Source organism: Parviterribacter multiflagellatus, from assembly GCF_056863265.1.
Map to the genome: position 1 here is coordinate 55935 of NZ_JBXPIZ010000001.1, position 112703 is coordinate 168637.

Sequence of the window (112703 nt, forward strand, 5' to 3'; positions counted from 1 at the left end):
CTCCACCGCCCACGGCGACCGCCGCCCCGACCAGCTCTCCGGCGGCCAGGCGCAGCGCGTCGCGATCGGCCGCGCGCTCGCGCTGGAGCCCGAGCTGGTCGTCCTCGACGAGGCGGTGTCGGCGCTCGACGTGTCGATCCGCGCGCAGATCCTCAACCTCCTGCGCCGCCTGCAGGACGAGCTGGGGCTCACCTACCTCTTCATCTCCCACGACCTGGCCGTGGTCCGCTACATGGCGCAGTCCGTGGCCGTCATGCAGCACGGCCGGATCGTGGAATCCGGGCCGCGCGAGCGGCTCTTCGACGCACCGCAGCACGAGTACACCCGTGCGCTCATGGACGCCGTCCCGGTCGCCGACCCGGTGGTCGAACGGCCTCGCGTCCTGGGCGTGTAGATCCCATACCCACAGGAGTACCGCCATGCCTGCAGGTCTGTCAGCCCTGTCGATCGCCCCTGTCCGAAGGGCGGTCGCGCTCCTCGCCGTCGCGGTGGCCGCGCTCGCGGTGAGCGCGTCGCCGGCGTTCGCGCTCGACGTCAACGTCCGCAACGCGCCCTACAACGCCACCGGCAACGGCACCACCAACGACCGCGCCGCGATCCAGAGCGCGATCGACGCCGTCAACGCCGCCGGCGGCGGCACGGTCAACCTGCCGGGGACCTACACCTACCTCACCGGCAACCTGATCCTGAAGTCGGGCGTGACGCTCAACCTCAACAGCGGCGCGACGCTGAAGCAGAGCCAGACGCTGGCCGACTACGCCAACACGCCGACCCGCGGGCGCGTGATCCCCGGCAGCACCGTCCCGTTCATCACGTACCTCGACCAGAACTACCCGCTGATCTACGCGGGCGACGCGAGCGACGTCGCGGTGACCGGCGCAGGGACCATCGAGCTCACCCGCAACGGCGCGGACGAGAACACGATCAACGTCCACGGGATCGGCTTCCACGAGGTCACCGACTACGTGATCGCGAACGTCACGATCACCGGCGCGTCGGCCTACAACATCACGGTCCGCAACACCGACCGCGGCGAGATCCACCACGTCACGACGACGGCGCCGGCGACCCTGAACTCCGACGGCATCTCGATCATGAACTCGTCCGACATCAGCGTCCACGACAACGACCTGACGACCAAGGACGACGGGATCTACGTCTGGGCGAGCTACGACGACCCGCGTCGCAGCGCCTGGTGGAACTCCGACACGCCGCGCCGGTCACGCAACATCCACGTCTACGAGAACGTCGTGAACAACATCGCGACGAACGGCTCGCACGGCTTCCTGTTCATCAACTGGACCGCGGCGGCGACCGACCAGTCGCAGGTCGAGATCTCGCACGTCAACGTCCACGACAACTCGTTCACCGCGACGTACCCCGTCGCCGCGCTGAACAACGACATCTACCACCCGACGCTGAACCAGAAGACGCCGAGCAAGAACCTCACCTTCCTCAACAACACGCTGGCGATCACGCCCGGGTCCAACGGGGCGCTGAGCAACGGCCTGAACGGGATGGCGACCGCCGAGCTGAAGACCGACAACGACGCGGTCTACAACTTCGGCCGGGCCACGAACGAGCTCTACAACTCGAACTTCGACGGGCTGAACGCGTTCAGCTACGAGGTCGGCGAGTCGTTCTGGTCGGTCGAGGGCCAGGCAGGCGCGCAGAGCGCCGCGGTCGGGCAGCCGGGCGGCCGCTACGGCGAGATCCGCTACCAGTCGGCGTACGGCGGCATCTACCAGGGCGTCTGGCTGACGCCGGGGACGTACACGTTCAGCGCGGCGACCCAGTCGAGCGGCGACTCGGCGCGCCTGTTCGCGATCCGCGCGACGGGCACGACCGTGATGGCGAGCACGAGCTTCACCAACACGAGCTGGCAGACGCACACGATCAGCTTCACGGTCACGACCGCGGACACCTACCGGCTGGGGATCGACTCCTGGGCCGGCGGGAGCGCGACCGACTTCGGGCGGATCGACAACGCGGTCCTGACGAAGACGAGCTAGCGCCAGGCGGCGCGGAGGACCCGGCGCGCGTTGCCGCCCAGCACCGCGTCGACCTCCGCGCCGGACAGGCCGTTGCGCTCAAGGAGCTCCCGCACGCGCGGGAGCTCCGCCGCGCCCTGGACGTCGTCTGGCGGGTCCGTGAAGCCGTCGAAGTCCGTGCCGAGCGCGACGTGCTGCCACGCGCCGCCGCTCCACGCGTTCGCCTGCTGCAGCGTGCGCCAGATCGCGTCGAGGCCGTTCTTCGGGTGGTCGGCGGAGAGCCAGTAGGGCATGAAGATCACCCCGACGACGCCGCCCGAGTCGGCGATCTCCCGCACGTCGGCCTCGTCGAGGTCGTACGCCTCGCCGGGGTTGAGCGACCGCATCCCGACGTGCGTGGCGACGATCGGCGCGCGGCCCGCGACCAGCGCGTACACGTCGCGCCGAGCAACGGGTGTGCAGTGCGCGACGTCGACGATCATGCCCAGCTCGACCATGCGAGAGACGACCGCGCGGCCGACGGCGGTCAGGCCGCGGTCGAGGTCGACGTGCGTCTTCGGGAGCAGCCCGCTGAAGAGGCTCTTCGGGATCGCTTCCGCGTGTCCCGCGACGTCGTTGGGGAAGAGGTGCGCGATGGTCAGCGACGCGACCCCGCGGTCGGCCAGCATCTCCAGCCGCTGCAGGCGCCCGTCGAGGTCGTCGCGCTCCAGGCCCGCGCCGAGCACGTGCCCGCCCTCGACGGTGTGGAGGATCGCGCACCGCCCCGCCGCGACCGCCCGGTCCAGCTCCGCGTTGGACTTGACGATCACGAAGCGCTCGCCGGCGCGGGCGACCTGCCGCTCCATCTCGGCCATCATCGCCAGCAGGCACTGCCACGCGTTCTCCTGGAGGAGCATGCGGCCGCCGTGCGTGGTCAGCGCCAGCGCGCGGATCGGCAGGATGCGCAGGAACTCCTTCTCAGGGACGTGCAGCGACGACCACAGCACGCGCACCCCGCCGCGCTCGAGCATCTTGAAGTCGCTCAGCGACGCGAGCGGGTTGAACGTCCCGCCCTTCGTCCCGTAGTGGCGGCGCAGGTCGCGGTCCCACAGGAACGCGTTCATCGCCGGGTGCGCGTGGATGTCGGTGAGCCCGGGGGAGGGCGCGGTGGCGCCGCTCACAGGCCGAGGCGCTCCGCGAGGTACCGGTTGACGAAGAGCGGCGAGACGAGCGGGCGGAACGCGGCGATCTCGTGGTTGCGGGCCACGAACGCCGGGTCGATGAAGTTGACCTTGCCCCAGTGCGCCTTGAAGTCGATCCCCGACGCGATGAGGTGGTCCCACAGCCCGCGCAGGTGCGCGACGAGCTGCTCCTTCTCGCCCGGCTTGCTGCAGACCTCGGTGAGGTACATGAAGTTGAGCTTCACGACGTAGTCGAGCCCCGGCCAGTTCCACGCCGACATCAGCGCGCCGTCGGTGCGCGTGAGCTCGATCTCGGTCGGGATGTTCGGCCAGCCGTGCGCGTCGAAGTGCTGCTGGCACTCGCCGAGCACGGTGTGCAGGTCCGACGGGCGGAAGCTCCACTCGGCCATCGCGACGTGCAGCGGCGCGCGGCGGTCGACGGGGAGCATGTTGCGCAGCGGCCCGGTGAAGCGGCGCGGCTTGTAGAGCAGCGCCATCCCCTTGTAGAGCCCGTCGATCAGGTCGCTCAGGAGCGGCCCGGTGTCGCCCAGCAGGTCGAGCGCGCCGAACACGAAGTCGAGCACCTGCTCGGCGTCGTCCTCGTCGTAGTCGCCGTCCGGGGCCGACTTGGCGGCCGGGATCTCCTTCGCGGCCCACAGCAGCGCCTGCTCGCTGCGCGGCAGCCAGTTGATGCGCCAGAAGTCGTACGTGGCGGAGGTCGCGTCGAGGTCGTTGAGGACCTCGTCGAGCTCCACCTTCTTCATCACGACCGCGAAGTGGCGCTCGTCGACGAGCCGGAACCGCACGCGGACGAGCACGCCGAGCAGCCCGAGCGAGCAGACGACCGCCGCGAAGTCGGGGTCGTCCCGGCCGATCCGCCGCTCCGCCGCGGCGCCCGTCGCCGGGTCGACCGTGACGAGATCGACCCAGTCGAGCAGGTCGTAGAGCGCGTGCCTGGAGCTGGCCGGCGCGGTCCCGGTGGAGATGAGCCCGGCGAGCGTCTGGTGGTCGGTCCCGCCCGTCGCGGTGACCGAGCGCCCGCGCGCGCCGAGCGCGGCGAGGAAGTCGTGGAGCGTGACGTTGGCGGTCGCGACGACGGCCCGGTCACCGGGCTCGAAGTCGATCGCCTTGGGGAGCTGCGAGGTGTCGAGCAGCGTGTCGGAGACGACGATCTCCGAGCACGAGTGCAGGCTCCCCGGGACGCGGACGGTGCGACCCTCCTGGTGGAGCTGCTGGAGCATCCGCTTCAGCTCGCCGATGCTCGTCGGGCGCAGGACGGTGCGCGGCCGGAACGTGACGAGCTGCCCCCAGTCCTGCAGCGTCGTCCCTGCGCCTGCGCTCATCGAGCCGAACCTACGCCCCCGTCCGGGCCCGGGGCAACGCGGCGGCGCGTTCGCGGGAGGAATACGTACGTCCACGTCTCCGTGCACGGGTGAGGAACCTGAACCGGGACGCCGAAGTACCGACGGTCATGCGCCGTCGACTCGCCTCGCTCCTCCTCGCCTTCGCCGCCCTCGCGGTCGTCCCCGCCGCCGCGTCCGCTGCGACCTACTCCGTCAACGCCGCCGCCGACACGCCCGTCGGCCAGGCCTGCCCGGGCCTCACCGGCTGCTCGCTGCGGCAGGCCATCACGTCCGCGAACGCCTCGGCGGGCGCGGACACGATCCTGGTGCCCGCAGGGACCTACGCGCTGGCCTACGGCGTGCTGCCGGTCACGGAGGCGCTGACGGTCAGCGGGACCGGCGCCGGGCGTCCGGTCATCGACGGCCAGAACGCGTCGGGCCTCTTCGAGTCCGACTTCACGGTGGCCCTGACCCTCCGCGACCTCGAGCTCACGCGCGGCTTCTCGAGCATCGGCCGCGGCGCGGCGGTCTCCCACGGCGGCGCTCCGCTGGTGCTCGACGACGTCCACGTGCACCACAACGTGTCAGAGACGACCTCGGGCGCCACCGCGTCCGGCGGGGCGATCTACACGAACGGGAACGTGACGCTGACCGACTCGGTGATCGAGCACAACCGCGCGACCGCCACGCTCGGCAACGCGGTCGGCGGCGCGCTGGGGTCGTACGGGCTCGCGCCGCAGGTCTCGATCACGCGCACGACGTTCCGCGAGAACGTGGCCGAGGGCCTGGACGGCGTGTCCGCGGGCGCGGCACGGACAGGCGGGCCGGCCACCATCGTCGACTCGACGTTCGAGCGGAACACCGCCCGGATCACCGGGTCGAGCGGCCACGCCCAGGGCGGGGCGATCGTGGCCTACAACGGCACGCTCCTGCTGCGCGGGTCGACCGTGCGGCAGAACGTCGCGAACGGCGGGACCGGCACGGCCGCCGGCGGCGGCCTGGTCCGCGCGCTCGGCAACGGCCTGGCGACGGGCGCCGCCACGATCGAGGAGTCGCGGATCAGCGACAACATGGCGCTCGGCTCGACCGCCACGGGCGGCGGCGTCGCGACGGACGCGATCGCGATGACGCTGCGGCGCTCCACCGTCGACAACAACGAGGCGACGGCGGGGGCGGTCAACGGGGTGGCACGCGGCGGCGGTGCGGGCGCGTACGGGGGCGGCACGCTGACGCTCGACACCGTGACGGTGACCGGGAACGAGGCAGCCGCGGGCCCCATGGGCCTCGCCCGCGGTGGCGGGCTGTGGATCGCGGACGCCGACGGCTCGTCGGCGGCCGCCGTGACCATCAGCGAGAACGCTACGACCACGACCGGCGGCACGGCCCGCGGCGGCGGCGTCGCGGGGGACGTCGCGGCGCGCGCGTTCACCGTCCAGGGCTCGGTGCTGTCGGGCAACACGCAGACCGACGCGACCGCGGACTGCGACACGCTCACGCTCACCTCGACCGGCGGCAACGTGGTCAACCAGGTCGGTGGCGCGTCGGCGTGCGCGTTCACGCCGCACGCGACGGACGCGGTGACCGGCGACCCGCAGCTCCGCCCGTTCGGCAACTACGGCAACAGCGTGCCGGTGATGCCGCCGGAGACGGCCGGCAGCGTCGTCCTCGACCGGTACACCGGCTGCGGGGGCTACGACGTGCGCGGCTTCAGCCGCCCGCAGGGCGCGTCGTGCGACGCGGGCGCGTTCGAGGCGGTGCCGGGCACGCTCTGGACCGGGAAGCTGACGCAGGGCTTCGGGACCGTGACGGTCGGGCAGGCGAGCACGACGAGCACGTGGACGATCCACAACGAGGGCGACCTCGACGCCACGCCGAACCTGAGCCTCACGGGCGACGGCGACCAGTTCACGACGTCGGGCTGCACCGCGGTCGTCGCGCCGGAGGCGACCTGCACGCTCACCGTCGGGTTCGCGCCGACGTCGCCCGGCGCCAAGAGCGCGACGATCGCCGGTCTCAGCGTCACGGTCGCGCTGAGCGGTACGGCGCTTCCCGAGGTCCCGGCCTGCACCTCCACGACCGCACAGGCGGCGTACGAGAGCGCGGTCGACGTCGCGCTCGCGTGCACCTGGTCGCCGACGGCGCGGACGATCGTCGACGCGCCGGACCACGGGACGCTCGGCACCGTCGGCGCGACCGTCCGCTACACGCCGGGACCGGGCTTCGTCGGCACCGACACCTTCACGTTCACCGGCACGAACGCGGCCGGCACGTCGCCGCCTGCGACCGTCACGGTGACGGTGCTGCCGCCGCCGACGCCGGTGTGCGTGGACGGCGCGGCGACCACCGCGTTCGGCGCCGCCGTGGCCGTGCCGCTCGCGTGCACCGGCGTCCTGACCGGCTGGGAGCTCGTGACGGCGCCCGCGCACGGGACGCTCGGCACGCTCGGCGCGTCGGTGACGTACACGCCCAACGCGGGGTGGAGCGGGGAGGACGCGTTCACGTTCCGCGCCGTGGGGCCGGGCGGCCTGTCGAACGTCGCCCGCGCGACCGTGACGGTGGCCGCGCCGCTGCCGCTGCCCGAGCCGCCGGCCCCGCCCGCGCCGCGCACCGAGCCCACGCCGCCTCCGGCCCCGGTGCCGCCCGCCTGCACGGGCCGCGCGCTCAGCCTGCTCGAGCTCACCGTCCGTGGCAGCCGCATCGCCGTGCGCGGGATGGCCCAGCGGACGGGCGCGGGCCAGCGCGTCACCCTCCTGTCCGGCGAGCGCGTGCTCGGCACCGCCGTGACCGGCGCCGACGGCCTGTTCGCCGCGACCGTCCGGCGTCCCGCGGGGAGCGGCACGGTGCGGATCGTGGCCGCGGCGGACGGCCAGCGGAGCCTGCCGTTCGCGGTGGAGCGGCGCACGACGATCACCAGCCGGCGGGTGAGCGGCGGCCGCGTGACGGTCCGCGCGGTCGTGCGCGGCGCGCGGGAGGGCGCGGTGGTCGCGATCGAGCGGCAGGTGGGCTGCGGCGCGCCGGTCCCGTTCGGGGCGGCGCGCGTGGGGCAGGGCGGGCGGCTCACGCTCAGCCTCCCGCTCCCGCCGGCCGGGGAGCCGCTCGCGCTCTACCGCGCGATCACGACGATCCCCGGCACGCAGGCGTTCAGCCTGCCGCTCGCGGTGACGGCGAAGGGCTGAGCGAGCCGCGTCAGGCGGTGGCGCTGCGCTCGCGCAGCGTCGCCAGCACGCGCTCGGCGGCCGCCGCGCTGGACTGCGGGTTCTGGCCGCTGACGAGGTTGCCATCGACCACGACCGTGCTCGACCAGGCCGGGCCGGCCTCGATCTCCGCACCGAGCTCGCGCAGGCGCGCCTCGACGAACCACGGCGTGTTGTCGCCGGTGCCGCCGGTGCGCTCTTCCTCGTCGGTGAAGACGGTGAGCTTGCGCCCCGCGAACTGGAAGCTGCCGTCGGGGCGGGTCGCGCTCAGCAGCCCGGCCGGCCCGTGGCACAGCGCTGCGACGACCTGCCCGCGCTCGTCGGCGCCGACGAGCAGCCGCCCGAGGTCCGCGTCGGACGCGAGGTCGGTCATCGGCCCGTGCCCGCCGGGGAGGAACACCGCGTCGTACATGTTCGCGTCCACGTCGGCCAGCGCGAGCGGCTGCGACAGGTCGACGGCGTCGAGCTCGGCCTTGATCCGCGCGGCCTCCTCCTCGCCGCCGACGTTCGCGGCATCCAGCGATCCCGCGTCCACCGGCGGCACCTTCCCGCCTGGCGTCGCGACGTCCACCCCGTACCCCGCCTCGCGGAACAGCGCGTACGGCACCGCGACCTCCTCGGCCCAGAACCCGGTCGGATGCGCGCTCCCGTCCGCGAGCGTGAGCGTGTCGGCGGCGGTCAGCACCATCAGGATCTTCTTCGTCTCAGCCATGTCCGACGACGGTAGCGCGTGTGCATGCACGTGCATGCAATTGCGGCGCGCCCGGACCTGTCGCGCGTCGTGAGGGGCCTGCGCGGCGGCCGACCGCCCACAATAGTCGGCGTGCAGACGCCGCATGACGTGTACCTCTCCGCCGACGTGGAGACCGACGGCCCGATCCCCGGGCGGTTCTCGCTGCTGTCGTTCGGGCTGTGCGTCGCCGGGCGCGGGGACGGGCGCGCCTTCGAGCGGGCGGAGCCCAGGGCCGCGACGTTCTACCGCGAGCTACGGCCGCTGCCCGAGGCGCGGTGCGACCCCGAGGCGCTGGCCGTCAGCGGACTGGACCGGGAGGCGCTCGGGCGCGAGGGGGCGGAGCCGCGCGACGCCATGCGGGAGGCCGCCGCGTGGGTGCGGGAGCAGGCGGGCGACGGGACGCCCGTGCTCGTCGCGTACCCGCTGGGGTTCGACTGGTCGTTCCTGCACTGGTACTTCGTCGCGTTCAACGGCGGCGACGACCCGTTCGGGCACTCCCGCGCGCTCGACGTGAAGACGCTCGCGGCGGCGCGCCACCGCAGGCCGATCGCGCTCGCCAGCCTGTCGAAGGTGGCGCCGGACACTCGACTCGGGCACCACGCGCTCGACGACGCGATCGCCCAGGCGGACGTGTTCGCCACCCTGATGGGCCACGCATGAACGTCCCCGACGTCTTCACGACCCGCCGCGCCGCCACCGACGACGCGCTGGCCCGGCTCGCCACCCACCTCCCGCGCGTCGATGCCGGCAAGCACCCCGGTCTCACGATCTACGCCACCGGCTCGCTCGGCCGCGGCGAGGTCGGCACGCACTCCGACCTCGACGTCTTCCTCGTCGACACGAGCCCGCCCGAGGACCCCCGGCACGTGGGGAACCTCGCGCGCATCAAGCTCCTCTCGCAGCTCATGGACGTCACCGAGGCGGCCGGCTTCCCGCAGTTCTCCGGCGACGGCAAGTTCCTCGCGGTCCACCCGCTCGGCCGCCTCCGCGACCTGCTCGGCACGCGCGACGACGACGCGTCCAACGTCTTCACCGCGCGCATGCTCCTGCTCCTCGAATCCGTCCCGCTCGTCGGGCGCGAGGCGTACGCGAACACCGTCGATCGCGTGCTCGCCGCCTACTGGCGCGACCAGCGCTCGCCCGACGGCTTCGTCCCGTTCTTCCTCATCAACGACCTCGTCCGGTACTGGAAGACGCTGTGCCTCAACTACGAGGCGTACCGGCCCGAGGACCGCACGGCGCGCCGCATCCCGCTGATCAAGCTGCGCTTCAACCGCCTGTGGACGTGCTTCGCCGGCCTCGCGTACCTCGTCGCGGGCTACCAGGCGGTCCGCCCCGACAAGGGCTTCATCCCGCGCGAGCACGCGACCGCGATGGTCGGCCTGACGCCGGTCGACCGCCTGCTGTGGACGGCCGAGCGGCACCCCGCCGCGGCGCCGTTCGTCGAGCGCGCGCTGGGCGAGATGGGCTGGTGGCTGGAGCAGTCGGACGTCGGCAAGGACGAGCTGCGGGCCAAGCTCGCCGAGGACGACCTCTACTACGAGGCGCGCCGGCGCGGCGACGTGTTCGGCGACGCGATGGGCGACCTGCTCGACGCGGTCGTCGCGGGCACCCCGCTGCGGCGCAAGCTCCTGCTGTAGGCACGCCGACCGATGAGTTCGCGCGCCTGCGCCGTCTGAAGGACCATGACGACGATGGATCAGACCGAGTTCGAGCGCGCGGCCGAGCGGCACCGGCACGAGCTGCGCGTGCACTGCTACCGCATGCTCGGCAACTTCCAGGAGGCGGAGGACCTCACCCAGGAGACGCTCCTGCGCGCGTGGCGGGCACGCGACTCGTACGAGGGCCGCGCGTCGCTGCGCGCCTGGCTCTACAAGATTGCGACGAACGCCTGCCTGGACCACCTCGACAAGGCCAAGCGGCGGCTGCAGACGGTCGAGATCATGGGGCCGGAAGGGCCGACCGGCGAGGGCGCCGCGGAGGTCCCGTGGCTCACGCCGTTCCCCGACGACCTGCTCGACGCGGCCGCCGCGGCGAGCGAGGACGAGCCGGACGCCGTCGTCGTCGCGAAGGAGACGGTCGAGCTCGCGTTCCTCGTGGCCGTCCAGCACCTGCCGCCGCGCCAGCGCGCCGCGCTCCTCCTCCGCGACGTCCTCGAGTGGTCGGCGAAGGAGACCGCGGCGCTGCTCGAGGTCTCGGTCCCCGCGGCGAACAGCGCGCTCCAGCGGGCGCGCGAGACGATGCAGGCGCAGCTCCCGCAGCCCCGCGCGGCGTGGGCGACGGCCGACCCGAGCGCCGAGGAGCGCGCGCTGGTGGCGCGGTTCATCGAGCTGCACGAGGCGTGCGACGCGGACGCGTTCGCATCGGTCATCACCGAGGACATCAAGGTCACCATGCCGCCGCACCCGTGGCACTACGAGGGCATCGAGGCGATGCGGCCGCTGTGGGAGCAGGCGTTCGGACCCAACCGGCCCGGCGACTGGAAGCTCGTCCCGACCCGCGTCAACCGGATGCCCGCCGCCGCGACCTGGATGCGCGCGAATGGCGACACCGTGTGGCGGGCGCTGAAGATCGATGTGATGCGCACGGTCGACGGCCGGATCGCGGAGATCACGACGTTCGACTCGGCGCTGTTCCCGCGGCTCGGCCTGCCGCTGGAGCGGTGACCACGAGCAGGGCGGCGGTGCCGACGGTCAGCGGGATGAGCCCCGCGACGAGCAGCGCGTGCTGCGCCCCGAGCAGGCCGATGCTGACGCCCGCGGTGCCGAGCGCGACGAGCTCGGCACCGTTGCGGGCCGCGTTGTAGGCGGCGTACGCGCGGCCCTGCGCGGCCGCCGGGACGCGCTCGTGGATGAGCGTGCGGAGCAGGACGTTCTTGACCCCGTGCGCGACCCCGCCGAGGGCGAACCCCGCGAACGCGCCGAGCAGCACGCCGCCCGCGGCCGCGCCCGCGATCCCCAGACCCTGGAGCGCGACGCCCGCCAGCGCGCCCGCGGCGAGGAGGTGGGGCGGGACGCGTGGCGCGACGTGCGTCGCGCCGAGCACCATCCCGAGCGTCCAGCACGCGGTCAGCACCCCGTACGCGACGGCGCCGGCGTCGAGCACGTCGCGGACGTAGAGGACCTCCGCGACGATCGTGACGGAGAAGAAGAGGAGCGCGACGACGGCGCCGGCGAGGGTGGTCCGCAGGACGGGGTCCCGGGTGAGCGCCGCGACGCCCTCGCGGGCGCGGCCGGTGTCGTGCTCGCCCCGGTGCGGCCGGCGGCGGGCGTGCATCGCGCGGGCGGCCGCGGCGACGGCGAGGAACGAGGCGGCGTCGAGGAGCAGCGCGGCGTGCAGCTGGCCGGCCGCGGCGAGGACGCCGCCGAGCAGCGGCCCGAGCGTCATCCCGAGGTACCGCGCGCTCTCGATCAGCCCGTTCGCCTGGGCGAGCCGCGCGGTGCCGCCCGTGTCACCGGTCGCCGCCGGCACGAGCGCGAACTCCGCCGGCTGGCTCAGCGCCGTCCCCGCCCCGAGCAGCGCGGTGAGGAGCAGCAGCGGCGCGAGCGCGTCGGTCGCGACCACCATCAGCGCGGCGGCGGCCGCCTGCGCCAGCGACACGACGATGAGCAGCCGCGCGTTCTCGACGCGGTCGGCCAGCCGCCCCGCGACCCCGCCGAGCAGCACGACCGGCGCGAACAGCGCGAGGAAGAACGCGGACACCGCGAACGCCGACCCGGTCAGCGCCTCGACGTGCAGCGCCATCGGCACCCACAGCAGGAAGTCGCCGGCGGCGGACAGGCCGACGGCCAGCGTCAGCAGGCGCAGGTCGCGGACGCGGAGGAGGAGGGCCATCGCGGGAGACCCTCCGCCCGGTCGCTTACGGCCTGCTTACGGCGGATGCGATGATCAGGCGGTGCCCGCCGGCGACGACGACCCTGAGCTGCTCCTCAGCGTCCGCGACGCGAACCGGCTGCGGGTGCTGGAGGTGCTCTTCCGCCGTCCCGGCAGCACGCGGATGGACGTCGTGGACGCGACCCGGCTGTCGCGGCCGACGGTCTCCACGCTGCTCGACGAGCTGGAGGCCGCGGGCGTCGCGGCGCCCGCGGAGGACGACGGCGCCGACCGCCCGCGCGGCGCCGGGCGCCCGCCGGTGCGCATGGCGCTCGTCCCCGACGCCGCGTTCGCCGTCGGCCTCGACGTCGGCCACGCCCACGTGCGCGCCGCCGTCTGCGACGTGAGCGGCCGGATGCTCGCCGACGACTGGTCGCCCGCCGAGGTCGACCACGCGCCCGAGGCGAGCCTCGACCTCGCCACGCGCCTGGTCACGAGCACCCTCGCCCGCGCAGGGGTCGACCGCGAGCGCGTCGTCGGCGTCGGCATGGCGCTCGCCGCCCCGGTCGACCGCGCGACGAGCACCGTCTTCGCCGAGGGCATCCTCCCGAGCTGGACCGGCGTCCGGCCCGCGGCGGAGATGGAGGAGCGGCTCGGGCTCCCCGTCGCCCTGGAGAACGACGCCAACCTCGGCGCCCTGGGCGAGCGCGCGTTCGGCGCCGGCCGCGGCATCGACGACATGGTCTACGTCCGGCTGTCGGCCGGCATCGGCCTCGGGCTCATCCTCGGCGGCCGGCCGTACCGCGGCGCCAGCGGCATCGCGGGGGAGCTCGGCCACGTCGAGAGCGACCCGACCGGGCTCATCTGCCGCTGCGGCAAGCGCGGGTGCCTGGAAACCGTCGCGACGCCCGCGGCCGTCGCCCGCCTGCTCGAGCTCAGCCGCGGCGAGGCGGTCGGCATGCGCGACGTCGTCGAGCTCGTCGAGGCCGGCGACCGCGGCGCCCGCCGGGCGGTCACCGACGCGGGCGCCGCGGTCGGGCGGGCGATCGCGATGGTGGTCAACGTGCTCAACCCGCGGCTGGTCGTCGTGGGCGGCGAGCTGGCGGCGGCGGGCGAGCACGTCCTCGCGCCGATCCGCGCCGCCGTCGAGCGCGACGCCGTCGGCCCGTCGGCCGCGGCGGCGACCGTCATGGCGGGCACGCTGGGGGAGCGGGCGGAGGTGCTCGGCGCCGCCGGCATGGTGCTCGAACGCGCCCCCGCGGCGCTCGCCCGCCGCCTCGCCGATACGGCGAACCTCTCACAGAACACCCCCTCTCCGGCCTCCCGAGGTCGTTAATTCTGCAAAGCGCTTGACGGAACTGCGCTGGCGGGCCTAAGGTCCGCCGCGGGTTGGGGCCGTGGGTCGTCCGTGGGAGGGCGCCCCGTCACGCGGTCCCATGTCTCCAGCAGGGGAGAATCGATGAGGATGCGCAGGGCGATCCACGCGGCGGTGGCCGCGGGACTCGCCGTCGTCGGGGTCGCAGCGGCTGGAGCGCCAGCTCACGCCGCGGACGTCCCGACCTACCTCGACACGAAGCGCTCGTTCGAGGAGCGCGCGGCCGACCTGGTCTCGCGCATGACGCTCGCCGAGAAGGCGTCGCAGACGATCAGCAGCCGGGCGCCGGGCATCCCGCGCCTCGGCGTCCGGCCGTACGGCTGGTGGAACGAGGCGCTCCACGGCGTCGCGCGGCTGCAGTACAACGAGACCGGCAACGCGACGGTCCTGACCAACACGACCTCGTACCCGATCAGCCAGTCGCTCGGCGCGACGTGGGATCGCGACCTGGTCTACCGCGTCGCCCGCGAGATCGGCGACGAGGCGCGCGAGGTCGTCCCGAACAACACGCAGTCGCTCGACTTCTGGTCGCCGACGATGAACCTCAGCCGCGACCCGCGCTGGGGCCGCAACGACGAGGCCTACAGCGAGGACCCGCTGCTCACCTCCGAGCTCGTGGGCCAGTTCGTCAACGGCATGGAGGGCAACGACCAGAGCGGTCTGCTGCTGCCCGAGGCCGACGGCTACAAGAAGACCGTCACGACGATCAAGCACTACGCGGCCAACAACAGCGAGGTCAACCGCCTCACCGGCTCGTCGGACATGGACGACCGGACGCTGCGCGAGTACTACACCAAGGCCTTCCGCGACGTGGTCCGCAAGACGCAGCCGGGCTCGGTCATGAGCGCGTACAACCGCGTCAACGGCACGCCCGCGACGGTCGACCCGTACCTGCTCGACACGCTGCTGCGGCAGACGTTCGGGTTCAAGGGCTACGTCGTCTCGGACTGCGACGCGATCTTCGAGGTCGTCAGGGGCCATCGCTGGCAGCCGCCGACGTGGACGCGGCCGGTGAACAACACCGAGCGCCACGCGTTCGCGATGGCCGCCGGCACCGACCTGAACTGCAACGCCGGCTACCACGACCAGTTCAGCAACGCGAACACGCTGCCCGATGCGGTGCACCAGGGCATCGAGACGCTGACGGACACGTTCAACGTGAACGATCTGGACCAGGCGCTGGTGCGGCTCTTCACCGCGCGGATGCAGCTCGGCGAGTTCGATGACGAGAACGCCGTGCCGTGGGTCCGCGAGGCCCGCGCGCGGCTGCCGAAGGACACGTGGACGAACACGGAGTCCAACGGCGCGGTGACCCAGACGAAGGCACGGCTCGACCTCGTCCGCGAGGCGGGCGCCAAGTCGATCGTGCTGCTGGAGAACGACACCACGACGCGGCGCGACGGGACGAGCGGCAAGCTCCTCCCGCTGGCGGTGCCGAAGAGCGGCGCGTTCAAGGTCGCGGTCATCGGCCAGATGGGCAACCCGTCGCCAGCCGAGATGTACCTCGGCGGCTACTCGAGCACGCAGGGCCCGTCGGGCCAGGCCAACCTCGTCAGCGGCTTCGCCGGCATCAAGGCCGCGGTTCAGCAGGTCAACCCGGGTGCGACGGTCGAGTACCTGCGCGGGTTCACCGGCAGCGGCACACGCGCGGAGGACCTGCTCGAGGTCGACCCCGCGGCGGTCTCGGCGGCGGCCAGCTACGACGCGGTGATCGTCTACGCGGGCACCGACGCGTACACCGCCGACGAGGCGGCCGACCGGCGCAACATCCAGCTGCCGGGCGCGCAGTCGCAGCTCATCGCCCAGGTGGCGGAGCGCAACCCGAACACGATCGCCTACCTCGAGACGATCGGGCCGGTCGACGTGACGCCGTTCGCCGGCAAGACGGCGGCGATCCTGTGGAGCTCGTACAACGGGCAGCGCAAGGGCGAGGCGCTCGCCGACGTCCTGCTCGGGGCGCACAACCCGAGCGGCCGGCTGCCGTCCATCTGGCACCGCGACGAGTCGCAGCTGCCGGACATCACGAGCTACGCGATCCGCGCGAGCGGCTCCAACCCGGGGCGGACCTTCCAGTACTTCCAGGGTCCGGTCCGGTACGCGTTCGGCCACGGGCTGAGCTACACGACGTTCACGTACTCGGACCTCGTTGTGAGCGACAGCGTGGACGCCAACGGCGCCGTGGACGTGCGCGTCCGCGTGCGCAACAGCGGCGAGCGGGCGGGCGACGAGACCGTCCAGCTCTACGCCACGACGCCGGACGCGCCGGCATCGGCGCAGCGGCCGATCAAGCGGCTCGTCGCGTTCGAGAAGGTGCGGCTGGCGCCCGGTGAGGGCCGCACGGTGCGGTTCTCCGTGCCGGTCCGCGAGCTGGCGTTCTTCGACCAGGGGCAGGGCCGCTGGGTGATCGACCAGGCGCGGTACGGCCTGCAGATCGCCCGCTCCAGCGCCACGGGCGACGTCGTGCTGAGCGACGACGTGCGGGTGACCGGGACGTACGCGCCCAAGCCCGCCGTGCTGTCGGTCAAGCCGGCGATGGAGGGCGACCGCGCGCGTGACGTGCAGTACCGCGTCGCGTTCCCCGAGGGCGTGCGGATCGACCCGCAGCCGACGGTCGCGATGAGCGACGACACGCTCTACGGCTACGTCCGCAAGGGCGCGTCGAAGCCGATCCCGAGCGGGATGACGTTCTCGTACGAGAGCAACCGCCCGGACGTCGTGTCCGCCGGCGCGGACGGCCTGCGGACCGTCGGCAACGGCGTCGCGACGGTCACCGCGAAGGTGACGTACGCCGGCGTGACGCGGACGACGTCGTTCGTCGTGCGGGTCGAGTCCAAGCTGTCCGGGATCACCGTCGGCGGCAAGCCGCTGACGGCGTACGACCCGGGCCGCGGCTTCCAGCCGGACGTCTACGCGTACGACGTGATCGTGCCCGAGGGCGAGGCCGGCGTGCCGCAGGTCGCGGCGCAGGCGGCCGACCCCGACACGGTGGTCGACGTCCAGCAGGCCGGCGCCGTGCCGGGCACCGCCCGGGTCGTCGCGACCGGCGCGGACGGCATCCGCCAGACGTACGTCGTGCACCTCGCGCGGCGGGCGACGGGCGACGAGCTCGACGGGGCGGTCGGCGCGCAGTGGCGCTGGCTGCGCCCGGACGCGTCGGCGGTCACCGCGGGTGAGCGAGCGCTGTCGATCGGGCTGCGGCCCGGCACGCTCGACGGCACGGCGAACAGCGCGCGGAACGTGCTGGTGCAGCCGGCGCTGGGCGACTGGACGGTCGCGACGAAGCTGACGTTCAGCGGGCCGCTGGCCGCGGCCGGGCAGCAGGCCGGCCTGATCGCCTACGCGGGCGACGACGAGCACCTGCGGCTGGGATGGGAGCACGGCGGCGGCGCGCCGCGGATCTCCCTCACGGTCGAGGACGCCGCGTCGGGCGCGCCGGTGACGCAGACGCTCGCGTCGGTCGCCACCGCGTCGTCGCTGGGCGACGCGCGGACCGTGTGGCTCAAGCTCGTCAAGCGCGGGCCGCGGTACGTCGCGTACTGGTCGAAGGACGGCAGCGACTACCGCGTGCTGTACGAGACCGGCGCGAGCCTGGAGAACGTGCAGGTCGGGCTCTACGCGTTCGGCGCCGCCGCCGCGTCGGACCTGACCGCGTCGTTCGACTGGGTCCGCGTGCGCAACGGCAAGCCGGCGCCGGCGGGTGAGCCGGCGACGCCGGAGCCCGCAGCGCCCGTCGGGCCTGAGGGCCCGGCCGGGCCGGACGCGCAGGCCGGGGGTGCGCCGTCCGCCGGCGGCGCGCCCTCCACCGCGACCCCGGCGGCGGGCCCCTCCTCGCCCGCCGCCGCGGTGCGCGGGGACGCCGCGTCGCGCCGGGCCGCCGCCCGCGCGGTGCGGCCGGTGGTCGTCGCCCGCACGGTGCGGGTCGACGGCCGCCGCGCGGCCGTGAAGGTGCGGTGCCCGGCGGCCAAGGGCCGCTCGTGCCGGGGGACCGTGGCCGTGACGGTCGCGGGCCGCCGCGCCGGGACGCGGACGGTCACGGTCGCGGGCGGCCGGACCACGACGGTGCCGATCACGCTCCGTCGCTCCGCCGTGCGCGGGGCGACCCGTGCGCGGGCCACGGTGCTCGCGCCGGCCGCCGCCGCGCGGTAGCCGCGCCTCGGGTGGGCCGTCGCACCGTCGCCTCGCGGCGGTGAGGCGGCCCACCTGCGCAACTCCCGCGCCGCACAGCCGTCCTCGTCTGCATGAGGTGGCTTGCAGGCATCGTCCTCGTCCTGGCGTTCGCCGCGCAGGCGGCGGAGGCGCGGGTGGTCCACGGCCGCATCGGCGAGCGGACGTACCGGGTCTTCGTGCCCGACACCCCGGCGCCGGCGGGCACGCGGCGGCCGGTCGTGTTCGTCCTTCACGGCGGCGGGCGGCGCGAGTCCGGCGGCACGATCGCCACCCAGAGCGGGTTCGACGCCGAGGCGGCGGCGCGCGGGTGGATCGCGGTCTACCCCGACGCGCGCGGCGGGCGGTTCGTCGTCGACGGGTACCTGCCCCGCGTCCACGGCGTGACGCCGCGCGACGAGCTGCGGTTCGTCCGCGCGCTCCTTGCGCGGGTCGGCGACCGCCACCGCATCGACCGCTCCCGCGTGGCCGCGGTCGGGTTCTCCAACGGCGGCTTCCTCGCGTACGCCCTGGCCTGCGAGCGCCGGCCGCTCGTCACCGCGATCGCCGCCGTCGCCACCGTCGAGACCCTGACGCGGTGCGCCAACGGCGGGCGCCGGCCCGTCGCCGTGCTCCACCTCCACGCGACCGAGGACCGCGTGCTCCCGCTCGACCGGGGCCGCCGCGGCGCGTACGACTGGCCGTCGCCGCGCGCCACGGTGCGCCGCTGGCAGGAGCGAAACGCCGGTCGCGCGCCTGCGGAGCTGCGCGTCGTCGCCGGCGAGCACGGCTGGCTGCCCGGCATGACGCCCGTCATCGGTCAGTTCCTCACCGACGTGATTGCGAGCCGCCGGGGCGCGCAGTAAGGTGGCCGCCGTCAGCACGACGAACGAGGAAGCCGGTGCAAGCCCGGCACGGTCGCGCCACTGTGACCAGACCTCGCAAGGGCCTGGAAGTCAGGAACTCGGACGTCGTGAACATCCCCGTCGACGGACGCGAGTTCCCGAGGAGATCCATGAACCCGGCTTCGCCCAACCCCATCCCGCTTCGCGACCTCCGGCCCGCGTTCTTCGCCGCCGCGCTCGCGCTGCTGACGATCTACCTGGTGCAGTTCGACCAGGGCGCGATCTCGCAGACGGGGACCTTCCTGCACGAGCTCGTCCACGACGCCCGGCACCTGCTCGGCGTCCCCTGCCACTAGCGCTCCTCGGACCTTCCGAGAGCCATGGTCTGGCCCCTGATCCGCAGGGGGCTCGTCGTCGGCGCGATCGCCGGCCTGCTGGCCGGATGCTTCGCGTTCGCCTTCGGCGAGCCGCTTGTCCAGGACGCGATCGACATCGAGGAGGCGGCGGGCGCCCACGCGTCGCTGCAGCTCGCCGTCCCCGCGCACGTCTCCGACTGGGTCGTGAGCCGCGACGAGCAGCGCGGCGGCCTGTTCCTCGGCACGCTGCTGTACGGCCTCTGCGTCGGCACGGTCTTCGCGCTCGTCTTCGCCGTCGCCCGCGGCCGTGGCGCCGCGCGGGACGACTGGCAGCTGTCGGTCCGGCTTGCGGGCGCGCTGTTCCTCGTCTTCGTGCTGGTGCCGTTCCTCAAGTACCCGGCGAACCCGCCCGCGGTGGGCGACCCGGACACGATCGGGGAGCGGACCTGGCTCTACCTCGCGCTGCTCGCGGGCGGCGCGGCCGCGCTGCTGGCCGCGGTGCGGGTGGCGTGGAGCGTCGGCCCCGACGCGCCCGTGTGGCGCCGGCCGCTGCTGGCGGGCGGGACGTTCGTGGTCCTCGCGGGCTTCCTGCTGCTCGTGCTGCCCGGCGTGGACGAGGTGCCCGACGGCTTCCCGGCGTCGCTGCTGTGGGAGTTCCGGCTCTCATCGCTCGGCACGCAGGCCGTGCTGTGGACGGCGCTCGGCGTCGGGTACGGGATCGCGTCGCTGCGCGCGGTCCCCGGACGAGCCACCGCCACCGCGTAGGCCGGGTGCGCCGCCTCGTGCTCCTCCGTCACGCGCCGACCTCGGCCGTGCGCCGCGCCGCGTTCCCGCTCGACGAGCCGCTCGACGACGCCGGGCGGGACGCTGCCCGTGCGCTGCGCGGGCGGCTCGGCCGCGGCGACGCGCTGTGCAGCGAGGCAGGCCGCGCGCGGGAGACCGCCGCGGCGGCCGGGCTCGCGCCGGTGCGGGTGGAGCGCGCGCTCAACGAATGCGACTTCGGCACGTGGCGCGGGCGCTCGCTGGCGGAGCTGAACGAGGCCGACCCCGAGGGGGTCGCCGCGTGGATGGGGGACCCGGCCGCCGCGCCGCACGGGGGCGAGTCGCTGGCGGCGTTCGTCGCGCGGGTCGGGGAGTGGCTGCGCGGCCAGGCCGAGCGCGACGGCCGCGCCATCGCGGCGACGCACGGCGGCGTCGTGAAGGCCGCGGTCGTGACCGCGCTGGGCGCGCCGATCGACGCCTTCTGGCGGATCGACGTCTCGCCGCTCCATCTCACCGAGCTGCACGCGCACGACGGGTGCTGGACCGTGACGAAGGTGAACGCGGCGGTGGTCGCGCCGGGGCGCACCGCGGAGCCGGCGCCGGCGGAGGCCCAGGCGTGAGCGGCGCGGCCGTGCTCGTCGGGTTCGGGGCGGACGTGGCCTTCGGCGACCCGCGGCGCGGGCATCCGGTGGCGCTCTTCGGCACCCTCGCCGCGCGCCTCGAGCGCGCCGTGTGGCGGCCCTCCCGCCTCGCCGGCGCGGGCTACACCGCCGTCCTCGTCGGCGGCACCGCCGTCGCCGCCCACCTCCTCACCCGCGTCCTCCCGCGCGGCGCGGTGCTTGCCGCGGCGCTGTGGGTCGCCCTCGGCGGCCGGTCGCTGGCGCGCGAGGCGCGGCGGGTCGGCGGCTTCGTCGCGGCCGGCGACCTCCCGGCCGCGCGCCGCGCCGTCCCCGCGCTCGTCGGCCGCGACCCCTCCGCGCTCGACGGCCCGGAGCTGTGCCGCGCGGCCGTCGAGTCGGTGGCGGAGAACACCGTCGACGCGGTCGTCGCGCCGCTCTTCTGGGCCGCGGTCGCCGGGCCGGGCGGCGTGCTCGCGCACCGCGCGGCGAACACGCTCGACGCGATGGTCGGGCACCGCACGGCGCGGCACGAGCGGTTCGGGTGGGCGTCCGCGCGGCTCGACGACGTCCTGAACTGGCCCGCCGCGCGGGTGACGGCGCTCGCCACCGCGGCCCTCGCGCCGCTGGTCGGGGGCTCCCCCTCCGCGACCCTGCGCACCACGCTGCGGTACGGCGCGCGGCACCCCTCGCCGAACGGCGGCCGCGCGGAGGCCGCGTTCGCCGGCGCGCTGGGCGTCCGCCTCGGCGGCACGAACGTCTACCCCGAGCGCGTCGAGCACCGCCCGCACCTCGGCGACGGGCGCGCGCCGAGCCCGGCCGACGTCGACCGCGCCGCGCGCCTCTCGCTCGCCGTCGGTGCCGCGTGCGCGCTCGCCGCCACCGCGGTCCGGAGGGCACGCGCGTGAGCGGCGGGCTCCTCGTCGCCGGCACCGCGTCGGACGCCGGCAAGTCGCTCGTCACCGCCGGGATCTGCCGCTGGCTGCACCGCCGCGGCGTCTCCGTCGCGCCGTTCAAGGCGCAGAACATGGCGCTCAACTCCGCGGTCACGCCGGGAGGGGCGGAGATCGGGCGCGCGCAGACGATGCAGGCCGCGGCGGCCGGGGTGGAGCCCGAGGCGGCGATGAACCCGGTCCTCATCAAGCCCTCCGGCGCGACGCACTCGCAGGTGCTGCTGATGGGCAAGCCTTACGCCGACGCCGACGCGCGCTCGTACCAGGAGCTCAAGCACGACCTGCGCGAGGGCGTCGCGGCCGCGCTGGCCGACCTCCGTTCGCGCTTCGACGTGGTGATCTGCGAAGGCGCCGGCTCGCCCGCCGAGATCAACCTCCGCCACGGCGACCTGGCGAACATGGGCCTGGCCCGCAGCGCCGCGCTCCCGGTGGTCGTGGTCGGCGACATCGACCGCGGCGGCGTGTTCGCCTCGCTCTACGGGACGCTCGCGCTGCTCGAGCCCGCCGACCAGGCTTTGATCGCAGGCTTCCTGATCAACAAGTTCCGCGGCGACGCGACGATCCTGCAGCCCGGCGTCGACGACTTCACGCGCCTGACCGGGCGCCCGACGTTCGGCGTGCTGCCGTGGCAGGAGGGGCTGTGGCTCGACGTCGAGGACTCGCTCGCGCTGGAGGCGCCCCGGCCCGAGCCGCTCGCCGCGCGTGGGCGCGACACGCTCGAGGTCGCGGTCGTCCGCCTGCGCTGGATGAGCAACTTCACCGACGTCGACGCGCTCGCCGCCGAGCCGGGGGTGAGCGTCCGCTTCACCCGCTCCGTCACCGACGTCGAGCGCGCCGACCTCGTCCTGCTTCCCGGCACGAAGGCCACGGTGGAGGACCTCGAGCGTCTGCGCGCGTCCGGCCTCGCCGACGCCCTCGCCCGCCGCGCCGCCGCCGGCCAACCGATCCTCGGCGTCTGCGGCGGCTACCAGATGCTCGGCGGGCGGATCTCGGACGACGTCGAGTCCCGGCGCGGCGAGGTGCACGGCCTCGGCCTGCTCCCCGTCGAGACCGTGTTCGCGCCCGAGAAGGTGCTGCGGCAGGTGCGCGGGCGGTACGGCGACGTCGGGGCGAGCGGCTACGAGATCCGCCACGGCCGCCCGGTCCGCCGCGGCGCCGCGCCGCTCCTCGACGACGGCACCGACACGGGCGAGGGCTGCCGGGCCGGCTCGGTGCTCGGCACCTCGTGGCACGGCCTGCTCGAAGGCGACGACGTCCGCCGCGCGCTGCTCTGCTGGGTCGCCGCCGAGCGCGGCCGCGACTGGCTGCCCGGCAGGGAGCCGTTCGCCGCCGTCCGCGAGCGCCATCTCGACCGCCTCGGCGACCTCGTCGAGGAGCACGCCGACACCGACGCGCTGATGGCGCTGATCGAGCGCGGCGCTCCCCCGAACCTTCCCGTCCTCGCCCCCGGAGGCTCCGCGTGCTTCTTCTCCTGACCACCGCCGACACCGACATCCTCGCCGCGGCCCATGCGGTGGCGGAGCTGCCCGACGGCTTCGGCGAGGTGCGGTGCGCGAACCCCGCGACGGCCGGCGACGACGTGGGCGCGTTCCTCGACGCCACCGTCTCCGCCTCCACGCGGGTCGTCGTCGCACGCCTCCTCGGCGGCCGCCGCGCCTGGCCGGAGGGGGTGGACGAGCTGCGGACCCGCTGCGCCGCCGCGCGCATCCCGCTGATCCTCCTCGGCGGTGAGGCCGAGCCCGACGCCGAGCTGGCCGAGCTCTCCACCGCCCCGACCGCCGTCGTCGCGCAGGCGTTCGACTACCTCCGCCACGGCGGCGTGGAGAACACGGGCAACCTGCTGCGCTTCCTCTCCGACACGCTGCTGCTCACCGGCCACGGGTTCGAGGAGCCGAGCGCGCTGCCCGACCTCGGCGTCTACGTGCCGGGGCGCGGCGACGTCGAGCTGGCCGACGCGACCGCCGCGCACGACCCCGCGCGGCCGACCGTGGGGCTCGTCTTCTACCGCTCCCACCGCGTCACGGGGAACACGGCGTTCGTCGACGCGCTCGCCGACGCGATCGTGGCCGCCGGCGCGAACGTGATCTGCGCGTGGGCCTACTCGCTGCGGCCCGACGCCGACGGGCGCGTGCCGGTGCTGGAGCTGCTCGATGGGCGCATCGATGCGCTCGTCACGACGGTGCTGGCGTCCGGCGGCGCGAACGCGGGCGACGCCGAGGAGTGGCACGTCGAGGTGCTGGAGGCGCTCGACGTGCCGGTCATCCAGGCGCTGTGCGTGACGACCTCGCGCGAGCGGTGGGCGGCGTCGGACATGGGCCTGAGCCCGCTCGACGCCGCGATGCAGGTCGCGATCCCCGAGTTCGACGGGCGGATCGTCGGCGTGCCGATCAGCTTCAAGGAGCCGCTCGACGTCGCCGCCGCTGCGCCGTCCGTCGGCACGCCCGTCCTCCACTACCGTCCCGACCTCGAGCGCTGCGCGCGCCTCGCGCGCCTCGCGGTCCGCCACGCGCAGCTGCGCCGCACGCCGCCGGCCGAGGCGAAGATCGCCATCGTCCTGTCGTCGTTCCCCACCAAGCACGCGCGGGTCGGGAACGCGGTCGGGCTCGACACGCCGGCGTCGGCGGTCCTGCTGCTGGAGGCGCTCGCGCAGGCGGGCTACCGGGTGGAGAACCCGTACGACGGCGGCGACGCGCTCATCCACGCGCTGATCGCGGCGGGCGGCCACGACCAGGAGTTCCTCACCGACGAGCAGCTGAGCGGCGCCGACGCGCGGCTGCCGGTCGGGCAGTACGCGCAGTGGTTCTCGTCGCTGCCCGAGGAGCTGCGGTCGTCGGTGGTCGAGACGTGGGGGCCGGCGCCGGGCGAGTGGTACGTGGACGGCGATGACTTCGTGATCGCGGGCCTGCGGCTCGGCAACGTCTTCGTCGCGATCCAGCCGCCCCGCGGCTACGGCGAGAACCCGGTCGCGATCTACCACGACCCCGACCTCGCGCCCGCGCACCACTACCTCGCCGCGTACCGCTGGCTCGACGAGGAGTTCGGCGCCGACGCGATCGTCCACCTCGGCAAGCACGGGACGCTGGAGTGGCTGCCCGGCAAGGGACTGGGGCTGGGGCCCGAGTCGGCGCCCGACGCGGCGCTCGGCGACGTGCCGTTCTTCTACCCGTTCGTGGTCAACGACCCCGGCGAGGGCGTTCAGGCCAAGCGCCGCGCGCACGCGGTGATCGTCGACCACCTCGTGCCGCCGATGATGCGCGCCGAGACGTACGACGAGCTGGCCCGGCTGGAGCAGCTGATGGACGAGTTCGCGCGCTGCGAGGCGCTCGACCCGCCCAAGCTCCCCGCGCTCGCGTCGCAGATCTGGACGGTGCTGCACGAGGCCGAGCTGCACCGCGACCTCGGCATCGAGGCGGAGGAGCAGCCGGACCTGGAGGAGTTCGGCGAGCTGATCGAGCACGTCGACGGCTACCTCTGCGAGATCAAGGACCTCCAGGTGCGCGACGGGCTCCACGTCCTCGGCCGCGCGCCGGCGGGGGAGCAGCTGCGTGGGCTCCTCGCCGCCATCCTCCGCCTCGGCAGCGACGACGTGCCCGGGCTGCGCCGCGCGATCGCCGCGGCCTTCGGCCTCGACGAGCCCGCGCTCCTCGCCGACGCCGGTGCGCCCAACGCCTCCGCCCCGCAGCCCCTCACCGCGCGCTTCCCCGGCCCCGCGCACACCAACGCGGACCTCGTCGACCGGCTCGAGGACGCCCAGCGCGCGCTCCTGCAGATCTTCGAAGATCGAGGATTCGGGGATGCCGCCGCGGTGTGCGAGGAGGTGCTCGGCGCCGCGGACCCCGGCGTCGTCGCGTCGCTCACCTACGCCGCCGACGTCGTGCTCCCGCGCCTGCGGCAGACCAGCGACGAGATCACGAACCTGCTCGCCGGCCTGCGTGGCCGCCACGTCCCGGCCGGGCCCTCCGGCTCCCCGACCCGCGGCCGCGCCGACGTGCTCCCGACCGGTCGCAACTTCTACGCGGTCGACCCGAAGGCGCTCCCGTCCGAGCTGGCCTACGCGACCGGCACGCGGCTCGCCGACGCGCTCCTCGCGCGGGAGGTCGCCGAGCGCGGCACGCACCCGGAGACCGTCGGCATCGTCGTGTGGGGGACGGCCGCGATGCGCACCCACGGCGACGACGCGGGCGAGGTCCTGGCGCTGCTCGGCGTGCGGCCGGTGTGGCATCCGGAGACGCGCCGCATCGGCGGAATTTCCGCCATTCCGCTGGAGGAGCTGGGGCGTCCGCGGATCGACGTGACGATGCGGATCTCGGGCTTCTTCCGGGACGCGTTCCCGCACCTGATCGGACTGCTCGACGACGCGGTGACCCTCGTCGCGGGGCTCGACGAGCCGGTGGAGATGAACTTCGTCCGCAAGCATGCGCTGGAGGACGCGGCGCGGCTTGCCGGCGAGCTCGGCGACGAGGCCGCGGCGTGGCGCCGCGCGACCACGCGCGTGTTCGGGACGCCGCCGGGCTCGTACGGCGCGGGCCTCCTGCAGCTCATCGACGTCCGCAACTGGCGCGACGACGCCGACCTCGCCGCGGTGTACGAGGCGTGGGGCGGCCACGCGTACGGCCGGGGCCTCGACGGCGTCGAGGCGCGCGCGGCGATGCGCGAGCAGTTCGCGCGGATCGACGTCGCGGTGAAGAACGTCGACAACCGCGAGCACGACCTGCTCGACTCGTCTGACTACTACGCCGAGCACGGCGGGATGGTGGCGTACGCGCGCCACGTGCGCGGCCCATCGCAGGCGCCGCCGCGCGCGGTCATCGGCGACAGCGCGGATCCCGAGCGGGTCCATGCGCGCACGCTCGCGGAGGAGTCCAAGCGCGTCTTCCGGGCGCGCGTCGCCAACCCGCGCTGGATCGCGTCGATGATCCGCCACGGCTACAAGGGCGCCTTCGAGCTGTCGGCGACCGTCGACTACCTCTTCGGCTACGACGCCACCACCGGCGTCGTCGAGGACTGGATGTACGAGACGCTGAGCGAGAAGTACGTCCTCGACCCGTCGGTCCGCGACTTCATGAAGCGCTCGAACCCGTGGGCGCTGCGCGCGATCGCCGAGCGGCTGCTCGAGGCCGCCGACCGCGGCCTGTGGGAGGCGCCGTCGGACGCGACCCTCGCCGGTCTGCGCGAGGCGTACCTGGAGGTCGAAGGCGAGCTGGAGGAGGCCACCGCGTGACCGCCGCGCCGCACCCCGCCGCGCCGCCCGCCGGCACCACCTCCGCCGCCCCCGCCGGCCCACCCGCGTTCCCCCTTTCCGCGATCGTCGGCCAGGACGCGCTGCGCGAGGCCCTCCTCGCCATCGCGGTCGACCCCGCGATCGGCGGCGTCCTCGTCCGCGGCGAACGGGGCACCGCGAAGTCGACGGCCGTCCGCGCGCTCGCGCCACTGCTGCCGCCGGTCGAGGTCGCGGACGGCTGCGCGTACGGCGTCGCGCCGGGCGAGCCGTGCCCCGACGGCCCGCACGCGACCTCGAGCTCGCGTGAGGTGCGGCTCGTCGAGCTGCCGGTCGGCGCGACGGCCGACCGCGTCGTCGGGACGCTCGACCTCGACCGCGCGCTGGCCGACGGCGCCCGGGCGTTCGAGCCGGGTCTGCTCGCCGCGGCGCACCGCGGGATCCTCTACGTGGACGAGGTCAACCTCCTCCCCGACCACCTCGTCGACGTGCTCCTCGACGCCGCGGCGATGGGGCGCAACCACGTCGAGCGCGAGGGCGTGTCGGTCTCGCACCCGGCGCGGTTCCTGCTCGTCGGGACGATGAACCCGGAGGAGGGGGAGCTGCGCCCGCAGCTGCTCGACCGCTTCGGCCTGTCCGTCGCCGTGGCCGCGAGCGGGGAGGCGCGCGAGCGCGTCGAGGTCGTCCGGCGGCGGCTGGCCTACGACGCCGACCCGGTTGCGTTTGCGGCGCGCTTCGTCACGGAAGAGCGCGCGCTTCGTGACCAGATCGCGCAGGCCCGCGCGCGGCTGGATGCGGTGCGGCTGGGGGAGCGGATGCTCCTGCTGATCGCCGGCACGTGCGCGCGGCTGGGCGTCGACGGCCTGCGCGCGGACATCGTGTGCGCGCGCACCGCGGCGGCGCTGGCGGCGCTCGACGGCGCGGACGAGGTGACGGAGGAGCACGTGCGCCGTGCCGCGCTCCTGACGCTCGCGCACCGCCGCCGCCGCGGCCCGCTCGACCCGCCGGGGCTGGGCGAGGACGAGCTCGACGACGCGCTGGAGGGCGCACGCGGCGACGCGGGCGACGCGGACGGTGGCGACGACGGCGGGGACGACGACGGCCCGCGCAGCGGGGGCGGCGGGGCGCGCGGGTCCGCGGATGGCGGCGACGGCGGCGACGGCCTGCACGGCGACGACGTTCCCGCGGGAACGCCGGCCGGGGCGCGGGGCGAGGACGTTCCCGCGGGAACGCGCGACGGCGACGACGACCCGCGCGAGTACCGCGCCGGCGCGCCCGCGCCGCACCGCACGGACGCCCCCGCGCAGCCCGGCGTTCCGCCGCTCCTCGCGCTCGCGGGTGAGGGCCGCGGCGCACGCGGCGGCCGCTCCCGCGCGACGGGCCCGCACGGCGCGCCGGTCGACGCCGTGCCCGCCGGCGCCGAAGTGACCGACCTCGCCGTCGCCGCCACGCTCCGCGCCGCCGCGCGTCGGAGGCGACGCGGGGAGGGGCCCGACGGCGCCGCCGGGCGCGTGCGCATCCAGCGCGCCGACCTGCGCGAGCACCTCCGCGCCGGCCGCGAGGGCAACCTCGTCGTGTTCTGCGTCGACGCGTCCGGGTCGATGGGCGCGAAGCGGCGGATGGCCGCGGTCAAGGGCGCGATCCTCGGGCTCCTCCTCGACGCCTACCAGCGCCGCGACCGCGTCGCGCTCGTCACCTTCCGCGGCACGCACGCGCAGCTGGCGCTCCCCCCGACCTCCTCCGTCGAGCAGGCGGCCGCCGCGCTCGCGCAGCTCCCCACCGGCGGCGGCACGCCGATCGCCGCGGGGCTCGACGAGACGGCGCGGCTCATCGCGCGCGAGCGGCGCCGCGACGCCGACCGCCGCTCGCTCGCGCTCGTCGTCACCGACGGCCGTGCGTCCGGCGGCGCCCCCGGGCGGGCGGCGGCGCAGGCGGCGGCGACGCGGCTCGCGCAGACCGCCGACGGCGTCGTCGTGTTCGACGCCGAGGAGGGCGCGGTGCGCCTCGGCCTCGCCCGCGACCTCGCCACCGCCGCCGCAGCGCGCCTGCTCCCCCTGTCTTCCCTGACGAACGCCGCGCCCCGGAGGGCTGCATGAGCACGACCGATCCCACCGTCAACCGCCACACCGACGCGGACGTCCCGCACACGCCGGAGGACGCCGGCTCCGCCGAGCCCAAGCGCCGCAAGCCGCGCGACAAGCCGCTCCTCATCGTCATCACCGGCCACGGGAAGGGCAAGTCGACCAGCGCCTTCGGGATGCTCCTGCGCAGCTGGGCGCGCGACTACCGCTGCGGCGTCTTCCAGTTCGTCAAGTCCGGCAAGTGGAAGGTCGGCGAGGCGAAGGCCGCGGCCGCGCTCGGCGGCATCGACTGGGAGAAGATGGGCGACGGCTGGACGTGGATCTCCAAGGATCTCGACGAGTCCGCCGACAAGGCCCGCGCGGGGTGGGAGGAGGTCAAGCGGCGCATCGGCGACGAGCGCTACGAGTTCCTCCTCCTCGACGAGCTGACGTACCCGATCAACTTCGGCTGGCTCGACGAGGACGACGTCGTCGAGACGCTGGTCAACCGGCCGGGCTTCCAGCACGTGGTGATCACCGGCCGCGACGCGCCGGCCAAGCTGATCGCCGCCGCCGACCTCGTCAGCGAGGTGCAGAAGGTCAAGCACCCGATGGACCAGGGCATCCGCGCCCAGCAGGGGATCGAGTGGTGACCACGCCCCGCGTCCTCGTCATCCTCGACGGCGCGCCGGAGCCGATCCAGCCGTGGCCGACCACGCTGGAGGAGGCGCGGACGCCGACGCTCGACGCGCTCTGCCGCCACGGCGCGGTCGCGCGCGTGCAGACGACGCCCGACGGGCTCGCGCCGGGCTCCGAGACCGGCATCCCGACCCTGCTCGGCGCGCCGCCGCGGACGGCCGTCGGGCGTGGTGCGGTCGAGGCCGCGAGCGCCGGCATCCGGGTCGCCGACGGCCTGCGCGCGTGGCGGATCGACGTGCGGGGGGAGCGCGGCCGGCGCGCGACCGACCACGAGGTCCACCTGCTCTGGCCGCTGCTGCGCGCGCAGCTCCCGCGCCACTGCGTCACGCCGCTGCGCGGCCACCGCCTGCTCGCCGTCGGCGCGCGCCACCCGCAGATCGCGGCGTGCGGCGGGTTCGACGTCGAGGTCTGGCCGGTCGGCGAGACGCCGGAGCCGGTGCTCGACGAGCGCACCACGATCGTGAGCGGCCCGGGCGCCGCGGCCGGCGTGGGGCGGCTGCTCGGTGCGCGGGTCGTCCAGCCCGAGGGGGCGACCGGCGACGTCGACACCGACCTGCGCGTGAAGGCGGTGACCGCGATCGGCGCGCTCCGCCACGGCCACGCCGACACGGTCGTCGTCCACGTCGGGGGAGCGGACGAGGCCGCCCATCGCGGCGAGCGCGACGGCAAGCGCGCGCTGCTCGAAGCGGTCGACGCTCAGCTCCTGGCGCCGCTGGTCGCGGCGGCGCACGACCACGGCGCGCTGCTCGCGGTCACGTCCGACCACGGCACCTGCCCGTGGACCGGCCGCCACGACGCCCAGCCGGTCCCGGCCGTGCTCAACGGCCCGCGCATCCCCGCTGCCGGTCCCTCGCGCCTCACCGAGCGCGCGGTCGAGCACACCCCGGTTGCAACATCGCCATGGTCCGTCGGGCGCGTCGCGGAGGTCCACGCGTGATCCCGCGGCTCGTCATCGCCGGCACCTCTTCGGGCGCGGGGAAGACGACGGTCGCGACCGGGCTCCTCGCCGCGCTGACCGCGCGCGGCGTGGCGGCGACGGGCGCGAAGGTCGGCCCGGACTTCATCGATCCCAGCTACCACGCGCTGGCGACCGGCAGGCCGGGCCGCAACCTCGACGCGTTCCTCTCCGCGCCCGACCTGATCGCCCCGCTGTTCCGCCACGGCGCGCGCGGCGCGGAGGTCGCGGTGATCGAGGGCGTGATGGGGCTGTACGACGGCGCGTCCGGGCGGGGCGAGCTGGCCTCGACCGCGCACGTGGCGAAGCTCCTGCGCGCGCCCGTCGTGCTGGTGGTCGACGCGGCCGCGATGGCGCGCAGCGTCGCCGCGATCGTCCACGGCTACGCGACGTTCGACCCCGACGTGCAGGTCGCCGGCGTGATCCTCAACCGGGTCGGCTCGCCGTGGCACGCGACGCTGCTGCGCGAGGCGCTGGAGCCGCTCGGCATCCCGGTGCTCGGCGCGCTGCCGCGGGACGCGGAGGTCGCGACGCCCGAGCGCCACCTCGGCCTGGTGCCCGCGGCCGAGCGCGTCGAGCAGGCGCGCCGCGCGATCGACGCGCTGGGCGAGGCGGTCGCCGCGCACTGCGATCTCGCCGGCCTGCTCGCGCTCGCCCGCAGCGCGCCGGACGTGCCGGGGGAGGCGTGGTCGCCCGCGCCCGATCCCGACGCGCCGGAGGCGTGGGCCGGATCCGTGCCGCCGCGCATCGCCGTCGCCGCCGGGCCCGCGTTCAGCTTCCACTACCCGGAGAACCGCGAGCTGCTGCGGGCGCACGGCGCCGAGCTCGTCGAGTTCGACCCGCTCACCGACGAGGAGCTCCCCCCGCGCACCGGCGGCCTGCTGCTGGCGGGCGGGTTCCCCGAGGTCTACGGGGCCGAGCTGTCGGAGAACTGGTCGCTGCGCGCGGAGATCGCCGCGTTCGCCGCGCGGGGCCGGCCGGTGCTGGCCGAGTGCGGCGGGCTGCTGTACCTGGCGAGCGAGCTCGACGGGCGGCCGATGTGCGACGTGATCCCGGCCGCCGCCACGATGGGCGAGCGGCTGTCGCTCGGCTACCGCGAGGCCGTCGCCGCGTCCCCGCACGGCGTGTGGGAGGAGGGCACGGCCGTGCGCGGCCACGAGTTCCACTACTCGCGCCTGGAGCCCGCCGCCGGCGCCGCGCCCGCGTGGACGCTGCGCGCCCGCGGCACCGAGCGCGCCGAGGGCCACGTGCTCGGCGGCGTGCACGCGAGCTACCTGCACACGCACTGGGCGGCCACGCCGCAGGTCGCCGCGCGGATGGTCGCCGCGGCCGCCGCGCCGGCGGTCCCGTCCTGGACCGGAAGGGTGAACGTATGAGCGACGAGACCGCGCGGGCGGGGCGGCTGATCGGCGTCGGCGTAGGACCCGGCGATCCGGAGCACCTGACGCTCAAGGCGCTGCACGCGCTGCAGGCGGCGGACCGCGTGTTCGTCCCCGAGACCGACACGTCGCGCGCCGGCGGGGACGTCGGCCGGGCCGAGCGCGTCGTGGCGCCGCATCTTCGATCTTCGAAGATCGAACGTCTGCTGTTCGCCATGCGCGACGACGCGGCGCGCGCCGGCAACTGGGACCGCGCGGGCGACGCGATCGCCGCCGTCGTGCGTGAGGGCGGGACCGCGGCGTTCGCCACGATCGGCGACCCGAACCTCTACTCGACGTTCGGCTACGTGGCGCAGACGGTGCGCGCGCTCGTGCCGGAGGTCGTCGTCGAGACGATCCCCGGCATCACCGCGCTGCAGGACCTCGCCGCGCGCTCCGGCACCGTGCTCGCCGAGGGCGACGAGCGGCTCGCGCTCGTGCCGTGGCCGGCAGGCGAGGACAAGCTGCGCGACGCGCTCGACGGGTTCGACACGGTGGTCGTCTACAAGGGCGGCCGCCACCTCCCGCGCGTGCTGGAGACCGTGCGCGACGCGGGCCGGCTGGAGGGCGCGGTGTACGGCGAGCAGCTCGGCCTCGGCGCGTCCGAGGTCGTGGCGGCGGCGGAGGAGCGCGACGGGACGCGGGGGCCGTACATGTCGACGGTCATCGTCCCCCGGCGTGTGCAGCACGAGCGGGGAGGGCGCCTATGAGCATGGCCCACGCCGCGGCTGAATCTCAGCCCGTGGTCACCGCCCTGCACCGCGCCGCGCCGGAGACCAAGCTCGTCGCGCTGCTCGTGTTCGTCGTGGCCGTCGCGCTCGTGCCGCACGGCGCCGCGCTGCCCTACGCGGTCGACCTCGCGCTGATCCTCGCGCTGGCGACGTGGGCGCGCGCGGGCGTCGGGTTCCTCGCGCAGCGGCTCGTCGTCGAGATCCCGTTCGTGCTCTTCGTCCTGCTGCTGCCGTTCGTCACCGGCGGCGACACGACGCGGGTGCTCGGCGTGGAGCTGAGCGAGGACGGCCTGTGGACCGCGTTCGGGATCGTCGCCAAGGCCACGCTCGCGGTGCTCGCCACCGGCGTGCTCGCCGCCACGACGACCGCGCCGGAGATCGTCGCCGGGCTCGAGCGCCTGCGCGTGCCGCGGACGATCACCGCCGTCGCGGGGTTCGCGATCCGCTACGTGCAGGTCGTGCTGGAGGAGATGCGGCGGCTGCAGCTCGCCCGCGTCGCGCGCGGCGACGACCCGCGCTGGCTGTGGCAGGCGCGGACCGTCACCCGCACCGCCGGCGCCGTCGCCGTCCGGTGCTTCGAGCGGGGTGAGCGCGTGCACGGCGCGATGCTCGCGCGCGGCTACACGGGCCGGCTGCCCGAGACCGGCCTGGTGCTCGCGGCGCCCCCGCTGGCGTGGGCCTGCGCGCTGGTCGCCGCCGCGCCCGCCGTCGCGCTCACCGCGCTGGAGGCCGCCGCGTGAGCGCCGCCGCCCACACCCACGCGCCCACCGCGGCGCCGCCAGCGCTGCTGCTCGTCGGCCACGGGACCCGCGACGCCGACGGGCTGGAGGAGTTCCACCAGCTCGCCGCGCACGTGCGCGAGGCCGCCGGCGAGGTCCAGATGGAGACCGGGTTCATCGAGCTGGCCGAGCCGCTGGTTGACGACGCGATCGACACGCTCGTCGCGCGCGGCCCCCGCGACGTGGTGTCGGTGCCGCTCGTGCTGCTCGCCGCCGGGCACCTGAAGAACGACGGCCCGGCGACGCTCGCCCGCGCCCGCGTCCGCCACCCCGACGTGCGCTTCCGCATGGGCCGCGACCTGGGCATCCACCCGACCGTGCTCGACGTCGCCGAGGACCGCATCCGCGCGGCCCTCGGCGGAGATGCGACCACCGGCGAAGACGCAACCAACGGCGGAGATGCAACCAGTGCGGCGGAGACGGCCGTCGTGCTCGTGGGGCGCGGCTCGTCCGACCCCGACGCCACGTCGGACCTCTTCAAGATCGCGCGGCTGCTCGCCGACGGGCGCGGCCTCGGGCTGGTCGAGCCCGCGTTCGTGCAGGTCGCCCAGCCCGACGTCGCGGGCGCGCTGGAGCGCTGCCGCCGGCTCGGCGCGCGGCGGATCGTCGTGATGCCGTTCCTCCTCTTCACCGGCGTGCTCGTCCCACGCATCTACCGGCAGGCCGCGGAGTGGGCAGAGCAGCACTCCGGAGTGGAGGTCCGAGGCGCCGCGCACCTCGGCCCCGACCGGCGGCTCGCGAAGCTCGTGCTGGAGCGCTACCGCGAGGCGCAGGCCGGCGACGTGCGGATGAACTGCGACGTGTGCGCCTACCGCGTGCGGCTGCCCGGCTACGAGGACAAGGTCGGGATGCCGATCTCGCTGACGCCCCACGGCGACGGGCCCGCGCGCGGCAAGCGCCGGGGCCGCCGGGCGACCCGTGCGCCCCAGGCGCCGCTGGAGCTCGCGCCCCGCCGGCCCGGGCTGCGCCCCGCCGCGCGCGTCGAGGTCCCGCCTGGCACGCCGCCCGCGCTCGAGGTCTCCGGCCTCCGGTTCGCCTATCCCGACGGCAGCGCCGCGCTGGCGGGCATCGACCTCACCGTCATGCCCGGCGAGCGCGTCGCGGTGCTCGGGCCGAACGGTGCCGGCAAGACGACGTTCGTGCTCCAGCTCAACGGGATGCTCGACGGCGCCGACGGGATCGTGCGCGTCGGCGGCGTCGAGTTGGCGCGGGGGACGCGGAAGGCGATCCGCGAGAAGGTCGGCGTCGTCTTCCAGGACCCCGACGACCAGCTCTTCATGCCCACCGTCGAGGCCGACGTCGCGTTCGGTCCCGCCAACCAGGGCCTGCGCGGGGAGGAGCTGCGAGAGCGGGTCCGCGAGGCGCTCGCGCTCGTCGGCCTGCACGACGACGACCTCCCGGCGCGCGCGCCGCACACGCTGTCGGCGGGCCAGCGGCGGCGGGCGGCGCTCGCGGGCGTGCTGGCGATGCGGCCGGAGATCCTCGTGCTCGACGAGCCGTCGTCCGCGCTCGACCCCGCCGCGCGGCGCGAGCTCGCCGACGTCCTCCAGTCGCTGCGCGTCACCACGCTCGTCGTGACGCACGACCTCCCGTACGCGCTGGAGCTGTGCGAGCGCGCGGTCGTGCTCGACCGCGGCGTCGTCGTGGCCGACGGCGCGACCCGCGAGGTGCTCGCGGACGAGGGCTTCATGCGCGCGCATCGCCTCGAGCTCCCTGCCGGCTTCAACCCGCTCGCCGCGTGACGGGATCGCTGCACATCGTCGGGCTCGGCCCGGGGGACGCCGCGCTGCGCACCCCCGCCGCGGCCGATGCCGTGGCGCGCGCGGAGGTCGTCGTCGGCTACGCCGCGTACGTCGACCTCTGCGCCGACCTCCTCCGCCCGGAGCAGCTCGTGGTGCGCGGCCGGATGGGGGAGGAGGCCGAGCGGGCCGACGAGGCCCTCGACCGCGCCGCCGCCGGCGCGTGGGTCGCGCTCGTGTCGAGCGGTGACGCCGGGGTCTATGGCATGGCCGCCCGGACCCTTGCCCGCGCCGCCGCGCTCCCCGCCGCGACCCGGCCCGAGGTCGTCGTCGTGCCCGGCGTCACCGCCGCCCTGGCCGCGGGCGCGCTGCTCGGCGCGCCGCTCGCGGACGACTTCGCGACGCTCTCGCTCTCCGACCTGCACACGCCGTGGGAGACGGTCGAGCGCCGCCTGACCGCCGTCGCGTCCGCGGGCCTCGCGCTCGCGCTCTACAACCCGCGGTCGAAGGCGCGGACGTGGCAGCTCGACCGCGTGCTGGAGATCCTCCGCGAGACCCGCGGCGGCGCGACCCCCGTCGCGCTGTGCACCGACGTCGCCCGCCCCGGCCAGCACGTCGCCCTGACCACCCTCGCCGACCTCGACCCGGGAGCCGTCACCATGCGCACCGTCCTCATCGTCGCCGGCGACACCGGCGCGCTCGCCGGCGACTGGCTCGTCGCGACGCGCGGCGCCGCCGCGTCCGCGGCCCCGAGCGCCTCCGCGGAGGTGCCGGCGTGACCGTGACGCTGGTCGGCGCGGGTCCGGGCGACCCGGCGCTCCTCACCCAGGCGGCCCGCGACGCGCTCGCCGCCGCGGACGTCGTGGTCTACGACCGCCCGTCCGCCGACGCGATCGTCGCGCTCGCGCGCCCCGACGCCGAGCGGGTGCTCGTCGGCCTCGCGCCCGGCCGGCGCGCCCTCTCCCAGGAGGACTGCAACGCGCTGCTGGTGCGGTACGGACGTACCGGTCGCAGCGTCGTGCGGCTGAAGGCGGGCGACCCCTTCGTCTGCTCGCGCGGCGGCGAGGAGGCGCGCGCGCTGCAGGAGGCGGGCGTGGAGGTCGCGATCGTCCCCGGCGTCACGAGCGCCGTCGGCGCGCCCGCCGCGGCCGGCATCCCGCTGATGGTCCGCCAGCTCAGCGTCACGTGCACGATCGTCGACGGCAACGACGACCCCGAGCACGGCACGCCGCCCGACTGGGAGACGCTCGCCAAGCTCGGCGGCACGCTGGTGATCCTCACCGGCCGTGGCCGCATCCGCCGCATCGCCGCGCGCCTGATCGCCGGCGGGCTGCCGGAGGACACGCCGATCGCGGCCATCAGCGCCGGCTCCCGGCCCGAGCAGGTGGTGGAGCGCGGCACGCTCGCCGACCTCCCGGCGCCGCTCAAGCCGCCCGTCACGTTCGTCGTCGGCGCCGTCGCCGCGCTCGACCTCACCGCCCCGGCTCCGCAGGAGGTGCCCGTTGCACATCCCTGACGGCTTCCTCTCCGGCGAGGCCGCCGCGATCGGGTGGACCGCCGGCGCCGCCGGGCTCGCCCTGTGCCTGCACAAGGTCCGCGCCGAGCAGCGCGAGCGCGACCTCCCGGTCGCCGGCCTCGCGGCCGCGTTCTTCCTCGTCGGCGACGCGCCGATGTTCCCGATCACCGTCGGCACGCAGGGGCACCTCCTCGGCGGGCTGCTCGCGGTCGCGCTGCTCGGGCCGTGGCTCGGGGCGGTGACGATCGCGGTCGTCTGCGCGATCCAGGCGCTGGCGCTCGGCGACGGCGGCATCACGACGCTCGGCCTGGCGATCGTCAACCTCGCGCTGCTGCCGGCGTTCGTCGGCTACCCGCTCCTCCTCGCGCTGCGCCGGGCGCTGCCAAGTACACCGACCGGTATAGCTACCTCCGCGGCCGTCTGCGCCTGGTTGTGCGTGGTGCTCGCGGCGTGCCTGTTCACGCTGGAGTTCGCGCTCGGCGCCCGGGTGGAGATCGACCTGTCGACCATCGCCGCGTCGACCATCGGCGCCTACGCGTTGATCGGGATCGTCGAGGGCGTCCTCACCGCGCTGATCCTCCGCGCGCTGCTGGCGGTGCGGCCCGACCTCGTCCGCGTCGGCGAGCTCGTGCGCCGTGAGAAGGCCGAACGCTCCCTCGCCGCCCTCCGCGCGTCCGCCACCCGCACGTCCGAGGGCCCCGCATGAGCGCCGGCCGCGTCTCGTTCGTCGGCGCGGGCCCCGGCGCGCCCGACCTCCTCACGCTCCGCGCCGCGCGCGTGCTCGCGGAGGCGGACGTCGTGGTGTGGGCGCGCTCGCTCGTGGATCCCGCGATCCTCGACCACTGCCGCCCCGACGCCGAGCTCGTCCCCTCCGACGACAAGACCCACGACGACGTCGTCGCGATCTACGCGCGCGCCGGGGCCGAGGGCCTGCACGTCGCGCGCGTGCACTCGGGCGACCCGACGGTCTACGGCGCGCTCCACGAGCAGCTCGCCGCGTGCCGCCACCTCGGACTCGAGGTCGACATCGTCCCCGGCGTCAGCTCGGTGGGCGCCGCGGCAGCCGCGCTCGGCCAGGAGCTGACCGTCCCCGACGTCTCGCAGACGCTCATCCTCACCCGCCGCCCCACACGGACGAACATGCCGCCCAACGAGGAGCTGCGCGAGCTCGCCAGGCACGGCACCACGCTCGTGCTCTTCCTGTCCGTCCGCCGTCCGCGCGAGCTGCAGGCGGATCTGCTGGAAGGTGGCTACACGGAGGACGCGCCCTGCGCGGTCGTCTACCGCGCGTCGTGGCCGGACGAGATCGTCGCCCGCTGCGCGCTGCGGGACCTCTTCACCACGATCCGCTCCCACAAGATCACGACGCAGGCGCTCGTGCTCGTCGGCCCGGCGCTGGCGCAGGACGCGGAGGCCGGCCGCTCCCACGTCTACGACCCGGGCTACGGCCACCGCTACCGCCCGCTCGGGCGCCCCGACCGCTACCGGAAGGCGGCCCGATGACCGACCGCGAGCTGCGCGAGCCCAACCTCCCCGCATCCGCCCGGCGCGTCGCGACCGGCAAGCTGCGCCGCGGGTGGACGACCGGCTCCTGCGCGACCGCCGCCGCCAAGGCCGCGTGCCTGCTGCTGCGCGACGGCGACCCGCCGTCCACCGTCGAGATCCCGCTGCCGCGCGGCGAGCTGCGGCCGACGTTCGCGGTCGAGCGCTGCGAGCACGACGGTGACGCCGCGGTGGCGGTGGTCATCAAGGACGCCGGCGACGACCCGGACGTCACGCACGGTGCGCACCTCACCGCGCGCGTGTCGCTGAGCCCCGCGCCGGGGCTGGAGCTCCACGGCGGCGACGGCGTCGGCCGGGTGACCCGTCCGGGCCTCGGGCTGGAGGTCGGCGGGCCGGCGATCAACGCGGGGCCGCGCGCGCAGCTGCACGCGGCGGTGAGCGAGGTGTTCGACCTCTCCGAGACGGGGGTCGTCGTCGAGATCAGCGTGCCCGGCGGCGAGAAGATGGGCCGCCGGACGTCGAACCCGCGGCTGGGGATCCTCGGCGGGATCTCGATCCTCGGCACGACCGGGATCGTGCGCCCGTTCTCCACCGCCGCATGGCGCGCGAGCGTTGGGCAGGCGATCGACGTCATGGACGCGCAGGGTCAGCGGACGGTCGTGCTGACGACCGGCGGGCGGAGCGAGCGCGCGGCGCGCCGGCTGCTCCCCGAGCTGCCCGAGGTGTGCTTCGTCGAGGTCGGCGACTTCACCGGCTACGCGCTCAAGCGGGCGCGGTCGCTCGGGTTCCCCCGCGTCGTGTTCGTCGGGATGGCGGGGAAGCTGTCGAAGCTCGGCGCGGGCGTGCTGATGACGCACTGGACGCGCTCGAAGGTCGACCCGGCGTTCCACGCGGAGCTGGCGTCGCTGGCGGGCGGCTCGGACGAGGTCGTCGCGGCGTGCGGCGAGGCGAACACCGCGCGGCACGCGTACGAGCTGTGGGAGGCTGCGGGCATCGGCGGCGCGGCGTCGGACCTGCTGTGCGAGCGGGTCGCGGCGAACCTGACCGAGTACGTGTCCGGCGCGCTGCTGGTGGACGCGATCATGGTCGACTTCGAGGGCGCGTCGGTCGTCGGCGCGTCCCCGGGGGCGCGGGAGCGCGTCGTGCTGGAGGCGCTCCGGTCGTGAGCCGCGTCGCCGTGCTCGGCGTCCCCTTCGCGGACCCCGCCGCCGCGGATCTCCTCGCGTGCGCGTCCGTCGTGGTCGGAGGGCGGGAGCAGCTGGCCGCGCTCGCGCCGCCGGGCGCGCGGCAGGTGCCGCTGACGGGCGACCTGTCAGCGGCGCTCGACGCCCTCGCCGCCGCCGAAGGGCCGGCGGTGGTCCTCGCGTCGGGGGATCCGGGGTTCTTCGGCATCGTCCGGCGCCTCGCCGAGCGCCTCGGGCCGGACGTCCTGGACGTGCGGCCCGCGCCGTCGTCGGTGGCGGTCGCGTTCGCGCGCCTCGGGGTGCCGTGGGACGACGCGCTCGTGGTCTCCGCGCACGGCCGCGCCGCGCACACCGCGCTGCACGCCGCGCTCCGCCACCCGAGGGTCGCGATCCTCACGGCGCCCGACGCGCCGCCCGAGTGGTTCGTGGAGCGGCTCAGGTACACCGACCGGTCGATCACCATCGCCGAGCGGCTCGGCACGCCGGACGAGCGGGTCGTGACGGGCCCGCCGGAGGAGATCGCGGCCGCCGGGCCGTTCGCCGCGCCGAACGTGGTCATCGTGCGCGCGCCTGGCGAGGCGCCGCGCGCGACCCTCGCGCCCCCGCGCACGTCCGCGCCCGGATGGGCCCTCCCCGAGGCGGCGTTCGAGCACCGCGCGGGGATGATCACCAAGGCGGAGGTGCGGGCGGTCGCGCTCGCCCGGCTCGGTCCGGGCGTCGGCGATCTCGTCTGGGACGTCGGGTGCGGGAGCGGGTCCGTGGCGGTCGAGTGCGCGCGGCTCGGGGCGGCGGTCGTCGCGCTCGACCACGACGCCGAGGCCGTCGCGCTGACCGAGCGCAACGCCGCGGCGCACGGCGTGCCGCTCCGGACGGTGCACGGCGCCGCGCCCGCGGTGCTCGCCGACCTCGCCGACGATCCCGACGCGGTGTTCGTCGGGGGCGGGGGAGCGGACCTCGACGCGATCATCGGCGCGTGCGCCGCGCGGGCGCGGCGGGCGGTGGTGGTGACCCTCGCGCTGGTCGAGCGCGCCGGCCCGGCCCTCGCCGCGCTCGCCGCCCACGGGCTCGACGCCGAGGCGACGATGGTGCAGGCCTCGCGCCTGCGCCCGCTCGCCGGCGGTCACCGCCTGGCCGCGGAGAACCCGATCGTGGTGGTCAGCGGGGTGCGCCCGTGATCGTCGTCGGGGTCGGCGCCAGCCGAGGGTGTCCCGAGGGGGAGCTGCGCGCGCTCGTCGACGCCGCGCTGGCCGACGCGCGTCTCGAGCCGCGCCGCGTCCACGCGCTCGCGACCGCCGACATCAAGGCCGACGAGCCCGCCGTCCGCGCGCTCGCCGCGCGGTACGGGTGGCCGCTGCTCACGCACCCGGCGGAGGCGCTTGCGGCGGTCGAGGTGCCGACGCCGAGCACGGTCGTCGCCGCGCACGTCGGCACGCCGTCGGTCGCGGAGGCCGCCGCGCTCCTCACCTCCGGCGGCACGCTCCTCGTGCAGAAGCGCCGCTCCGCCCACGCGACCTGCGCCGTTGCCGCGCGCGACGCCGGATGAGCCACCGCGTCTTCGCCGCCACCGACCAGTGCAAGGGCTGCGGCGCCTGCCTGCCCACCTGCCCCGAGCGCGCGATCCGCCCCGCCCCGCCCGGCTGGGGCGGCCCGCCGCTGCTGACGCTCGTCGACCGCTGCACCGGCTGCGGCGAGTGCATGGAGATCTGCCCCGCCGACGCGTTCGTCGAGCTCGACGCCCTGGAGGCCCCGTGGCCCGCGTGACCCCGCACCCCATCGAGCAGGAGAGCTACCGCATCCTGCGCTCCCGCATCGACCTCTCGCACCTGCCGCCGCTCTCGCGCGCGGTCGCCGAGCGGGTCTGCCACGCGTCGGCGGACCTCTCGTTCGCCGAGTCGCTCGTGCTCGACGAGGAGGCGCTCGCCGCCGGCCGTCGCGCGCTGCTCGACGGGGCGACGGTCGTGTGCGACGCGCGGATGGCGGCGGCGGGGATCACCTCGCGCTCGCCGCTCGTCCCGCTGAGCGATCCGCGGTGTGCGGAGCGGGCGGCGGCGGAGGGCACGACGCGCTCGACCGCCGCGATGCGGATCGCGGTGGAGGAGGTCGGCGCGGGCGCGGTGTGGGTCGTCGGCAACGCCCCGACCGCGCTCTTCGCGCTGATCGAGCACCCGCCGGTGGAGCCCGCGCTGATCGTCGGCCTGCCCGTGGGCTTCGTCGGCGCCGCGGAGTCGAAGGCGGCGCTCGCCGCGTCCGGCCTGCCGTGCGTGACGAACATCGGGGAGCGCGGCGGGAGCGCCGTCGCCGCGGCCGCCGTCAACGCGCTGATCCGTTTCGATCCCAACGCACTTCCGTGACGAACCGCGCCGCAACCGCAACCACCCCGCGGCCGGCCGCGGCAGCACCGCGGGTGGCCGCCGGCGATGTGCTCGTCGTGCCCTTCGGCGCGCCCCGCCGCGCGCTCTCCTCCGCGCTCGTCGGGGGCGGCCTGCGCGACGGCGCGACGGCGTGGCTCAACCTCGGCGTCGAGCACGGCTACGCGCGCCTCGACCCGGCCGCGCACCTGCGCGAGGTCCTCGCCGCGCATGCGCTCGACCCGGCTGCGACGATCGCGATGATGACCGCCGCCGACGTCTCCCGCGCCGAGCATCGCGCGCACGGCCCGGTCCGCGCGGTCGGGACGGTGGGGGTCGGGCACGGGCTCGCCGCCGCCGGCCGCCGCCCCCGCCGTGTGCCGCCGGTCGGGACGATCAACCTGCTGGTGCTCGTCGACGAGCCGCTCGACGACGCGGCGCTCGTCGCCGCCGTGCAGACCGCGACCGAGGCCAAGGCGCAGGCGCTCGCCGACGCGCGCGTGCCGGCGCTCAACCACGACGGGCCCGCGACGGGCACCGCGACCGACTCGATCTGTGTCGCGGCGCTCCCCGGCGGCGGCGTGCCGTTCGCGGGGCCGGCGACGGCGGTGGGCGCGGCGATCGCGCGGGCCGTCCACGGCGTCGTGCTGGCGGGAGCGTGCGCCCCGTGAAGCGCCCCGCGCTCGCGCCCGACCTCGACCCCTCGCGCGCCGCCGACCGCGCCGCGGACCCGGCGGGCTGGCGGATGGACGAGGCCTCCCGTGCGGCCCTCGCCGAGGTCATCGCCGGCCGGCGCGACATCCGCCGGTTCCGTCCCGATCCGGTGCCCGACGCGACCCTCGAGCGCCTCCTCGAGGCGGCCCACCGCGCGCCCTCGGTCGGGCTCTCGCAGCCGTGGCGGTTCGTGGTCGTCCGGTCGACGGAGATCCGTGCGCAGGTGCGCGCGCTGTGCGAGCGCGAGCGGCTCCGGCAGGCGCCGCGGTTCGACGCCCGCGCCCGCCAGTTCCTCGACCAGAAGGTGGAGGGCGTGCTCGAGGCACCGGTCGGGATCGCGGTCTGCTGCGTCCCGCCGCCGGACGGCGTCGAGGTCCTCGGACGCGGCACGATCCCCGCGACCGACCTGCACTCGACCGTCTGCGCGATCCAGAACCTGTGGCTGACCGCGCGCGCCGAGGGGCTCGGGATCGGGTGGGTGAGCTTCTACCGCCCCGAGGACCTGCGCGCGACGCTCGGCATCCCGGCGGAGGTCGACCCGGTCGCGTGGCTGTGCGTCGGATGGCCGGACGAGCGGCCGACGCGGCCGGGGCTCGAGCGCGCGGGGTGGGCCGCGCGGCGGCCGGTGGGCGAGGTCGTCTACCACGACCGCTGGCCCTCCTCGCCCGCGCCTGCGCCCGCGTCGGCGGTGGCCGGCGACGCGACGGCCGGACCCGACGCGGCGGCCCGGGTCGCCGCGCGCGATGCGGCGGACCGCCAGGTGCGCCCGGCCGGCTCGCTCGGCGCGCTGGAGGAGCTGGCCGAGCGCTGGGCCGCGGCGACCGGCGCCCCGCCGCCCGATCCGGTGCGCGCCGCCCACCTGATCGTCTGCGCCGACCACGGCCACGTCGCGCGCGGCTCCTCCCTGCACGATGCGACCGTCACGTCCGATCTCGCCGCGACCGCGGCGGCGGGGGAGACCGCGATCGGCGTGCTCGCCCGCGCGCGCGGCGAGCGGCTCGTGGTCGCCGACGTCGGCCTGCGCGGCGCGACCCCGCCGGGTGTGGTGGACGCGAAGGTCGCGCGGGGGAGCGCCGACCTGACCGCCGCGCCCGCGCTCGGCGAGGACGGCGCGCGCGCGGCGATGGACGTGGGCGCCGCGCTCGTCCGCGACCTCCTCGCTTCGCCCGGGGTGCGGCCCGACGTGCTGGTACTGGGGGAGATCGGGATCGGCAACACCGCCACCGCCGCCGCGCTGCTCGCCGCGCTCACCGACGCCGACCCCGGCGACCTCGTCGGCCGCGGCACCGGCCTCGACGCGCAGGGGCTCGCGCGGCGCCGCGCGCTCGTCTCCGCGGCGCTGGAGCGGCATCGCGCCGCGCACGGCCCCGATGCGCGCGAGCCGCTCGCCGCGCTCGCGGGGGTCGGCGGGCACGACCTCGCCGCCCTGGCCGGGGCGGTCCTCGCGGCGCACGATGCGCGGGTGCCCGTGCTGCTCGACGGGCTCGCGGTGGGGGTCGCGGCGCTGGTGGCGATCCGGCTGCGGCCGGCGGCGCGCGAGTGGCTGTTCGCGGGCCATCGCTCCGCAGAACCGGCACACGGCGTCGCGCTGATGGAGCTCGGGCTGGAGCCGCTGCTCGACCTCCGCCTCCGGCTGGGCGAGGGGAGCGGCGCCGCACTCGCGCTCCCGCTCGTCGAGGCGGCCGGCCGGCTCCACCGCGGCCTCGGCGTGTTCGACGAGCCGTGCTGACGCTCGTCCACGGCGCCCGCCGCTCGGGCAAGAGCGCGTACGCCGAGCGGCTCGCGCTGGAGGCGGGCGCGCCGGTCACCGTGCTCGCGCCGCTGACCGTGACGGACGACGAGATGGCCGCGCGCGTGGCCGCCCACCGCGCACGACGGCCCGCGGCGTGGGCGACGGTCGAGCGGCTCGACGTCGCCGCCGCGCTCGGGGAGGTGGCGGAGGGTCGCACCGTCCTGCTCGACTCGCTCGGCACGTGGGCCGCGGAGCGCCTCTGGCGAACGCCGGACGTCGAAGCGACGGCGTTGCGCGAGGAGGCGCGCGCGTTCACCGAGGCGGCGGCGGCGCGGCGGGGCCTGACGGTCGCGGTGTGCGAGGAGGCGGGCTGGGGCCCGGTCCCGCCCGATGCGGCGACGCGGGCGTGGCTCGACGCGGTCGGCGACGCCGCGCAGATCCTCTCCGCCCAGGCCGACCGCGCGGTGCTGGTCGTCGCCGGGCGCGTGCTGGAGCTGCCGCGGTGACCGCGCTCGACGACGTCCACGGCGACGTCCACGCGCGCGGCGCGACGCACGACCACGCGGTCAACGTCCTGCCCGGCGGCCCACCGGCGTGGCTCCGCGCGGTCCTCCGCGACGCGCTGGAGCGCGACGCCGGGGCCTACCCGGACGAGCGTGCCGCGACCGCCGCGATCGCCCGCCGCCACCGCTGCGACCCCGCCGAGGTCGTGCTGCTCAACGGCGCGGCGCAGGGGTTCGCGCTCCTGCCGGCGCTCGCGCCCACCGCGCCCGCGGTCGTCCACCCCCAGTTCACCGAGCCCGACCGCGCGCTCGCCGCCGCCGGGCTCCCGCCCACGCGTGTGATCCTCGAGCCGCCGTTCCACCCCCGCGCGCACCACGTCCCCCACGACGCCGATCTCGTCATCGTCGGGCGCCCGGTCAACCCCACCGGCGTGCTGACGACGACCGACGAGCTCGCGGCGATGGCGCACTCCGGCCGCGCCGTCGTCGTGGACGAGGCGTTCCTCCCCTTCACGACCGAGCCGTCCCTCGCGGACGGCGGCGCGCCGCCCCACACGATCGTCCTGCGCAGCGTCACCAAGCACCTCGCGATCCCCGGCCTGCGCGCCGGCTACCTCGTCGCGCCGCCCGACGTCGCCGCGCTCCTCCGCGCGGCCCGCCCCGCCTGGAGCGTGAACGCACTCGCGCTCGCCGCCCTCGCCGCGTACGCCGACCGCGGGCCCGACCCCGACCTCCCGCACCGCACCGCCCAGGCCCGCGCAGCGCTGGCACAGGGGCTGCGCGAAGTCGGTGCAGAGGTGCACGAAGGCGCCGCGAACTTCCTGCTGGCGCGCGTGGGTGACGGTCCCGCGCTCGTCCGCCGCCTCCACGAGGACCACGGCATCGCGGTTCGCCCCGCCGGCACCTTCCCCGGCCTGACGCCCGACCACGTCCGGATCACGGTGCGCGGAGGCGACGCGGACGCGCGCCTCCTCGCGGCGATCCGCGCGTGACGGAGCGCGCCCTTGCACCCCGTGGCACGCTGACAGCGGACCGAACATGACCGCACACGGCACGCGCGTAGTCGATGCACGTGCAACAATCGAGGTTCGCCATGGCCGCGACCTCTGCCCTTCCGTCCGAGTACGACACGCGCACCCTGGCGCGGCGCACCGCGCAGGTGGCGCTGCTGCTCGCGATCCTCGCGCTGATCGTCGTGCTCGCGCCCGGGCTCGGGGAGGTGCGCGGCGCGCTGGAGGACGCGAGCCCCGCGTGGCTCGCGCTCGCGGTCGGGCTCGAGTTCCTCTCCGGCGTCTCGTACGTCCTCATGTTCCGCCCGGTCTTCTGCCGCCGGATGGAGTGGCGCACGAGCTGGAACATCAGCTGGGCCGAGCTGGCGGCCGGGTCGATCGTGCCCGCCAGCGGCGCGGGCGGGCTCGCGCTGGGCGCGTGGGTGCTGCACCGGCGCGGGATGCCGTCCGGCCACATCGCCCGGCGCAGCGTCGCGTTCTTCATCATCAAGTCGTCGGTGAACTTCGTCGCGGTCGCGGTGCTCGGGTTCGCCGCGCTGGCGGGCGTCGGGCCGGAGCTCTCGTTCTGGCTCACCGGGCTGCCGGCGATCATGGCGGCCCTCGCGATCGCCGCCGTGCTGCTGCTGCCGAAGCTCGGCACCGGCCGCGACCCCGGCCCCGACGCGGCGCGGCTCGTGCGGTGGTGGAGCGTCGCGCGCCGCTCGATCATCGGCGGCGTCGGCGAGGCGGTCGCGATCGTCCGCACGAAGGACCCTGCGCTGCTCGTCGGCGCGATCGGCTACTGGGCGTTCGACAACGCCGTCCTGTGGGCGACGTTCAAGGCGCTCGGCGTCGACGTGCCGCTGATGGTGATCCTGCTCGGCTACCTGATCGGCCAGCTCGGCGGCCTGCTCCCGCTGCCCGGGGGCGTCGGCGGCATCGACGGCGGGCTGATCGGCACGCTGATCGTCTACGGCGCGCCCGCGGCCGGGACCGCGGCGGCCGTGCTCGCCTACCGCGTGATCCTCTTCTGGCTGCCGCTGATCATCGGGCTGGCCGCGTTCGCGTCGCTGCGCCGCTCGCTGGACGAACATCCGGAGCTCTCCAACTCCAGCAGCGCGGCCTTGCGCGCGAGCCCGCCCGCGTAGCCGGTCAGCGCGCCTGTTCCGCCGACGAGCCGGTGGCACGGCACGATGATGCTCAGCGGGTTGCGCCCGTTCGCCAGCCCGATCGCCCGCGGCGCCGTGCCCAGCTCGGCCGCGACGTCGCCGTACGTGCGCGTCTCGCCGTACGGGATCGCCTGCAGGGCGGCCCACACCCGGTGCTGGAACGGCGTCCCGACGGGGGCGAGGCGGAGGTCGAAGGTGCGCAGGTCGCCGGCGAGGTACGCCTGGAGCTGCTCCCGGACGGCGGGGAGGACCGTCGTCGGCAGCGCGTCGAACGGCGGCCGGCGGCCGTCCGTGAAGTACAGCCCCGCGAGGCCGGCCGGTGCGGCGAGCGCGACGACCTCGCCGAGGCGCGTGGGGAAGACGTCCGCCCGGAGGGTCACGCGGCGACGGCGGGCCGCACCGGCGCGGCGTCCGACAGCGACGCCCACAGGTGATGGAGCGCGTACGTCCGGTACGGCCGCCAGCGCTCGGCCAGCGCGTCCGCCGCGCGCGGGGAGGGGTCGACGCCGAGCGCCGTGAGCGCGTGCCGCACGCCGAGGTCGGTGGGGAGGAAGACGTCCGGGTCGCCGAGCCCGCGGATCGCCACGTACGACGCCGTCCACGGCCCGACGCCTGGGAGCGCGAGCAGCGCGTCGCGGGCCGCGTCGCGATCCCCGCCCACGTCGAGCGACACGTCGGCCAGCGCGCGCAGCGCCCGCGCGCGCGACGCGGGCATGGGGAGCGCGGCGTCCACGAGCGACGCGGCGCGCGGGAACAGCCGCGTCACCGACCCGACCGGCTGCGCGAGCTCTTCGCCGTGCGCCGCCGCCAGCCGGCCCGCGATCGTCGCCGCGCCCGCCACCGACACCTGCTGGCCGAGCACGGCACGCACCGCGACCTCGTCCGGGTCGGGGTGCACGACGACGCGGAGCCCCGGCCGGCGCGCCACCAGCGACGCGAGCAGCGGATCGGCCCCGAGCGTGTCGACGATGGCCACCGGATCGCCGTCGAGGTCGAGGAGGCGCCGCGCGCGGCGGACGGCCGCCGTGAGGTCGCGCAGGTCGTCCAGCCACAGCGTCGCGTCGACGTGCGACGGCGAGCCCAGCGCGAAGCGGACGACCCCGGCGCCGTGCGGCAGGCGCAGGGAGCGCGCGTACGTCCCGTCCGCTCCGACCTCCTCGACGCCCGGCACCGCGCGCGGCGCGAGGAACGCGAGCAGCCCGTCCCAGTCGAGCGGCGGGCGGAACGAGAGCCGCAGCGTCAGCGGCGCGCCCGCCGGGGGCGCGGAGGCGCGCGAGCGCAGGTGCGAGGGCGTCGCGTCGTACACCTCGCGCACCGTCGCGTTGAACTGGCGCACCGACGAGAACCCGGCCGCGAACGCGATCTCCGCCATCGACAGCGACGTCGTCTCCACGAGCGTCCGCGCCGTCCGCGCGCGCTGCGCCCGCGCCAGCGCCTGCGGCCCGGCGCCCACGCTCGCCACGAGCTCGCGCGACAGGTGCCGCTCGCTGTAGCCGAGAGCGGACGCCAGCCCCGCGACGCCCACGCGGTCGACCACGCCGTCCGCGATCAGCCGCATCGCGCGGCCCGCGAGGTCCGCTCGGCGGTCCCACTCCGGCGAGCCCGGCGCCGCGTCGGGCCGGCACCGCTTGCACGCGCGGAACCCGGCCTCCTGCGCCGCGGCGGCCGTGAGGAAGAAGCGACGGTTCCGCGGGAGCGGCGTCCGCGCGGGGCAGGTCGGCCGGCAGTAGATCCCGGTCGAGGTCACCCCGACGATGAACCACCCGTCGAAGCGGGCGTCGCGAGTGTCGCAGGCGGCGTGGCAGACGTCGGGATCCGGGAGCACGACGACGATCCAACCACACGCGGCCGGATGCGTCTGGCGGGGATCGGACGTGAAAGTGATGGACGCCGTGGATAGCGTGCACCGCCGCAACCACCGTGGCCGACGACCTCGAGCTCATCCTCTTCTTCCTGCTGGTCGTCGTGACCGCGCTCACGGCGCTCGCGCGCGTGCTCGACCTGCCGTACCCGATCCTGCTCGTGGTCGGCGGCGCCGCGGTCGGCTTCGTGCCGGGCATCCCGGACGTCGAGCTGGAGCCCGACCTCGTCCTGCTCCTGTTCCTCCCGCCGCTGCTGTTCAACGCGGCGTACTTCGCGTCGGTCCGGGACCTGCGGCAGAACCTGCGCGTCATCACGTTGCAGGCGGTCCTGCTCGTCCTCGCGACGATGTGCACGGTCGCGGTCGTCCTGCACTGGGCGATCCCCGACATCCCGTGGGCCGCCGCGTTCGCGTTCGGCGCGATCGTCTCGCCGACCGACCCGCTGGCGGCGATCACGATCGCCCAGCGCGTGGGCGTCCCACGCCGGATGGTCACGGTGATCGAGGGCGAGAGCCTCGTCAACGACGGCACCGCGCTCGTCGCCTACCGCGTCGCGGTCGGCGCGGCGGTCGGCGGGACGTTCGACTTCCTCGACGCCATCGGCGAGTTCGTCGTCAACGTCCTCGGCGGCGCGGCGGTCGGGCTCGCCGTCGCGTTCGTGCTCCTGCAGATCCTCAAGTGGCTCGTGTCCGACAGCACGCTCGGCGTCACCATCTCGCTCGGCGCCGGGTACGCGGGCTACCTCCCGGCCGAGCACCTGCACGTGTCCGGCGTCATCGCGGCCGTCGTCGTCGGGCTCGTGCTCGGGCACGAGGCGCACCTGATCTCGACGGCGGCGTCCCGGCTGCGCGGCTACGCGTTCTGGGAGGTCCTCGTCTTCCTCCTCAACGCGGTGCTGTTCCTGCTCGTGGGGCTCCAGCTGCCGGGCATCCTGGAGGACCAGGACCGCACGACGATGGAGCTGATCGGGCTCGGCGCGCTGGCCGGCGGCGCGGTGATCGGCACGCGCCTGCTGTGGTCCAACGTCACCCCGTACATCATCCGCGCGATCGACCGGCGCGAGATCCAGCGCGCGCGCCGCGTGGGGTGGCGGTTGCGGATGGTCGGCGTGTGGAGCGGCATGCGCGGGAGCGTCTCGCTCGCCGCCGCGCTCGCGCTGCCCGACGGGTTCCCCGAGCGCGACCTGCTCATCTACCTGACGCTCTGCGTCATCTTCGCGACGCTCGTGGTGCAGGGGCTGACGCTGCCGATCCTCATCCGCAAGCTCGGCATCCACGACGACGGCGAGCTCGCGCGGGAGGAGCTGATCGCGCGCAAGCAGGCGACGAAGGCCGCGCTCGACCGGCTCGAGGAGCTGACCGCGGAGGAGTGGACGCGCGACGAGACCGTCGAGCGGATGACCCAGCTGTACCGCTTCCGGTACCGGCGGCTCGCCCAGCGCGCGCAGCGCCAGTACGGCGACGGGGCGAGCGCGGACGAGGAAGAGGAGGACCTCGACGAGCGCTCGGTCGCGTACCAGCGGACCGTGCGCGACGTGCTCGACACGCAGCGGGCCGAGCTGGTGCGGATGCGCAACGACGGCCTCATCTCCGACGGGGTCCTGCACGCCCTGCAGCGCGAGCTGGACCTCGAGGACCAGCGGCTCGAGATCTGAGCCCGATGAGCGCGGCGGCGGCGGACGGCGGAGCGCAGGTGACGGCGTGGTCGCCGCTGCGCCACCGCATGTTCCGCGCGCTCTACGTCGCGCAGTTCGCGTCCAACGCCGGGACGTTCATGCAGCTCGTCGGCGCGCAGTGGCTGATGGGCGACCTGGGCGGGACGCCGCTGGAGGTGTCGCTGATCCAGGCCGCGACGTCGCTGCCGGTGTTCCTCTTCGTGCTGCCGGGCGGGGCGCTCGGGGACATCCTCGACCGGCGCAAGCTCCTGCTCGCCGCGCAGGGCTGGATGCTCGTGGCGGCCGCCGCGCTCGCCGTGCTGACGCTGTCGGACGCGGTGACGCCGGCCGTGCTGCTGGCGCTGACGTTCGCGATCGGCGTCGGCACCGCGTTCACCATCCCCAGCTTCCAGGCGGTGATGCCCGAGCTCGTCGACCGGCCCGAGATCCGCCAGGCCGCGGCGCTCAACGGCGTCAACTTCAACGTCGCGCGGGCGGTCGGGCCGGCGCTCGGCGGCGTCGTGATCGCGGCGGCGGGACCGGGCTGGGTCTTCGCGGCGAACGCGGCGTCGTTCCTGGCGACGGTGTCGGTGCTGGCGGCGTGGCCGCGCGAGGCGCCGGCGCGGTCGTTCGGGGTCGAGCACGTGTGGACGGCGGTCGGGGCGGGCGCGCGGTTCGTGCGGTCGGCCCCGGCGTTCCGGGTCGTGCTGGTGCGGGCGGCGCTCTTCATGCCCTTCGCCGGCGCGCTGTGGGCGCTGCTGCCGGTGCTCGCGCGCAACGAGCTCGGGCTCGGCTCCGGCGGCTACGGCCTGATGCTCGGCGCGGTCGGCGTCGGCGCGTTCGCCGGGGCGTTCGTCCTGCCGCGGCTGCGGGACCGGCTGTCGCTCAACGCGCTCGTCGGCGCGTCGTCGCTGGTCTACGCGGGCGCGACGCTCGTCGCCGGCGTGGTGCACGTCGAGGCGGTCGTGGTCGCGATGCTCGTGCTCGCCGGCCTGGGGTGGATCGGCGTGCTGTCCTCGCTGAACGGGAGCGCGCAGACGCTGCTGCCCGACTGGGCGCGGGCGCGCGGGCTGGCGTACTACACGCTCACCTTCCAGGGCGGCCAGGTGCTCGGCGCGGTGGTCTGGGGCAGCGTCGCCGGCCTGGCGGGCGTCGAGTGGGCGCTCGCCGTGTCGGCGCTGTGCGTGGTCGCCGGCGTCGGGCTGGGCGCCCGGCAGCGGCAGCGGCTCGTCGCGCTCGACATCGACCTGCGCCCCGCCGGCTGGTCCGAGCCCCATCTCGTGATCGAGCCCAACCCGCGCGACGGCCCGGTGCTCGTGACGGTCGAGTGGCGCGTGCGCGAGGAGAACTGCGCCGCGTTCCGCGAGGCGATGAAGGCCGTCGAGCGCGCCCGCCGCCGCTCCGGCGCCCGCCGCTGGGGCCTGTACCGCGACGGCGCCGAGCCCGACCGCTTCCTCGAGATGTACACCGTCGCGACGTGGGAGGAGCACGTGCGCCAGCAGCAGCGCGTGACGGTCCGCGACCGCGAGCTGGAGGACCGCGCGCAGGCCCTGGCGGAGAACGGCGGCGACCGCCCGGTCCACCGCTACGTCGGCGCCTTCCACGAGGCCCGCTGGCCGTGACGGCCGGGTTCGAACCGATAACCGAACCGACCGGTCCGTTTGTGGTATAAACGGACCGAGTAGTTCGCTTCGCACCCTCGCGCTCCAAGGAGGAGCTCCATGCCGTCGCCTCGACAGGCGAGCCCCTGGCTCGTCCTGGTCCTCGTCTGCTTCGCGCAGTTCATGGTCGTGCTCGACGCGACGATCGTGAACGTGGCGCTGCCGTCGATCCAGACCGACCTCGACCTCTCCGCCACCGATCTGCAGTGGATCGTCAACTCCTACACCCTGCTGTTCGGCGGCTTCCTGCTGCTGGGCGGACGCGCTGCCGACCTCTTCGGCCGGCAGCGGATGTTCCTCGCCGGCATCGCCGTCTTCAGCGGCGCCTCGCTGCTCAACGCGCTCTCGACGTCGAGCGAGATGCTCATCGCCGCGCGTGGTCTGCAGGGGCTCGGCGCCGCCCTGGTCTCACCGGCCGCGCTCTCGATCATCACCACGACCTTCGCCGAGGGCTCCGAGCGCACCCGCGCGCTGGGCGTCTGGAGCGCGATCTCCGCCGGCGGCGGTGCCGTCGGCCTGCTGCTCGGCGGCATCCTCACCGACCTCCTGAGCTGGGAGTGGATCTTCCTGGTCAACGTGCCCGTCGGCATCGTCGCGTTCGTCCTCTCGGCGCGGTACGTGCCGGACTCGAAGGTCGAGCAGCGCGGCGCCATCGACCTCGCCGGCGCGTTCGCCGTGACCGCGGGCCTCGTGGCGCTCGTCTACGCGATCGTCAAGGCGGAGGCCTGGGGCTGGGGGAGCGCGAGCACGCTCGGCCTCGGCGCGGTCGCCGTCGCGTTGCTCACCGCGTTCGTCGCGATCGAGCGCCGCGTGCAGGCGCCGCTGATCCGGCTCAGCATCTTCCGCATGCGCTCGCTCGCGGCGGCGAACGTCGTGATGCTCTTCGTCATGTCGGGGATGTTCGCGATGTTCTTCTTCGCGTCGCTGTACGCCCAGCAGGTGCTCGCCTACTCGCCGCTCGAGGCGGGCCTCGCGTTCCTCCCGATCACCGCCGGCATCATGGTCGGCGCGGGCGTCGCGCAGGGGCTCATCCGGCGGGCCGGGGTGCGCGTCGTGGCGCTCGGCGGCCTCGGGATCGCGACCGTGGGGATGGGGCTGCTCACCGGGCTGCCGGTCGACGGCTCGTACCTGGCGGACCTGCTGCCCGGCCTGATGCTCATCGCGTTCGGCATGGGCCTCGTGTTCGTCCCGATCACGCTGATCGCCACCGGCGGCCTCGACCCCGAGGACGCGGGGCTGGCGTCGGGCATCTTCAACACGAGCCAGCAGGTCGGCGGCGCGCTCGGCCTCGCGGTCCTCTCGACGCTCGCGGCGGACCACACCGCGGGCCTGCGCGGCGGCGCGACGCCCGCGAACCTCGTCGAGGGCTGGCAGGTCGCCTTCCTCGGCGGCGCCGTGCTGATGGCCGCCGGCCTCGCGCTCCTCGCCGTCCTCCTGCGTCCGCGCGACGTGACGCACCTGGACCTCGAGGAGCCCGTCGTGATGGGGGCGTGACGACTACGCTGCGAGACGTGGCAGAGAAGGTCCTGAGGGCCGATGCGCGGCGCAACCTCGAGCTGATTCTCCAGGCCGCCGGCGAGTGCTTCGCCGAGCGCGGCCTGGAGGCCAGCGTGGCGGATGTCGCCGCCCGCGCCGGCGTCGGCACCGCGACGATCTTCCGCCGGTTCCCGACCAAGGACGACCTGATCGACGCCGTCATCGCGACGCGGATGGAGGAGATGGTCGCGGTCGTCCGTGAGGCGGCGGAACAGCCGGCGGGGATCGCGACGGTCCGCGACCTCGTCCGCGGCGTCGTGGAGCTCCAGCTGCGCGACCGCGGCTTCGTCGACAGCGTCGGCAAGGGCCGCTTCGCCGCGGTGCCCGGCTACGAGGCGATCCGCGACGAGATGTTCGCGGCGCTCAGCCGCGTGGTGGACCAGGCGAAGGGGACGGGAGAGCTGCGGGAGGACGTGCAGCCCGGCGACCTGCCGGTCCTGATGCACATGCTCGCGCACGCCGCGCAGCTGCTCGACGGCGACGAGGCGTGGCACCGCTACCTCGACGTCGCGATCGACGGCCTGCGACCGGGCGCGGCCCATCCGCTCTCGCAGCCGGCGCCGGGCGTGGAGCAGTTCGAGCACGCGCGGACGAAGTGCGACTACTGACTGCACAGCGCATCTCGCGCTAAATACCCAGAAGTGGGGGTTGTCGAGCGGCTGCGTGCCGGGTTACGGTCGCCCAAGGCCTATGGACGGGTTCACGGTCATCGCGGTGCTCAACGTCGGCATCGCGCTCGCGTATGTCGTCGTGGCGACGCACCTGGCGCCGCGCCTCGGCCTGCCGCGGGCGGGGCGGTTCGCGGCGATCGCGTTCTTCCTGGCGTGCGCCGCGGCCCAGATCGCGTGGGCGGCCGACGCGCTGGAGGACCGTCACTCGCACGCGATCTCCGTGTGGATGTTCACCGTCGCCGGCGTGCAGCTCGTCGTCGGGTGGGCGCTGGTGGTCGTGCTGTTCCGGCGGCTGGAGGTGCGGTTCGCGCGCCGGCTGCCGCGCCAGGCGGTCGCGCGGCTCGGCGACGCGGGCGCCGGGGCGGGGTGGACGTGGAGCGCGCGGCGCGACCGCCTGCACGCGTCGCCGGAGCTGGCCCGGATGGTCGGCCGGCCCGAGCCGTGGGCGCCGCGGCTCGACGGCCTGCTCGCGCTGGTGCTGCCCGAGGACCGCGCGGGGTTCGAGGAGCGCGTCCGGACGCTGCGCCGCCACCACGGGACGGTGCGGATCGAGTGCCGCATCCGCCGCACGGACGGCACGGTCCGGCACCTCCTCACGCGCGCGGAGTCCTCGCGCGCGCGGGTGGTGGGCTACACCGAGGACGTCACGGAGGAGCGCGAGGTTGCCGCGGCGCGCGAGGCCGCCGAACGCGAGCACCGCATCGCGCAGACGCTCCAGCGCTCGCTCCTCCCAGCCCGTCTCCCCGACGTCCCGGCACTGGAGCTGGCCGCGCGCTACCTCCCCGGGGGCGACGGCGGCGAGGTCGGCGGTGACTGGTACGACGTGATCGAGCTGCCCGACGGCGACGTCGCGCTCGTGATGGGCGACGTGGTCGGGCGCGGCATCCCGGCGGCCGCGCTCGTCGGCAAACTCCGCAACGCCCTGCGCGCGTACGTCGTCGAGGGCCACGCGCCCGAGGACGCGCTGGAGCGGCTCAACGCGCTGGTCGACCGGCCCGCGCAGGAGATGGCCACCGTGCTGCTCGCGCGGTACTCGCCGCGGACGGGCGCGGTGCGCTGGTCGAGCGCGGGCCACCCGCCGGCGCTGCTGCGGCGCGCGGACGGGACGCGGCTGTTCCTCGACGGCGGGCGCTCGGTGCCGCTCGGCGCGCTCTCGCACGTGACGTTCGAGGCCGAGCAGGCGACGCTCTCTCCGGGCGACACGATCATGCTCTACACCGACGGCCTGGTGGAGCGGCGCGGCGTGCCGCTCGACGAGTCGCTCGAGCTGCTGCGCAGCTCCGCCGTCCGCAACGGGTCGGCCGTCGCGCTGTGCGACGCGACCGTCACCGCGCTGCTCCCCGAGGGCGCCGACGTGGACGACGTCGCCGTGCTGACCGCGCTCGTGCGGGAGCCCGACCCGGTGCTCGAGCTCGACCTCCCCGCCCGCCCCGAGGCGCTGGCGCCCATGCGCGCGCGCCTGCGCGCGTGGCTGCGGGAGCAGGACGTCGACGCGGCTCTCGCCGAGCCGCTCCTCGTCGCGGTCAACGAGGCGGCCACGAACGCGGTCGAGCACGCGTACGGGCCGGGGGAGGCGATGTTCGTCGTCACCGCGGGCGCGTCGAGCGGGCGGATCGAGGTGACCGTGCGCGACTTCGGGCGGTGGCGCCCGCCGCGGGGCGACGGCGACGGCGACGGCGGGCGCGGCCTGCTGCTGATGCGCGAGCTGGCCGACTCGGTGCACGTGGACGCGGGCGACGGCGGGACGGTCGTGCGGATGGAGTGGGTGCGATGACCGAGGTGACCCTCGCGCGCGCGATGCGCGCGGACGGGAACGTGGTGCTGGCGCTCGCCGGCGAGGTGGACCTGGCCAACGCCGCGGATCTGGCGGTGGACGTCCGGCGCGAGGTGACCAACACGGCGTTCGCGCTCGCGCTGGATCTGCGGGCGGTGTCGTACCTCGACAGCGCGGGCGTGCGGCTGCTGTTCGACCTCGCCGAGCGGCTCCACGCACGGCGCCAGGAGCTGGTCGTCGTGGTCGCGCCAGGATCGCTCCTGGCGAACGTCCTGCGCATGGTCGCGATGGACAAGGTGGCGGTCGTGGCGACCGACGTCGAGGCAGGTCTCGCGCAGGCCGGAGGGTCACCTGCGTGACGTTGCTCACCCGGCGGAACGGTCGGTCCGGGGTCGCGGGTGGATGGACGCCGATTCCCGGCTAACCTCTTCGGAGCCCGTCCCGTTCGCCTTGTGAACCACAACCCCTCCGACACCGAACCGACCGAGCTTCCCACGGACGTGGAGCAGCCCGGACTGGCCCCTGACGCGGGTGCTGACATGGAGCAGCCTGCCGACATGGAGGTCAGCGGTACGGGAACGGAGGAGTCGTCTGCCGACGTCCCTCCCGCAGCCGCCCAGGCCAGCGCGGAGCCGCCCGCGGACGAGGCGCCCGCAGCAGCGGAGCAGCCCGCCGTCGAGGAGACCACCGTGACCCAGCCTTCCGCCGAGGCCACTCAGTCTGAGGCCACCGAGCCTCAGGAGCCCACCACCGACCAGCCCGCCGCCGAGACGGCCGAGGCGCCTGCAGCCGAGACGGCTGAGACGCCCGCCGCCGAGGCGCAGCCCGCTGCCGAGGAGCCCACCGAGGCTGCTGCGGACGCGGGTGCTGAGCCGGCCGACCAGCCTGCCGCCGAGGTGCCGGCTGCCGAGGAGGCCGCCGAGGCCGCCGAGGCGCCGCTGCCCGGCGACTCCGGCACCGAGCAGCCCGCCGCTGCCGAGGCCTCCGCCGCGCCCGCCGAGGGCAGCCGTGAGGAGCCCGCGCCGGGCGCCGGCCCGAAGATCATCGGCATGGCCGAGGACGTGACCCCGCCGCCGGTCCCGGCCGTCAAGCAGACGCTCAAGGACGTCAAGCGCGAGCGCCCCCGGCGCCGCCGCCTCAACGCCACGCAGCGTCACCGCAACGTCTTCTTCGCGCGGCTGAACGAGTTCCGCCGTCAGGCCCAGTCCGGCGAGACGCCGCAGACGGACGCCGAGGCCGCGGAGGCCGCGGAGGCGGCTGCCGCGCAGGCCGCCGAGTCCGGCGACGCCGCTGCCGCCGAGGCGTCGACCGAGGCCGCCGCCGACGCTCCGGCCGAGGCCGTCGCAGAGGCGCCCGCCGCCGAGGCTCCCGAGACGACCGAGGCTGTTGCCGAGACGCCCGCCGACGCGGACGCCGAGGCCACCGAGACGCCCGCCGCCGAGGGCGAGACCGCCCCGGGCGAGGGCGACGCCGCTCCGGCCGAGGCCGTCTCCGCTGCCGCCGAGGAGGCCGACGTCACGGCCGCCGGCGACCAGCACATGGAGCGCCAGCAGCGCCGTTCGACCCCGCCCCCGCCGATCGACCGCCCGCGCCTCGTCGCGGCGATCGAGCGCGCCGGCGGCCCGGACGTCGTCATCGAGGCCCTCCAGCCCAAGCGCGACGAGAACGACCAGCCGCTCAAGTGGGCGACGGTCTGCGCCGACGCGTGCAAGGGCCTGAAGCCGAGCGACCCGGTCTTCTCCGCGTGGGTCCGCCTCGCGGCGACCCCGGTCTCGGCGATCAAGAACGAGCTGGGCCTCTCGCAGCCGCGCCACGAGCGCGGCCGCGGTCGGGGCGGCCCGGGCGGCCCGCGCGGCCGTGGGCGTCGCGACGACCGCAACCGCGGCGGCGCGTCCCGCGAGGACTTCTCGCGGCACGGGTCCGGCGGGCGCGTCGGCGCGAACATCCGCATCATCGGCCTCGAGGCGCTCGGCGACGAGAAGCGCGAGCGCGAGGAGCGCCGCAAGGCCGAGCGCGAGGCGAAGCGCGAGGCCGAGCGCGAGCGCCTGGCCCGCCTCGGCTACTAGGCCGCACGACACGTCATGCGAACGGCGCCCACGGGGCGCCGTTCGTCGTTGTAGACGGCTCCCGCGCGGAGGTGTGCCGCCCTTCGGGTTCGTGGTGAACCCAAAGGCGGCAGAGGTCATCCCGGGGGAGCGACCGGGGACGTCGGGGTTGCGCTCCCGGCGCATCCCCGATGCCATGCCGGGGCCGCGCGGCGAGAGTGCGGCGCATGCTCCCGAAGACCCCAGCCTCCCTCCTCGCGCTGACCGTGGCCTGCGGCGCGGGTGCGGCCCTGACTCCCGCCGCGCAGGCCGCGTACCCCGGCGACAACGGCCAGGTCGCGTTCGTCAAGCACGTCGGTGAAGGCACCTACCACCTCCACGTCGCCGACGCCGACGGGACGGACGTCCGCGACGTCACGCCGGAGCTCACGGGGATCGCCGGGCACCCGTCGTGGTCGCCGGACGGGCGCACGATCGCCTACCAGCTCGGCGGCGAGGGGACACCCGAGCTGCGGCTGCTCGACCCGGCGACCGGCGTCGACGTGTCGCTGGACGAGCACGGGGAGAACCCGACGTGGTCGCCCGACGGGACCAAGATCGCGTTCGAGGCCGCCGGCGACATCTGGGTCCGCTCCTCCGACCCGGCTTCCACCGCCGACCCCGTCCTCCTCACGCCCGGCCCGGGCGTCGACAGCGACCCCGCGTGGTCAGACAAGGACGAGATCGCGTTCATCCGCCGGGAGCAGTCGAGCAACGAGAACGTGTTCGTCATGCCCGCGACCGGCGACGGCGACGGCGGCGCGTTCCCGGTCTCCCGCCACGGCGACGACGAGCGCACGCCGGACTGGTCCCCCGACGGGACGAAGCTCGCGTACGTCCGCGACGACGGCGCCGGCGGCGAGATCTACGTCCACACGATCAACGGCGCCGCCACGGCCTTCCAGCCCGACGGGGCCGTGATCGACACCGACCCGGCGTGGTCGCCGGACGGCACGCGGATCGTGTGGCGCTCGACCCGCGCGTGGGCGGACGTGGCGGGCACGCGCCTGTGGACCGCGAACCCCGCGCACGACGCGACGCCCGCCATCCCGATCGGCCACGACACGCCCGCGGACGGCATCGCCGGCCTGCAGCCCGACTGGCAGCCGATCGTCGACGCGCCGGAGGAGCCCCAGGAGCCCCAGGAGCCCGAGCAGCCGGAGGAGCCGAAGGACGACGAGCCCAAGGAGGAGCCGAAGCACGAGGAGCCGCGGAGCGAGCAGCCGCCGACGCCCCAGCCCCAGCCGCAGCCCGCGCCGCAGGTGACCCCGCGCACGACGGTCGTCGCCTCGCGCAGCTGCGTCAGCCGCCGCCGCTTCACGATCACGCTCCCGTCGAAGGGCCACGCGGTGACCTCGGCGACCGCGACGCTCGGCGGCAAGGCGCTGCGCGTGACGATCGGCAAGAAGGGCCGCGCGGTCGTCGACCTGCGCAAGAGGCCGAAGGGCACGTTCACCGTGCGGATCACGGTCACGACCTCGGCGGGCACGATCACGCAGACCCGCCGCTTCAAGACCTGCGCCCCGAAGAAGCGGGCGTAGAGGGAGAAGGGCATCCCCCGGGCGCCGGCATTGCCCCGCCGGCGTCCGGGGTGCCCACGTCCGCGGCGCGGCTCAGCGCGTGAGCGCGAGCCGCAGCAGCTCGGGCTCGTACGACGCGAGCTGGGTGCCGTCGACGAAGAGCGACGGCGTCCCGGTCGCGCCGGCCTCCAACCCGGCGCGCACGTCGGCGGTGACGCGCGCGAGCTGGTCGTCGGAGGCGAACTCCGCGTTGAAGCGCTCCAGGTCGAGCCCGATGACGCCGGCCTTCGAGCGCAGATCCGCCTTCGTCAGCGCGTCCTGCCCCGCCAGCAGCAGGTCGTGCATGAGCCAGAACTTCCCCTGGTCGTGCGCCGCCTCCGCCGCGACGGCGGCGGCCAGCGCGTGCTCGTGCGCCTCGGCGATCGGCAGGTGCCGCCACTCGAGGACGAACGGCACCCCGTCGGACTCCAGCGACTGCACGATCCGGTACGCCGTCCGCGTGTGCGGGCACTGGTAGTCGCCGTAGAGCGTCAGCGTGCGCGGCCCGTCACCGCGCGTGTGTGCCATGGGCTCAGCCCTCGTAGTTCTCGACCACGTCGGCGTCGCGCTCCGACGCCCCGTCCGGGTCGAGCCCGGCCGAGCGGCGCGCGCGGCGCTGGCGCAGCAGGTCCCACGCCTGGTCGAGCTGCACCTGCACGTCGCGCAGACGGGCGTGCTCGGACGCGTTCAGCCGGTCGGCGCCGTGCGACTCGAGCAGCCGGTGCTCCTCGGCCACGAGATCCTCGATGTGCTGCTGGATGGCGCGATCGTCAGCCATGGCCGGAGACTACCCGTGGGCGGAGCACGACGACGAGCGTCACCACCGCCAGCACTCCGAGCACGACGAACGGGACCGCGTCCGTCGTCGCGTCCGCCAGCCCGGCGCCGCCCGCCGAGCCGCCGATCTGGCCGCCGGCCCACGCGAGGTTCATCAGCCCGAACGCGACGCCTTGCGCGAGCCCCTCGCCCTCCGCCGCGACAGACAGCAGCGCCATCGCGGGCGTGAAGCAGAGCCCCGCCGCGATCGCCGCCGCCACCGCGACGCCGCCGATCAGCCACGCGGTCTGGGGGAGCGGGAACACGACGCACGCGATCACGACACCGACCACGCCGGCGCGGAGGAGCCGCAGCTCGCCCTCACGATCGGCGCGCTTGCCGACGATCGGCGCCAGCGCGGCCTCGACCGCCGCGGCGACGAGGAAGATCGCCGCGACCCCCACCGCTCCGACGCCGACGTCGTCGAGGCGCAGCGCGGTCAGCACGTTGAACGCGCCGAAGAAGAGCGCGGGCAGGGCGGTGAGCCAGATGCCCGCCAGGAGCCGCCGCGACCGCAGCGCGCCCGCGAGCGCCTGCGACGTCTCGGCCGTGCCCTCGTGCGGGGTGGCGACCACCGCGGCGGCGAGCACGATCGCGACCACCGCGACGGTCGAGAAGACGAGCTCGGGCGAGGTGGTCTCGGCCACCGCGCCGAGGATCGGCCCGCCGATCGCGCCCGCGACCGCGCTCCCCAGCGCGGTCCCGATCATCTGCCCGCGGCGCTCGCGCGGCGCGACCGAGATCAGCCACGCCAGCCCCGCGGCCCACGAGCCGGCGCCGCCGATGCCCTGCAGCAGCCGCGCGCCGACGAGCACCTCGTAGCTGTTGCCGAACCCGAACGCGACGCACGCCAGGCCGAGCAGCACGAGGGCGAGCAGCAGCGTCGGCCGCGCGCCCCACCGCGTCGCCAGCCAGCCGGCCGGGATCGACGCCGCGAGCGTGCCGACCGCGTAGGCCGCCGACAGCAGGCCGGTCTCGGACTTGCTCAGCCCCAGCTCGTCGCGGTACCAGGGCAGCAGCGGCGTGATCGCCGAGAAGAAGCACACGTCCACGAGCACGATCGCGCTCACCAGCACGAGCAGCCGCTTGAGGGACGCGTCCATCCCGCGGATTCTGGTGGGTCGAGAGGCAAGCCACCGTGATGGCCTCAATCAGCGATCCGTATTTCCCAGCCGCGCCCGCCCGTGGCACAGTCGGTCGGTGAAGATCTGGCTCGCGCTGTGGACGGTCTACCTGGTGTGGGGATCGACCTACCTGGCCATCCGCTACCTCGTCGAGACGATCCCCGCGCTGCTCGGCAGCGGCCTGCGCTTCGTCACGGCCGGCCTGCTGCTGAGCGCCTTCCTCGTCGCGCGCGGCGGGTGGGAGGCGATGCGCGTGACGCGGCGCGAGCTGCTCGGCTGCGCCCTCGTCGGCTGCGCGCTGCTGCTCGGAGGCAACGGGCTCGTCGCGGTGTCGGAGGACCTCGGCACGCCGTCCGGCGTCGCGGCGCTCGTGGTGGCGACCGTGCCGCTGTGGGTCTACGCGTTCCGCTGGATGAGCGGCGACCACGCGTCGGCTTCGACGCTCATCTGGGTCGTCGCCGGGTTCGCGGGCGTGGCGCTCCTCCTGCTCCCGCACGACCGGCCGGAGGGCGCGACGATCGGCGGCATCCTGATCCTCGTCGCCGCCGCGTTCTCGTGGGCGGCCGGCTCGTTCGCTTCCGGCCGCCTCCTGGCCATGCCGCGCAGCCCGCTGCGCTCCAACGCCTGGCAGATGGTGATCGGCGGGAGCGCGATGGCGCTCGTCGGGCTGCTCGCGGGGGAGGGGAGCGAAGTCCACCCGTCGCAGTTCAGCGCCGAGTCGATCGCCGCGTTCGCCTACCTCGTGGTCGCCGGCTCGCTGATCGCGTACACCGCGTACGTCTGGCTGCTGGCGAACGCGCCGATCTCGCAGACGGCCACCTACGCGTACGTCAACCCGGTCGTGGCCATCGCGCTCGGCGCGATCTTCGTCGACGAGGAGCTGACGCCGATCGTGATCGGGGCCGCCGCGATCATCGCCGCGTCCGTCGCCGGGACGATCCGGCGCGAGACGCCGAAGCCCGCCGTGGCCCTGGACGAGTAGATTCGCGCCATGAGCGCAGACCAGTCGGCCAAGAACCTCGCCGTCCTCCGCCTGATCGTGGGCGTGCTGTCGTACGCCTTCCCGAACTTCGCGGGCAAGCTGTTCGGCATCCCTGCCGCAGCGAACCCGCAGGCGCCGTACCTCGCGCGCCTGTTCGGCATCCGCGACATCGCGCTGGCGATCGGGACGCTCCAGAGCACTGGCGAGGCCCGCAAGCAGTGGCTGCGCGCGGGCCTGCTGTGCGACGTCGCCGACACCGGTGCAGCGCTCGCCGGCGGCAAGGCCGGCTACCTCTCGACGCCGACCACGGTCCTGCTCGCCGCGCCCGCCGTCGCGGCGACGGCGCTGGGCGCGGCGGCCCTGAACGCTCCCGCGTCCGGGGAGTAGCTAGATCGAGACGCCGCGCGCCTCGCGCGCGGCGTCCTCCGCGGCGGCCAGCTGGCGCGCCACGAGGTCGAGCCCGGCGTCCCAGAAGCCCGGATCCGCGAGGTCGACGCCGACGATCTTGCCCAGCTCCTCCGGCGGCTTGGAGCCGCCCGCGCGGAGCATGTCGAGGTAGGCCGGGACGAACGACGCGCCCTCCTCCTCGTACCGGCGGTAGACGCTCAGCGCGAGCAGCTGGCCGTACGCGTACGCGTAGACGTAGCCGGGCGTGTTGATGAAGTGGGGGACGTAGCTCCACCACGTCCCGTAGCCCTCGGAGATCTCGACGCTGTCGCCGAGCATGTCCTCCTGCGACGTGCGCCAGATCTCGTTGATGCGCTCGACGGAGAGCTCGCCCTCCTCGCGCCGCGCGGTGTGCAGGGCGTGCTCGTAGCGGTTCATCGCGATCTGCCGGAAGACGGTCGCGATCTGGCCCTCGATCGACTCGGCCAGGAGCGCGAGGCGCTGCTCGGGGTCGGGCGTCTCGGCCAGCAGGCGGCCGAACGTCAGCTCCTCCCCGAAGACCGACGCGGTCTCGGCGAGGGTGAGCGGCGTGCCCTGCTGGAAGACCCCCTGCGGCCGCGCGAGGGCGGCGTGGACGCCGTGGCCCAGCTCGTGCGCGAGCGTCAGCACGTCGCGCCGGCGCGACGTCCAGTTGAGCATCACGTACGGGTGCTGGCTGGGGACGGTGTAGGCGCAGAACGCCCCGCCGCGCTTGCCCTCGCGGACCGGCGCGTCGATGTAGTTGCCGTCGAAGAAGCCCTGGACGACGTCGCCCAGCTCGCCGCTGAACTCGCCGTAGACGTCGCGCACCATGTCGCGCGCCTCGGGCCACGTGATCCGCTCGTCGGCCTGCGAGAGCGCGGCCATGCGGTCGTAGTCGGCGAGCTTGTCGATGCCGAGCAGCTTGGCCTTGAGCTTGTACCAGCGCTGCGGCAGGTCGTAGCGGTTCTGCACCGCGGTGACGAGCGCCTCGACCGACTCGTCCGACGCCTCGTTGGAGAGGTTGCGCGCGCTGATCCACGACGGGTACTTGCGCAGCCGGTCGTCGACGGCCTTGTCGAGCGCGAGCGTGTTGACGATGAACGCGCGGGTGCGCAGTCCGGGCGCGAGCGCGTCCGTGATGCCCTGCGCGGTCTGCTTGCGGACCTCGCGGTCGGGCGACATGAGCTTGGAGAGCGCGATCTCCAGCGACTCGTCGCCGACCTTCACCTGCGCGAGCAGCTCCGCGAAGAGGCGGCTCCACGCGCCCGAGCCGGTCTGCGACTTCTCGGCGAGGAGCTTCTCCTCAGGCTCGGTGAGCAGGTGCGGGCGGTAGCGGCGCGCGTTGCGCAGGTAGTGCGCGGCGAAGTCGAGCCCGGGGTGCCGGAGGAGCTCGTCGGCCTTCGCGTCGTCCAGGCCCGCCCACTCGAGCTCGAAGAACACGAGCTGCGTCTCGATGCCGGTCGCCTGCTCGGTGACCTTCGCGATGAGCGCGCCGTTCTCCGGCGACTGCGTGTCGACGCTGAACCGCAGCTGCGCGTACGAGCCCGCGCGGCCGATCAGCTCCGAGATCTCCGCGAGCTCGCGCATCGCGGCCTCCAGCCCCGGCCCGTCGAGCTGGGCGACCTTCCCCGCGTGCTGCGCGGCGAACTGCGCGGCCCGCTCGTGGGCCTCGGCGAGCTGGCGCTCCACACCCGCGTCCCCCTCGCCGTCGACGAGCGGGTCGAGGTTCCACGCGACCTGCTGGACTTCCGGATCTGCGACGTCTGCTGCGGCCATGACGTCACTCTACGGCGCGTCCCTACGGCGGGAAGCGCACGTGCATGTGGTCGTCGTGGTGCGACAGCCACTGCACGAGCCGGCGCTTGCGCTTCAGGCCGGTCTCGGGCCCGATGAAGACGGCGGTCGCGCCCGCGCGGACGAAGCGGTCGAGGAGGTCCTGCGCCAGCGCGCGGTCGATCTGCGCCGCGCGGATCGGTGGCTTCTCGCGGCCGTCCTTGCGCGGGTAGGCGATGTCGACGTCGCGGCCGTTCTGGTGGGAGGCGTGGCCGAGGCCGCCGAAGCGGCGGTCGAACGTCCCGCCCTGCGGCCGCGACAGGTCCGCGACGCCGACGCGCGGCGCGTCTGGGTGCGCCGCGCGGAACTCCGCGAGCACGGTGAGCGTCGTCGTCACCGTGCGCGTCGTGCCCCACCGGCGCCAGCCCCGGTTGGGCGCCGTGTCCGTGCCCCAGTCCCACGTGAAGAACGCCTGGCCCTCCTCGGGCAGCTGCACGCCGTGCACGAGCCGCCCGTCGTGCGGCTTGCCGACCGCCTTGGACGGCAGCTCGGGCAGCGCCGGCGCCGGCTGGGGCAGCAGGGCCGCGGTGGCGACGGCGGCGGCGAGCAGGTGCATCCCCGAAGTCTTACCCCAACGCCAGCGGCGCTTAAGGCCTGCTTCACCGGTTCGGCGCACAGTGTCACACCATGAACTCCTTCCTCCAGGTCCGTCGTCGGGTAGGAGAGCCCCGATGAGCACGAATCCCGCCAGACTGCACGCCGTGGGAGCTCCCGAGGACGTGCGTGGCGACCTCGAGGACGCCCTGTTCGAGATCAAGCGGGTGATCGTCGGCCAGGAGGCGATGCTCGAGCGTGTGCTCGTGGCGCTGCTGGCCGGAGGTCACGTCCTGCTCGAGGGCGTCCCCGGCCTCGCCAAGACGCTGACGATCAAGACCGTCGCCGACGTGCTCGGCGGCACGTTCAACCGCATCCAGTTCACGCCGGACCTCGTCCCGTCCGACCTCGTCGGCACGCGCGTCCTGCGTCCCGACACCGGCCAGTTCGACACCGAGCTCGGGCCGGTCTTCGCGAACTTCCTCCTCGCCGACGAGATCAACCGCGCGCCCGCGAAGGTCCAGTCGGCGCTGCTGGAGGTCATGCAGGAGCGCCAGGTCACGATCGGCAACAAGACCCACCCGGTCCCCAAGCCGTTCCTCGTCCTCGCGACGCAGAACCCGATCGAGTCCGAGGGCACGTACCCGCTGCCCGAGGCGCAGGTCGACCGGTTCATGTTCAAGCTCGTCGTCGACTACCCGACCGAGCGCGAGGAGTCCGCGGTCGTCGCCCGCTCCCTCACCGACATCGCGGCGGTGGAGCGCAAGCTCTCGCTGCTCGACCTGGAGACGCACCAGAAGGCCTCCAAGGAGGTCTACGTCGACCGTGCCGTCGTCGACTACGCCGTCGCGCTCGTGACCGCCACGCGCCAGCCGTCGCCGTACGTCGAGTTCGGCTCCTCGCCGCGTGGCTCGATCAACCTCGTGCACGCCGGCCGCGCGCTGGCGCTGCTGCGCGGGCGCTCGTACGCGCTGCCGGTCGACGTGCGCGACCTCGCGCGGGACGTGCTCCGCCACCGCATCGTGCTCACCTACGAGGCGCTGGCCGACGGCGTCACCGCGGAGAACGTGCTCGACGAGGTGCTCGAGTCGGTCGAGATGCCGCACATCGAGATCTCCCGCGGGCAGCAGGGCTACTAGCCGCAGCGCATGTCGCCGTCCGACACCTCCCGCACCGGCCCGATCCCCGACGCCGTCCTGCGCGGTCTGGACCTCACCGTCCGGCGCCGCCTGGAGGGCCTGCTGCCCGGAGACCAGCCGACCCCCGCGGTCGGCGTCGGGACGGAGCTGGCGCAGGTGCGCGCGTACCGGCCGGGCGACGACGTCCGCCAGCTGGACTGGAACGCGACCGCGCGCACCGGCGAGCCGCACGTCCGCGTCCACGTCGCCGAGCGCAGCGTCACCACGTGGTTGCTGCTCGACCTCTCGCCGTCGATGGCGTTCGGCACCGCCGACCGGCTGAAGGTCGACGTCGCCGAGGGCGTCGCCAACGCCGTCGGGCGGCTGGCGACGCGGCGGGGGAACCGGCTCGGCGTCATGACGTTCGGCGGGCCGTCGCCGCGTGTGCTGCCGCCGCGCCAGGGCCGCGCCGGCCTGCACGGGGCGATCGAGGCCGCCAAGCAGTTCGCCGCCCCCGAGCTGCACCCCGGCAGCGATCAACCCGTCGAGGCGGACGGGGCCGCCGGGGAGCACGGCCCGCGCTCCGACCTCGCCGACGCGCTGCGCCGCGCGGGTGGCCTGGCCCGCTCGCGGTCGCTCATCGTCGTCGTGTCGGACTTCCGCGGCCCGCGGGACTGGCTCAAGCCGATCGGCGGTCTCGCGCACCGGCACGGCGTGATGGCGCTGGAGGTGCGGGACCCGCGCGAGGAGTCGCTCCCCGACGTCGGCGAGCTCGTGCTCTCGGATCCGGAGACGGGCCGCCAGCTGCGCGTCGACACGCGCAGTGCCAAGCTCCGCGAGCGGTTCGCCGAGGCGGCGGCGGCCGAGCGGGCGGAGCTGGCCCGCGACCTGCGCTGCAGCGGCGTCGACCACGTCGTGCTCTCCACGCAGGGCGACTGGCTGCGGCCGCTCGCGAAGTTCCTGGGATCCAACGCCCGCCCGACCCGGGGGAGGCCCCAGGGTTGAGCTTCGAGACGCCGCTGGCCCTCCTCGGGCTGCTGGCGGTGCCGCTCGCGGCGCTCGCCTACGTCGCCGCGCAGCGGCGGCGCAGGCGCTTCGCGGCGCGCTTCACCAACCTCGACGTGCTGGCCTCGGTGATCCCCGCCTCCGATCGCTGGGCCCGCCACGTCCCCGCCGCCGCAGCGCTGCTTGCGCTCGCGGCGCTCGTCGTCGCGGTGGCGCGGCCGCAGACGACCGTCGCCGTCCCGCGTGAGCGCGCCACGGTGATGCTCGTGACGGACGTGAGCGCGTCGATGGCCGCGCGCGACGTCTCGCCCGACCGGCTGAGCGCCGCGCGGGAGGCCGCGCTGAGCTTCGTCGACGAGGTGCCGGACGAGCTGCGCGTCGGGCTCGTCGCGTTCGACCAGTCGCCGCAGCGCCTCTCGACGCCGTCGCGGGACCGCGACGCGCTGCGCGGCGCGATCGAGTCGCTGCGGACCGGGCCGGGCACCGCCACGGGCGACGGGCTCGCGGAGGCGCTCCAGCAGATCCGCGAGGACGGCGCGGGCGGGGCCGGCCGGCCGCCCGCGGCGATCGTCCTGCTGGCCGACGGCAAGACGACCGCGGGCCGCGACCCGCTCCCCGTCGCGCAGGAGGCGCGGCGGCTCGGCATCCCGATCTGGACGGTCGCGCTCGGCACCGACGAGGGCGTCGTGTCGATCGGCGGGGGTGTGATCCCCGTCCCGCCGGACCGCGAGGCGATGCGCCAGGTCGCCCGCATCTCGGGCGGCCGCGCGTTCGACGTCGCGGACGCCGAGGAGCTGTCCGCCATCTACGAGCGGTTGGGCTCGCGCTTGGGTAACGAGGAGGAGAAGCGCGAGGTGACGGCCGCCTTCGCCGCCGGCGGGCTGGTGCTCCTGCTGGCGGGTCTCATCACGTCGCTGCGACGAACCGGGAGGTTCCCCTGATGCGCCTGCGCCTCGCCCTGCTCGCCTCGATCGTCACCTTCGCGGGCTCCATCGCGGGCTTCCACGCGACCACCACCGCCGGTGTCCCCGACGACGGCGCCGCCGCGACGCGCGCTGCAGCCGCCACGCAGGAGCAGACCGTGGCGGTGGTGCAGAAGCGCGACCGGCTCGACTGCCCAGAGGACCGCGCCTAGCGCGCCGGGGTGAGGGGCGCGCGTGGGTTCGCCCACGGCCCACACGGTCGCCCGGCCACCCGGTCGCCGCGGCCGCGTGCTTGCGGCGCCTGCGCCGCGCGGCGGGTGCAAGCGGCCGCACTGGTCCGTCGCGCGCGTCGACGCAACGCTCGCCGCACGGTGAGCGGCGAGCAGGTCGCGGTCATCGCGCTCCTGCGCCGCAGACCGACGCTCAGCGACATCTCGACGTCCGACGCGGCGCGAGATGTCAGGAACCGTCGGTCGTCCGTCGGCCCCGAGGCCCCCGCGGGACCAGCTCGCCCGGCGCTCACCGGCGGGCGACACGCCGACGCGGCGCGGGCTACGCGTCGGCGGCGGTGGGGAGCGGCGCGCCGGCCGGCAGCGGGGGCGCGGAGGTGTTGCGGAGGCCGTCGAGGGCGATCTCGATGTAGCGGCGCGCGTGGTCCTCGCCGAAGCTCTGGAGGACCGCGCCCATGCCGCACATGATCAGCGGGATGTCCTCCATCTGCGCGTCGGCGCGGGCGATCTTCGCCTCGCGGGCCGGCGCGAGCAGGTCCTCGACGATGTCCCGCAGGCCCGCGGCCTGCGCCGCGTCGGCGAAGCTGGAGGCCGGCTGGGTCGACGTGACCTGCGCGAGGCCGCGGTCGTCGATCTGGTCGTAGGCGCAGGCGCGCGCGTAGGTCGCAAAGCGCTCCCACGGATCCGCGTAGCTGTCGTCCGCGAGCGCCTCGCGGCCGCGCACCGCCATGCGCTCCATCTTGCTCTCGATGAGCGCGCGCACCAGCGCGTCCTTGGTGGGGAAGTGGCGGTACAGCGTGCCGACGCCGACGCCGGCGCGCTTGGCGACGTCGTCCATCTGCGCGTCGAGCCCGAGCTCCGCGAAGGCGCTCTTGGCGGCCTCCACGATCTTCTCGCGGTTGCGCCGGGCGTCCGCCCGGAGGGGCTTGCACGCGGCGGGCGTGGGCGGGGCGGTGGGCTCAGCAGACATCAGGACAGATTTTGGCAGGTAGTGGGTGGAACCGGAACTCCGCTTCCGTTACAGTACGTCGCGGAACCGGAACTCCGCTTCATCTTAGTCACTTGTCCTTCACATCTTCCAGGAGCCTGCTTCATGGCTGATCAATCCACACTCGAAAGCCGCAAGTGGTGGGCCTTCGCCCTGCTCGCCATGGCGCAGTTCGTCGTCGTCCTCGACGCGTCGATCGTCAACGTCGCGCTGCCGTCGATCGGCGCCGACCTGCAGTTCTCCCAGGACGACCTGTCCTGGGTCATCAACGCGTACACCCTGTTCTTCGGCGGCTTCCTGCTGCTCGGCGGCCGGATGGCCGACCTGCTCGGTCGTCGCCGCGTGCTGATGATCGGCCTCGCGCTGTTCTCGCTCGCATCGCTCGCGGGTGGTCTCGCGACCGACGACATCCAGCTCGTCGTCGCCCGCGCCGTGCAGGGCCTGGGCGCCGCGCTCATGTCCCCGGCGGCGCTGTCGCTCGTGACGACGATGTTCTCCGAGGGCGCCGAGCGCAACAAGGCGCTCGGGATCTGGGGTGCGGTCGCTGGCTCCGGCGGCGCGGTCGGCGTGCTGCTCGGCGGCGTGCTCACCGAGTGGCTGAGCTGGGAGTGGGTGCTGTTCGTCAACGTGCCGATCGGCCTCGTGGTGGCGTTCCTCGTCCCGCGCTGGGTCGCCGAGTCGCGCAACGACAGCGCGCACCGGTCGTTCGACCTCGCCGGCGCCGTCACCGTCACGGCCGGCCTCGCGATCCTCGTCTACGGCGTGGTCGACGCGGTCGACGCCGGCTGGGGCTCGACCCAGACCGTCGTGCTGCTCAGCGTCGCCGTGCTCCTGCTCGCCGCGTTCGTGGCCATCGAGGCCCGCACGAAGGCGCCGCTGATGCCGCTCGGGACGTTCCGCCTGCGGACGCTCAGCGCGTCCAACGTCGTCGGCCTGCTCATCGGCATGGCGCTGTTCTCGATGTTCTTCTTCATCTCGCTCTACATGCAGCGCGTGCTCGGGATGGACGCGCTGGAGGCGGGGCTCGCGTACCTGCCGCTGGCGCTGACGATCATCGTCTCGGCCGGCATCGCGTCGCAGCTCGTGACCAAGCTCGGCTTCAAGCCGGTGCTGATCTTCGGGCTCGCGCTCGTGACGATCGGCCTGGTGTGGTTCGCGCAGGTCTCGCCGGGCGGCTCGTACGTCGGCGACGTCCTGTTCCCGTCGATCATCGCGGGCGCCGGCCTCGGGTTCTCGTTCGTGCCGGTCACGATCGGCGCGGTCGCGGGCACGAAGCCGCACGAGGCGGGTCTCGCCTCCGGCCTCATCAACACCTCGCAGCAGGTCGGCGGCGCGCTCGGCGTGGCGATCCTCTCCAGCGTCGCGTTCTCCGGGATGCCCGCTGAGACCGCCGACCCGACCGTCCTCACGGACGGGTTCGCCGACGCGTTCCTCGTCGGGGCCGGGTTCGCCGCGCTCGGCGTGCTGGTCGCGACGTTCGCGATCCGCACGAAGGACAGCGAGGCGATGAAGAACGTCGAAGCCGCAGCGGTGGCGGTCTAGCCCCCCAGGCCGCAGGGCCATCGCGCGAGAGCGAGCGGCGGGCGCGCCCAGGCGCCCGCCGCTTTCGCTGTGCTCAGAAGGTCGCGTAGGCCGCGACCGCGGGCAGCCCGACGCTCATCGCGACGAACGACACCGCGGTGACCGCGCGGTACCAGAGCCGCTTCGAGGCTCCCGCGTCGAACGCGAGCGGGAGGAAGAGCAGCGGGTTGACGATCGTCCCGAACGCGACGAGCGCCGTGATCCAGCCCGGCCGGTCCGGCACCGCCAGCTCGACCGCGATGAGGATCAGCCCCATCATCACCCAGTCCAGGTGGATCTGCCGCAGGCGGCCGGGGTGCTTGATCCGCACGCGCGCGAGCAGCGCCGGCCGGTCGATCGACGCGGTGACGAGCCAGCCGGAGACCGCGCCGAGCGCGAGCGACCAGAGGCCGAGGGTGGCGAGCAGGCCGAGATCCATGGCGCGCAGACCCTACGCGGCCGGCAGCTCGAACTGCTCTTCGCCGAGCGTGAGCACGACCCCCTCGCCCGCGCGCGCGGCGAGCCCCAGCGGCAGGTCGGGGTCGTCGGTCGGGTAGAAGGCCATCGCGACTGAGCGGCCGGGGAGGATCTCCGCCAGCCGCGTGACGGCGCGGGCGATCGCGTCGACGCCGCCGAGCGGGCCGGTCAGCGTCGCGGAGAGCGCGGAGACCTCGAACGGCGGCAGCGGCGGGACGGGCTCGAGCCCCTCGGGCGCCGGCGCGTCGAGCGGCGTCGCGTGCGGCAGGTGGACCGTCCGCTCCGGCGGCCCCGGGTAGACGACCTCGATCGGCTCCAGCCGGCCGCACGACACGAGCACGGGCGACGCGTCCTCGCCCATGTCGACGACCGCCTGCACCTGCACCGCGTTCGCGACGTGGAGGAACTCGCGCAGCGCGACCACCGTCGCGTCGAGCTCCCCGACCGTCAGCACGACCTCGATCCCCACGTCCTCGGACACGCGCGGAAGCGTACGGGGGAGGGCGGCGCGAGGCTTCGACCGCTCTGAGCGGACATCCTGTCGCTGCCAGGCGTCCAACACCTGTCCAACGCGGCGGTGACCGTGGGGAGGTCTGGGCAGGATCGACGGGCATGAAGGTGCTCGTCGTGGAGGACAGCGCCGGACACGCCCACCTCGTCGCCGCCCAGCTCGGCGACGCGGCCCCCGGCGAGTTCGAGGTGCTGCACGCCGCCTCGCTGACGGAGGCGCTCGAGCTGCTGCTCGGCGTCGCCCACGTGGAGGCCCCCGACGTGATCCTGCTCGACCTCGGCCTGCCGGAGGCCGACGGCCTCGACACGCTCTCCCGGATCCGCACCGCCGCGCTCGGCGTCCCGGTCGTGGTCCTCAGCGGGCACGACGACGACGCCCTGGCCGCCGCGGTCGTGGGGGAGGGCGCGCAGGACTACCTCGTCAAGGGCATCGGCGGTCGCCCCCTCGCCCGCGCGCTGCGCCACAGCGTCGAGCGTGGCCGGCGGGAGCGGGCGCTCGCCCGCCGCGCGCTCCACGACGGGCTCACCGGCCTGCCGAACCGCACGCTCTTCTACGACCGACTACGTCAGGCGCTCAGCCGGCTCGGCCGCACGCAGTCGTGCCTGGCCGTGATGTTCCTCGACCTCGACCACTTCAAGCAGGTCAACGACGAGCGGGGGCACGCGGCCGGGGACGTCCTGCTGGTCGACGTGGCCGAGCGCCTGAGCAGCGCGCTGCGCGGCGGCGACACCGCGGCGCGGCTCGGGGGCGACGAGTTCGTGGTCCTCGCCGAGGACATCAGCGGCGTCGCCGAAGCGGGGGTGATCGCGCGCCGCCTGCACCGCAAGCTCGGCGTCCCGTCCTCGATGGGCGTCGCGCTGGCGACCGACCCGAAGGCCGACCCGCAGGAGCTCGTCCGGGCCGCGGACGCGGCGATGTACGTCGCGAAGGCGCGCGGCGGCGCGAGCGTCGAGGTCGTGTCCGGCGGCGACGACGACTCGGGCGAGGGGCCGCGCCTTCAGCGCGAGCGCCCGGTCCTCGGGCCCTGACGCCCTAGACCATCCGGGCGGCGCGGATGCGGGCGGCGACCGTCGCCGCCCAGCCCGCGCCGCCGAAGCGCTCCTCCAGCGCTGCCGCGCTCGCCTCGTGGTCGTAGGCGACGCGGCGGTGCTCGATGCGTCCGTCGTCGTGGAGCACGGCGTACGCGGCGCGGTGGTCGCCGTCGAACGGCATGCCGACCGAGCCCGGGTTCACGAGCTCGATGCCGCGCACGGCGGACACGCGCGCGAAGGGCAGGTGGGTGTGGCCGAAGATCAGCCGCCGCTCCTCGACGCCCTCCAGCAGCTCGGCCTCGTCGCCGGCGGGCTCGGGCAGGAACGAGCGCAGATCGCTCACCGGCGAGGCGTGCCAGCAGCGGGTCGCGCCGTCCTCCAGCGCGATCGAGGACGGCAGCGCGCCGAGGTCGGAGACGAGGGCCGCGGGGACGGCCGCGCGGAGGGCCGTGACGGCGCCCCGCGGCGGGTCGTCGGCCGGCGCCTCGTCGGGGAACGCGGCCCAGCGGTCGACGTTCCCGCGCAGCCACTGCGCCTGCGGGAGCGCGCGAAGGCGCGCGACGCACTCCTCGGGCCACGCCCCGAACAGCGCCACGTCGCCCCCGATCACGTACCCGTCGACCGGCGGCAGATCGCCCAGCACCGCCTCGAGCGCCGGCAGGTTCCCGTGGACGTCGTACAGGAGCGCGATCATGGGTGGTGATGGTGCCATTGATCGCCCGAGGCCCGAGCCTCACCCTCCGCTACCCCGAGCCCCGCGACGCGGAGGCCCTCTTCCGCCACGCGCAGGATCCCGACGTGACCCGCTGGTTCTCCTGGCAGTACGAGACGCCGGACGACGCGTTGAAGTGGATCGCCGGCCGGGAGGAGACGCGCGAGAGCGGCGCCTGGCTGGAGTTCGTGGTCGAGCATGCCGAGCTCGGCGTCACGGGCGTGACCGCGCTGACCGAGCCGAGCCGTCGCGACCGGCGCGCGGTGACCGGCTCGTGGTTCGGCAAGGAGCACTGGGGCACCGGCATCAACGCCGAGTCCAAGGCGCTGCTGGCGCGCATCGCGTTCGACGCCTGCCAGTGCGAGCGGCTCGGCTCCTACGCGAACATCCACAACGGCCGCAGCCGCCGCGCGCTGGAGAAGGTCGGGTTCGTCCACGAGGGGACGCTCCGCCGCTACCACCGCCACGGCGAGCAGTACCTCGACGTGGACGTCTTCAGCCTGCTGCGCGACGAGTTCCTCGCCAGCCCCGCCGCCGCGATCCCCGTGACGATCGAGGGCGAGGCGCCGCAGGCCTTCAGGCCTTGAGCACCTGCGTCGTCCAGACGATCGCCGACAGCGTCATCAGGGCCAGGCTGGCCAGGCACCACTGGCACGTGTGCTCGATCTCGAAGACCGACTCGTAGGTGAGGTAGACCGAGAAGCCGAACCCGACGACCGCCGTGAGCGTGCCGAGCATGCGCGTCAGCTCGGACCACAGGAGCGCGCACGCCAGCAGCGTGACGTACCCCAGCAGCCCGAGCAGCGCGACGGGGATGCCCGCGAGCTTCGACTGGTCCGACGCCTGGACGATCGCGCAGCCTCCGCCGCCCCCGACGCACACGGGATCGAGATCCGCGTAGTGCACGTACGTCAGGTAGCCCGCGACGCCGATGCCCAGCACGCTGAGCACGACGGCGGCGAGGCGGAGGCGCGCCTGGGTCACGAGCTGGTGCCGGCCGCTTCGAGGGCGTCGGCGATGGCCTGCGGCAGGTCCTCCGGGCTGTCGACGGTCTTCATCTCGCCGCCGCGCGGGCCGACGCGGAAGCCCGGCGTGCCCTTCAGCCCGGCTTCGGCGAAGCTCGTCGACGCAGCCTCCAGCTCCTTGGCCGCGTCGGCGCTCTTGGCGACCTCGGCCGCCCGGGCGTGGTCGACGCCGCTCTTGGCCGCGATGTCCTCGAGGAACTCGTCGGTGACGTAGCCGGAGTTCTCCTCGCCCTGGTCGGCGTAGAAGGCCTCGGCGAACTGCCACAGCCGGTTCTGCTTCTGGGCGCCGACCGCGAACTCGCCGGCGGTGACCGAGTCCGGCCCGAGGAAGCTCATGATCTTGAAGTCGAGCTGGACGTCGCCCGGCTTGACGTAGTCGCTGATGATCGGCGGCAGGTTCGTCGTCGAGAACTGCGCGCAGAACGGGCACTGGAAGTCGGCGTACTCCTCGACGACCACCGGCGCGCTGTCCGAGCCGAGCTTGGTGCCGCTCTGCGGGATGCCCTCGAGCAGCGCCACGCGCTCCTCCTCAGGCGGGGGGTCCTCGGTCCCGGACTGGCTGATCAGGACGGCGGCGACGACGATGACGGCCGCGGCGGCGAGGATGCCGCCCAGCGTGACGAGCCGCTTCTTGCGCGCGGCAGCCTGCTCGGCCTCGCGCTCGGCGGCGAGGCGGGCCTCCTTGGCCTGGGCCTTCTCCTCTGCACGTGAGCTCACCCAGAGCAAGGTAGGCGCGATCGTTAACGCCCGATCAGTGGTTCTCCGCAGTCGTCGTTGCGCCTTCCCGAAGCACCGCGGCCGTGTGCGGGTCTGCGGGGAAGAAGCTCTCGATCGCCAGCTCGGACAGCGTGATGTCGAGCGCGGTGCCGAACGTCGCGATCGTCGAGAAGAAGCTCAGCTCGACGCCCTCCGTGGTGCGCAGGCGCAGCGGGACGTAGAGCATGTCGGCCGCGTCGACGGCTGCGGACTTGGCCTGCTGGACGTTGGGGAGCGCGCTCAGCTCGTCGTGCAGCTCGGCGATCTCCGGGTCCTGCGACAGGAGCGCCTGGCGCTGGAGGCGCATCAGCAGGTGCTCGCTCCACTCGGCGAAGTTGACGATGCGCGGCGCCAGGCCGTCGGGGTGGAGGCTGACGCGGATCGCGTTGGCCGGCGGGCCGAGGAGCTCGGGCGCGACGCCGTCGCTCAGCAGCGCGAGCAGCGGCTGGTTGGCGGCGACGAGGTCCCACTTGCGGTCGACGACGGCGGCGGGGAACGGCTCGTGGCCGGCGAGGATCTTGTCGAGCGCGGCGCGGGCGGGGGTCATCGCTTCGTCCTCCAGCGGCGTCTCGGTGAAGTGGGGCGCGTAGCCGCCCGCGAGCAGCAGCGCGTTGCGGTCCCGCAGCGGGATCTCGAGGTACTCGGCGAGGTGGAGGAGGAGCTCCCGGCTCGGCTTGGAGCGGCCGGTCTCGACGAAGCTCAGGTGGCGGGCCGAGACGGCGGCGTCGAGCGAGACGTCGAGCTGGGAGAGGCGGCGCCGGCGGCGCCAGTCGCGGAGCAGCTCACCGGCCGTGGGCGGGGCGGTCTTGGTCTTCGTCGCGCTCATCGACGCTGACGGTAGACGGGCGACCGCGCCCGCTCCATGACCTGCGAGGTAACGCGGCTACCGCACGATGCGGAAGCCGAGCGTCTTCAGCGCGGCCTCCTCGTCCTCCGCCGCGGCGGCGATGCGCTTGTTGATCGTCTCCAGCGACGCCTTGATCTGCTCCTCGGTCGCGCCGCCCTGGGCCATCTCCACGAGACCCTGGTACTCGACGAGCCCGAGGTCGAACTCGCGGATCGCGGTGAGCAGCTGCTTCTTGCCGCGCTTGACCTTGGCCGAGACCGCCTTGGCGTCGGTCAGCGCGGTCTTGTACTTCCTCAGGCCCTCGCGCAGGGCGCCGGCGGCCTCAGCGGCGGCCGGGATGTCGGCGCTGCTCCGGACCTGCTGGTCGGCCTTGCGGAACGTCTCGGCCAGCGGGCCGACCCGCGCCTGGTGGCGCTTGACGACCTTGCGGACGCCGGCGTCGCTGGCCTCGGCGGGCCCTGCGGCGACGAGTCCGAACCCGAGCGCTGCGAGCAGCAGCGCGACGATCGGCAGCTTCCTCATGGTGCGACGTCCCTCCTGCACTAGTCGTCCTCAGGGAGGCCCAGCAGCTTCAGCGCCTGGTCCTCGAGCTTCTCGGCCTTCTCGAAGCGGCGCTCGAACTTCTTCTCGGCTGCCTCCAGCCCGGACTTGTCGCCCTCCTGCGCCTCCGCGATGAAGGTCTCGAAGTCCTCGAAGCCGCGGTCCAGCTCCTTGATCGCCGCCAGCAGCTTCGTGCGCGCCTTCTTGCCGTCGGCGCTGCTGCCGCTGGTGTTCGTCACGGCCTTCCTGTAGGCCGCGACGCCCTTGCGGACGTCCGCGGTCTCGCGCTTGACGTCCGCGAAGGACCCGCCGGACTCCAGGCTCTCGCCCGCCTTCTCGAACTCCTCCAGCAGCGGCTTGAGCTTCTTCTCGTGCTGCTTGATGACCTTGCGTAGGCCTGCGTCGCTGGCGTGCGCGGGAGCGGCGACCAGACCCAGACCCAGCACGCACAGCAGCAGCCCGACGAACGGCACCTTGGACCTCATTCGGTGAGAACCCCCTTGTGGTCGATGTCCTGCAGGCGGGTTCACCGGACCTGGCGCGCAGGAAACATCACCTGCGTCAGGGAGCTAGGTGCGTCCGGCGAACGTCCTGCGCAGGTCGGCGACCCACAGGTCGGGGATCTCCCACGGGATGAAGTGCCCGCCGCGGTCGTGCGCGGTCAGGTTGACGTGGTTGAACCAGTCCCCGCGGCCGCTGGCGACGAAGTGGGCGACGCGCTGCTCGGTCGTGACGCCCGGCGGGTTCTCGTGGGCGACGAACGTGATGCCCGTCGGCGCCTCGACCTGCGGGCGCCGGTCGTGCGCGGGCCGCCACGGGTGGCGGTTGTTGTTCGCGTACGTCCGCATCGACGTGCCGATGGTGCCGGTCGCCCAGAGGATCGTGGCGTGGGTGAGCAGCTCGTCGGGTGTGAAGACGGAGGTGACGTCGCCGCCGCTGTCGCTCCAGCTCGTCCACCGCTCCAGCACCCACGAGAGCATGCCGACCGGCGAGTCCGTGAGCGCGTGCGCGAGCGTGCTCGGCGCGAGCACGTGCGCGGCGAGGTGGACCGCGAACCGCCGCTCCAGCTCCAGCAGCCGTGCGCGGTCCTCGTCGGCGAGGTCGTCGGGGATCGCGCGCCCGCCCGCGACGTTCCACGCGCGGTCGCCGTTGAACAGCGTGAGCGGCATGCCGGAGCCGATGTGGATCGCGATGACCTGGTCGGCGTGCGCGTGGCCGAGCTGCGAGGTGACGAGCGCCCCGACGTCGCAGCCGGCCGCGAAGTAGCGGTCGTGGCCCAGGGTCTCCGTCATGAGCCGGTGGAACACGTCGGCGATCGTGGAGAAGCTCATGTCGGTGCGGGTGAGCGGCGCGGAGAAGCCGAAGCCCGGCAGCGACGGGACGAGCACCTCGAAGTCCTCGGCCAGCGCGTCCACGACCTTCGACCAGTGCCAGAACGTCCACGGCCACCCGTGGCTCAGGATCAGCGCGGGCGCCCCGGGGCGCTTCGCCGGCACGCGCATGAGGTGGACGGGCGTCCCGTCGACCTCGACCAGGTGGTGCGGGTAGCGGTTGATCTCGGCCTCGGCCGCGCGCCAGTCGAACGCGTCGCGCCAGTGGTCGGCGAGCGCGCGCAGATCGCTGCGGCGGACGCCGAACGCGGCGTCGTCGTGGCCGGCGTCGTCGGTCCAGCGCGTCTGCTCCAGCCGGCGGCGCAGGTCGGCGAGCGTCGCGTCGGGGACGTGGATCGGGCGCTCGGGGAGGGGGAACGGGGTGCTCATGCGCGGGCGCCTTCGTGGGCGGCGGCGCTGAGCGTGGCGAGCCGGGCGAACGCGGGCAGCGCCGCGGCGAGCGCGCGCCGCTCGGCCGGCTCCAGCGCGTCGAGCAGCGGCTCCAGATGGGCGACGCGGTCCGCGCGGCGGCGGTCGACCAGCCGGCGGCCGGCGGCGGTGATGCGGACGACCACCGCGCGCCCGTCCGTCGGGTCGGGCGCGCGCTCGACGAGGCCGTCGGCCTCCAGGCGCGTGACGATCTGCGAGATCGCCGGCTGGGTGACCTGCTCCTCGGCGGTCAGCTCGCCGAGGCGCTTGGGGCCGTGGTGGCGGAGCGTGTGCAGGACCGAGAGCGTCGAGAAGCTCAGCCGGTCGACCCGCGCGAGGCGGATGAAGGTGCGGTTGAAGTCCTCCACGACGGCGACGAGCTCCTGCGGAGACAGCTCCTTGCTGGACGGCATGCCTCTGAGTTCTATCACGAATTTCTATAAATCCGTGATGGGGACCCACTCTCGGTCCGTAGTCCGCCGCAGCCGGTCGGCGGGGATCGGCGGATCTGCACGCGGCGCGACTGGACGATCCTGGTGCCATGCCGTTCCGTGTCGTCGTCGTGGGGGGTGGGTTCGCCGCCGCCGAAGCCGTGCTCGCGCTGCGGGCCCGGGCGGGCGAGGGCGTCGGGCTGGCGCTGACGCTCGTCGCGCCGAGCCGCGACCTGCCGTTCCGCCCCGCCGCGACCGTCGGTCCCCACGTGCCCGCGTTCGACCTGGAGGCGCTGTGCCGCGACACCGGGGCGACGCTGCGGATCGACGTCGTGGAGGCGGTCGCGCCCGCGGTCGGGCGGCTGCGGATGGCGTCGGGCGCGACGCTCGAGTACGACGCGCTCGTGCTGGCCGTCGGCGCGCGGGCGCGGGTCGCGGTGCCCGGCTCGGTCACGTTCCGCCGCGCGCCGGCGTCGTGGCAGGGCGTGGAGCGGCTCGCGCTCGCGGTGCCCGCGGGCGTGACGTGGAGCCTGCCCGCGTACGAGGTCGCGCTCGGCGCGGCGTCGGCGGGCGTGGACGTCACGGTCGTGACGCCCGAGCGCGCACCGCTGGAGATCTTCGGGCCGGCGGGGGAGGCGGCGATCGCCGAGCTGCTCGACGCCTACGACGTGCGGGTGCTGCGCGCTTCGCGGCCGGCGCTGGTGGAGCGAGGCGCGCTGCGGCTCGCGGACGGCGACCGGGTCCCCGCCGACCAGGTCATCGCGCTGCCCGCGCTGGCGGGCCTGCGCGTCGCGGGCGTGCCGGCGACGTTCGGCGGGTTCGTTCCGGTCGACCCCTACGGCCGTGTCGAGGACGCCGACGGCGTGTGGGCGGCCGGCGACGTGACCGCGTTCCCCGTCAAGCAGGGCGGCATCGCGGCCCAGCAGGCCGACCGGGCCGCGGCCGACATCGTCGCCCTCGCGGTGGGGGAACCGGCGCCGTCGGCGGCCGACGCGCCGCCGCTGACGCTGCGCGCGCGGCTGCACGCGCCGGGCGACCCCGTGTTCCTGCGCGTCGACCTGGACGCGCGCGGCGCGCCGCTCCCCGGCACCGACGAGGTGTCGGCCGAGCCGCTGTGGTGGCCGCCGGGCAAGGTCGCGGCCACCCACCTCACGCCCTGGCTCGCGGCGCGAGCCTGAGCGGCTCAGTCCAGTTCGAGCAGCTCGAGGTGCCCCTCGGGCGCGGAGTTGATCGCGATGCGGCGGCGCGGCTTGTGGGGCGCGGGGTCGACCGGCTTCTCCACCTCGACGCCCGAGTCCGCCGGCGGCGTCGGGACGGCGGTGCCCTCCTCGCGCTGCCACAGCAGCGGCGCGAGGCGGTGGCCCGCGACCTTCGTCGGCGGCCACCACAGCGCGTGCTCGGCGACCGTCTCGCCGACCTCTGGCGTGTCGGAGCCCTCGACCGCCGCGCGCATCCACCGCTGGCCGTCGCCGGTGAGCAGGATGCCGCGCAGCACGGGGCGGAAGGGCTGGACGTCGACGTCCGCCCCCGCGGCGGCCGCGATCGCCGCGCCGGCCACGTCGGCCTGCTGCGACGCGATGCCGCCCTGCTTGACCGAGAAGTTCGTCCCGTCGCCCGCGGCCCACACGCCGTCGACGCCGACGACGCGCTGCTGCTCGTCGACCGGGATGAAGCCCGCGTCGTCCGCGGGCAGGCCCGCGACCGTGGGCCCGCGCAGCTCGGGCAGCGCGACGACGCGGTCGACGGGCAGCGTCTCGCGCGCGGCGCCGAGGTCGAGCGACGGGACGCGCGACGAGGGCTCGACCGCGGTCGACGTGACGACGGTGATGTTGCGCTCGGCGAGGAGGGCGATCAGCGCGCCCGAGGCGGCCTCGCCGAACAGCTGGAGCGGCGCCTCCTCCGGCGTGACGACCGTGATGCCGACCTCGTCGCCCAGGCCGAGCGACGCCGCGCGCTCCGCGGTCATCAGCGCCAGCTCGTACAGCGGGAGCGGCCACGAGGCGCCGGCCGGGGCGACGAACGCGATGCGCTTCGCGTAGCCGCTCTCGAGGTCCTCCAGCACGCCGTGCATGCCCTCCGCGTCCTGCGGGCCGGCGAAGGTGACCGCGTGGGGGAGCGCCGGCTCGGGCCGCGCGCCGATCGCGACGAGCAGCGCGTCGTACGCGTGCGTCTGGCCGTCGTCGGCGGTGACGCACTTGCCGGCCGTGTCGACCGACGCGAGCCGCCCCGGCACGAGGGCGAAGCCCGCGTCCTTGGCGAGGTCGCTGAGCGCGTGGCGGGGCGCCTGCTGCCGGCCGAACGCGTCGCGCACGGACAGCGCCCGGATCTCGAACGTCTCGTCCGGGGCCAGCATCGTCACGTCGACGTGACCGCCGCCCAGCTCCTTCAGGGTGAGCGCGGCCTCCAGCCCCGCGACGCCGCCTCCCGCGATCAGCACCTTCATGCAGTCTCCTCTCCGAGTGCCGCGACCGCGCGCGGCGGGATGGCCAGGATCGGGACGTCCGACTCCCGCAGGAGGTCGTGGGCGACGCTGCCCAGCAGCGCGCCGACCCGGCCCCGGCCGTGCGTTCCGACGACGATCTCGACCGCTCCGTCGCGGTGCGCGACCTCGAGCAGGCCCTTCGCGGGCGACGCCGCCCCCACCGCGAGCGCGCTCCACCGCACGCCCTCCAGCTCAGCGGGCACGTCTGCCTTCAGCGCCGCGAGCGCCTTGTCAGCGACGCTCGCGTGCTCGCGCATCAACGCGTCCGCCGCGCCTCCCTCGAGGTGCCCCGGCGGCAGCTCGTGCACCGCGACGACGACGAGCAGCGCACCGGCCGCAGCCGCCCGGCGCGCCGCGAAGCGCACGGCCGCGCGGGACGAGGGGGAGCCGTCGTACCCGACGACGAGAGCGGGATCGGCCATCTGCCTCGCACGGTATCGAGGCCGACCACCCTGTGGTTGACTGCGCCCTGATGGACCGCTTGGAGCGCCTGCTCGACGCGGGTCGCACGCTCGTCGCCGAGCTCGACCCCGACACCGTCCTCGACCACCTGCTGGAGATCGCCCGTGAGCTGACGGGCGCGCGGTACGCCGCCCTCGGGGTGCTCGACGAGCGGCGCACCGAGCTCGCGCAGTTCCACACGCGCGGGATCGACGCGGAGACGCACCGGACCATCGGCGACCTGCCGCGCGGGCGGGGCGTGCTCGGGCTGCTGATCGAGGACCCGCGGCCGATCCGCGTCCCCGACGTCACCCGCCACGCGCAGTCGTACGGCTTCCCGCCCGGGCACCCGACGATGACGACGTTCCTGGGCGTGCCGGTGCTGATCCGCGGCGAGGTGTGGGGCAACCTCTACCTCACCGAGAAGGAGGGCGGCGGCGAGTTCACCGACGGCGACGAGCACTCCGCGGTGACGCTCGCGGCGTGGGCGGGCATCGCGATCGAGAACGCCCGCCTGTACGGGGGCGCGGAGAAGCGGCGCGAGGAGCTCGAGCGCGCGGTCCGCGGCCTGGAGGCGACGACGGCGATCGCCCGCGCGGTCGGCGCCGAGACGCGGCTGGAGAAGGTCCTGGAGCTGATCGCCAAGCGCGGCCGCGCGCTGATCGACGCGCGCCACGTGACGATCGCGCTGCAGGAGGGCGCCGAGCTGGTCGTCGCCGCGAGCGCGGGCGAGGAGGTCGCCGCGCCGCTCGACGACGCCGCCGCGCTGCTCGTCCCGCTGACGTTCCGCGCGCGCCCGGTCGGGATGCTCGCGGCGCTCCCGCGCGACGGCGGCTTCGGGGGCGAGGAGGAGCAGCTCCTGACGGCGTTCGCGGCGAGCGCGGCGACGGCGGTCGCGACGGCGCGGACGGTCGAGCGCGACCGGCTCCGCCACGCGCTGCAGGCCGCCGAGGAGGAGCGCAAGCGCTGGGCGCGCGAGCTGCACGACGAGACGCTGCAGGGCCTCGGCGCGCTGCGCGTCGGGCTGGCCGCCGCGGCGCGCGAGCCGGACGCCGAGACGCTGCGCGAGCACGTCAGGGCCGCGGTCGACCAGATCCAGGGCGAGATCGCGAACCTCCGCGCGATCATCACCGACCTGCGCCCGGCGGCCCTCGACCAGCTCGGCCTCGAGCCCGCGCTGGAGGCGCTCGTCCGCCGCGTCGCGCAGGTCGAGGGGCTGGAGGTGACGACCGCGTTCGCGCTCCGCCCGCTCGACCCCGACGTCGAGACGACCGTCTACCGGCTGGTGCAGGAGGCGCTGACGAACGTCACCCGCCACGCCCGCGCCACCAGCGTCCACATCGCCGCGCGGATCGAGAGCGGCCGCCTCGAGCTGGAGATCGCCGACGACGGGCGCGGGTTCGACCCGGAGGCGAGCGTCAGCGGGTTCGGGCTGCAGGGCATGCGCGAGCGGGCCGCGCTGGCGGGCGGCGTGCTCACGATCGAGTCGAGCGGCGAGGGGACGAGCGTGCGCGTGGCGATGCCCGCCCGCCTCGATCAGGACGAGGAGCCGGTCTCCACCAGGCCGTGGTCGAGCGCGTAGCGGACGAGCTCGGCGCGCGTCGTCCGTCCCAGCTTCTGCTGGATGTGCGCGCGGTGCGTCTCCACGGTGCGCACGCTGAGGTACAGCTGGCCCGCGATCTCGGTGTTCGTGTGGCCGAGCGCGATGAGCTTGAGGATGTCGACCTCCCGCTCGCTCAGCCCGCCGGGCGGGCCGACGGGGCCGGCCGGTGCCGTGGCCAGACGCGCGCCGAGCGACGGGTTGACGTACGTGCGGCCCTCGCGGGCGGCGTGGATGGCCTGGACGAGCTCCTCCTCGGCGGCCTCCTTGAGCACGTACGCGGTCGCGCCGTTGGAGAGCGCCTCGCGGGCGAACTGCGGGTCCTCCTGCATCGTCAGGACGACGATGTGGGTGCCGGGCGAGGCCTCCAGGAAGCGGGGGATCGCGGGCAGGCTCGGCTCGCCGGGCATGTTGAGGTCGAGCACGAGGACGTCCGGCTTGTGGCCGAGGACGTAGCGCAACGCGCTGTCGACGTCGCCGGCTTCGGCGACGACCTCCATGCCGCTCTGCGCGAGCAGCAGCTTCAGTCCGGAGCGGACGACGGCGTGGTCGTCGGCCAGGACGACGGTGAGCGGATCGTCGGGCAAGTGTCAGAGTGTGCCGGGTGAGCGCAAGGATCGTCATCGCCGGCGGGGGCCTGGCCGGAGTGGAGGCCGCGCTGGGCCTGAAGGAGCTCGCCCCCGCGGACACTCGGATCGCCATCGTCGCGCCGGCGCAGGAGCTCGCCCACCAGGTGCTCGACGCGCCGTGGACCATGAGCGGCATCGTCCGCCACCCGCTCGCGCTCGTGTGCGAGCGGCTGGGCGTGGAGCTCGTCCGCGACGCCGTCGTGGGCGTCGACCCGGACGCGCGGACGCTGACCCTGCAGGGCGGCGGCACGCTGGCCTACGACGAGCTGCTCGTGGCCGTCGGCGCGCGGCGTGTGATGTCACTCGACCACGCCGTGGTCTTCGGCTCGGCGCTCGACGTGCCGGCGGTGCAGCGCATCCGCGACCTCGTGCAGGGCGGCGAGGCGCGGCGGGTCGCGACCGTCGTGCCGCCCGGCGCCGCGTGGTCGCTGCCGTCGTACGAGGCGGCGATGCGGGCGGCCGACGCGGGCGCCGAGGCCGTGGTCGTCACGCCCGAGCCGCGGGCGCTCGACGTCTTCGGCAGCGCCGCGGCGCGCGTCGAGGACGTGCTGTCCGGCGCCGACGTGGAGGTCGTGTACGGGACCGCGGTCGACACCGAGCCGGGCACCGTGGTGCTCCAGGACGACCAGCGCGTGCACGCGGACGTGATCGTCGCGCAGCCGTGGACGCGCGGCCCGCGCATCGACGGGCTCCCGTGCGACGACGAGGGCTTCCTCCCGACCGACCCGTGGGGGGCGGTCGACGGCGTGGCGCACGTGCACGGCGCGGGCGACGGGACGACGTTCCCCATCCGCCAGGGCGGCCTGGCCTGCCAGCAGGCGGCGGTCGCCGCGGCCTCGATCGCGCACAGCCTCGACCCCAGCGTGCCCCGCGAGCCGCTGCGCCCGATCGTCCGCGGCGCGCTCCCGACCCCCGACGGCGCCGTCTGGCTCGAGCACGACCTCTCCTCCGGCGAGGCCCGCTCCTCCGACCAGCCCCTGTGGGACCCGCCCTCCCGCATCGCCGGCGTCCGCCTGCCGGCCTTCCTGGCCTCGCTCGGCGCGTAGGCGTCGCGGGGGCGCCGCGCGCCGCGAAGCTCCCACCGGCGAGCAAACCGGGGGCACCTTCTCGCGCGGCGTGCTTGCCTACCCGGAGCGGCGGGGGTGCTGTGGGTTGCGCCTGCCCGCTGCGCAGGGACAACGAGCAGGGGAGAAGGACCACGATGCACCACCGCATCGCACGGGTCATCGCGACCACGGCCGCCGTCGCGGCGGTCGCCGCGGTGCCCGCAACGGCCTCGGCGCAGGCGGCCGAGAACGTGATCGTGAAGTTCAAGCCGGGTGTCGTGTCGACCGCGACGTCGTCGCTGCTGGGCGCCGCCGACCGGATCGGGACGGTGCGCGGGCTCGGCGCGACGGTCGTGCGCACGGGCGACGCGTCGGCGCTGATCGAGCGGCTGAGCGCGAGCGGGCTGGTCGAGTACGCCGAGCGGGACCGGACGCTCCGCGTCACCGCGACGCCGAACGACCCGCGCTACCGCGAGCTGTACGGCCTCCACAACACCGGCCAGACCGGCGGCACGGCCGACGCCGACATCGACGCGCCCGAGGGGTGGGACGTCGCGGGCCTGTCCGCGTTCCCGTCGACCGGCGGCGCGAAGGTCGGCATCGTCGACACCGGCATCCTCGCCACCCACGAGGACCTGGCCGGCAAGGTCGCGAACTGCGCCCAGGCGTACAGCGCGATCCCGATCATCGCGCCGACGCTGCGCGAGGGGTCGTGCAGCGACGACAACGGCCACGGCACGCACGTCGCGGGCACGATCAGCGCCAACGCGAACAACGGCCGCGGCGTCACCGGCGTCGCGTTCAACTCGCCGCTGGCGATCTGCAAGGCGCTCGGCGGGCCGCTCGGCAGCGGCTCCACGTCCGGCGTGGCGAGCTGCGTCACCTGGCTGGCCGACCGCGGCGCGCGGGTGATCTCGATGAGCCTCGGCGGCGGCGCGTCCTCGACGCTCCAGCAGGCCGTCGACTACGCGGTCTCGCGCGACGTGCTCGTGATCGCGGCGGCGGGCAACGACGGCGACGCGACGCTCAACTACCCGGCGGCGTACGCGAACGTCGTCAGCGTCGCGGCGACCGACGACACCGACGCGCGCGCCTCGTTCTCCAACGCGAACGCGGACGTCGAGGTGGCCGCGCCGGGCGTCGACGTGCTCTCCACCTACAACGGTGGCAGCACGTCGTACACGACGCTCTCTGGCACGTCGATGGCGACCCCGCACGTCTCCGGCGTCGCGGCGATCATCCGCACGCGCAGCCCCGCGATCTCGTGGTCCGCGGCGCGGGCGAAGCTCGACGCGTCGGTCGACGACCTCGGGCCCGCCGGGCGGGATCCGTCGTTCGGCTTCGGCCGGGTGAACCTCGTGAAGGCGGCCGGATGACGCACTAGCCTCACGCCGCGTGGACGTCCTCGACCTCGACACGCCGCACGGCCCCGCCCGGGCGCACGTGCACGAGGTCGAAGCGCCACGCGGCGTGGTGGTGCTCGGCCACGGCGCGGGCGGCGGGGTCGGCGCGCCCGACCTCGTCGCGGCGACGCAGGTCGCCACCGGCCTCGGCGCGGCCGTCGTGCTGGTCGAGCAGCCCTACCGCGTCGCGGGCCGCAAGTCGCCCGCGCCGGCCAAGCAGCTCGACGCGGCGTGGGAGGCGATCGTCCCGCAGCTCCCGCACACGGGCGAGGTGCCGCTGATCGTGGGCGGCCGCTCCTCGGGCGCCCGCGTGGCGTGCCGGACGGCGGGCGCGGTGGGCGCGGCGGGCGTCCTGTGCCTCGCGTTCCCCCTCCACCCGCCCGGCAAGCCGGAGAAGACGCGCCTGCCCGAGCTGGAGCCGGTCACCGTCCCGGTCCTGATCGTCCAGGGGGAGAGCGACCCGTTCGGCATGCCGCCGGCGGCGCCCCCGCTGCGTGAGGTCGTCGCGATCAAGGGCAACCACAGCCTCCGCAGCGACAAGGCCGCGCTCACCGGCGCGATCTCCACCTGGCTCGAACGACGTCTTCGACCCGCATAGCGAGTCGAATCCGTCGACGCCGGGCCTTAGGAGCGCTTGGCTTCCCAGGCGAAGCCGCGGACCGCGAGGAACGCGCCCGCCAGCGTCCAGAGGCCGATGATCGTCAGGTCCGACCACGAGACGTTCCCCGTGATCATCGCCCCCGACAGCCCGTCGATGAGGTGCGTCAGCGGCAGCGCCTCGGCGAAGTCGCGCAGGAACGCGGGCGAGTCGTCGCCGTCGTAGAAGACGCCCGAGATCGCGATCAGCGGCAGGAAGACCGCGTTGACGTACGCCGGCGCGGCCTCCGACGACGGGACCGCGTGCGCGAGCGCCACGCCGAGCAGCGCGAAGCACGCCACCCCGACGCCGCCGAACACCACGAGCGCGCCCCAGTCGCGCGGCCAGCCCGTCGAGAAGATGACCTCGCCCGCGACGATCACGATCGCCAGCTGCACCACCGCGTTCGTCACCGCGTGCGCGCCCAGCGCGCTGAGGTACGCGCCGGTCGGCATCGGCGTCCCGCGCAGGCGCTTGAGCATCCCCGTCTCGCGCAGCGCGACGAGGTTGTGGGTGATCGCCACGAACGTCGTGGAGACGACCGACATCCCGGCGATGCCCGGCACGAGCACGTCGAGGTCCTCCTGGTCGCCCGCGTACAGCCCGCCGAACAGCGCGAGGAAGAGCAGCGGCAGGAGGAAGTTGAAGAACGCCGCGCTGGGGTTGCGCCAGAACATCCGGCGCTCCAGCCGGTACTGCCGCCAGCCGACCCGGACCGCCTCAGCCATCGGCGCCGGCCTCCACGAGCTCGTCGCCCTCGACCAGCTCGAGGTAGACCTCCTCCAACGTCGGCCGCGTCACCGAGATGTCGCGCAGCGCCTCGCCGTGGGCGAGCGCCTCGGACGTCAGCTGGTGCAGCAGCGCGGTCGGGTCGTCGGTCTCGCGCCCGTGCAGCTCCCCGTCGCCGTCGCGCCACGCGACGCGGTAGCGCGTCCCGCCGCTGTCGAGCTCCGACGGCGCGCCGGTGGCCAGCACGCGCCCGTCCTTGACGATCGCCACCCGGTCGCAGAGCGCCTGCGCCTCGTCGAGGTAGTGCGTCGTCAGCAGCACGGTCTTGCCCAGCTCCGCCAGCGACCGCACGGTCTGCCAGGCGGCCCGCCGCGCGGCGGGGTCGAAGCCGGTGGTGGGCTCGTCGAGGAAGATCAGCTCGGGGTCGCCGACCAGCGCGAGCCCGAAGTCCAGCCGCCGCAGCTGGCCGCCTGAGAGCCGCTTGGTCCGCACGTCGGCCTGCTCCTCCAGACCGGCCAGCGCCAGGACCTCGTCGACCCCGCGCGGCCGCGGGTACAACGACGCGAAGTGGGAGAGCAGCTCGCGGACGGTCAGATGGCGGGGGACCCCGCCGCCCTGGAGGACGATGCCGACGCGGCGGCGCAGCTCGGCCGGCCGGCGGCCCGGGTCGTGGCCCAGGACGGACACGATCCCGGACGACCGCTCGCGGTAGCCCTCGAGGATCTCGACCGTCGTCGTCTTGCCCGCGCCGTTGGGGCCGAGCAGGCCGAAGACCTCGCCGCGCGCCACCTCGAAGTCGATCCCGCGGACGGCGACGTGCTTGCCGTACGACTTGTGAAGATCTCGGACGAGGATCGCGGGCGCATCCACCGCGCTTAGAGTAGGACCACCCACGGAATGCTCGGCGCCTGCATCGACATCGGCTCGAACACCACCCGGCTCCTGGTGGCGGAGGTCGAGGACGGCCGCCTCCGGGAGGTGCTGCAGCAGCGCGCCTTCACGAAGCTGGGGGCGAAGGGCGGCATCACGCCGGAGAAGGTCGCCGTCTGCGCCGAGGCCGTCGCCACGCAGGTGAGGGTCGCACAGGAGCTGGGCGTCACGTCGCTCCGGGCCGTCGGCACCGCCGCGATCCGCACCGCCCCGAACCGCGACGACCTGCTCGCGGCGATCGAGGAGCAGGCCGGCATCACGGTCGACGTCCTCACCGGCGAGGAGGAGGCGCACTACGCGTTCCTCGGCGCGACGCACACGCTCGGCCATCTGCCGCTGGGCGAGGTCGGCGTCGTCGACGTCGGGGGCGGCTCCACCGAGCTGGTGTGCGGCACGCTGTCCGAAGGCGTGAGCTGGTCGGTCTCCTTCCGCGTCGGCTCCGCCTTCCTCGCCGACCACTACCTGCACGACGACCCGCCGTCGCTGGCCGACCTGGAGCGCGTCCGCCAGCACGTCGCCGGCGTCTTCGAGGGGCTCGACGCGCCGCAGCCGCGGGTCGTCTACGCCGTGGGCGGGAGCGCGACGTCGCTGCGCAAGCTCGTCGGCGCGGTGCTCGACCACGAGACGCTCCAGCGCGGCGTCCGGCTGCTCGCCGAGCTGCCCGCCGCCGAGGTCGCGCGCAAGTTCGAGCTGCACCCCGAGCGCGTCCGGCTCCTGCCCGCCGGGATGCTGCTCCTCGACGCCGCGGCGGACGTGCTCGGCGCGCCGATGCAGATCGCCAAGGGCGGCCTGCGCGAAGGTGTGTTGCTCTCGGCCCGCGAGCGGGCAAAGGCGGCGTGATGGCCAAGGCCGCCGACGTCCCCCTCCGCCCCGACATGACCTTCCGCGAGGCCGCCGCGCTCACCGTCGCGGTCCGCGCCGCCGAGCTGTGGGAGCACAGCGAGGGCGTGCTCGACACGTCCGACATCGAGCGCGTGCACGCGATGCGGGTCGCCACGCGCCGCCTGCGCGCGGTGCTCGAGATCTTCCAGCCCGCCTTCCCGCGCAAGCCGCACCGCGAGGCGCTGCGGGAGGTCAAGCGGCTGGCCGACGCGCTCGGCGAGCGCCGCGACCCCGACGTGCAGCTCGAAGCGCTGGCGGCGCTGGAGGCGGCGATGGGGGAGGCCGAGCGGCCCGGGCTGGAGGAGTTCGCGACGCGCATCCGCTCCGAGCAGACGGGCGGCAACGAGCAGCTCGCCGCCGCGCTCCAGCACGCCGAGGACGTCGACCTGCGCGGCCAGCTCCAGGCGCTCGTGGCCGAGGTGTCGGTCCCGTGAAGGCGCGCCGCGTCAAGGGGATCGACCCCGACGGGACGGTCATCGACAACGCCGAGCGCATCGTCGCGGTGCGGCTCGACGAGCTGGTCGCGTTCACGCCGGCGGTCTTCGATCCCGACGAGGTCCAGGCGCTCCACGACATGCGCATCGCCGCCAAGCGCTTGCGCTACGTCCTGGAGGTCACCGCCGACCTCTTCGGCCCCTACGCGCCCGAGGCGGGCAAGCGGACGAAGGAGCTGCAGGACCTGCTCGGCGAGATCCACGACTGCGACGTGCTCGTCCCGCGCATCGAGGCCTTGGTGGAGGAGCTGCGCGACGAGGACGTCGCGCACGTCGTCACCGAGGCCGGCCGCAAGAAGCAGCTCGACCCCGCGCTCGCCGCGACCGCGCCGCACGCTGCGTCCTACCGCGGCCTCGAGGTCTTCGTCGTCCACCTGCGGGCGCGCCGCGAGCAGCTGTTCGCCCGCTTCCTGTCCTTCTGGACCGAGCTGGAGCGCGAGGGCTTCCGCGCGCGGCTCGAGTACGCCATCTCCGAACGAGCGACCCCCACCCCATGACCACCCACGCCGAGCCGCACCACGCCGGAGAGCACGAGCCGCACGAGCCGCACCGGCGGACCGTCGACCTCGCGTCCAGCGACCTCTACTTCAACCGCGAGCTCTCGTGGATCGACTTCAACGCGCGCGTCCTCGAGCTGGCCGAGGACGACGGCGTGCCGCTGATGGAGCGGCTGAAGTTCGCCGCCATCTGGGAGTCGAACCTCGACGAGTTCTTCATGATCCGCGTCGCGGGCGTCCACGACCAGATCGACGCGGGCCTCGACGAGCCGGGCGCGGACGGTCGCACGCCCAAGCAGGTCCTCGCCACCATCCGCCAGCGGCTGCTGGAGCTGGGGCGGCGCCACGACCGCGTGCTCACCGACCGGCTGCTGCCCGCGCTCGCCGACCACGGCATCCGGGTCGTCAAGTGCGCCGAGCTGACCGACGAGCAGCGCGCGGACCTCGCGCGCCGGTTCGAGCGCCAGATCTTCCCCGTCCTGACGCCGCTCGGCGTGGGGCTCGGGCGGCCGTTCCCCTACATCTCGAACCTGTCGCTGTCGCTCGGCGTCATCGTGCGCGACCCCCAGACCGGCCAGCGCACGTTCGCACGCGTCAAGGTGCCGACCGAGATGCTCGACCGCTTCACGCGCGTCGACGACGAGGGCCTGATCCTCGTGCCGCTGGAGGAGGTGATCGCGTCGAACCTCGACCAGCTCTTCCCGGGCATGGAGATCGTCACGTACGGCTACTTCCGCGTGACGCGCGACGCGGACTTCGAGATCTCCGACGAGGCGGACGACCTGCTGGAGGCGGTGGAGACCGAGCTGCGCCGGCGCCGGTTCGGCGAGGTCGTGCGCGTCGAGCTGGCCCAGGGCATGGCGCCCGAGCTGCGCCAGCGCATCATCGAGGCGCTCGACGTCGACGAGTCCAAGCAGGTCTACGAGATGGACCGCCTGCTCGACGCGGGCGACCTGTGGCAGATCGTCGGGCTGCCCGGGTTCAACGAGCTGCGCGACCCGCCGTGGACCCCGGTCACCCAGCCGCGGCTGCAGGGCGACGAGGGCGACGTGAACATCCTCGCGGCGATGCGCGAGGGCGACATCCTCGTGCACCACCCGTACGACTCGTTCAACACGTCGGTGGAGCGGTTCGTCGAGCAGGCGGCGGCCGACCCGGACGTCCTGGCGATCAAGCTCACGATCTACCGCACCTCCGACGACACGCCGCTCGTCCCCGCGCTGATCAAGGCGACCGACCGCGGCAAGCAGGCGGTGTGCCTGGTGGAGCTGAAGGCGCGCTTCGACGAGCAGGCGAACATCACGTGGGCCCGGGCGCTGGAGCAGTCGGGCGTGCACGTCGTGTACGGCCACCCGTCGCTCAAGACGCACGCCAAGTGCGTGCTCGTGGTGCGGCGCGAGGGCGACGGCGTGCGCCACTACGTCCACATCGGGACGGGCAACTACCACCCGAAGACCGCGCGCCTCTACACCGACTTCGGCCTCTTCACGTGCGATCCCGAGCTGGGGTCCGACGTCGCCGACATGTTCAACTTCCTCACGGGCTACGCGCGGCCGAAGGGCTCGAACAAGGCGCTGCTCGCGCCGTCGCACCTGCGCGACGGCATCCTGCGCGAGATCGAGAAGACGATCGCCGCGCACGAGGAGGGCAAGCCGGCGCGGATCGTCATGAAGATGAACTCGCTCGTCGACCGGCGGTGCATCCGCGCGCTGTACCGGGCGTCGCAGGCGGGCGTGCCGGTCGATCTCAACATCCGCGGCATCTGCTGCCTGCGGCCGGGCGTCGAGGGCGTGTCGGAGAACATCAACGTCGTCTCCGTCGTCGGCCGGTTCCTCGAGCACTCGCGGATCTTCGCCTTCAAGCGCGGCGACGAGACGCGCGTGCTGATCGGCTCGGCCGACCTCATGCCGCGCAACCTCGACACGCGGGTCGAGCTCGTGGTGCCGGTGGAGGACCCGGAGCTGCGCGCGGACGTGCTCGACGTGCTCGACCGGTCGCTGCACGACGACACCAACGCGTGGGAGCTGGGGGACGACGGCTCGTGGCGGCGGCGGGAGCCGGGCCCGGAGCCGCGCTCGGTGCAGCGCGAGCTGATGATCGGGCACGCCGCGCGCGCGGCCGAGGCGCAGTAGGCCGGCGGGGCGTCCCGCCCGCTCCGGCGCGTAACCTCTGCGCGCGATGTGGACGCGCAAGGGCATCCTCGCCGCCGGCGGGGCGGCTGTCGCTGTCGCCGCCGGCTGCGGCGGTGAGGACGACGAAGAGCGCCAGCGCCGCGCGCGCACGGCGGCCGACCTGGAGATCGTGCGGTTCCTGCTGCGCGTCGAGCGGGTCGCGTCGGCGTTCTGGGGCGACGTGGCGCAGCGCGACGCGCTCGCCGAGGCGGGGGCGGCGGGCCTGGCGGCCGACCTGGCGCGCAACGAGCGCGGCCACGTCGAGCTGCTGGAGCGCTACGAGCGCCGGCTCGGCGGCCAGCCCAGCGCGGCGCCGACCACCGACTTCGCGTCCGTCTTCGCGGCCGGGCCGAGCGAGGTGCTGAGCACCGGCGCGGGCCTCGCCAACCTCGCGGCCTCGGCGTACATGGCCCAGCTCAACCGGGTGCAGGACCGGACGCTGCTCGGCTCGATGCTCGCGATCCACACCGTCGAAGGGCGGCAGGGCGCGGCCGTCAACCGCGTCGCGGGGCTCGCCGACGGCGTGTTCCCGGACGGCGCGTTCGCGGAGCCCGCCACGATGGCCCAGGTCCGCTCGCGCCTGCGGAGGTACGCGACATGAAGGTGACCCGCGCCTCCTTCCTCGCCTGGTCGGCGGCGGCGTCCGCGTCGCTCGTCGTCCCCGGTCGGGCGTTCGGCGACATCCGCGACGACCTGCGGGTGCTCGGCTACCTGCTCACCGTCGAGTACGTGCAGGCGGCGATGTACCGCGACGCGCTCAAGCAGGTGCCGGGCATCGACGCGCAGAACCGCGCGCTGCTGGAGACGATCCGCGACCACGAGATCGAGCACGTCGACGCGCTGCGGGCGACGATCTCCGACGCCGGCGGCAAGCCCAACGACCGCCCGCGCGTGGACTTCGGAACCGAGCTCGACACGCTCGACGGCTTCCTCAAGCTGGCCAACACGCTGGAGGACACCGGGGTCAGCGGCTACAACGGCGCGGCACCGGCGTTGGAGAACGAGGACTTCGTCGCGGCGTTCGCCTCGATCGCGCAGGTGGAGGCGCGCCACGCCGCGGTCATCCGCATGCTGCGTGAGAAGCCGCCCGCGCCGCTCCCGCTCGACAAGGCCTCGAACGAGACCGCCGTGCGCCAGGCCTACGGGCCATACACCGTGGAATAGAGGAACACGGTTTCGTGTAAACGAACCGGAAAACTGTCCCCAGTTTTGGGGATGTCCGAAACCTCGCCGTCTCCATAGGCTCCGCCCCGATCACTGTCCCATGGGGGAGGAGAACCCTTGTCGATCACCACTCGGCGGCTTGCCACCGTCTGCGTCGCGGCGTGCCTTTCGGCGGGCCTGGCGCTGGCGCCGGCCGCCTCTGCGGCTGACCACGGCACGAAGGCCACGGCAGCCCAGGGCAAGAAGGGCCCGACGAACAAGAAGCTCAACAGCGACCTCACCAAGGTGCGGTCACGGACGACCAAGGCGGAGCGGAGCATCCGCACGCTCAACCGGACGCTCAAGGCGCTCGACGCGATCGCCAAGGGCGCGGACGGCAAGGCGAACACCCTGCTCGCGGCAGCCCCGCAGCTGATCTCCGGGCTCACGCAGCTCGGCGACGCGGTCACGAAGCAGATCGCGCCGGGCCTCACCGCGCTGAGCGACGCGGTCCAGAAGCAGATCGCCCCGAACCTGACGAAGCTCGGCGACGCCTACCAGTCGGTCGAGTACGGCGTGGCGAAGGTGTCAGTCACGAACGCGCAGATCGCGAGCTCGTCCTCAGGGACGAGCGCGGACATCCCGGATGACGGCAACGCCGCCACCGTGCAGGGCGTGACCGCGTTCGTCGCGGGGGCCGCGACGGCGACGATCAACCTCCGCGCGGACATCCGCTCGGCGGAGTCCGACAACACGGCGATCCAGGGCGGCGTCGGCCCGGTCGGCCAGGTCGGCGGCTCGCTCTACGTGAAGGCGCTCGCCGGCCCCGACGTGGGCGAGTTCGTCCCGTGCGGCGCTCCGTACGGTGGCTCTGGCGGGTTCGCAGGCACCCCGACGGGCGCGTCGATCGTGACGCCGGCGGGTCCGGTGACGAACCTGCCGCTCGTCAACATCGTCGACGGCAAGCTCCGCACCGACACTGCGGGTCCGACCGATACGTCGACTTCCGTCCTGCCCGCGGCGTGCACGGTCAACACGACCGCGACGGTTCCGTACGAGATCGTGTGGTCGGCGAACTTCGTCGACGTCCCGACGTCGACGACGCCCGGGCCGAAGGAGTAGCACCGCTTTCCCAGGCGCGACCCCGCCTGTGAACCGCGAAGGGCCCGCCTCGGCGGGCCCTTCGTCGTCCTCAGCCCAGCCGGCCGCAGGTCTCCCCGGCTGGTGGGGTGCAGGCGGTGACGCGGCCGAGGAGCGCTTGGGCCGGGACCGCGCCGAGGACGCGCGAGTCCGCCCAGTGGGCGCGGTTGTCGCTCAGGAGGAACACGTGGCCGCGCGGGACGGTGACGGTGCGCGGGAAGTGGCAGAGGTCCGAGCAGCGGTGGGCGTAGACCTCGGCAACGGCGCGGCCGTTGCGGGTGAGGAGGCCGTGGCGCAGCGCGAGGCGGTCACCCGCCAGCCCGACCACGCGCTTGACGATCCGCGCGTCGTCCAGGCCGGCGACGCCGCGGGCGCACATCTGCCCCGACCGGCGCCGGACGCCGCAGCGGGGCAGGTCGCCGTCGTCGCGGTACGACGACGGCGGGTGCGCGATCACGATGTCGCCGAGCCCCGGGCGCCCGCGGTCGTACGCGTGGTAGTCGACGTCGACCCACGCGCCGAGCGGGAGCGTCGGCTCCATCGTCTCTGACGGGATCTCGAGCGGCGTCCGCTCCACCTCGGCCGCCGGCGCGGCGGCCGGAGCGACGGTCAGGAGGACGACGGCGGTGAGGGCGAGGCGGCGGAGCACGGACGACGCATCGGCCGCCGTCCGCCGCCGCTTGAGCCCTCTGGCCGTTCTACCAGTGCACGCCCTTCATGAGGTTCGCCATTGCGATCTGCTCCATCGAGGCCTTCTCGTTCGGGTCCTTCTTGCCCGACGCCGCGGCGGAGTCCGGGAAGACCTTGTAGGCGGTGTGGAGGATCTGGTCGACCGCCTTGGGTGCGAGCGCGTAGGCGACCTCGCCGAACGTGCCGAGCTTCGTGTTGATCGTCTTGGGCTTGGAGCGGATGGCCTCGCAGATGAGGTCGCCCGCCTCGTCCGGCGTGATCGTCGGGAACGCGTCGTAGATCTTCGTCGGCGCGATCATCGGCGTCCGCACGAGCTGCATGTGGATCGTCGTGAAGTGGACGTTGTCGCCGATCGTCTCGGACGCCACCACGCGCGTCCACGCGTCGAGCGCGGCCTTCGACGCCACGTACGCGCTGAAGCGCGGCGGGTTCGTCTGCGCGCCGATGGAGCTGATGTTCACGACGTGGCCCGACTTGCGCTCGCGCATGTGCGGGAGCAGCCGCATCGTCAGGCGGATCGCGCCGAAGTAGTTCAGCTGCATCGTCCGCTCGTAGTCGTGGAAGCGGTCGTAGGACAGCTTCACGCTGCGGCGGATCGAGCGGCCCGCGTTGTTGACGAGGATGTCGACGACGGGGTGGTCGGCGAAGATGCGCTCGGCCAGCTCGTCGATCGCCTCCATGTCGGAGAGGTCGGCGCTGTACGCGTACGCGGTGCCGCCCTCCTCCTCGATGCGCGTCTTGAGCTCCTCGAGCTTCTCCTGCCCGCGCGCGACGAGGATCGGGATGCCGCCGGCGCGCGCGATCTTCAGCGCGGCCGCCTCGCCGATGCCCGACGACGCGCCGGTGATGACGACGCGCTTGCCGTTGACCGCGCCCTCGAACGAGCGGTCGCGGAACAGGTCCGGATCGAGGTGGCGCTCCCAGTAGTCCCACAGCCGCCAGGCGTAGTCCTCCAGCGGCGGGACCTCGATGCCGGTGCCGGCCAGCGCACGCTCGGTGTCGCGTGTGTCGAACTCCGGCCGCAGCGCGATGTGGGCGATGATCTCCTCCGGGATCCCGAAGTCGGCCAGCAGCGCGCGGCGCACGTCCTTCACCGGCGGCGCCTGCATCGCCATCGACAGCACGCCCTTGGGGAGCATGTCGAGCAGCTTCTTGTCGATCCGCAGCGCCAGGTGCGGCGCGTGGCCGGCGTGGGCGAAGATGTTCATGACCTCGCCGCTGCGCTGGCGCCGCGGGTTGGTGAGGTGGAACGCCTGCCCGTCGAGGTCGGGCTGGTGGGCGATGTGGTCCATCGCCTTGGCGACGTAGTCGACCGGGACGATGTTCGTGTATCCGAGCTCCGGCGCGACGAGCGGCATCCACTGCGGCAGCCAGTGGCGCAGCTTCTGGAAGAGCTTGAAGAAGTAGTAGGGCCCGTCGATCTTGTCCATCTCGCCGGTCTGCGAGTGGCCGACGACGATCGCGGGGCGGTAGACGCGCCACGGGATCGTGAGCTCCTCCCGCGCGATCCGCTCCGACTCGAACTTCGTCCGGTGGTACGCGGACGGGAGCTTCTGGCCCTCGTCGAAGTGGTCCTCGCGGAACAGGCCGCGGTGCTCGCCGGCGGCGGCGATCGACGAGACGTGGTGGAAGCGGCCGGCCTCGATCGCGTTGGCGAAGTCGACCGCGTGGCGCGTGCCCTGGACGTTGAGCTGCTCGTTGCGCTCGTCGCTCGCGGTCATGTCGTAGATCGCGGCGAGGTGGAAGACGTGGTCGATGCGGCTGGTGAGCAGCGCGGTGTCGACGCCCAGCAGGGGCTCGGACAGGTCGCCGGGGACCGGCGTGATGCGGCCCTGCGCCTTCTCGCCCCACCGCTCGATCAGGGCGTCGAGCTTGTCGGTCGACCCCTCGCGGACGAGCACGAAGATCTCGCCGTCGCGCTTCAGCAGCTCCTCCACGAGATGCCGGCCGATGAAGCCCGTCGCACCCGTCACGAAATACGCCATCGGTCTCCTCTCCCGGACAATCGAGCGAAACCTACATCCCCGGGGAAGCACGCTCCGCAATCGCGTCACGCAGCGCACCGGCAGCGGCTGGGAGGCGGCGCCCGCGGGCGGTCGCGACGCTCGTGGTGAACGTCGGCGCGTGGCGGCGGATCGGGACGAGCGCGATGTCCGACGCGGTCGCGTGGACGAAGCTGGGTGGGAGGATCGCGACCGCCAGCCCATGCCGGACGAAGTCGACGATGCTCGGGATGTCGTTGATCTCGTAGGCGACCGTGCGGCGCATGCCGGCGAGGCCGAACGCGCGGTCGACGGCGATGCGCGTGCCCCAGTCGGGCGGCGAGTCGGCGACGGTCTCGCCTTCGAGGTGGCGCAGCTCGACGGCCTCCCGGGCGGCGAGCGGGTGCGCGGGCGCGCAGGCGAGCGCCATCTCCTCACGCGCGAGGACGATGAGGTCCAGGCCGGGCGCGTCGCGCTCGGGCAGGCCGATGAGGCCGAGGTCGAGCTGGCCGTCGCGGAGCATCCGGGCGGTGTCGAGCGAGCCGCGCTGGCGGACGTCGAAGTCCACGCCGGGGTGCTTGGCCCGGAAGTCGGCCAGGAGCGCGGCGAGCGAGACCTCCCGCGTCCGCTGCGCCTGCATCGTGCCGATGCGGACCGTGCCGCGCAGGCCGCCGCGGAGCTGCGCGGCGACGTCGCGGGCGCCCGCCGCGGCCTCCAGCGTGCGGCGCGCCTCGGGGAGGAGCAGCTCGCCGGCGGGGCTGAGGCCGACGCGGTGGGTCGTGCGGTCGAGCAGCGTGACGCCCAGCTCGCCCTCCAGCTTGCGCACCGTCGCGGAGACCGCGGACTGCACGACGTGGAGCCGGCTCGCCGCGCGTGTGAAGCTGCCCTCCTCGGCCACCGCCACGAACACCTCGAGCTGCCGCAGCTCCATCGCTCCGCGGAGGTTATCGCGAGCGGTGATAGCCGCTAGCTGTGGTGTGCGTGGTCGAAGATCGATCGCCGTCGCATAGTCGGAGGCACGATGTCCGCCGCCGCCTTCCCCGCCTTCCCTTCCTCCTCCGCCGCGACGACCCGCCAGCACGCCGCCGGCTTCTGGTTCGTCGCCCTCACCTTCCTCATCGTCGGCGCGTTCTCGACCGCTCCCTCGCCGCTCTACGCGCTCTACCAGGAGCGCGACGGGTTCAGCACGTTCACGATCACGATCATCTACGCGGCCTACGCCGTCGGCGTCGCGACCTCGCTGTTCCTCGCCGGCCACGTGTCGGACTGGATCGGTCGGCGGCGCGTGCTGCTGTCGGCGGTCGGCGTGAGCATCGTCAGCGCGATCGTCTTCCTCGCCTGGCGCGACCTGCCGGGCCTCATCGTCGCCCGCGTCATCAACGGGCTCTCCGTCGGAGCGGTCGCGGCGACCGCGACCGCCTGGCTGGCCGAGCTCCACTCCGCGCACCGGCCCGACGCCTCCGGCCGCCGCGCGCAGCTCGTCGCGACGACGGTCAACGTCGGCGGCCTGGGGCTCGGCGCGCTGATCTCGGGCGCGCTGGCCGAGTGGGTCGCGGATCCGCTGACCGTGCCGTACCTCGTCTTCCTCGCCGGCCTGGTGGGCGCGGCGCTGATGCTCGCGGCGACGCCCGAGACCGCGCCGATCCCCGACCCGCGCCCCGCGTACCGCCCGCAGCGGATCGCGGTGCCGCACGCCGACCGCGCGCGCTACTTCGCCGCCGCCGTGGCCGGGTTCTTCGCGTTCGCCGCCAACGGCCTGTTCACGGCGCTGGCGCCGACCGTGCTCGCCGGCCCGCTCGACCACCACTCCCGCGCGCTGGCGGGCGCGACGATCTTCGTGATGTTCGGGGCGGGCGTCGCGTTCCAGGTCGCGTTCATGGCCGCCGCCGCACGTCGCTCCGTGCAGCTCGGCCTCGCCGTCGTCGTCCTCGGCCTGGCGGTGACGGTCGTGTCGCTCTGGCTCTCGAGCCCGTCGCTCGCGCTCTTCCTGCTCGGCGGCGCGCTGACCGGCGGCGGCGCGGGCCTCCTGTTCAAGGGCTCGGTCGCCACGGTCGCCCAGGTCGCGCCGCCCGAGAGCCGCGCCGAGGCGCTCGCGGGGTTCTTCCTCGCCGCCTACGTCGGCCTCTCGGTCCCGGTCATCGCGATCGGCGTCGCGCTCCAGTCGGTCTCCCCGAAGTCCGCGGTCCTCGGCTTCGCGCTCGTCGTCGCGGCGGCGCTGGCGCTCGCCGCCCGCCCGCTCCTGCGCGGCACCCGCTAGCGCGCGGCACAACTTCCCAACCGTCCGCGGGCGCCGACGGTGTGGGAAGTTGTGCCGCGTAGGGCGGCAGAACGCCCCACGCGTCGCGAAGCGGGCGACGAGTGGGAAGTTGTGCAGCGGCGATGATGCAGCGGTGGAGTACCCCGCGCCAGACCTCGCCGACGACGCCGTCCTGCTGCGGCGGTGGAGCGACGCCGACCTCCCGTGCCTCGAGGAGGCCTCGCGCGACCCGCGCATCCCGGAGGGGACGACGGTGCCGGAGGTCTTCTCGATCGAGGAGGGGGAGGCGTTCGTGCGGCGGCAGTGGAGCCGGTCGGACACCGGCGAAGGGCTCTCCCTCGCGATCGTCGACCGGGGGAGCGGCGACGCGGTCGGCGCGTGCGTCCTGCTGCTCCGGCCGCAGCCGGGCGTCGCCGGCATCGGCTACTGGGTGGTCGAGCGGGCGCGGCGACGGGGCTTCGCGACGGCCGCGGTCTCGCTCCTCTCGACGTGGGCGCTGGAGCGCGCCGGCCTCGCGCGGGTGGAGGCGTGGGTCGAGCCGGACAACGCGCCCTCGCTGCGTGTCCTGGCCTCCGCAGGCTTCGAGCGGGAGGGCGTCCTGCGCTCCTTCCTCGCCTTCGCCGGCCGCCGCGCGGACGCGGTCGTGCTCTCTCGCGTCGCGCGCTAGACGCCCGCGCCCGCCCCGCCGCGGCCCTCGCCGCCCGCGAAGCGCGCCGCGCCGGCCGCCGCGACCGCCAGCGTCGCCGCGCCCGAGCGGGCCTCGAGCGCGAGGCCGTCGTCGAGGGGGTGGCCGAAGGAGGCGAGGGCGGCCGCGCGGTCGGCGAGCATCGTCTCCTGGGGGAAGGCCGCGAGGCCCTCGGCGATCTCGAGCGCGCGCGTGACGTGCGCGCCGTCGGCCACGACCTCGGTGGCGAGTCCGAGGCGCAGCGCCTCGTCGGCGTCGACGATGCGGCCGGAGAGGATCAGGTCCAGCGCGCGGCCCTGGCCGACGATCCGCGGCAGGCGCTGCGTCCCGCCGTCGATCAGCGGCACGCCCCAGCGGCGCTCGGTGAAGCCGAGCCGCGCGGACGCGCTCAGCACGCGCAGGTCGCACCACAGGGCCAGCTCCATCCCGCCCGCGACGCACCAGCCGCCCACCGCGGCGATCGTCGGCTTGGGTGACGTCAGCCGCGTGAACCCCAGCGGGCCACCGGGATCCTCCAGCCGGCCAGCCAGCGTGTCGAGCGCCTTGAGGTCCGCTCCCGCGCAGAACGCCTCGTCCCCCGCGCCGGTCAGCACGAGCACCCGCGCGCCGTCGTCGGCGACGAACTTCTCGTACCGCTCCCGCAGCGCGGCGGCGGTCGGCCCGTCGACGGCGTTGCGCCGCTGCGGACGGTCGATGGTGAGCAGCGCGGCCGCGCCGCGGCGTTCGTACCGGACCATGCGCGCGGACGCTACAACGCGCGACGCCCGCACAGGGCGGGCGTCGACAGAAGCGGTTGTGAGGCGCGGGCTCCTACCAGCCGCCGCGCCAGCTCGGCGAGCCGCTGCGGGCCTTCGCGGCGCGCTTGCGGTCGTCCTTGCGCTTGTCGAGGCGCCACTGGATCAACGACAGGAGGAAGATCAGCAGCGGCAGGCCGCCGATGATCAGGAACCCGGCGTTCGTGACCACTCTGTCGTTGGTCTCGCCCCACCAGCCCTCGCCACCGTCGTGCGCGAAGGCAGGAGCGGCGAGCGCGAGCGTCGTGAAGATCGTCAGGATGCCGAGTCGTGTCACCCCTGCAGCGTATCCGAGAGGGCGGCGTCGAGGTCCTGCGCCTCGACCGGCCCGACAAGCGCAACGCGATGAACACCGAGCTCCTCACGGTGCTCCTGGCCGCCCTGGAGGAGCTGCGCGCCGACGACGATCTGCGCGCGGTCGTCTTCTCCACGACCAACGAGCGCGCGCTGTGCGCCGGCGCGGACGTCGGGGAGGAGCTCGACGCGGCCGGCGGCGTCGCCCGCATGGAGCTGTTCGCGCGCATGTACGCCGCGGTCGAGGCGTTCCCGCTCCCCACCGTCGCGGTCTGCGTCGGCAACGTCGTCGGGGCGGGCGCCGAGCTGGCGGCCGGCTGCGACCTGCGGGTGGGCGGCGACAACCTCAAGCTCGCGTGGGCGGGCGCGAAGCTCGGCGTCCCGGTCGGGCCCGCGCGCCTGGTCCCGCTGATCGGGCTCAGCAGGGCCAAGGAGCTGATCCTCACCGGCCGCGTGGTCGGCGCTGAGGAGGCCGAGCGGATCGGGTTCCTGCACCACAACGTCACGGTCGCCGACGCGGAGGCGAAGGCGATCGAGCTGGCGACCCAGATCGCCGCTCACCCGGTCGACGGCCTCAAGCGCCTGAAGGGCATGTTCCGCGAGCTGGAGGACTCCGCCCGCCGCACCACCTACGAGAACGAGCTGCTGGTCGCGTTCCAGCGCGAGGGCGCGGGCCTCCCGCGCGGAGGGATGCGGGCGTAGGCTGGCGCCGATGCTGATCGGGCGCCAGGCCGACCTCGAGCGGATCGACCGGCTCGTCGACCAGGCCAGGAAGGGCCACAGCGGCGCCCTGCTGGTCGCCGGCGAGCCGGGCATCGGCAAGACCGCGCTGCTGGAGCACGCGCGCGAGGCCGCCGGCCGCCGCGACCTGACCGTGCTCGTCGCCCGCGGCATCGAGTCGGAGTCCGAGCTGCCGTTCAGCGGCCTCGCGGACCTCGTCGCGCCGCTGCTCGAGCTGCGCCAGCGCCTCCCGCACGCGCAGGCGACCGCGCTCGGGCAGGCGCTCGCGCTGGAAGAGGGGGGAACGCCGGCGCGGTTCGCCGTCCCGGCGGCGCTGCTCGGCCTGCTCGGCACCGCGGCGGAGGACCGGCCGGTGCTCGCGCTCGTCGACGACGCGCAGTGGCTCGACCAGCCGTCGATCGAGGCCATCGTCTTCGCCGCCCGGCGCCTGCGCGACGAGGGCGTCGCGCTGATCATCGGCGCGCGCGACGAGGCCACGGCCGCCGCACGGCGCGCCATCGACAGCGCGGGTTTGGAGGTGCTGCGCCCCGCGCCGCTCACCGACGACGAGGCGCTCGAGCTCCTGCGCGAGGCGCACGGTGGCACGGTCCGCGGCACGGTCGCGGCCGACCTCGTGGCCTCCGCGGCCGGCAACCCGCTCGCGCTGCTGGAGGTCCCGTCCTCGCTCACGCCCGGGCAGCTCACCGGCAGCGAGGCGCTTCCCGCCGTCATGCCGCCCGGCGAGTCGGTCGCCGCCGCGTTCCGCCGCCGCCTCACGAGCCTCCCCGAGGACACGCGCAAGGCGCTGCTCGTCGTCGCCGCCAGCCGCGAGGAGGACCTGACGCAGATCCTCGACGCGCTCGACCGGCTCGCGGGCCTGACCGAGCAGGCGCTCGACCCCGCCGAGGCCGACGGCGTCATCGACGTCGAGGCCGGCCGCGTCCGCTTCCGCCACCCGCTGCTGCGCGCCGCCGCCTACCACCTCGCGTCGCCGCCCGCGCGCCGCCAGGCCCACCGCGCGCTGGCCGAGGGCGCGCCCGAGCGCTCCCCCGCCCGCGCGTGGCACCTGGCCGCCGGCGTCGCCGCGGCGGACGAGCCGGTCGCGAAGCTCCTCGAGGCCGCGGCCGGGGACGCACGCCGGCGCGGCGGGCACTCCTCCGCCGCCCGGGCGTTCGCGCGCGCCGCCGAGCTGACCCCCGACCTCACCGACCGCGCGCGCCGCCTGATGGAGGCCGCGCTGGAGTCGCAGGTCGCCGGCGAGCTCGACCGCGCCGAGGCGCTCTGCGAGGAGGGCCTGGCGCTGAAGGCCGCCGACGCGATGGTCGCCGCGCTGCTGCACCGCATCCGGGCGTCGGTCCGCATCCGCTCCGGCCGCCCCGACACGGGGCTCGCGGAGATGGTCCAGGCCGCCGCGTCGCTCGAGCCCGTGATCCCCGTCGCCGCCGCGGCGATGCTGCTGGAGGCCGGGTTCGCCCAGCTCGCCAGCGGCCCCGTCCGCGACGCGATCTGGATGGCCGAGCGCGCCCGCGAGCTGGCGGGGGAGGACCGCGCGCTGCAGGCCCTGGCCGACGCGGTGCTCGGCCAGGCGCACATGGCGATCGGCGAGGCGGCGCAGGCCGAGGAGCACCTCAGCGCGGCGGTCCCGGTGCTGCTGGAGATCGAGCCGCCACCCGGCTCGTGGGACGTCGTCGCGCTGGCGGCGCACGGCTCGATGTGGCTGGAGCAGGACGAACGGGCCGCGCGGCTGCTCGACCGGATCATCGACCGCGCCCGCGCCGACGGCGCCCTGGCGCAGCTGGTCTACCCGCTGGCGATCCGCTCCCAGCTCGCGTTCCGCGTCGGCCGCTGGGCGGAGGCGCGCGGCGACAGCGAGGAGGCCGCCCGCGCCGCGACCGACACCGGCCAGGACACGATGCTCGCCTACGCGCTGGCGATCCGCACCCACATCGAGGGCGCGCTGGGCCACGGCGAGGAGGCCAAGCGGTACGCCGCGGCGGCGCTGCGGACGCTGGAGGAGACCGAGACCCGCGCGTACGCGCCGTACGTCCACACCGGGCTCGGCATGCTCGCGCTGGCGGAGGGGCGGCCGGCCGACGCGGTCGAGCACTACGCGGCGGCGACCGACATCGCGCTGCGCATCCAGTTCACGATGCCCGGCCAGAACGTGCTGTCGCCCGACGTCGTCGAGGCGTGCCTGCGCGCCGGCGACGAGGCGGGTGCGCGGGAGGCGTTCGCGCGGCTGGAGCCGTACCTGAGCGGCGCGCAGCCGCCGCTGGTGCAGGCGCAGTTCGCGCGCGCCCGGGCGCTGCTGGCGCCGCCGGAGGAGCAGCCGGCGCGGTTCGAGGAGGCGCTGGCGCTGCACGAGCGGTCGTCGAACCCGTACGAGCGCGCGCGGACCCGGCTCGCGTACGGGCAGGCGCTGGAGGAGCGGGCGGCCGCGCAGCCGCAGCTGGAGGCGGCGCTGGAGACGTTCGAGCTGCTCGGCGCGCGGCGGTGGGCCGAGCGGACGCGGGAGGCGCTGCGCGGCGCGGGCCTGGGCTGGGGCGGGAAGCCGGTCTCGCTCGCCGAGGTGCTCACGCCGCACGAGCTGCAGGTCGCGATGGTGGTCGCCAAGGGCGCGACGAACAAGGAGGCCGCGGCGGCGCTGTTCCTCAGCCCGAAGACGGTCGAGCACCACCTGGGCCAGATCTACCGCAAGCTGGAGCTTCGCTCGCGCACCGAGCTGGCGGCGCTCGTGACGCGTGAGTAGGGTGCCCGCCGTGCTCATCGGGCGCGATCGCGAGAGAGAGCGGATCGCCCAGGTCATCCTGCAGGCGCGGGAGGGCCGCAGCGGGGCTCTGCTCCTGCACGGCGATCCCGGCATCGGCAAGACGGCGCTGCTGGAGCACGCGAAGGAGCTGGCCGTCGACGGCAAGGGCGCCGACGTCATGCGCATCCTGTCCGCGCGAGGCATCGAGACCGAGTCCGAGATCCCGTTCGCGGGGCTGTGGGACCTGCTCTCGCCGCTGCTCGACCTCCGTGCCCAGCTGCCCGCCGCGCAGGCGACGGCGCTCGGGCAGGCGCTCGCGCTGGAGGCGTCGGGCACGCCGGCGCGGTTCGCCGTGCCGGCCGCGGTGCTGGGCCTGCTGAGCGCGGCGGCCGAGGACGGCCCGGTGCTCGCGGTGATCGACGACGTGCAGTGGCTCGACCAGCCGTCGGTGGAGGCGATCGTCTTCGCCGCGCGGCGGCTGCAGAACGAGGGCATCGCGATGGTGCTGGCCGCGCGCGAGCACGCCCCCGGTGCGTCGCGCTCGGAGGCGGACTTCGCGGGGCTCGAGCGGCTCCACATCAGCGCGCTCGGGGTGATGGAGGCGACCGACCTGCTGCGACGCCAGCACGGCGACGCGGTGTCGGGGCCGGTCGCGGCGGACCTCGTGAACGCGGCGGCGGGCAACCCGCTGGCGCTGGTGGAACTGCCGCGCGCGCTGAGCGAGGCGCAGCTGTCCGGGCGCGAGGCGCTGCCGCCCGTGCTGCCGGCGGGCATGTCGCTCGACGGCGCGTTCCGCCGCCAGCTCGCCGGGCTGCCCGACGAGGCGCAGCAGGCGTTGCTGGTCGCGGCGGCGGCCGACGGCGGTGAGGACGTCACGCACGTCGTCGCGGCGCTGCGAGCGCTGGGGCTCGCCGACGACGCGCTCGACGCCGCCGAGGGCGCGGGCGTGATAGTGCTGGACGGCGCGCGCATCCGGTTCCGCCACCCGCTGCTGCGCTCCGCCGCCTACCACGCGGCCTCGCCGCCCGAGCGGCGCGCCGCCCACCGCGCGCTGGCCGAGTCGGCCACCGAGGGCGCGCCGTCGCGCGCGTGGCACCTGGCGGCGGCGATCACGGCGGCCGACGAGGAGGTCGCGCGCGACCTGGAAGGCGCGGCCAACGACGCACGGCGGCGTGGCGGGCACGCGTCGGCGGCGCGGGCGTTCGCGCGGGCGGCGGAGCTGACGCCGGCGTCGACCGAGCGCGCGCGGCGGCTGCTGGAGGCGGCGATCGACCACGTCGCGTGCGGGGCGCTGGAGCAGGCCGAGGCGGACGCGGACGCGGCGCTCCCGCTCGAGGCCGACCCGCTCGTGCGAACCGGGCTGCAGCGCATCCGCGCGCACGTGCTGATCCGCTCCGGGCGGCCGGGCGAGGGCGCCGAGGCGATGGCCGAGGTCGCCGCCGACGTGGAGGAGGAGATCCCGCCGCTGGCCGCCGCGATGCTGCTGGAGGCGGCGCTCGGGCGGATGCTCACCGGGCCCGGCGAGGACGCGCTGGAGCGGGCCGAGCGCGCGAAGGTGCTCGGCGCGGGCGTCGACATCATCGAGGGCGTCGCGGACTGCATCATCGCCCACACGCGGCTCGCGCTCGGGGACTCGGGGACGGCGAAGGAGCGGGTCGAGGCGCGGGTCGGGTTCCTGCTCGACGCGGACCCGCCACCCGGGGTGACCGAGGCGATCGCGGGTGGCGCGCACACGTTCATGTGGCTGGAGGACTTCGACCGCTCCCAGAAGATCCTCGACCGGCTGATCGAGGTCGCGCGCAACGAGGGCGCGCTGGCGCGGCTCTGCTACCCGCTGACGATCCGCTCGCAGCTCGGCTACCGGCGCGGGCACTGGACGGCGGCGTACGCGGACGCCGAGGAGGCGGTGCGCGCGTCGCTGGAGACCGGGCAGGAGTCCAACCTCTCCTACGCGCTCCAGATGATGGCCGAGATCGAGGCGGGGCTCGGGAAGTTCACCGAGGCGCGCGAGCACGCGCAGCAGTCGCTCGAGATCGCGCGGCGCACCGAGACGCCGGTCTTCGGGCCGTATGCCCGGCTGGCGCTCGGCGCGGTGGCGGCGGGCGACGACGACGTCGACGGCGCGATCGCCGAGTACGAGCGGGCGCGGGCGGACATCGTGGCGATCGGGATGCCCGCGCCGTGCGAGCTGTTCGCGACGGTCGAGCTGGTGGAGCTGCACGCGCGCGGGGGCGACGGTGCCGCCGCGCGGGCCGAGCTGGCGCGGCTGGAGGAGCTCGTGACGGACGGGCACCCGCCGGTCCACCAGGCGCAGCTGCTGCGCTGCCGGGCGCTCGTGCAGGACGGCAAGGACGCGATCGCGGGGCTGCAGGAGGCCGTCGCGGCGCACGGCGCGTCGTCGACCCCGTTCGAGCGCGCGCGGACGGAGCTGATGCTCGGCGAGCGCCTGCGCCGCGACCGTCAGCGCACCGAGGCCCGGGCGCCGCTGCGCGCGGCGCTGGAGACGTTCGAGCGGCTGGGCGCGCGCCCGTGGGCCGAGCGCGCGCGGTCGGAGCTGCGCGCCTCGGGCGCCACCTCGGCGCGCGGCGAGGTCCCGGTCGCGGACGTCCTCACGCCCCACGAGCTGCAGGTCGCGATGATCGTCGCCAAGGGCGCGACGAACAAGGAGGCGGCCGCGGCGCTCTTCGTCTCCCCGAAGACCGTCGAGCACCACCTCGGCCAGATCTACCGCAAGCTCGACCTCCGCTCCCGCACGGAGCTCACCGCCCTGTTGTCCGGCCAGGTCGAAGCCACGCCGGCGTAGCGCGAGCCGCTACGAGAGGATCGCGTCGAGGAGGCCCGGGAAGCGCTCGTCGAGATCCGTGCGGCGGAGGGAGACGTGGCGGTGCGTGCCCTCGACGCGGGTGTGCGTGACACCCGCCTCGCGCAGGACCCGGAAGTGGTGGGAGCGGGTGGCCTTGGAGACGCCGAGGTCGATCGAGCCGCAGGTGCGCTCGCCGTCCTCGCAGGCCGCGAGCTCGCGCACGATGCGCAGGCGCATGGGGTCGCCGAGGGCCTGGAGGATCGTGGTGAGCTCCAGGTCGCGGGTTGCGGGCTGGTCGAGCAGGGCAGGCATCGCACGAGGGAGGGTACTCGGGGGTTCGATGAACGTCGAACCTCTGCTACGGTTGTTCGACCGATGCCGAACTTCCTGCCCTCCCTGATCGCCGCGCTCTGCTGGGGTGCGATGTTCCCGATCTCCGCGCCCGCGCTCGAGCGCGTCGACGCCGTGAACTTCACCGCCCTGCGCTACGCGGCCGCCTCGGTGCTCTTCCTCGCGCTCCTGGCGCTCGTCGAGGGCCGCCGCGCCTTCGACTACGAGGGGCGCGCACGCAGGCTGTTCGTGCTCGGCACGTACGGGTTCGCCGGGTTCAACCTGCTGTCGTTCGCCGCGCTGGAGCACACGACCCCGCAGCACGCGGCGCTCATCGTCGCGCTCACGCCGATCATCACGCTGCTGATGCGCTGGTACTCCACCGGCGAGAAGCCCGCCGGCGCGCAGCTCGCGTTCGTCGTCCTCGCCTTCCTCGGCGTCGGCCTCGTGATCACCCAGGGCGACCCCTCGACGCTCATCGACGGCGGCGTCGGGCCGGGCGAGCTGATGGTGCTCGCCGGAGCGATCGCGTTCATCCGCTTCACCCTCGGCGCGCAGGAGTTCCCGGGCTGGTCGCCGCTCCGCTACACGGCGCTGTCGGTGCCGCTCGGCACGCTCTCCATCCTCGCCGTCGCACTCGTCGGCGCGGCCGGCGGCTGGCTCGCCGTCCCCGACGCGGGCGACGTCGGCGCCATCGCCCCCGAGCTGGCCTACGTGATCTTCGCGGGCGCGATCGTCGGGGTGCTCGCGTGGAACGCCGGCGTCGCGAAGCTCGGCCCGGCGAACGCCGCGCTCTTCATGAACCTCGTCCCGATCACCGCGTTCGTGGTCGAGGCGATCAAGGGCACGTCGCCGCACGCGATGGAGGTCGTGGGCGCCGCGATCACCGTCGCGGCGCTGGTGGCCGCGAACCTCGTGGGCCGGCGCGCCGCGGCGGCGTCAGCGGCTGACCCGGCGCAGGAACGGGACGACCGTCTCGAGGAAGTCGTTCGTCTCGGGCGCGGCGGTGAGCGGATCCAGGTGGCTGGTGCTGGCAGCGCGATCGACCAGCGTTGACCGCCCGCGCGGCACGCGCGAGCGCTCGATGTAGCGCCGCGCGCCGCGCAGGACCCGGCCGTCGGTCAGGTCGGTCTGGAACGCGTACAGCGGCACGTCGACGTCGCGCAGCCGCGTCGGCCGCAGGCCCAGCTGCCGCGTCACCGCGTTCGCGCGCAGCCCGCTCGCCGCGTCGACGTCGAGCGAGAGCCGCAGCGGGAAGTACCACTCGATCCCGTTCACCGGCGACTGCGCCCAGAAGTCGGCGACGCGCGCGATGGGGGAGACCTCGCCGTCGACCCAGTCGCGCGGGTCCCCGCTCGGCGCGAGCGCGCCCGCGCGCAGGTGGATGAGCGCGAGCGCGTCGGGCGACGTGGACGCGTCGAACGCGTGCCCCAGGAAGGCGCGGTTCGTCGCGCTCACCGGCGGCTTGAACTGCGCAGGCAGGAGCGCGAAGTCGCTGAACGGCGACCGCTCCGTCGGGAGCTTCTGCGCGAACAGCCCGCCGAGCCCGGCGAAGACCCCCTGCGCCCACGGCAGCCCGGCGCCGACGAGGTCCGCGAACGGCTGCTCGCGGATCGCGGCCAGCCGCCTGCGCACGTCGGCCGGCGACGACGTGTCGTCGAACGACCCCAGCGCGCCGCCGTCGATCAGGACGAGCCCGTCGAGGTCCTCGTGCCCGGCACGCCCGCGCCCGAAGTCCCACGCCGCGTAGATCGCCGCGGTCGACGCGCCGAGCGAGTGCCCGCCGAGGATCACGCGCCGGCCCCCGCGCCGCGCCCGCTGCACCACCTTCCGGAGGTCGCCGAGCGCGGTCGGCAGGCCCCAGTCCGCCGCGAAGCCGAGCCGCGTGAGGTCCGGAGGGGTGAACCGGGGACCCGTCGCTGCCGGGTTCGTCAGCCACCCGACGTAGTAGTCGAACGCCTGCTGCGGCGTGGCCTGCCCGCGCGCGGCGCGGTCGAACATCGACGTGTCCTCCAGCGCCTGCGAGCGGCGGTCGACCGCCCACACCTGCACACCCGGCACCCGCGCGGCGATGTCCGGCCCCACGAGGCCGAAGTCGCCCGCGCCCCCGCTGAACCCGGGGACCAGGATCAGGACCGTCCGGGCCGCGGCCGGCCCGAACCGGGTGACCGTGGTGCGGTCGTACTGCGCCGGCCCCGCCGCAGGGACGCCGGGCACGGTGAACGTGGTCTGCGCATGCGCGCCCGCAGGCGCGAGCCCGAGCGCGGCGGCGGCCAGCGCGGCGATCCCAAGACCCCTCGGCATCACGGTTCCTACGCTAATGCACGTGGCGGTCCTCATCGCATCCGATCTGAACAAGGACATGGCGGGAGAGCCGCTGTTCCGCGGCATCTCGTTCAAGCTGGAGCGGAAGGACCGCATGACGATCGCCGGCCGCAACGGCGCCGGCAAGACGACGCTCCTGCGCATGCTCGCGGGCGAGACGTCGGTCGACGGCGGCGAGGTCGTGCTCCAGAAGGGCACCCGGATGGCCCTGCACGACCAGCGGCCGCCGCGTGACCAGGACGTCACGCTGCGCGACTACGTCGTCTCGGGCGCGAAGGACATCGTCGAGATGGAGGACGACCTGCGCCGGATGGAGGAGGAGATGGCGGCGGGCTCGACCGACGCCGGCCTCTACGACCGGTACGCGCGGCGGCAGGCGGAGTTCGAGACGCGCGGCGGCTACACGTGGCGCGACCGAGCGGTCGCGATGCTCCACAACCTCGGGTTCGCCGACGACGCCTTCGACCGCCAGCTCAGCTCGTTCTCCGGCGGTCAGCTCACCCGCGCGTCGCTCGCGCGCGCCCTCGCGTCGCAGCCCGACCTGCTCCTGCTCGACGAGCCGACCAACCACCTCGACATCGACTCGCTCGAGTGGCTGGAGGCCGAGCTCAAGCAGCTCGACGCCGCCATCGTGATGGTCGCGCACGACCGCTGGTTCCTCGAGTCCGTCGGCACGTCGGTGCTGGAGATCGAGGCCGGCCGCTCGCGGTTCTTCAACGGCACCTGGCACCAGTGGCGCAAGGAGCAGGCGGCGCGGGAGCTGGCCCTCGGCCGCGCGATCGAGAAGCAGCAGGCCGAGATCGCGCGGATGGAGTCGTTCATCGAGCGCTTCCGCGCGAAGGCGACCAAGGCGCGCCAGGCGCAGTCGCGCGTCAAGGCGCTGGAGAAGATCGAGCGGATCGAGCGCGACCCGCGCGACACCCGCGAGATGTCGCTGTCGTTCGGCAAGGCGGAGCGCTCGGGCCGCGTGATCTTCGAGCTCAGCGGGGCGCACCTTCAGGTCGGCGACGCGCCGCCCAAGGTGCTCCTGCACGACGCCGAGATGTGGCTGGAGCGCGGCGAGCACGTCACGCTCGTCGGCGCCAACGGCACCGGCAAGTCCACGCTCATCAGCGCGCTGACCGGCCAGCGGCCCTTCGACGCGGGCCGCCTGTCGACGGGCCACAACGTGAAGGTCGGCTACCTCTCGCAGCACGCCGAGGAGCTGGGCGACACCGGATCGGTGCTCGAGGTGACCCAGCGCCGCACCGGCCTGCCACCGAACAAGGCGCGGGCGCTGCTCGGCAAGTTCCTCTTCAGCGGCGACCAGGCCGAGAAGGCGATCGCGACCTGCTCCGGCGGCGAGCGCGCCCGCGTGTCGATGGCGATCCTCGTCGCCTCCGGCTCCAACGTCCTGATCCTCGACGAGCCCACCAACCACCTGGACCTGGAGAGCCGCGAGGCGCTGGAGGACGCGCTGCTCGCGTTCGACGGCGCGATCCTGCTCGTGTCCCACGACCGTGCCCTGCTCGAGGCCGTGGGCACGCGGACGATCGCGATCGACGGCGGCAAGCTCCACTCGTACCTCGGCGGCTGGGCGGAGTACCAGCGCGTCCGCGAGGAGCGGCGCGCGCTCGGCCAGCCGGTGAACATCCCGGCGCCGCAGGACGCGCGGCCGCCCGCCGACCCCAACGCCCGCACGGCCGACGGGCGCGCGGTGCGGCGGACGGACGAGGAGCCGGTGCGCAAGCACGCGCAGGCCCCGGCGGCGGACAAGCCCGCGGCGGGCGGCGAGAAGCCGAAGAAGGGCAAGCCCAAGCCGTCCGGCCCCTCGAAGAACGCGCTCAAGCAGGAGGAGCGGCTGGCGCGCGCGGTGGA

104 protein-coding genes, 3 pseudogenes and 1 riboswitch (2 of these 108 cut by a window edge) are annotated in these 112703 nt (G+C 74.9%); of the genes and pseudogenes, 73 read left to right on the top strand and 34 right to left on the bottom strand.

Features of this window, described 5'->3' with window-relative positions:
• Both AC1UE5_RS00275 and AC1UE5_RS00280 read left to right on the top strand, forming a co-directional pair.
• Positions 1–394, top strand: partial view of an ATP-binding cassette domain-containing protein gene (locus AC1UE5_RS00275; RefSeq protein WP_482920056.1) — the 3' end only. The gene continues 398 nt to the left of window position 1, outside the view; the window shows 394 of its 792 coding nt (coding positions 399–792); its start codon lies off the left edge, out of view; the stop codon is at positions 392–394.
• A 25-nt stretch (positions 395–419) separates the two neighbouring features.
• On the top strand, positions 420–2012 hold the full coding sequence (locus tag AC1UE5_RS00280) for a glycosyl hydrolase family 28 protein (RefSeq protein ID WP_482920057.1): 1593 nt from the start codon (positions 420–422) through the stop codon (positions 2010–2012).
• On the opposite strand, the gene AC1UE5_RS00285 is transcribed toward AC1UE5_RS00280, so the two are convergent.
• Both AC1UE5_RS00285 and AC1UE5_RS00290 read right to left on the bottom strand, forming a co-directional pair.
• Positions 2009–3151, bottom strand: coding sequence for a dipeptidase (locus tag AC1UE5_RS00285; RefSeq protein ID WP_482920058.1), 1143 nt, complete (start codon positions 3149–3151; stop codon positions 2009–2011). The genes AC1UE5_RS00280 and AC1UE5_RS00285 overlap by 4 nt on opposite strands.
• A complete protein-coding gene (locus tag AC1UE5_RS00290) occupies positions 3148–4494 on the bottom strand; it encodes an FAD-binding protein (RefSeq protein WP_482920059.1) in 1347 nt (448 codons plus the stop codon). The genes AC1UE5_RS00285 and AC1UE5_RS00290 overlap by 4 nt, the downstream gene beginning before the upstream one ends.
• Positions 4495–4622: 128 nt before the next feature.
• On the opposite strand from AC1UE5_RS00290, the gene AC1UE5_RS00295 reads away from it, so the two are divergent.
• Positions 4623–7670 (top strand): Ig-like domain-containing protein, encoded by a 3048-nt coding sequence (locus AC1UE5_RS00295; RefSeq protein ID WP_482920060.1) that lies wholly within the window; start codon positions 4623–4625, stop codon positions 7668–7670.
• 10 nt (positions 7671–7680) lie between these two features.
• On the opposite strand, the gene AC1UE5_RS00300 is transcribed toward AC1UE5_RS00295, so the two are convergent.
• Positions 7681–8400, bottom strand: a complete 720-nt coding sequence (locus AC1UE5_RS00300; protein WP_482920061.1) for a type 1 glutamine amidotransferase domain-containing protein — start codon at positions 8398–8400, stop codon at positions 7681–7683.
• Positions 8401–8511: 111 nt separating this feature from the next.
• Between AC1UE5_RS00300 and AC1UE5_RS00305 the strand changes: the two genes are divergently transcribed.
• Genes AC1UE5_RS00305 through AC1UE5_RS00315 form a run of 3 tightly spaced genes read left to right on the top strand, consistent with a single transcriptional unit; the run spans position 8512 to position 11087 of the window.
• The gene (locus tag AC1UE5_RS00305) at positions 8512–9081 is read left to right on the top strand and encodes a 3'-5' exonuclease (RefSeq protein WP_482920062.1); all 570 of its coding nucleotides are present in this window, start codon (positions 8512–8514) and stop codon (positions 9079–9081) included.
• Positions 9078–10061: a nucleotidyltransferase family protein gene (locus AC1UE5_RS00310; protein ID WP_482920063.1), complete on the top strand. Its 984-nt coding sequence runs from the start codon at positions 9078–9080 to the stop codon at positions 10059–10061. Before AC1UE5_RS00305 ends, AC1UE5_RS00310 begins: the two co-directional genes overlap by 4 nt.
• 54 nt (positions 10062–10115) lie before the next feature.
• Complete coding sequence (locus AC1UE5_RS00315) at positions 10116–11087, top strand: RNA polymerase subunit sigma-70 (RefSeq protein ID WP_482920064.1); 972 nt, start codon at positions 10116–10118, stop codon at positions 11085–11087.
• Here the strand turns inward: AC1UE5_RS00315 and AC1UE5_RS00320 are convergent.
• Positions 11032–12255, bottom strand: a complete 1224-nt coding sequence (locus AC1UE5_RS00320; protein ID WP_482920065.1) for an MFS transporter — start codon at positions 12253–12255, stop codon at positions 11032–11034. The two genes, AC1UE5_RS00315 and AC1UE5_RS00320, sit on opposite strands and share 56 nt — an antisense overlap.
• Positions 12256–12316: 61 nt before the next feature.
• On the opposite strand from AC1UE5_RS00320, the gene AC1UE5_RS00325 reads away from it, so the two are divergent.
• From AC1UE5_RS00325 to AC1UE5_RS00475, 31 genes and pseudogenes are all read left to right on the top strand, one after another.
• Positions 12317–13570: an ROK family transcriptional regulator gene (locus AC1UE5_RS00325; RefSeq protein ID WP_482920066.1), complete on the top strand. Its 1254-nt coding sequence runs from the start codon at positions 12317–12319 to the stop codon at positions 13568–13570.
• A 129-nt stretch (positions 13571–13699) separates the two neighbouring features.
• The gene (locus tag AC1UE5_RS00330; RefSeq protein WP_482920067.1) at positions 13700–17755 is read left to right on the top strand and encodes a glycoside hydrolase family 3 C-terminal domain-containing protein; all 4056 of its coding nucleotides are present in this window, start codon (positions 13700–13702) and stop codon (positions 17753–17755) included.
• Positions 17756–17847: 92 nt separating this feature from the next.
• On the top strand, positions 17848–18618 hold the full coding sequence (locus tag AC1UE5_RS00335; RefSeq protein WP_482920068.1) for a CE1 family esterase: 771 nt from the start codon (positions 17848–17850) through the stop codon (positions 18616–18618).
• A riboswitch (cobalamin riboswitch) is annotated at positions 18613–18733 on the top strand. Its footprint overlaps the gene before it by 6 nt.
• The gene (locus AC1UE5_RS00340; RefSeq protein ID WP_482920069.1) at positions 18726–18953 is read left to right on the top strand and encodes a CbtB domain-containing protein; all 228 of its coding nucleotides are present in this window, start codon (positions 18726–18728) and stop codon (positions 18951–18953) included. (Overlaps the previous riboswitch by 8 nt.)
• Before the next feature lie 24 nt (positions 18954–18977).
• On the top strand, positions 18978–19718 hold the full coding sequence (locus AC1UE5_RS00345) for a CbtA family protein (RefSeq protein ID WP_482920070.1): 741 nt from the start codon (positions 18978–18980) through the stop codon (positions 19716–19718).
• A gap of 5 nt (positions 19719–19723) precedes the next feature.
• The gene (locus tag AC1UE5_RS00350; RefSeq protein ID WP_482920071.1) at positions 19724–20335 is read left to right on the top strand and encodes a histidine phosphatase family protein; all 612 of its coding nucleotides are present in this window, start codon (positions 19724–19726) and stop codon (positions 20333–20335) included.
• The gene (locus tag AC1UE5_RS00355; RefSeq protein ID WP_482920072.1) at positions 20332–21240 is read left to right on the top strand and encodes a cobalamin biosynthesis protein; all 909 of its coding nucleotides are present in this window, start codon (positions 20332–20334) and stop codon (positions 21238–21240) included. The genes AC1UE5_RS00350 and AC1UE5_RS00355 overlap by 4 nt, the downstream gene beginning before the upstream one ends.
• Complete coding sequence (locus tag AC1UE5_RS00360) at positions 21237–22760, top strand: cobyric acid synthase (RefSeq protein WP_482920073.1); 1524 nt, start codon at positions 21237–21239, stop codon at positions 22758–22760. Before AC1UE5_RS00355 ends, AC1UE5_RS00360 begins: the two co-directional genes overlap by 4 nt.
• Complete coding sequence (gene cobN / locus AC1UE5_RS00365; RefSeq protein ID WP_482920074.1) at positions 22745–26506, top strand: cobaltochelatase subunit CobN; 3762 nt, start codon at positions 22745–22747, stop codon at positions 26504–26506. The genes AC1UE5_RS00360 and cobN overlap by 16 nt, the downstream gene beginning before the upstream one ends.
• An 83-nt stretch (positions 26507–26589) precedes the next feature.
• Complete coding sequence (locus AC1UE5_RS00370) at positions 26590–28599, top strand: VWA domain-containing protein (RefSeq protein WP_482920674.1); 2010 nt, start codon at positions 26590–26592, stop codon at positions 28597–28599.
• Positions 28596–29216: a cob(I)yrinic acid a,c-diamide adenosyltransferase gene (gene cobO / locus AC1UE5_RS00375; protein ID WP_482920075.1), complete on the top strand. Its 621-nt coding sequence runs from the start codon at positions 28596–28598 to the stop codon at positions 29214–29216. The genes AC1UE5_RS00370 and cobO overlap by 4 nt, the downstream gene beginning before the upstream one ends.
• Complete coding sequence (locus AC1UE5_RS00380; RefSeq protein WP_482920076.1) at positions 29213–30199, top strand: alkaline phosphatase family protein; 987 nt, start codon at positions 29213–29215, stop codon at positions 30197–30199. The genes cobO and AC1UE5_RS00380 overlap by 4 nt, the downstream gene beginning before the upstream one ends.
• Positions 30196–31593, top strand: coding sequence for a cobyrinic acid a,c-diamide synthase CobB (locus tag AC1UE5_RS00385; protein WP_482920077.1), 1398 nt, complete (start codon positions 30196–30198; stop codon positions 31591–31593). Before AC1UE5_RS00380 ends, AC1UE5_RS00385 begins: the two co-directional genes overlap by 4 nt.
• Entirely contained in the window at positions 31590–32345 is a 756-nt protein-coding gene (gene cobI, locus AC1UE5_RS00390) for a precorrin-2 C(20)-methyltransferase (protein WP_482920078.1), read from the top strand. Before AC1UE5_RS00385 ends, cobI begins: the two co-directional genes overlap by 4 nt.
• A gap of 32 nt (positions 32346–32377) precedes the next feature.
• Positions 32378–33106, top strand: coding sequence for a cobalt ECF transporter T component CbiQ (gene cbiQ, locus AC1UE5_RS00395; protein ID WP_482920079.1), 729 nt, complete (start codon positions 32378–32380; stop codon positions 33104–33106).
• Positions 33103–33903 (top strand): annotated as a pseudogene (locus tag AC1UE5_RS00400) (sirohydrochlorin chelatase); the annotation flags it as partial. The gene cbiQ and the pseudogene AC1UE5_RS00400, both read left to right, overlap by 4 nt.
• Positions 33904–33993: 90 nt before the next feature.
• Positions 33994–34887: an energy-coupling factor ABC transporter ATP-binding protein gene (locus AC1UE5_RS00405; protein ID WP_482920675.1), complete on the top strand. Its 894-nt coding sequence runs from the start codon at positions 33994–33996 to the stop codon at positions 34885–34887.
• Entirely contained in the window at positions 34884–35663 is a 780-nt protein-coding gene (gene cobJ, locus AC1UE5_RS00410) for a precorrin-3B C(17)-methyltransferase (RefSeq protein ID WP_482920080.1), read from the top strand. Before AC1UE5_RS00405 ends, cobJ begins: the two co-directional genes overlap by 4 nt.
• Positions 35660–36400, top strand: a complete 741-nt coding sequence (gene cobA, locus AC1UE5_RS00415; RefSeq protein WP_482920081.1) for a uroporphyrinogen-III C-methyltransferase — start codon at positions 35660–35662, stop codon at positions 36398–36400. Before cobJ ends, cobA begins: the two co-directional genes overlap by 4 nt.
• Positions 36387–37106 (top strand): energy-coupling factor ABC transporter permease, encoded by a 720-nt coding sequence (locus AC1UE5_RS00420; RefSeq protein WP_482920082.1) that lies wholly within the window; start codon positions 36387–36389, stop codon positions 37104–37106. Before cobA ends, AC1UE5_RS00420 begins: the two co-directional genes overlap by 14 nt.
• Positions 37103–37903: a precorrin-4 C(11)-methyltransferase gene (gene cobM / locus AC1UE5_RS00425; RefSeq protein ID WP_482920083.1), complete on the top strand. Its 801-nt coding sequence runs from the start codon at positions 37103–37105 to the stop codon at positions 37901–37903. Before AC1UE5_RS00420 ends, cobM begins: the two co-directional genes overlap by 4 nt.
• The gene (locus AC1UE5_RS00430; protein ID WP_482920084.1) at positions 37900–39069 is read left to right on the top strand and encodes a cobalt-precorrin-5B (C(1))-methyltransferase; all 1170 of its coding nucleotides are present in this window, start codon (positions 37900–37902) and stop codon (positions 39067–39069) included. The genes cobM and AC1UE5_RS00430 overlap by 4 nt, the downstream gene beginning before the upstream one ends.
• Positions 39066–40262, top strand: a complete 1197-nt coding sequence (cbiE, locus tag AC1UE5_RS00435) for a precorrin-6y C5,15-methyltransferase (decarboxylating) subunit CbiE (protein ID WP_482920085.1) — start codon at positions 39066–39068, stop codon at positions 40260–40262. Before AC1UE5_RS00430 ends, cbiE begins: the two co-directional genes overlap by 4 nt.
• Positions 40259–40630 (top strand): cobalamin biosynthesis protein, encoded by a 372-nt coding sequence (locus AC1UE5_RS00440; RefSeq protein ID WP_482920086.1) that lies wholly within the window; start codon positions 40259–40261, stop codon positions 40628–40630. The genes cbiE and AC1UE5_RS00440 overlap by 4 nt, the downstream gene beginning before the upstream one ends.
• On the top strand, positions 40627–40848 hold the full coding sequence (locus AC1UE5_RS00445; RefSeq protein ID WP_482920087.1) for a 4Fe-4S binding protein: 222 nt from the start codon (positions 40627–40629) through the stop codon (positions 40846–40848). The genes AC1UE5_RS00440 and AC1UE5_RS00445 overlap by 4 nt, the downstream gene beginning before the upstream one ends.
• On the top strand, positions 40845–41438 hold the full coding sequence (locus AC1UE5_RS00450) for a precorrin-8X methylmutase (RefSeq protein WP_482920088.1): 594 nt from the start codon (positions 40845–40847) through the stop codon (positions 41436–41438). Before AC1UE5_RS00445 ends, AC1UE5_RS00450 begins: the two co-directional genes overlap by 4 nt.
• Before the next feature lie 53 nt (positions 41439–41491).
• On the top strand, positions 41492–42106 hold the full coding sequence (locus AC1UE5_RS00455) for an adenosylcobinamide amidohydrolase (protein ID WP_482920089.1): 615 nt from the start codon (positions 41492–41494) through the stop codon (positions 42104–42106).
• Positions 42103–43878 carry a 5,6-dimethylbenzimidazole synthase gene (gene bluB / locus AC1UE5_RS00460; protein ID WP_482920090.1) on the top strand — a complete coding sequence of 592 codons (1776 nt, stop codon included), beginning with the start codon at positions 42103–42105 and terminating at the stop codon, positions 43876–43878. The genes AC1UE5_RS00455 and bluB overlap by 4 nt, the downstream gene beginning before the upstream one ends.
• Positions 43872–44387: a bifunctional adenosylcobinamide kinase/adenosylcobinamide-phosphate guanylyltransferase gene (locus AC1UE5_RS00465; protein WP_482920091.1), complete on the top strand. Its 516-nt coding sequence runs from the start codon at positions 43872–43874 to the stop codon at positions 44385–44387. The genes bluB and AC1UE5_RS00465 overlap by 7 nt, the downstream gene beginning before the upstream one ends.
• A complete protein-coding gene (locus AC1UE5_RS00470; RefSeq protein WP_482920092.1) occupies positions 44384–45376 on the top strand; it encodes an aminotransferase class I/II-fold pyridoxal phosphate-dependent enzyme in 993 nt (330 codons plus the stop codon). The genes AC1UE5_RS00465 and AC1UE5_RS00470 overlap by 4 nt, the downstream gene beginning before the upstream one ends.
• A 101-nt stretch (positions 45377–45477) precedes the next feature.
• Positions 45478–46404, top strand: a pseudogene (locus AC1UE5_RS00475) (lysylphosphatidylglycerol synthase domain-containing protein); the annotation flags it as partial.
• Here the strand turns inward: AC1UE5_RS00475 and AC1UE5_RS00480 are convergent.
• Together AC1UE5_RS00480 and AC1UE5_RS00485 are read right to left on the bottom strand one after the other, a co-directional pair.
• Positions 46386–46922 (bottom strand): methylated-DNA--[protein]-cysteine S-methyltransferase, encoded by a 537-nt coding sequence (locus tag AC1UE5_RS00480; protein ID WP_482920093.1) that lies wholly within the window; start codon positions 46920–46922, stop codon positions 46386–46388. The pseudogene AC1UE5_RS00475 and the gene AC1UE5_RS00480 sit on opposite strands and share 19 nt — an antisense overlap.
• The gene (locus AC1UE5_RS00485) at positions 46919–48367 is read right to left on the bottom strand and encodes an AlkA N-terminal domain-containing protein (protein ID WP_482920094.1); all 1449 of its coding nucleotides are present in this window, start codon (positions 48365–48367) and stop codon (positions 46919–46921) included. Before AC1UE5_RS00485 ends, AC1UE5_RS00480 begins: the two co-directional genes overlap by 4 nt.
• 95 nt (positions 48368–48462) lie before the next feature.
• On the opposite strand from AC1UE5_RS00485, the gene AC1UE5_RS00490 reads away from it, so the two are divergent.
• The 8 genes from AC1UE5_RS00490 to AC1UE5_RS00525 all read left to right on the top strand — a co-directional run bounded on the left by AC1UE5_RS00490 (position 48463) and on the right by AC1UE5_RS00525 (position 59325).
• The gene (locus tag AC1UE5_RS00490) at positions 48463–50058 is read left to right on the top strand and encodes a Na+/H+ antiporter (RefSeq protein ID WP_482920095.1); all 1596 of its coding nucleotides are present in this window, start codon (positions 48463–48465) and stop codon (positions 50056–50058) included.
• 5 nt (positions 50059–50063) lie between these two features.
• Positions 50064–51680, top strand: a complete 1617-nt coding sequence (locus AC1UE5_RS00495; RefSeq protein ID WP_482920096.1) for an MFS transporter — start codon at positions 50064–50066, stop codon at positions 51678–51680.
• 99 nt (positions 51681–51779) lie between these two features.
• Entirely contained in the window at positions 51780–53213 is a 1434-nt protein-coding gene (locus AC1UE5_RS00500) for an MFS transporter (protein ID WP_482920097.1), read from the top strand.
• Between the two features lie 17 nt (positions 53214–53230).
• Positions 53231–53863, top strand: a complete 633-nt coding sequence (locus tag AC1UE5_RS00505) for a TetR/AcrR family transcriptional regulator (protein WP_482920098.1) — start codon at positions 53231–53233, stop codon at positions 53861–53863.
• Between the two features lie 82 nt (positions 53864–53945).
• The gene (locus tag AC1UE5_RS00510) at positions 53946–55700 is read left to right on the top strand and encodes an ATP-binding SpoIIE family protein phosphatase (protein WP_482920099.1); all 1755 of its coding nucleotides are present in this window, start codon (positions 53946–53948) and stop codon (positions 55698–55700) included.
• Positions 55697–56059, top strand: coding sequence for an STAS domain-containing protein (locus tag AC1UE5_RS00515; RefSeq protein WP_482920100.1), 363 nt, complete (start codon positions 55697–55699; stop codon positions 56057–56059). Before AC1UE5_RS00510 ends, AC1UE5_RS00515 begins: the two co-directional genes overlap by 4 nt.
• 180 nt (positions 56060–56239) lie before the next feature.
• Entirely contained in the window at positions 56240–57766 is a 1527-nt protein-coding gene (locus AC1UE5_RS00520) for a hypothetical protein (protein WP_482920101.1), read from the top strand.
• A gap of 206 nt (positions 57767–57972) precedes the next feature.
• Positions 57973–59325, top strand: coding sequence for a beta-propeller domain-containing protein (locus AC1UE5_RS00525; protein WP_482920102.1), 1353 nt, complete (start codon positions 57973–57975; stop codon positions 59323–59325).
• Positions 59326–59397: 72 nt separating this feature from the next.
• Here the strand turns inward: AC1UE5_RS00525 and AC1UE5_RS00530 are convergent, their stop codons facing one another.
• Genes AC1UE5_RS00530 through AC1UE5_RS00540 form a run of 3 tightly spaced genes read right to left on the bottom strand, consistent with a single transcriptional unit; the run spans position 59398 to position 61262 of the window.
• Positions 59398–59871 (bottom strand): DsbA family protein, encoded by a 474-nt coding sequence (locus tag AC1UE5_RS00530; RefSeq protein WP_482920103.1) that lies wholly within the window; start codon positions 59869–59871, stop codon positions 59398–59400.
• 4 nt (positions 59872–59875) lie between these two features.
• A complete protein-coding gene (locus AC1UE5_RS00535) occupies positions 59876–60121 on the bottom strand; it encodes a DUF2630 family protein (RefSeq protein ID WP_482920104.1) in 246 nt (81 codons plus the stop codon).
• Positions 60114–61262 carry an MFS transporter gene (locus tag AC1UE5_RS00540; protein ID WP_482920105.1) on the bottom strand — a complete coding sequence of 383 codons (1149 nt, stop codon included), beginning with the start codon at positions 61260–61262 and terminating at the stop codon, positions 60114–60116. The genes AC1UE5_RS00535 and AC1UE5_RS00540 overlap by 8 nt, the downstream gene beginning before the upstream one ends.
• A 97-nt stretch (positions 61263–61359) precedes the next feature.
• Between AC1UE5_RS00540 and AC1UE5_RS00545 the strand changes: the two genes are divergently transcribed.
• Complete coding sequence (locus AC1UE5_RS00545; RefSeq protein ID WP_482920106.1) at positions 61360–62265, top strand: EamA family transporter; 906 nt, start codon at positions 61360–61362, stop codon at positions 62263–62265.
• Positions 62266–62274: 9 nt separating this feature from the next.
• The gene (locus AC1UE5_RS00550; protein ID WP_482920107.1) at positions 62275–62652 is read left to right on the top strand and encodes a hypothetical protein; all 378 of its coding nucleotides are present in this window, start codon (positions 62275–62277) and stop codon (positions 62650–62652) included.
• Here the strand turns inward: AC1UE5_RS00550 and AC1UE5_RS00555 are convergent, their stop codons facing one another.
• Positions 62653–64449 (bottom strand): M3 family oligoendopeptidase, encoded by a 1797-nt coding sequence (locus tag AC1UE5_RS00555; RefSeq protein ID WP_482920108.1) that lies wholly within the window; start codon positions 64447–64449, stop codon positions 62653–62655.
• A 22-nt stretch (positions 64450–64471) separates the two neighbouring features.
• Entirely contained in the window at positions 64472–65062 is a 591-nt protein-coding gene (locus AC1UE5_RS00560) for a penicillin-insensitive murein endopeptidase (RefSeq protein ID WP_482920109.1), read from the bottom strand.
• Positions 65063–65177: 115 nt separating this feature from the next.
• Between AC1UE5_RS00560 and AC1UE5_RS00565 the strand changes: the two genes are divergently transcribed.
• Genes AC1UE5_RS00565 through AC1UE5_RS00580 form a run of 4 tightly spaced genes read left to right on the top strand, consistent with a single transcriptional unit; the run spans position 65178 to position 68298 of the window.
• Positions 65178–66179, top strand: a complete 1002-nt coding sequence (locus tag AC1UE5_RS00565) for an AAA family ATPase (RefSeq protein ID WP_482920110.1) — start codon at positions 65178–65180, stop codon at positions 66177–66179.
• Positions 66180–66188: 9 nt separating this feature from the next.
• Positions 66189–67163 (top strand): DUF58 domain-containing protein, encoded by a 975-nt coding sequence (locus AC1UE5_RS00570; RefSeq protein WP_482920111.1) that lies wholly within the window; start codon positions 66189–66191, stop codon positions 67161–67163.
• Positions 67160–68104 (top strand): VWA domain-containing protein, encoded by a 945-nt coding sequence (locus AC1UE5_RS00575; RefSeq protein WP_482920112.1) that lies wholly within the window; start codon positions 67160–67162, stop codon positions 68102–68104. The genes AC1UE5_RS00570 and AC1UE5_RS00575 overlap by 4 nt, the downstream gene beginning before the upstream one ends.
• Positions 68104–68298, top strand: coding sequence for a hypothetical protein (locus tag AC1UE5_RS00580; RefSeq protein WP_482920113.1), 195 nt, complete (start codon positions 68104–68106; stop codon positions 68296–68298). Before AC1UE5_RS00575 ends, AC1UE5_RS00580 begins: the two co-directional genes overlap by 1 nt.
• Positions 68299–68638: 340 nt before the next feature.
• On the opposite strand, the gene AC1UE5_RS00585 is transcribed toward AC1UE5_RS00580, so the two are convergent.
• Positions 68639–69286: a TetR/AcrR family transcriptional regulator gene (locus AC1UE5_RS00585; protein WP_482920114.1), complete on the bottom strand. Its 648-nt coding sequence runs from the start codon at positions 69284–69286 to the stop codon at positions 68639–68641.
• A gap of 180 nt (positions 69287–69466) precedes the next feature.
• Between AC1UE5_RS00585 and AC1UE5_RS00590 the strand changes: the two genes are divergently transcribed.
• Positions 69467–70846 carry an MFS transporter gene (locus AC1UE5_RS00590; protein ID WP_482920676.1) on the top strand — a complete coding sequence of 460 codons (1380 nt, stop codon included), beginning with the start codon at positions 69467–69469 and terminating at the stop codon, positions 70844–70846.
• Positions 70847–70919: 73 nt separating this feature from the next.
• Here AC1UE5_RS00590 and AC1UE5_RS00595 read toward each other — a convergent pair whose 3' ends face one another.
• Together AC1UE5_RS00595 and AC1UE5_RS00600 are read right to left on the bottom strand one after the other, a co-directional pair.
• A complete protein-coding gene (locus AC1UE5_RS00595; protein ID WP_482920115.1) occupies positions 70920–71303 on the bottom strand; it encodes a hypothetical protein in 384 nt (127 codons plus the stop codon).
• Positions 71304–71315: 12 nt separating this feature from the next.
• Complete coding sequence (locus AC1UE5_RS00600; protein ID WP_482920116.1) at positions 71316–71822, bottom strand: hypothetical protein; 507 nt, start codon at positions 71820–71822, stop codon at positions 71316–71318.
• Positions 71823–71953: 131 nt separating this feature from the next.
• Here AC1UE5_RS00600 and AC1UE5_RS00605 point away from each other — a divergent pair, with 131 nt between their 5' ends.
• Complete coding sequence (locus tag AC1UE5_RS00605; protein WP_482920117.1) at positions 71954–72880, top strand: diguanylate cyclase domain-containing protein; 927 nt, start codon at positions 71954–71956, stop codon at positions 72878–72880.
• A gap of 4 nt (positions 72881–72884) precedes the next feature.
• Here AC1UE5_RS00605 and AC1UE5_RS00610 read toward each other — a convergent pair whose 3' ends face one another.
• The gene (locus tag AC1UE5_RS00610; RefSeq protein WP_482920118.1) at positions 72885–73577 is read right to left on the bottom strand and encodes a metallophosphoesterase family protein; all 693 of its coding nucleotides are present in this window, start codon (positions 73575–73577) and stop codon (positions 72885–72887) included.
• Between the two features lie 8 nt (positions 73578–73585).
• On the opposite strand from AC1UE5_RS00610, the gene AC1UE5_RS00615 reads away from it, so the two are divergent.
• Positions 73586–74182 (top strand): GNAT family N-acetyltransferase, encoded by a 597-nt coding sequence (locus tag AC1UE5_RS00615; RefSeq protein ID WP_482920119.1) that lies wholly within the window; start codon positions 73586–73588, stop codon positions 74180–74182.
• On the opposite strand, the gene AC1UE5_RS00620 is transcribed toward AC1UE5_RS00615, so the two are convergent.
• The 7 genes from AC1UE5_RS00620 to AC1UE5_RS00650 all read right to left on the bottom strand — a co-directional run bounded on the left by AC1UE5_RS00620 (position 74172) and on the right by AC1UE5_RS00650 (position 78975).
• Positions 74172–74579, bottom strand: coding sequence for a vitamin K epoxide reductase family protein (locus AC1UE5_RS00620; RefSeq protein WP_482920120.1), 408 nt, complete (start codon positions 74577–74579; stop codon positions 74172–74174). The two genes, AC1UE5_RS00615 and AC1UE5_RS00620, sit on opposite strands and share 11 nt — an antisense overlap.
• On the bottom strand, positions 74576–75337 hold the full coding sequence (locus AC1UE5_RS00625) for a DsbA family protein (protein ID WP_482920121.1): 762 nt from the start codon (positions 75335–75337) through the stop codon (positions 74576–74578). Before AC1UE5_RS00625 ends, AC1UE5_RS00620 begins: the two co-directional genes overlap by 4 nt.
• A gap of 34 nt (positions 75338–75371) precedes the next feature.
• Positions 75372–76202, bottom strand: coding sequence for an MmyB family transcriptional regulator (locus tag AC1UE5_RS00630; RefSeq protein ID WP_482920122.1), 831 nt, complete (start codon positions 76200–76202; stop codon positions 75372–75374).
• 57 nt (positions 76203–76259) lie between these two features.
• Positions 76260–76745 carry a hypothetical protein gene (locus AC1UE5_RS00635; protein WP_482920123.1) on the bottom strand — a complete coding sequence of 162 codons (486 nt, stop codon included), beginning with the start codon at positions 76743–76745 and terminating at the stop codon, positions 76260–76262.
• Positions 76746–76765: 20 nt separating this feature from the next.
• Positions 76766–77248 carry a hypothetical protein gene (locus tag AC1UE5_RS00640; RefSeq protein WP_482920124.1) on the bottom strand — a complete coding sequence of 161 codons (483 nt, stop codon included), beginning with the start codon at positions 77246–77248 and terminating at the stop codon, positions 76766–76768.
• Positions 77249–77332: 84 nt separating this feature from the next.
• On the bottom strand, positions 77333–78523 hold the full coding sequence (locus tag AC1UE5_RS00645) for an epoxide hydrolase family protein (RefSeq protein ID WP_482920125.1): 1191 nt from the start codon (positions 78521–78523) through the stop codon (positions 77333–77335).
• Complete coding sequence (locus AC1UE5_RS00650; protein ID WP_482920126.1) at positions 78520–78975, bottom strand: MarR family winged helix-turn-helix transcriptional regulator; 456 nt, start codon at positions 78973–78975, stop codon at positions 78520–78522. The genes AC1UE5_RS00645 and AC1UE5_RS00650 overlap by 4 nt, the downstream gene beginning before the upstream one ends.
• A gap of 128 nt (positions 78976–79103) precedes the next feature.
• On the opposite strand from AC1UE5_RS00650, the gene AC1UE5_RS00655 reads away from it, so the two are divergent.
• Positions 79104–80171, top strand: a complete 1068-nt coding sequence (locus AC1UE5_RS00655; protein WP_482920127.1) for an FAD-dependent oxidoreductase — start codon at positions 79104–79106, stop codon at positions 80169–80171.
• 5 nt (positions 80172–80176) lie between these two features.
• Here AC1UE5_RS00655 and AC1UE5_RS00660 read toward each other — a convergent pair whose 3' ends face one another.
• On the bottom strand, positions 80177–81436 hold the full coding sequence (locus AC1UE5_RS00660; protein WP_482920128.1) for an NAD(P)/FAD-dependent oxidoreductase: 1260 nt from the start codon (positions 81434–81436) through the stop codon (positions 80177–80179).
• Positions 81433–81897, bottom strand: coding sequence for a universal stress protein (locus tag AC1UE5_RS00665; protein ID WP_482920129.1), 465 nt, complete (start codon positions 81895–81897; stop codon positions 81433–81435). The genes AC1UE5_RS00660 and AC1UE5_RS00665 overlap by 4 nt, the downstream gene beginning before the upstream one ends.
• 50 nt (positions 81898–81947) lie before the next feature.
• Here AC1UE5_RS00665 and AC1UE5_RS00670 point away from each other — a divergent pair, with 50 nt between their 5' ends.
• Complete coding sequence (locus AC1UE5_RS00670) at positions 81948–83498, top strand: GAF domain-containing sensor histidine kinase (protein WP_482920130.1); 1551 nt, start codon at positions 81948–81950, stop codon at positions 83496–83498.
• On the opposite strand, the gene AC1UE5_RS00675 is transcribed toward AC1UE5_RS00670, so the two are convergent.
• On the bottom strand, positions 83453–84103 hold the full coding sequence (locus AC1UE5_RS00675) for a response regulator transcription factor (RefSeq protein ID WP_482920131.1): 651 nt from the start codon (positions 84101–84103) through the stop codon (positions 83453–83455). The genes AC1UE5_RS00670 and AC1UE5_RS00675 overlap by 46 nt on opposite strands.
• Positions 84104–84120: 17 nt before the next feature.
• Here AC1UE5_RS00675 and AC1UE5_RS00680 point away from each other — a divergent pair, with 17 nt between their 5' ends.
• From AC1UE5_RS00680 to AC1UE5_RS00690, 3 genes are all read left to right on the top strand, one after another.
• Positions 84121–85191, top strand: coding sequence for an FAD-dependent oxidoreductase (locus tag AC1UE5_RS00680; protein WP_482920132.1), 1071 nt, complete (start codon positions 84121–84123; stop codon positions 85189–85191).
• A gap of 155 nt (positions 85192–85346) precedes the next feature.
• A complete protein-coding gene (locus tag AC1UE5_RS00685; RefSeq protein ID WP_482920133.1) occupies positions 85347–86567 on the top strand; it encodes a S8 family serine peptidase in 1221 nt (406 codons plus the stop codon).
• Between the two features lie 19 nt (positions 86568–86586).
• Positions 86587–87192 (top strand): alpha/beta hydrolase family protein, encoded by a 606-nt coding sequence (locus AC1UE5_RS00690; RefSeq protein ID WP_482920134.1) that lies wholly within the window; start codon positions 86587–86589, stop codon positions 87190–87192.
• A gap of 26 nt (positions 87193–87218) precedes the next feature.
• Here AC1UE5_RS00690 and AC1UE5_RS00695 read toward each other — a convergent pair whose 3' ends face one another.
• On the bottom strand, positions 87219–87959 hold the full coding sequence (locus AC1UE5_RS00695) for an ABC transporter permease (RefSeq protein WP_482920135.1): 741 nt from the start codon (positions 87957–87959) through the stop codon (positions 87219–87221).
• Positions 87952–88830 carry an ABC transporter ATP-binding protein gene (locus AC1UE5_RS00700; protein ID WP_482920136.1) on the bottom strand — a complete coding sequence of 293 codons (879 nt, stop codon included), beginning with the start codon at positions 88828–88830 and terminating at the stop codon, positions 87952–87954. The genes AC1UE5_RS00695 and AC1UE5_RS00700 overlap by 8 nt, the downstream gene beginning before the upstream one ends.
• Positions 88831–88857: 27 nt before the next feature.
• Between AC1UE5_RS00700 and AC1UE5_RS00705 the strand changes: the two genes are divergently transcribed.
• The 7 genes and pseudogenes from AC1UE5_RS00705 (at position 88858) to AC1UE5_RS00735 (ending at position 95199) form a co-directional block, all read left to right on the top strand.
• A complete protein-coding gene (locus AC1UE5_RS00705) occupies positions 88858–89730 on the top strand; it encodes a Ppx/GppA phosphatase family protein (protein ID WP_482920137.1) in 873 nt (290 codons plus the stop codon).
• Between the two features lie 35 nt (positions 89731–89765).
• Positions 89766–90206 carry a CHAD domain-containing protein gene (locus AC1UE5_RS00710; protein WP_482920677.1) on the top strand — a complete coding sequence of 147 codons (441 nt, stop codon included), beginning with the start codon at positions 89766–89768 and terminating at the stop codon, positions 90204–90206.
• Positions 90116–90763, top strand: a pseudogene (locus AC1UE5_RS00715) (CHAD domain-containing protein); the annotation flags it as partial. The gene AC1UE5_RS00710 and the pseudogene AC1UE5_RS00715, both read left to right, overlap by 91 nt.
• A complete protein-coding gene (ppk1, locus tag AC1UE5_RS00720; protein ID WP_482920138.1) occupies positions 90760–92895 on the top strand; it encodes a polyphosphate kinase 1 in 2136 nt (711 codons plus the stop codon). The pseudogene AC1UE5_RS00715 and the gene ppk1, both read left to right, overlap by 4 nt.
• Positions 92896–92941: 46 nt before the next feature.
• The gene (locus AC1UE5_RS00725; protein WP_482920139.1) at positions 92942–93535 is read left to right on the top strand and encodes a ferritin-like domain-containing protein; all 594 of its coding nucleotides are present in this window, start codon (positions 92942–92944) and stop codon (positions 93533–93535) included.
• Positions 93532–94098, top strand: coding sequence for a ferritin-like domain-containing protein (locus AC1UE5_RS00730; RefSeq protein ID WP_482920140.1), 567 nt, complete (start codon positions 93532–93534; stop codon positions 94096–94098). The genes AC1UE5_RS00725 and AC1UE5_RS00730 overlap by 4 nt, the downstream gene beginning before the upstream one ends.
• 117 nt (positions 94099–94215) lie before the next feature.
• The gene (locus tag AC1UE5_RS00735) at positions 94216–95199 is read left to right on the top strand and encodes a hypothetical protein (protein ID WP_482920141.1); all 984 of its coding nucleotides are present in this window, start codon (positions 94216–94218) and stop codon (positions 95197–95199) included.
• Positions 95200–95269: 70 nt separating this feature from the next.
• Here AC1UE5_RS00735 and lepB read toward each other — a convergent pair whose 3' ends face one another.
• The 3 genes from lepB to AC1UE5_RS00750 are packed head-to-tail and all read right to left on the bottom strand — an operon-like array spanning position 95270 to position 98820.
• Positions 95270–95866 carry a signal peptidase I gene (lepB, locus tag AC1UE5_RS00740; protein WP_482920142.1) on the bottom strand — a complete coding sequence of 199 codons (597 nt, stop codon included), beginning with the start codon at positions 95864–95866 and terminating at the stop codon, positions 95270–95272.
• A gap of 49 nt (positions 95867–95915) precedes the next feature.
• Positions 95916–97892 carry an SDR family oxidoreductase gene (locus AC1UE5_RS00745; RefSeq protein WP_482920143.1) on the bottom strand — a complete coding sequence of 659 codons (1977 nt, stop codon included), beginning with the start codon at positions 97890–97892 and terminating at the stop codon, positions 95916–95918.
• A 31-nt stretch (positions 97893–97923) separates the two neighbouring features.
• Positions 97924–98820, bottom strand: coding sequence for a LysR family transcriptional regulator (locus AC1UE5_RS00750; protein WP_482920144.1), 897 nt, complete (start codon positions 98818–98820; stop codon positions 97924–97926).
• A 90-nt stretch (positions 98821–98910) separates the two neighbouring features.
• On the opposite strand from AC1UE5_RS00750, the gene AC1UE5_RS00755 reads away from it, so the two are divergent.
• A complete protein-coding gene (locus AC1UE5_RS00755) occupies positions 98911–100146 on the top strand; it encodes an MFS transporter (RefSeq protein ID WP_482920145.1) in 1236 nt (411 codons plus the stop codon).
• Positions 100147–100279: 133 nt separating this feature from the next.
• Positions 100280–100813, top strand: coding sequence for a GNAT family N-acetyltransferase (locus AC1UE5_RS00760; protein WP_482920146.1), 534 nt, complete (start codon positions 100280–100282; stop codon positions 100811–100813).
• Here AC1UE5_RS00760 and AC1UE5_RS00765 read toward each other — a convergent pair.
• Positions 100810–101568, bottom strand: a complete 759-nt coding sequence (locus tag AC1UE5_RS00765) for a crotonase/enoyl-CoA hydratase family protein (protein ID WP_482920147.1) — start codon at positions 101566–101568, stop codon at positions 100810–100812. The genes AC1UE5_RS00760 and AC1UE5_RS00765 overlap by 4 nt on opposite strands.
• Positions 101569–101641: 73 nt before the next feature.
• Positions 101642–101902 (bottom strand): hypothetical protein, encoded by a 261-nt coding sequence (locus tag AC1UE5_RS00770; RefSeq protein ID WP_482920148.1) that lies wholly within the window; start codon positions 101900–101902, stop codon positions 101642–101644.
• Here AC1UE5_RS00770 and AC1UE5_RS00775 point away from each other — a divergent pair.
• Genes AC1UE5_RS00775 through AC1UE5_RS00785 form a run of 3 tightly spaced genes read left to right on the top strand, consistent with a single transcriptional unit; the run spans position 101896 to position 108191 of the window.
• On the top strand, positions 101896–102621 hold the full coding sequence (locus AC1UE5_RS00775; RefSeq protein ID WP_482920149.1) for an enoyl-CoA hydratase/isomerase family protein: 726 nt from the start codon (positions 101896–101898) through the stop codon (positions 102619–102621). The two genes, AC1UE5_RS00770 and AC1UE5_RS00775, sit on opposite strands and share 7 nt — an antisense overlap.
• Before the next feature lie 10 nt (positions 102622–102631).
• Complete coding sequence (locus AC1UE5_RS00780; protein ID WP_482920150.1) at positions 102632–105388, top strand: helix-turn-helix transcriptional regulator; 2757 nt, start codon at positions 102632–102634, stop codon at positions 105386–105388.
• 10 nt (positions 105389–105398) lie between these two features.
• Positions 105399–108191 (top strand): helix-turn-helix transcriptional regulator, encoded by a 2793-nt coding sequence (locus tag AC1UE5_RS00785; protein WP_482920151.1) that lies wholly within the window; start codon positions 105399–105401, stop codon positions 108189–108191.
• 9 nt (positions 108192–108200) lie between these two features.
• Here the strand turns inward: AC1UE5_RS00785 and AC1UE5_RS00790 are convergent, their stop codons facing one another.
• Positions 108201–108503 (bottom strand): ArsR/SmtB family transcription factor, encoded by a 303-nt coding sequence (locus tag AC1UE5_RS00790; protein ID WP_482920152.1) that lies wholly within the window; start codon positions 108501–108503, stop codon positions 108201–108203.
• Positions 108504–108566: 63 nt separating this feature from the next.
• Between AC1UE5_RS00790 and AC1UE5_RS00795 the strand changes: the two genes are divergently transcribed.
• Positions 108567–109577 carry a DMT family transporter gene (locus AC1UE5_RS00795; protein ID WP_482920153.1) on the top strand — a complete coding sequence of 337 codons (1011 nt, stop codon included), beginning with the start codon at positions 108567–108569 and terminating at the stop codon, positions 109575–109577.
• Here AC1UE5_RS00795 and AC1UE5_RS00800 read toward each other — a convergent pair.
• Positions 109461–110825 carry an alpha/beta fold hydrolase gene (locus AC1UE5_RS00800; protein ID WP_482920154.1) on the bottom strand — a complete coding sequence of 455 codons (1365 nt, stop codon included), beginning with the start codon at positions 110823–110825 and terminating at the stop codon, positions 109461–109463. The two genes, AC1UE5_RS00795 and AC1UE5_RS00800, sit on opposite strands and share 117 nt — an antisense overlap.
• 22 nt (positions 110826–110847) lie before the next feature.
• Here AC1UE5_RS00800 and AC1UE5_RS00805 point away from each other — a divergent pair, with 22 nt between their 5' ends.
• Positions 110848–112703 carry the 5' portion of an ABC-F family ATP-binding cassette domain-containing protein gene (locus AC1UE5_RS00805; protein ID WP_482920155.1) on the top strand. The gene runs 169 nt beyond the window's last position, so the window shows 1856 of its 2025 coding nt (coding positions 1–1856); the start codon lies at positions 110848–110850; its stop codon lies off the right edge, out of view.

Coding starts and splice junctions, on each gene's coding strand:
- AC1UE5_RS00280 (WP_482920057.1), top strand. CDS start 420: ATGCCTGCAGGTCTGTCAGCCCTGTCGATCGCCCCTGTCCGAAGGGCG.
- AC1UE5_RS00290 (WP_482920059.1), bottom strand. CDS start 4,494: ATGAGCGCAGGCGCAGGGACGACGCTGCAGGACTGGGGGCAGCTCGTC.
- AC1UE5_RS00295 (WP_482920060.1), top strand. CDS start 4,623: ATGCGCCGTCGACTCGCCTCGCTCCTCCTCGCCTTCGCCGCCCTCGCG.
- AC1UE5_RS00300 (WP_482920061.1), bottom strand. CDS start 8,400: ATGGCTGAGACGAAGAAGATCCTGATGGTGCTGACCGCCGCCGACACG.
- AC1UE5_RS00310 (WP_482920063.1), top strand. CDS start 9,078: ATGAACGTCCCCGACGTCTTCACGACCCGCCGCGCCGCCACCGACGAC.
- AC1UE5_RS00315 (WP_482920064.1), top strand. CDS start 10,116: ATGGATCAGACCGAGTTCGAGCGCGCGGCCGAGCGGCACCGGCACGAG.
- AC1UE5_RS00320 (WP_482920065.1), bottom strand. CDS start 12,255: ATGGCCCTCCTCCTCCGCGTCCGCGACCTGCGCCTGCTGACGCTGGCC.
- AC1UE5_RS00330 (WP_482920067.1), top strand. CDS start 13,700: ATGCGCAGGGCGATCCACGCGGCGGTGGCCGCGGGACTCGCCGTCGTC.
- AC1UE5_RS00335 (WP_482920068.1), top strand. CDS start 17,848: ATGAGGTGGCTTGCAGGCATCGTCCTCGTCCTGGCGTTCGCCGCGCAG.
- AC1UE5_RS00345 (WP_482920070.1), top strand. CDS start 18,978: ATGGTCTGGCCCCTGATCCGCAGGGGGCTCGTCGTCGGCGCGATCGCC.
- cobO (WP_482920075.1), top strand. CDS start 28,596: ATGAGCACGACCGATCCCACCGTCAACCGCCACACCGACGCGGACGTC.
- cobI (WP_482920078.1), top strand. CDS start 31,590: ATGAGCGACGAGACCGCGCGGGCGGGGCGGCTGATCGGCGTCGGCGTA.
- AC1UE5_RS00405 (WP_482920675.1), top strand. CDS start 33,994: ATGCCGATCTCGCTGACGCCCCACGGCGACGGGCCCGCGCGCGGCAAG.
- cobM (WP_482920083.1), top strand. CDS start 37,103: ATGAGCGCCGGCCGCGTCTCGTTCGTCGGCGCGGGCCCCGGCGCGCCC.
- AC1UE5_RS00430 (WP_482920084.1), top strand. CDS start 37,900: ATGACCGACCGCGAGCTGCGCGAGCCCAACCTCCCCGCATCCGCCCGG.
- AC1UE5_RS00445 (WP_482920087.1), top strand. CDS start 40,627: ATGAGCCACCGCGTCTTCGCCGCCACCGACCAGTGCAAGGGCTGCGGC.
- AC1UE5_RS00495 (WP_482920096.1), top strand. CDS start 50,064: ATGAGCGCGGCGGCGGCGGACGGCGGAGCGCAGGTGACGGCGTGGTCG.
- AC1UE5_RS00500 (WP_482920097.1), top strand. CDS start 51,780: ATGCCGTCGCCTCGACAGGCGAGCCCCTGGCTCGTCCTGGTCCTCGTC.
- AC1UE5_RS00510 (WP_482920099.1), top strand. CDS start 53,946: ATGGACGGGTTCACGGTCATCGCGGTGCTCAACGTCGGCATCGCGCTC.
- AC1UE5_RS00515 (WP_482920100.1), top strand. CDS start 55,697: ATGACCGAGGTGACCCTCGCGCGCGCGATGCGCGCGGACGGGAACGTG.
- AC1UE5_RS00520 (WP_482920101.1), top strand. CDS start 56,240: ATGGAGCAGCCTGCCGACATGGAGGTCAGCGGTACGGGAACGGAGGAG.
- AC1UE5_RS00525 (WP_482920102.1), top strand. CDS start 57,973: ATGCTCCCGAAGACCCCAGCCTCCCTCCTCGCGCTGACCGTGGCCTGC.
- AC1UE5_RS00530 (WP_482920103.1), bottom strand. CDS start 59,871: ATGGCACACACGCGCGGTGACGGGCCGCGCACGCTGACGCTCTACGGC.
- AC1UE5_RS00535 (WP_482920104.1), bottom strand. CDS start 60,121: ATGGCTGACGATCGCGCCATCCAGCAGCACATCGAGGATCTCGTGGCC.
- AC1UE5_RS00540 (WP_482920105.1), bottom strand. CDS start 61,262: ATGGACGCGTCCCTCAAGCGGCTGCTCGTGCTGGTGAGCGCGATCGTG.
- AC1UE5_RS00550 (WP_482920107.1), top strand. CDS start 62,275: ATGAGCGCAGACCAGTCGGCCAAGAACCTCGCCGTCCTCCGCCTGATC.
- AC1UE5_RS00555 (WP_482920108.1), bottom strand. CDS start 64,449: ATGGCCGCAGCAGACGTCGCAGATCCGGAAGTCCAGCAGGTCGCGTGG.
- AC1UE5_RS00560 (WP_482920109.1), bottom strand. CDS start 65,062: ATGCACCTGCTCGCCGCCGCCGTCGCCACCGCGGCCCTGCTGCCCCAG.
- AC1UE5_RS00565 (WP_482920110.1), top strand. CDS start 65,178: ATGAGCACGAATCCCGCCAGACTGCACGCCGTGGGAGCTCCCGAGGAC.
- AC1UE5_RS00570 (WP_482920111.1), top strand. CDS start 66,189: ATGTCGCCGTCCGACACCTCCCGCACCGGCCCGATCCCCGACGCCGTC.
- AC1UE5_RS00580 (WP_482920113.1), top strand. CDS start 68,104: ATGCGCCTGCGCCTCGCCCTGCTCGCCTCGATCGTCACCTTCGCGGGC.
- AC1UE5_RS00585 (WP_482920114.1), bottom strand. CDS start 69,286: ATGTCTGCTGAGCCCACCGCCCCGCCCACGCCCGCCGCGTGCAAGCCC.
- AC1UE5_RS00590 (WP_482920676.1), top strand. CDS start 69,467: ATGGCGCAGTTCGTCGTCGTCCTCGACGCGTCGATCGTCAACGTCGCG.
- AC1UE5_RS00595 (WP_482920115.1), bottom strand. CDS start 71,303: ATGGATCTCGGCCTGCTCGCCACCCTCGGCCTCTGGTCGCTCGCGCTC.
- AC1UE5_RS00605 (WP_482920117.1), top strand. CDS start 71,954: ATGAAGGTGCTCGTCGTGGAGGACAGCGCCGGACACGCCCACCTCGTC.
- AC1UE5_RS00610 (WP_482920118.1), bottom strand. CDS start 73,577: ATGATCGCGCTCCTGTACGACGTCCACGGGAACCTGCCGGCGCTCGAG.
- AC1UE5_RS00615 (WP_482920119.1), top strand. CDS start 73,586: ATGGTGCCATTGATCGCCCGAGGCCCGAGCCTCACCCTCCGCTACCCC.
- AC1UE5_RS00630 (WP_482920122.1), bottom strand. CDS start 76,202: ATGAGCGCGACGAAGACCAAGACCGCCCCGCCCACGGCCGGTGAGCTG.
- AC1UE5_RS00635 (WP_482920123.1), bottom strand. CDS start 76,745: ATGAGGAAGCTGCCGATCGTCGCGCTGCTGCTCGCAGCGCTCGGGTTC.
- AC1UE5_RS00640 (WP_482920124.1), bottom strand. CDS start 77,248: ATGAGGTCCAAGGTGCCGTTCGTCGGGCTGCTGCTGTGCGTGCTGGGT.
- AC1UE5_RS00645 (WP_482920125.1), bottom strand. CDS start 78,523: ATGAGCACCCCGTTCCCCCTCCCCGAGCGCCCGATCCACGTCCCCGAC.
- AC1UE5_RS00650 (WP_482920126.1), bottom strand. CDS start 78,975: ATGCCGTCCAGCAAGGAGCTGTCTCCGCAGGAGCTCGTCGCCGTCGTG.
- AC1UE5_RS00655 (WP_482920127.1), top strand. CDS start 79,104: ATGCCGTTCCGTGTCGTCGTCGTGGGGGGTGGGTTCGCCGCCGCCGAA.
- AC1UE5_RS00660 (WP_482920128.1), bottom strand. CDS start 81,436: ATGAAGGTGCTGATCGCGGGAGGCGGCGTCGCGGGGCTGGAGGCCGCG.
- AC1UE5_RS00665 (WP_482920129.1), bottom strand. CDS start 81,897: ATGGCCGATCCCGCTCTCGTCGTCGGGTACGACGGCTCCCCCTCGTCC.
- AC1UE5_RS00670 (WP_482920130.1), top strand. CDS start 81,948: ATGGACCGCTTGGAGCGCCTGCTCGACGCGGGTCGCACGCTCGTCGCC.
- AC1UE5_RS00685 (WP_482920133.1), top strand. CDS start 85,347: ATGCACCACCGCATCGCACGGGTCATCGCGACCACGGCCGCCGTCGCG.
- AC1UE5_RS00695 (WP_482920135.1), bottom strand. CDS start 87,959: ATGGCTGAGGCGGTCCGGGTCGGCTGGCGGCAGTACCGGCTGGAGCGC.
- AC1UE5_RS00705 (WP_482920137.1), top strand. CDS start 88,858: ATGCTCGGCGCCTGCATCGACATCGGCTCGAACACCACCCGGCTCCTG.
- AC1UE5_RS00710 (WP_482920677.1), top strand. CDS start 89,766: ATGACCTTCCGCGAGGCCGCCGCGCTCACCGTCGCGGTCCGCGCCGCC.
- ppk1 (WP_482920138.1), top strand. CDS start 90,760: ATGACCACCCACGCCGAGCCGCACCACGCCGGAGAGCACGAGCCGCAC.
- AC1UE5_RS00725 (WP_482920139.1), top strand. CDS start 92,942: ATGTGGACGCGCAAGGGCATCCTCGCCGCCGGCGGGGCGGCTGTCGCT.
- AC1UE5_RS00730 (WP_482920140.1), top strand. CDS start 93,532: ATGAAGGTGACCCGCGCCTCCTTCCTCGCCTGGTCGGCGGCGGCGTCC.
- AC1UE5_RS00745 (WP_482920143.1), bottom strand. CDS start 97,892: ATGGCGTATTTCGTGACGGGTGCGACGGGCTTCATCGGCCGGCATCTC.
- AC1UE5_RS00750 (WP_482920144.1), bottom strand. CDS start 98,820: ATGGAGCTGCGGCAGCTCGAGGTGTTCGTGGCGGTGGCCGAGGAGGGC.
- AC1UE5_RS00755 (WP_482920145.1), top strand. CDS start 98,911: ATGTCCGCCGCCGCCTTCCCCGCCTTCCCTTCCTCCTCCGCCGCGACG.
- AC1UE5_RS00765 (WP_482920147.1), bottom strand. CDS start 101,568: ATGGTCCGGTACGAACGCCGCGGCGCGGCCGCGCTGCTCACCATCGAC.
- AC1UE5_RS00780 (WP_482920150.1), top strand. CDS start 102,632: ATGCTGATCGGGCGCCAGGCCGACCTCGAGCGGATCGACCGGCTCGTC.
- AC1UE5_RS00790 (WP_482920152.1), bottom strand. CDS start 108,503: ATGCCTGCCCTGCTCGACCAGCCCGCAACCCGCGACCTGGAGCTCACC.
- AC1UE5_RS00795 (WP_482920153.1), top strand. CDS start 108,567: ATGCCGAACTTCCTGCCCTCCCTGATCGCCGCGCTCTGCTGGGGTGCG.
- AC1UE5_RS00800 (WP_482920154.1), bottom strand. CDS start 110,825: ATGCCGAGGGGTCTTGGGATCGCCGCGCTGGCCGCCGCCGCGCTCGGG.